Annotated in this window: 104 protein-coding genes and 5 pseudogenes (2 of these 109 cut by a window edge); 53 read left to right on the forward strand and 56 right to left on the reverse strand. The window is 70.0% G+C overall.

The annotated features are described in order from the left end of the window. The 5 genes from ACIGWZ_RS08990 to ACIGWZ_RS09010 all read left to right on the forward strand — a co-directional run. On the forward strand, window positions 1-467 hold the final stretch of the coding sequence (locus tag ACIGWZ_RS08990) for a non-ribosomal peptide synthetase (protein ID WP_400062360.1). Its footprint begins 2554 nt before the window's first position; 467 of the gene's 3021 nt are visible here — the last part of the coding sequence; its start codon lies off the left edge, out of view; it ends in the stop codon at window positions 465-467. A gap of 399 nt (window positions 468-866) precedes the next feature. Beyond that, window positions 867-1037 carry a hypothetical protein gene (locus ACIGWZ_RS08995; RefSeq protein ID WP_400062362.1) on the forward strand — a complete coding sequence of 57 codons (171 nt, stop codon included), beginning with the start codon at window positions 867-869 and terminating at the stop codon, window positions 1035-1037. After that, window positions 1034-2401, forward strand: a complete 1368-nt coding sequence (locus ACIGWZ_RS09000) for a PucR family transcriptional regulator (RefSeq protein ID WP_400062364.1) — start codon at window positions 1034-1036, stop codon at window positions 2399-2401. Before ACIGWZ_RS08995 ends, ACIGWZ_RS09000 begins: the two co-directional genes overlap by 4 nt. 188 nt (window positions 2402-2589) lie before the next feature. Further along, window positions 2590-3081: a flavin reductase family protein gene (locus tag ACIGWZ_RS09005; protein ID WP_400062366.1), complete on the forward strand. Its 492-nt coding sequence runs from the start codon at window positions 2590-2592 to the stop codon at window positions 3079-3081. A 46-nt stretch (window positions 3082-3127) separates the two neighbouring features. Continuing rightward, window positions 3128-4342: an acyl-CoA dehydrogenase family protein gene (locus ACIGWZ_RS09010; protein ID WP_400062368.1), complete on the forward strand. Its 1215-nt coding sequence runs from the start codon at window positions 3128-3130 to the stop codon at window positions 4340-4342. A gap of 406 nt (window positions 4343-4748) precedes the next feature. Here ACIGWZ_RS09010 and ACIGWZ_RS09015 read toward each other — a convergent pair whose 3' ends face one another. After that, window positions 4749-5357: an HD domain-containing protein gene (locus ACIGWZ_RS09015; RefSeq protein ID WP_400062370.1), complete on the reverse strand. Its 609-nt coding sequence runs from the start codon at window positions 5355-5357 to the stop codon at window positions 4749-4751. A gap of 421 nt (window positions 5358-5778) precedes the next feature. On the opposite strand from ACIGWZ_RS09015, the gene ACIGWZ_RS09020 reads away from it, so the two are divergent. The 3 genes from ACIGWZ_RS09020 (at window position 5779) to lysA (ending at window position 8714) form a co-directional block, all read left to right on the forward strand. After that, entirely contained in the window at window positions 5779-6318 is a 540-nt protein-coding gene (locus ACIGWZ_RS09020) for a DUF1707 domain-containing protein (RefSeq protein WP_400062372.1), read from the forward strand. 612 nt (window positions 6319-6930) lie between these two features. After that, entirely contained in the window at window positions 6931-7365 is a 435-nt protein-coding gene (locus ACIGWZ_RS09025) for an SAV_915 family protein (RefSeq protein WP_400062374.1), read from the forward strand. A gap of 14 nt (window positions 7366-7379) precedes the next feature. Next, window positions 7380-8714 (forward strand): diaminopimelate decarboxylase, encoded by a 1335-nt coding sequence (lysA, locus tag ACIGWZ_RS09030; protein ID WP_400062376.1) that lies wholly within the window; start codon window positions 7380-7382, stop codon window positions 8712-8714. Window positions 8715-8903: 189 nt separating this feature from the next. Here the strand turns inward: lysA and ACIGWZ_RS09035 are convergent, their stop codons facing one another. Beyond that, window positions 8904-9188: a hypothetical protein gene (locus ACIGWZ_RS09035; protein ID WP_400062378.1), complete on the reverse strand. Its 285-nt coding sequence runs from the start codon at window positions 9186-9188 to the stop codon at window positions 8904-8906. 428 nt (window positions 9189-9616) lie between these two features. Between ACIGWZ_RS09035 and ACIGWZ_RS09040 the strand changes: the two genes are divergently transcribed. The 4 genes and pseudogenes from ACIGWZ_RS09040 to ACIGWZ_RS09055 all read left to right on the forward strand — a co-directional run bounded on the left by ACIGWZ_RS09040 (window position 9617) and on the right by ACIGWZ_RS09055 (window position 11475). After that, entirely contained in the window at window positions 9617-9925 is a 309-nt protein-coding gene (locus tag ACIGWZ_RS09040; protein WP_400062380.1) for a hypothetical protein, read from the forward strand. 230 nt (window positions 9926-10155) lie between these two features. Continuing rightward, window positions 10156-10671: a DUF3995 domain-containing protein gene (locus ACIGWZ_RS09045; protein ID WP_400062382.1), complete on the forward strand. Its 516-nt coding sequence runs from the start codon at window positions 10156-10158 to the stop codon at window positions 10669-10671. Between the two features lie 54 nt (window positions 10672-10725). Next, window positions 10726-10824 (forward strand): annotated as a pseudogene (locus tag ACIGWZ_RS09050) (IS5/IS1182 family transposase); the annotation flags it as partial. After that, window positions 10801-11475, forward strand: a complete 675-nt coding sequence (locus ACIGWZ_RS09055) for a hypothetical protein (protein WP_400063293.1) — start codon at window positions 10801-10803, stop codon at window positions 11473-11475. The pseudogene ACIGWZ_RS09050 and the gene ACIGWZ_RS09055, both read left to right, overlap by 24 nt. A gap of 223 nt (window positions 11476-11698) precedes the next feature. Here ACIGWZ_RS09055 and ACIGWZ_RS09060 read toward each other — a convergent pair whose 3' ends face one another. Both ACIGWZ_RS09060 and ACIGWZ_RS09065 read right to left on the reverse strand, forming a co-directional pair. Next, the gene (locus ACIGWZ_RS09060; RefSeq protein WP_400062384.1) at window positions 11699-12466 is read right to left on the reverse strand and encodes an alpha/beta hydrolase family protein; all 768 of its coding nucleotides are present in this window, start codon (window positions 12464-12466) and stop codon (window positions 11699-11701) included. Window positions 12467-12587: 121 nt separating this feature from the next. Continuing rightward, complete coding sequence (locus ACIGWZ_RS09065; protein WP_400062385.1) at window positions 12588-14132, reverse strand: FMN-binding glutamate synthase family protein; 1545 nt, start codon at window positions 14130-14132, stop codon at window positions 12588-12590. 451 nt (window positions 14133-14583) lie between these two features. Here ACIGWZ_RS09065 and ACIGWZ_RS09070 point away from each other — a divergent pair, with 451 nt between their 5' ends. Together ACIGWZ_RS09070 and ACIGWZ_RS09075 are read left to right on the forward strand one after the other, a co-directional pair. Next, window positions 14584-15501: a hypothetical protein gene (locus ACIGWZ_RS09070; RefSeq protein WP_400063295.1), complete on the forward strand. Its 918-nt coding sequence runs from the start codon at window positions 14584-14586 to the stop codon at window positions 15499-15501. Window positions 15502-16032: 531 nt separating this feature from the next. Then, complete coding sequence (locus ACIGWZ_RS09075; RefSeq protein ID WP_400062387.1) at window positions 16033-16947, forward strand: NAD(P)H-binding protein; 915 nt, start codon at window positions 16033-16035, stop codon at window positions 16945-16947. 98 nt (window positions 16948-17045) lie between these two features. Here the strand turns inward: ACIGWZ_RS09075 and ACIGWZ_RS09080 are convergent, their stop codons facing one another. From ACIGWZ_RS09080 to ACIGWZ_RS09090, 3 genes are all read right to left on the reverse strand, one after another. Then, the gene (locus ACIGWZ_RS09080; protein ID WP_400062389.1) at window positions 17046-17297 is read right to left on the reverse strand and encodes a hypothetical protein; all 252 of its coding nucleotides are present in this window, start codon (window positions 17295-17297) and stop codon (window positions 17046-17048) included. Window positions 17298-17361: 64 nt separating this feature from the next. Further along, on the reverse strand, window positions 17362-17616 hold the full coding sequence (locus tag ACIGWZ_RS09085; protein WP_400062391.1) for an FAD-dependent monooxygenase: 255 nt from the start codon (window positions 17614-17616) through the stop codon (window positions 17362-17364). Between the two features lie 82 nt (window positions 17617-17698). Next, complete coding sequence (locus tag ACIGWZ_RS09090) at window positions 17699-18442, reverse strand: DUF6333 family protein (protein ID WP_400062393.1); 744 nt, start codon at window positions 18440-18442, stop codon at window positions 17699-17701. 207 nt (window positions 18443-18649) lie between these two features. Between ACIGWZ_RS09090 and ACIGWZ_RS09095 the strand changes: the two genes are divergently transcribed. Further along, window positions 18650-19048 carry a DUF6234 family protein gene (locus ACIGWZ_RS09095; RefSeq protein ID WP_400062395.1) on the forward strand — a complete coding sequence of 133 codons (399 nt, stop codon included), beginning with the start codon at window positions 18650-18652 and terminating at the stop codon, window positions 19046-19048. Window positions 19049-19521: 473 nt separating this feature from the next. Here the strand turns inward: ACIGWZ_RS09095 and ACIGWZ_RS09100 are convergent, their stop codons facing one another. Next, window positions 19522-19980 carry a helix-turn-helix domain-containing protein gene (locus ACIGWZ_RS09100; protein WP_400062397.1) on the reverse strand — a complete coding sequence of 153 codons (459 nt, stop codon included), beginning with the start codon at window positions 19978-19980 and terminating at the stop codon, window positions 19522-19524. A gap of 115 nt (window positions 19981-20095) precedes the next feature. Between ACIGWZ_RS09100 and ACIGWZ_RS09105 the strand changes: the two genes are divergently transcribed. Beyond that, window positions 20096-20575, forward strand: a complete 480-nt coding sequence (locus ACIGWZ_RS09105) for an OsmC family protein (protein ID WP_400062399.1) — start codon at window positions 20096-20098, stop codon at window positions 20573-20575. Between the two features lie 159 nt (window positions 20576-20734). On the opposite strand, the pseudogene ACIGWZ_RS09110 reads toward ACIGWZ_RS09105, so the two are convergent. The 4 genes and pseudogenes from ACIGWZ_RS09110 to ACIGWZ_RS09125 all read right to left on the reverse strand — a co-directional run. Continuing rightward, window positions 20735-20902, reverse strand: a pseudogene (locus ACIGWZ_RS09110) (IS701 family transposase); the annotation flags it as partial. Window positions 20903-21011: 109 nt separating this feature from the next. Continuing rightward, on the reverse strand, window positions 21012-21308 hold the full coding sequence (locus tag ACIGWZ_RS09115; protein WP_400062401.1) for a DUF1330 domain-containing protein: 297 nt from the start codon (window positions 21306-21308) through the stop codon (window positions 21012-21014). A 312-nt stretch (window positions 21309-21620) separates the two neighbouring features. Beyond that, window positions 21621-21797 (reverse strand): hypothetical protein, encoded by a 177-nt coding sequence (locus tag ACIGWZ_RS09120; protein WP_400062403.1) that lies wholly within the window; start codon window positions 21795-21797, stop codon window positions 21621-21623. A gap of 41 nt (window positions 21798-21838) precedes the next feature. Then, complete coding sequence (locus tag ACIGWZ_RS09125) at window positions 21839-22780, reverse strand: DMT family transporter (protein ID WP_400063240.1); 942 nt, start codon at window positions 22778-22780, stop codon at window positions 21839-21841. Between the two features lie 152 nt (window positions 22781-22932). Here ACIGWZ_RS09125 and ACIGWZ_RS09130 point away from each other — a divergent pair, with 152 nt between their 5' ends. The 3 genes from ACIGWZ_RS09130 to ACIGWZ_RS09140 all read left to right on the forward strand — a co-directional run bounded on the left by ACIGWZ_RS09130 (window position 22933) and on the right by ACIGWZ_RS09140 (window position 24477). Further along, window positions 22933-23385 carry an Lrp/AsnC family transcriptional regulator gene (locus tag ACIGWZ_RS09130; protein ID WP_400062405.1) on the forward strand — a complete coding sequence of 151 codons (453 nt, stop codon included), beginning with the start codon at window positions 22933-22935 and terminating at the stop codon, window positions 23383-23385. A gap of 190 nt (window positions 23386-23575) precedes the next feature. Next, a complete protein-coding gene (locus ACIGWZ_RS09135; protein WP_400062407.1) occupies window positions 23576-24007 on the forward strand; it encodes a hypothetical protein in 432 nt (143 codons plus the stop codon). Next, window positions 24004-24477 (forward strand): NUDIX hydrolase, encoded by a 474-nt coding sequence (locus ACIGWZ_RS09140; protein ID WP_400062409.1) that lies wholly within the window; start codon window positions 24004-24006, stop codon window positions 24475-24477. Before ACIGWZ_RS09135 ends, ACIGWZ_RS09140 begins: the two co-directional genes overlap by 4 nt. 63 nt (window positions 24478-24540) lie before the next feature. Here the strand turns inward: ACIGWZ_RS09140 and ACIGWZ_RS09145 are convergent, their stop codons facing one another. Together ACIGWZ_RS09145 and ACIGWZ_RS09150 are read right to left on the reverse strand one after the other, a co-directional pair. Beyond that, on the reverse strand, window positions 24541-24963 hold the full coding sequence (locus ACIGWZ_RS09145) for a hypothetical protein (RefSeq protein ID WP_400062411.1): 423 nt from the start codon (window positions 24961-24963) through the stop codon (window positions 24541-24543). Window positions 24964-25303: 340 nt separating this feature from the next. Continuing rightward, window positions 25304-25690 (reverse strand): winged helix-turn-helix transcriptional regulator, encoded by a 387-nt coding sequence (locus ACIGWZ_RS09150; protein ID WP_400062413.1) that lies wholly within the window; start codon window positions 25688-25690, stop codon window positions 25304-25306. 62 nt (window positions 25691-25752) lie between these two features. On the opposite strand from ACIGWZ_RS09150, the gene ACIGWZ_RS09155 reads away from it, so the two are divergent. Then, complete coding sequence (locus ACIGWZ_RS09155; protein ID WP_400062415.1) at window positions 25753-26874, forward strand: Gfo/Idh/MocA family protein; 1122 nt, start codon at window positions 25753-25755, stop codon at window positions 26872-26874. 535 nt (window positions 26875-27409) lie between these two features. Here ACIGWZ_RS09155 and ACIGWZ_RS09160 read toward each other — a convergent pair. From ACIGWZ_RS09160 to ACIGWZ_RS09180, 5 genes are all read right to left on the reverse strand, one after another. Then, entirely contained in the window at window positions 27410-32065 is a 4656-nt protein-coding gene (locus tag ACIGWZ_RS09160; protein ID WP_400062417.1) for an HAD-IC family P-type ATPase, read from the reverse strand. 70 nt (window positions 32066-32135) lie between these two features. Continuing rightward, on the reverse strand, window positions 32136-32585 hold the full coding sequence (locus ACIGWZ_RS09165; protein ID WP_400062419.1) for a hypothetical protein: 450 nt from the start codon (window positions 32583-32585) through the stop codon (window positions 32136-32138). 510 nt (window positions 32586-33095) lie between these two features. Next, a complete protein-coding gene (locus ACIGWZ_RS09170) occupies window positions 33096-34319 on the reverse strand; it encodes a cytochrome P450 (RefSeq protein ID WP_400062421.1) in 1224 nt (407 codons plus the stop codon). 36 nt (window positions 34320-34355) lie between these two features. Then, a complete protein-coding gene (locus ACIGWZ_RS09175) occupies window positions 34356-35750 on the reverse strand; it encodes an NAD(P)/FAD-dependent oxidoreductase (RefSeq protein WP_400062423.1) in 1395 nt (464 codons plus the stop codon). Next, entirely contained in the window at window positions 35740-35967 is a 228-nt protein-coding gene (locus ACIGWZ_RS09180) for a ferredoxin (RefSeq protein WP_400062425.1), read from the reverse strand. Before ACIGWZ_RS09180 ends, ACIGWZ_RS09175 begins: the two co-directional genes overlap by 11 nt. 481 nt (window positions 35968-36448) lie before the next feature. Here ACIGWZ_RS09180 and ACIGWZ_RS09185 point away from each other — a divergent pair, with 481 nt between their 5' ends. Continuing rightward, a complete protein-coding gene (locus ACIGWZ_RS09185) occupies window positions 36449-36727 on the forward strand; it encodes a hypothetical protein (protein ID WP_400062427.1) in 279 nt (92 codons plus the stop codon). Further along, window positions 36724-37431 (forward strand): phosphatase PAP2 family protein, encoded by a 708-nt coding sequence (locus ACIGWZ_RS09190; protein ID WP_400062429.1) that lies wholly within the window; start codon window positions 36724-36726, stop codon window positions 37429-37431. Before ACIGWZ_RS09185 ends, ACIGWZ_RS09190 begins: the two co-directional genes overlap by 4 nt. 31 nt (window positions 37432-37462) lie before the next feature. Here ACIGWZ_RS09190 and ACIGWZ_RS09195 read toward each other — a convergent pair whose 3' ends face one another. The 21 genes from ACIGWZ_RS09195 to ACIGWZ_RS09295 all read right to left on the reverse strand — a co-directional run bounded on the left by ACIGWZ_RS09195 (window position 37463) and on the right by ACIGWZ_RS09295 (window position 65058). Then, window positions 37463-38797: a glutamate-1-semialdehyde 2,1-aminomutase gene (locus tag ACIGWZ_RS09195; protein WP_400062432.1), complete on the reverse strand. Its 1335-nt coding sequence runs from the start codon at window positions 38795-38797 to the stop codon at window positions 37463-37465. 7 nt (window positions 38798-38804) lie between these two features. Then, a complete protein-coding gene (gene rfbC, locus ACIGWZ_RS09200; RefSeq protein WP_400062434.1) occupies window positions 38805-39356 on the reverse strand; it encodes a dTDP-4-dehydrorhamnose 3,5-epimerase in 552 nt (183 codons plus the stop codon). Next, complete coding sequence (locus tag ACIGWZ_RS09205; RefSeq protein WP_400062436.1) at window positions 39353-40621, reverse strand: polysaccharide pyruvyl transferase family protein; 1269 nt, start codon at window positions 40619-40621, stop codon at window positions 39353-39355. Before ACIGWZ_RS09205 ends, rfbC begins: the two co-directional genes overlap by 4 nt. Continuing rightward, window positions 40618-41574 (reverse strand): glycosyltransferase family 2 protein, encoded by a 957-nt coding sequence (locus tag ACIGWZ_RS09210; RefSeq protein WP_400062438.1) that lies wholly within the window; start codon window positions 41572-41574, stop codon window positions 40618-40620. Before ACIGWZ_RS09210 ends, ACIGWZ_RS09205 begins: the two co-directional genes overlap by 4 nt. After that, entirely contained in the window at window positions 41571-42860 is a 1290-nt protein-coding gene (locus ACIGWZ_RS09215) for a hypothetical protein (protein ID WP_400062440.1), read from the reverse strand. The genes ACIGWZ_RS09210 and ACIGWZ_RS09215 overlap by 4 nt, the downstream gene beginning before the upstream one ends. A 5-nt stretch (window positions 42861-42865) precedes the next feature. Next, window positions 42866-44164 (reverse strand): DUF4910 domain-containing protein, encoded by a 1299-nt coding sequence (locus ACIGWZ_RS09220; RefSeq protein WP_400062442.1) that lies wholly within the window; start codon window positions 44162-44164, stop codon window positions 42866-42868. Beyond that, window positions 44161-45186, reverse strand: coding sequence for an NAD-dependent epimerase/dehydratase family protein (locus tag ACIGWZ_RS09225; protein ID WP_400062444.1), 1026 nt, complete (start codon window positions 45184-45186; stop codon window positions 44161-44163). The genes ACIGWZ_RS09220 and ACIGWZ_RS09225 overlap by 4 nt, the downstream gene beginning before the upstream one ends. A gap of 3 nt (window positions 45187-45189) precedes the next feature. Beyond that, window positions 45190-45840, reverse strand: coding sequence for a PIG-L deacetylase family protein (locus ACIGWZ_RS09230; protein WP_400062446.1), 651 nt, complete (start codon window positions 45838-45840; stop codon window positions 45190-45192). Then, on the reverse strand, window positions 45837-46637 hold the full coding sequence (locus ACIGWZ_RS09235; protein WP_400062448.1) for a glucose-1-phosphate cytidylyltransferase: 801 nt from the start codon (window positions 46635-46637) through the stop codon (window positions 45837-45839). Before ACIGWZ_RS09235 ends, ACIGWZ_RS09230 begins: the two co-directional genes overlap by 4 nt. Beyond that, the gene (locus tag ACIGWZ_RS09240) at window positions 46634-47869 is read right to left on the reverse strand and encodes a class I SAM-dependent methyltransferase (protein WP_400062450.1); all 1236 of its coding nucleotides are present in this window, start codon (window positions 47867-47869) and stop codon (window positions 46634-46636) included. The genes ACIGWZ_RS09235 and ACIGWZ_RS09240 overlap by 4 nt, the downstream gene beginning before the upstream one ends. Beyond that, a complete protein-coding gene (locus ACIGWZ_RS09245; protein ID WP_400062452.1) occupies window positions 47866-49077 on the reverse strand; it encodes a glycosyltransferase in 1212 nt (403 codons plus the stop codon). Before ACIGWZ_RS09245 ends, ACIGWZ_RS09240 begins: the two co-directional genes overlap by 4 nt. Before the next feature lie 2 nt (window positions 49078-49079). After that, window positions 49080-50384, reverse strand: coding sequence for an O-antigen ligase domain-containing protein (locus tag ACIGWZ_RS09250; RefSeq protein WP_400063242.1), 1305 nt, complete (start codon window positions 50382-50384; stop codon window positions 49080-49082). Window position 50385: 1 nt separating this feature from the next. Next, window positions 50386-51921 (reverse strand): right-handed parallel beta-helix repeat-containing protein, encoded by a 1536-nt coding sequence (locus tag ACIGWZ_RS09255; protein ID WP_400062454.1) that lies wholly within the window; start codon window positions 51919-51921, stop codon window positions 50386-50388. An 8-nt stretch (window positions 51922-51929) separates the two neighbouring features. Further along, window positions 51930-53888, reverse strand: coding sequence for an alginate lyase family protein (locus ACIGWZ_RS09260; protein WP_400062456.1), 1959 nt, complete (start codon window positions 53886-53888; stop codon window positions 51930-51932). Next, window positions 53885-56056 (reverse strand): bi-domain-containing oxidoreductase, encoded by a 2172-nt coding sequence (locus ACIGWZ_RS09265; RefSeq protein ID WP_400062458.1) that lies wholly within the window; start codon window positions 56054-56056, stop codon window positions 53885-53887. The genes ACIGWZ_RS09260 and ACIGWZ_RS09265 overlap by 4 nt, the downstream gene beginning before the upstream one ends. Window positions 56057-56081: 25 nt before the next feature. Continuing rightward, window positions 56082-58010 carry an asparagine synthase (glutamine-hydrolyzing) gene (gene asnB, locus ACIGWZ_RS09270; RefSeq protein ID WP_400062460.1) on the reverse strand — a complete coding sequence of 643 codons (1929 nt, stop codon included), beginning with the start codon at window positions 58008-58010 and terminating at the stop codon, window positions 56082-56084. 3 nt (window positions 58011-58013) lie between these two features. Continuing rightward, complete coding sequence (locus tag ACIGWZ_RS09275) at window positions 58014-59534, reverse strand: Wzz/FepE/Etk N-terminal domain-containing protein (protein WP_400062462.1); 1521 nt, start codon at window positions 59532-59534, stop codon at window positions 58014-58016. Further along, window positions 59531-60928 (reverse strand): polysaccharide biosynthesis protein, encoded by a 1398-nt coding sequence (locus tag ACIGWZ_RS09280; protein ID WP_400062464.1) that lies wholly within the window; start codon window positions 60926-60928, stop codon window positions 59531-59533. Before ACIGWZ_RS09280 ends, ACIGWZ_RS09275 begins: the two co-directional genes overlap by 4 nt. Continuing rightward, window positions 60925-62205: a glycosyltransferase family 4 protein gene (locus ACIGWZ_RS09285; RefSeq protein ID WP_400062466.1), complete on the reverse strand. Its 1281-nt coding sequence runs from the start codon at window positions 62203-62205 to the stop codon at window positions 60925-60927. The genes ACIGWZ_RS09280 and ACIGWZ_RS09285 overlap by 4 nt, the downstream gene beginning before the upstream one ends. After that, the gene (locus tag ACIGWZ_RS09290; RefSeq protein ID WP_400062468.1) at window positions 62195-63511 is read right to left on the reverse strand and encodes a nucleotide sugar dehydrogenase; all 1317 of its coding nucleotides are present in this window, start codon (window positions 63509-63511) and stop codon (window positions 62195-62197) included. The genes ACIGWZ_RS09285 and ACIGWZ_RS09290 overlap by 11 nt, the downstream gene beginning before the upstream one ends. Before the next feature lie 68 nt (window positions 63512-63579). Continuing rightward, entirely contained in the window at window positions 63580-65058 is a 1479-nt protein-coding gene (locus ACIGWZ_RS09295; protein ID WP_400063244.1) for a sugar transferase, read from the reverse strand. Between the two features lie 612 nt (window positions 65059-65670). Here ACIGWZ_RS09295 and ACIGWZ_RS09300 point away from each other — a divergent pair. The 10 genes and pseudogenes from ACIGWZ_RS09300 to ACIGWZ_RS09345 all read left to right on the forward strand — a co-directional run. Continuing rightward, window positions 65671-65769 (forward strand): annotated as a pseudogene (locus ACIGWZ_RS09300) (hydrolase); the annotation flags it as partial. Next, window positions 65770-65880: pseudogene (locus ACIGWZ_RS09305) on the forward strand (IS630 family transposase); the annotation flags it as partial. A gap of 325 nt (window positions 65881-66205) precedes the next feature. Further along, complete coding sequence (locus ACIGWZ_RS09310; protein ID WP_400062470.1) at window positions 66206-66775, forward strand: 2Fe-2S iron-sulfur cluster-binding protein; 570 nt, start codon at window positions 66206-66208, stop codon at window positions 66773-66775. Further along, complete coding sequence (locus ACIGWZ_RS09315; protein ID WP_400062472.1) at window positions 66772-67755, forward strand: FAD binding domain-containing protein; 984 nt, start codon at window positions 66772-66774, stop codon at window positions 67753-67755. The genes ACIGWZ_RS09310 and ACIGWZ_RS09315 overlap by 4 nt, the downstream gene beginning before the upstream one ends. A 9-nt stretch (window positions 67756-67764) precedes the next feature. Further along, complete coding sequence (locus ACIGWZ_RS09320; RefSeq protein WP_400062474.1) at window positions 67765-69993, forward strand: molybdopterin cofactor-binding domain-containing protein; 2229 nt, start codon at window positions 67765-67767, stop codon at window positions 69991-69993. Window positions 69994-70134: 141 nt separating this feature from the next. After that, window positions 70135-70386 (forward strand): hypothetical protein, encoded by a 252-nt coding sequence (locus ACIGWZ_RS09325; protein ID WP_400062476.1) that lies wholly within the window; start codon window positions 70135-70137, stop codon window positions 70384-70386. Window positions 70387-70578: 192 nt separating this feature from the next. After that, window positions 70579-72096: a Y4yA family PLP-dependent enzyme gene (locus ACIGWZ_RS09330; protein ID WP_400062478.1), complete on the forward strand. Its 1518-nt coding sequence runs from the start codon at window positions 70579-70581 to the stop codon at window positions 72094-72096. Beyond that, window positions 72093-73430 carry a pyridoxal-phosphate dependent enzyme gene (locus tag ACIGWZ_RS09335; protein WP_400062480.1) on the forward strand — a complete coding sequence of 446 codons (1338 nt, stop codon included), beginning with the start codon at window positions 72093-72095 and terminating at the stop codon, window positions 73428-73430. The genes ACIGWZ_RS09330 and ACIGWZ_RS09335 overlap by 4 nt, the downstream gene beginning before the upstream one ends. Next, window positions 73427-74653, forward strand: coding sequence for an aminotransferase class V-fold PLP-dependent enzyme (locus tag ACIGWZ_RS09340; protein ID WP_400062482.1), 1227 nt, complete (start codon window positions 73427-73429; stop codon window positions 74651-74653). Before ACIGWZ_RS09335 ends, ACIGWZ_RS09340 begins: the two co-directional genes overlap by 4 nt. 81 nt (window positions 74654-74734) lie before the next feature. After that, window positions 74735-75502, forward strand: coding sequence for a class I SAM-dependent methyltransferase (locus ACIGWZ_RS09345; protein ID WP_400062484.1), 768 nt, complete (start codon window positions 74735-74737; stop codon window positions 75500-75502). A gap of 81 nt (window positions 75503-75583) precedes the next feature. Here ACIGWZ_RS09345 and ACIGWZ_RS09350 read toward each other — a convergent pair whose 3' ends face one another. Together ACIGWZ_RS09350 and ACIGWZ_RS09355 are read right to left on the reverse strand one after the other, a co-directional pair. Further along, entirely contained in the window at window positions 75584-76144 is a 561-nt protein-coding gene (locus ACIGWZ_RS09350; RefSeq protein ID WP_400062486.1) for a GNAT family N-acetyltransferase, read from the reverse strand. 199 nt (window positions 76145-76343) lie between these two features. Next, entirely contained in the window at window positions 76344-77249 is a 906-nt protein-coding gene (locus ACIGWZ_RS09355) for an alpha/beta fold hydrolase (protein WP_400062488.1), read from the reverse strand. A 92-nt stretch (window positions 77250-77341) separates the two neighbouring features. Between ACIGWZ_RS09355 and ACIGWZ_RS09360 the strand changes: the two genes are divergently transcribed. Next, a complete protein-coding gene (locus tag ACIGWZ_RS09360) occupies window positions 77342-77893 on the forward strand; it encodes a helix-turn-helix domain-containing protein (protein ID WP_400062490.1) in 552 nt (183 codons plus the stop codon). A 15-nt stretch (window positions 77894-77908) separates the two neighbouring features. Here ACIGWZ_RS09360 and ACIGWZ_RS09365 read toward each other — a convergent pair whose 3' ends face one another. Genes ACIGWZ_RS09365 through ACIGWZ_RS09375 form a run of 3 tightly spaced genes read right to left on the reverse strand, consistent with a single transcriptional unit; the run spans window position 77909 to window position 82471 of the window. Further along, window positions 77909-78031, reverse strand: coding sequence for a hypothetical protein (locus ACIGWZ_RS09365; protein ID WP_400062492.1), 123 nt, complete (start codon window positions 78029-78031; stop codon window positions 77909-77911). A gap of 46 nt (window positions 78032-78077) precedes the next feature. Then, the gene (locus ACIGWZ_RS09370; protein WP_400062494.1) at window positions 78078-82148 is read right to left on the reverse strand and encodes a trypsin-like peptidase domain-containing protein; all 4071 of its coding nucleotides are present in this window, start codon (window positions 82146-82148) and stop codon (window positions 78078-78080) included. Between the two features lie 11 nt (window positions 82149-82159). Next, complete coding sequence (locus ACIGWZ_RS09375) at window positions 82160-82471, reverse strand: trypco2 family protein (RefSeq protein ID WP_400062496.1); 312 nt, start codon at window positions 82469-82471, stop codon at window positions 82160-82162. A gap of 30 nt (window positions 82472-82501) precedes the next feature. Here ACIGWZ_RS09375 and ACIGWZ_RS09380 point away from each other — a divergent pair, with 30 nt between their 5' ends. Both ACIGWZ_RS09380 and ACIGWZ_RS09385 read left to right on the forward strand, forming a co-directional pair. After that, complete coding sequence (locus ACIGWZ_RS09380) at window positions 82502-82699, forward strand: hypothetical protein (RefSeq protein WP_400062498.1); 198 nt, start codon at window positions 82502-82504, stop codon at window positions 82697-82699. Window positions 82700-82842: 143 nt separating this feature from the next. Further along, on the forward strand, window positions 82843-83412 hold the full coding sequence (locus tag ACIGWZ_RS09385) for a hypothetical protein (protein WP_400062499.1): 570 nt from the start codon (window positions 82843-82845) through the stop codon (window positions 83410-83412). 78 nt (window positions 83413-83490) lie between these two features. Here ACIGWZ_RS09385 and ACIGWZ_RS09390 read toward each other — a convergent pair whose 3' ends face one another. Both ACIGWZ_RS09390 and ACIGWZ_RS09395 read right to left on the reverse strand, forming a co-directional pair. Beyond that, window positions 83491-84420 (reverse strand): SDR family NAD(P)-dependent oxidoreductase, encoded by a 930-nt coding sequence (locus tag ACIGWZ_RS09390; RefSeq protein WP_400062501.1) that lies wholly within the window; start codon window positions 84418-84420, stop codon window positions 83491-83493. A gap of 46 nt (window positions 84421-84466) precedes the next feature. Then, window positions 84467-85354: an SDR family NAD(P)-dependent oxidoreductase gene (locus ACIGWZ_RS09395; protein WP_400062502.1), complete on the reverse strand. Its 888-nt coding sequence runs from the start codon at window positions 85352-85354 to the stop codon at window positions 84467-84469. A gap of 70 nt (window positions 85355-85424) precedes the next feature. On the opposite strand from ACIGWZ_RS09395, the gene ACIGWZ_RS09400 reads away from it, so the two are divergent. The 5 genes from ACIGWZ_RS09400 to ACIGWZ_RS09420 all read left to right on the forward strand — a co-directional run bounded on the left by ACIGWZ_RS09400 (window position 85425) and on the right by ACIGWZ_RS09420 (window position 90422). Continuing rightward, complete coding sequence (locus ACIGWZ_RS09400) at window positions 85425-86360, forward strand: LysR family transcriptional regulator (RefSeq protein WP_400062504.1); 936 nt, start codon at window positions 85425-85427, stop codon at window positions 86358-86360. 65 nt (window positions 86361-86425) lie between these two features. Further along, window positions 86426-86896, forward strand: coding sequence for a hypothetical protein (locus tag ACIGWZ_RS09405; RefSeq protein ID WP_400062506.1), 471 nt, complete (start codon window positions 86426-86428; stop codon window positions 86894-86896). A 7-nt stretch (window positions 86897-86903) separates the two neighbouring features. Further along, on the forward strand, window positions 86904-87476 hold the full coding sequence (locus ACIGWZ_RS09410) for a hypothetical protein (protein WP_400062508.1): 573 nt from the start codon (window positions 86904-86906) through the stop codon (window positions 87474-87476). A 321-nt stretch (window positions 87477-87797) separates the two neighbouring features. Next, a complete protein-coding gene (locus ACIGWZ_RS09415) occupies window positions 87798-88631 on the forward strand; it encodes a maleylpyruvate isomerase family mycothiol-dependent enzyme (RefSeq protein ID WP_400062510.1) in 834 nt (277 codons plus the stop codon). Between the two features lie 333 nt (window positions 88632-88964). Further along, entirely contained in the window at window positions 88965-90422 is a 1458-nt protein-coding gene (locus ACIGWZ_RS09420; protein WP_400062512.1) for an FG-GAP-like repeat-containing protein, read from the forward strand. Between the two features lie 519 nt (window positions 90423-90941). Here ACIGWZ_RS09420 and ACIGWZ_RS09425 read toward each other — a convergent pair. From ACIGWZ_RS09425 to ACIGWZ_RS09435, 3 genes are all read right to left on the reverse strand, one after another. Next, window positions 90942-92567 (reverse strand): class I adenylate-forming enzyme family protein, encoded by a 1626-nt coding sequence (locus ACIGWZ_RS09425; RefSeq protein ID WP_400062514.1) that lies wholly within the window; start codon window positions 92565-92567, stop codon window positions 90942-90944. Between the two features lie 920 nt (window positions 92568-93487). Next, window positions 93488-93691, reverse strand: a complete 204-nt coding sequence (locus tag ACIGWZ_RS09430) for an EF-hand domain-containing protein (RefSeq protein ID WP_400062516.1) — start codon at window positions 93689-93691, stop codon at window positions 93488-93490. Between the two features lie 31 nt (window positions 93692-93722). Then, a complete protein-coding gene (locus ACIGWZ_RS09435) occupies window positions 93723-94037 on the reverse strand; it encodes a hypothetical protein (protein WP_400062517.1) in 315 nt (104 codons plus the stop codon). Between the two features lie 281 nt (window positions 94038-94318). Here ACIGWZ_RS09435 and ACIGWZ_RS09440 point away from each other — a divergent pair, with 281 nt between their 5' ends. Further along, entirely contained in the window at window positions 94319-94852 is a 534-nt protein-coding gene (locus ACIGWZ_RS09440) for a VOC family protein (protein ID WP_400062519.1), read from the forward strand. A gap of 45 nt (window positions 94853-94897) precedes the next feature. Beyond that, the gene (locus ACIGWZ_RS09445; protein ID WP_400063246.1) at window positions 94898-95845 is read left to right on the forward strand and encodes an alpha/beta fold hydrolase; all 948 of its coding nucleotides are present in this window, start codon (window positions 94898-94900) and stop codon (window positions 95843-95845) included. A gap of 324 nt (window positions 95846-96169) precedes the next feature. Here ACIGWZ_RS09445 and ACIGWZ_RS09450 read toward each other — a convergent pair whose 3' ends face one another. Next, window positions 96170-97279 (reverse strand): chitinase, encoded by a 1110-nt coding sequence (locus ACIGWZ_RS09450; RefSeq protein WP_400062521.1) that lies wholly within the window; start codon window positions 97277-97279, stop codon window positions 96170-96172. Window positions 97280-97783: 504 nt separating this feature from the next. Further along, complete coding sequence (locus ACIGWZ_RS09455) at window positions 97784-99487, reverse strand: cholesterol oxidase substrate-binding domain-containing protein (protein ID WP_400062523.1); 1704 nt, start codon at window positions 99485-99487, stop codon at window positions 97784-97786. A gap of 574 nt (window positions 99488-100061) precedes the next feature. Here ACIGWZ_RS09455 and ACIGWZ_RS09460 point away from each other — a divergent pair. The 3 genes from ACIGWZ_RS09460 (at window position 100062) to ACIGWZ_RS09470 (ending at window position 103993) form a co-directional block, all read left to right on the forward strand. Continuing rightward, a complete protein-coding gene (locus ACIGWZ_RS09460) occupies window positions 100062-101096 on the forward strand; it encodes a chitinase (RefSeq protein WP_400062525.1) in 1035 nt (344 codons plus the stop codon). 23 nt (window positions 101097-101119) lie between these two features. Further along, complete coding sequence (locus tag ACIGWZ_RS09465; protein WP_400062527.1) at window positions 101120-102928, forward strand: coagulation factor 5/8 type domain-containing protein; 1809 nt, start codon at window positions 101120-101122, stop codon at window positions 102926-102928. Window positions 102929-103300: 372 nt separating this feature from the next. After that, window positions 103301-103993, forward strand: a complete 693-nt coding sequence (locus tag ACIGWZ_RS09470) for an SAM-dependent methyltransferase (protein WP_400062529.1) — start codon at window positions 103301-103303, stop codon at window positions 103991-103993. Between the two features lie 34 nt (window positions 103994-104027). Here the strand turns inward: ACIGWZ_RS09470 and ACIGWZ_RS09475 are convergent. Together ACIGWZ_RS09475 and ACIGWZ_RS09480 are read right to left on the reverse strand one after the other, a co-directional pair. Next, window positions 104028-104429 (reverse strand): annotated as a pseudogene (locus tag ACIGWZ_RS09475) (FAD-dependent oxidoreductase); the annotation flags it as partial. Between the two features lie 201 nt (window positions 104430-104630). Next, entirely contained in the window at window positions 104631-105539 is a 909-nt protein-coding gene (locus ACIGWZ_RS09480; protein WP_400062531.1) for a LysR family transcriptional regulator, read from the reverse strand. Between the two features lie 144 nt (window positions 105540-105683). Between ACIGWZ_RS09480 and ACIGWZ_RS09485 the strand changes: the two genes are divergently transcribed. The 8 genes from ACIGWZ_RS09485 to ACIGWZ_RS09520 all read left to right on the forward strand — a co-directional run bounded on the left by ACIGWZ_RS09485 (window position 105684) and on the right by ACIGWZ_RS09520 (window position 111486). Beyond that, window positions 105684-106727 carry a zinc-binding dehydrogenase gene (locus ACIGWZ_RS09485; protein WP_400062533.1) on the forward strand — a complete coding sequence of 348 codons (1044 nt, stop codon included), beginning with the start codon at window positions 105684-105686 and terminating at the stop codon, window positions 106725-106727. Window positions 106728-106876: 149 nt separating this feature from the next. Further along, window positions 106877-107188, forward strand: a complete 312-nt coding sequence (locus ACIGWZ_RS09490; protein ID WP_400062535.1) for a hypothetical protein — start codon at window positions 106877-106879, stop codon at window positions 107186-107188. Between the two features lie 84 nt (window positions 107189-107272). Continuing rightward, window positions 107273-107704: a GNAT family N-acetyltransferase gene (locus ACIGWZ_RS09495; RefSeq protein WP_400062537.1), complete on the forward strand. Its 432-nt coding sequence runs from the start codon at window positions 107273-107275 to the stop codon at window positions 107702-107704. A gap of 171 nt (window positions 107705-107875) precedes the next feature. Continuing rightward, window positions 107876-108049 carry a DUF2238 domain-containing protein gene (locus ACIGWZ_RS09500; protein WP_400062538.1) on the forward strand — a complete coding sequence of 58 codons (174 nt, stop codon included), beginning with the start codon at window positions 107876-107878 and terminating at the stop codon, window positions 108047-108049. Window positions 108050-108213: 164 nt separating this feature from the next. Then, complete coding sequence (locus tag ACIGWZ_RS09505) at window positions 108214-108849, forward strand: AAA family ATPase (RefSeq protein WP_400062540.1); 636 nt, start codon at window positions 108214-108216, stop codon at window positions 108847-108849. Further along, window positions 108846-109106, forward strand: a complete 261-nt coding sequence (locus tag ACIGWZ_RS09510; RefSeq protein WP_400062542.1) for a hypothetical protein — start codon at window positions 108846-108848, stop codon at window positions 109104-109106. Before ACIGWZ_RS09505 ends, ACIGWZ_RS09510 begins: the two co-directional genes overlap by 4 nt. 296 nt (window positions 109107-109402) lie before the next feature. After that, the gene (locus ACIGWZ_RS09515) at window positions 109403-110350 is read left to right on the forward strand and encodes a nuclease (RefSeq protein WP_400062544.1); all 948 of its coding nucleotides are present in this window, start codon (window positions 109403-109405) and stop codon (window positions 110348-110350) included. A gap of 293 nt (window positions 110351-110643) precedes the next feature. After that, window positions 110644-111486 carry a creatininase family protein gene (locus ACIGWZ_RS09520; protein ID WP_400062546.1) on the forward strand — a complete coding sequence of 281 codons (843 nt, stop codon included), beginning with the start codon at window positions 110644-110646 and terminating at the stop codon, window positions 111484-111486. A 292-nt stretch (window positions 111487-111778) separates the two neighbouring features. Here the strand turns inward: ACIGWZ_RS09520 and ACIGWZ_RS09525 are convergent, their stop codons facing one another. Both ACIGWZ_RS09525 and ACIGWZ_RS09530 read right to left on the reverse strand, forming a co-directional pair. After that, window positions 111779-112966 (reverse strand): cytochrome P450, encoded by a 1188-nt coding sequence (locus tag ACIGWZ_RS09525; protein WP_400062548.1) that lies wholly within the window; start codon window positions 112964-112966, stop codon window positions 111779-111781. Then, a protein-coding gene (locus ACIGWZ_RS09530; RefSeq protein ID WP_400062550.1) for a tRNA-dependent cyclodipeptide synthase crosses the window boundary here: on the reverse strand, window positions 112963-113308 show its final stretch. Its footprint extends 368 nt past the window's final position; only the last 346 of its 714 coding nucleotides appear in the window; the start codon falls outside the window, past its right edge; it ends in the stop codon at window positions 112963-112965. The genes ACIGWZ_RS09525 and ACIGWZ_RS09530 overlap by 4 nt, the downstream gene beginning before the upstream one ends.

Genomic DNA, 113308 nt, shown 5'->3' on the forward strand with positions numbered 1-113308 from the left:
TGTGCGGCTACGTCGTGCTGCGGCCCGACGTCCCCCCGGTCGAGGTACCGGAGTTGGCGGCCCATCTCCTCGAACGCTTGCCGTCGTACATGGTGCCCGCCGCCATGCTGGTCGTCGCGGGGATCCCGCGCACCGTGAACGGCAAGGTCGCGGTCTCGGCGTTGCCCGACCCGTTCGCGGACGCGGAGGAGCCCGGTGACGCGACACCGTTGAGCGACACCGAGGCCGCCGTCGCAAAGATCTGGGCGCGGGTGCTGGGCACCGATGTGGACGGGATGGGTTCGGCCAGCGACTTCCACCAGCTGGGCGGGGATTCGCTGGCGATGATCGACATGGTCGCGCAGGTGGCCGGCGAAATCGTCGGGGCCGCGGGAGCCGAGGCGTTCACCCGCCGGGCACCCGAGTTCCTCGCGCAGCCGACCTTGGTGCGCGTGGCAGGGCTCGCCGAGACGGTCCGTACGGCCTGACCGGCCCTCGTCCATCCGTCAAGGCCGGACGGACGGCGCGGGCGCGACGGCGGGCCCGGGGCGGAGCATTCCGGCCCAGACCACCAACGCGCCCGCCCGATCCCCACCCACCGGCACCTGAGCCACTGCCCAGTGCCGAGCGGGCCTCCGTTCCGGTCGCCGGCGCGCTGTCCTGGCAGCTGCCCTTCTCCTGGATGACCGCGGACGCACCGACCGGCACAGACCCACGTCCACCTCGCCGTCCGCCACGGCGCCGAGTTGCTCGAGGTGTGCATGGGTACCGGTCGATAGTTGATCAGCCCGTCGGCCCGGAGCGAGTATGGCGTCACATTCGCCAGAGCCGCAGACTCCGGTCCTCTTACGGGGCGGCAGCCGCGAGCCCGCTCTCAGGAGACCATCGTGCCCACTGCGCCCGGCTGGATCGCGAGGATCACCGCGACCGGACTCGACGACGCTCCGCTGCCGCACCACGCCGGTTCGCGGAAGGCCCTTGCCTCGCCACCGGCGCCCCTGGTGGTCGAGACGGGTGTCCTTCGGCGCAACGCCGTACCCCGAGGGAGGGCAGCGTGACCGAGACCGGACGACCGCGGCTGAGGCGGGCCTGGATCGCGGAGCTCGGCCCGCAGGGTGAGGCCGACGTCGACCGCGCGGCATGTCCGCGCGCGAGCGTCGAGGACGCCGTCGCGCGGATCGGCGCGGGCCCCGTGTGCTGGGCGATCGAACTGAGTTCCGTGGTGGTGCGGCGCATCGTGGGCGAGGTGCCGGCCCTGGGCGGTAGCCCGGCCGCGGTGGAGATGCTCCGCCGGAGCAATGAGGCGACGACTCTGCGGGCGCTGTTCACCGTGGCGCAAGGCCCGGCGGCCGCTCCGCCCGTCGGTGAGGTGATCCTGGAAGGTATCCGCGAGTTCGTTCACCGGGCCGTACCGCTGGAGCGGGTGTTGCACGGCGTCCGGATCGGGCACGCGGCGACGACCGAGGCGTTCCTGCGGGCCTGTGCCGAGCTGGTCGCCCCGGAGGAGGCGGTCGATGAGGTGACGGCGGTCTCCCGCGAGCTGTTCTCTTATGTCAATGACCTCTCCGACGCCATGATCCGTACCTACCTCGCAGAGCACGAGGTGTGGAGCACCAGCGCGGCAGCGGCACGGGCCGGCATCGTGCGTTCCCTGCTGAGTGATGCCGCGACGACGGACGTCGGCGAGGCGTCGCGTGCTCTCGGTTACGACCTGCGGCGCACCCACGAGGCGGTGGTGGTGTGGTCGGACGCGCCGAACGGCAATTCCACGCTGCAAACGGCGGCGACCGAGGCGCTCCGGTCCCGGGGCGCCACCACGACGCTGGTCGTCCCCGTGGCCTCAGGGCGGTTGTGGGCGTGGGGCACCGTGCCTTCGGACGGCACCCACCGGACCGGTTCGACTGGTTCGACCGGTTCGTGGGGGACCATCACGGAGGCGCTGTCCCGGCAGCGGTTACATGCGGCCTTCGGTGCCCGGGGCGATGCCGTCGCGGGCTTTCGCCGCTCCCACCGCGAGGCTCTGCGCGCAGAGCGGATCGAGCAACTGCGGCGCGAGGCCGGACGGGTTCCCCGGCAGGCGACCGCCTACGCCGACGTGGCCGCCATCGCGTTGTTGGCCACCGATCTCGACGCGGCCGGTGAGTTCGTGCGACGTGAACTCGGCGGGCTCTGCGCCCCGACCGCACCGATGCAGGCACTGCGGACGACGCTCTACCACTACCTCGACGCCGAGCGCAGCCTGGCAGATGTCGCCCGACGCCTGCACGTGGCCAGGGGGACGGTGACCTACCGCGTGCGGCGCGCCCAGGAGGTACTGGGACACGACCTCGACGACCATCGCTTCGCCCTCCACACCGCCCTGGCACTCGTCGAGGAACTGGGGGACGCGGTCCTCCTGCCTCGCGACATCAAAGAGCGGTGAGCCCAGCGGTGAGTCCGATATCCCGGTCGCGGCCCGGACCGGTCCGGCAGACCAACGGGCGACCGGAATCCTGAGCCGGCAGACCAAGCGCCTTTCCGGGAGCCGGAGTTGACTTCGTGATGTGGGATGCGGTGCTGCACAGAGCCCCGCATCCCGACAGACGAATCCATGCTTACGGGAGGCGCACGATGATCAACCGAGAGACCTTCGTCGAGCTGATGAGCGGGGTGTGCTCCCCGGTCACCGTGGTGACGGCGACGACCGCCGACGGGCGACCGTACGGCACCACCGTGTCGAGTCTTGCCTCGCTCTCGCTCGACCCTCCGCTGGTGAGCTTCGCCCTGGACCGCACCTCGGGGCTGCTGCCCCACCTCCAGCCGGGTGACCGGGTGGGGGTGAACATCCTCGGCGCCCACCAGCAGAAACTGGCGTCGACATTCGCCCGCCGGAGGGGAGCGGGCTCGAAGTTCGACGGCGTCACCTGGACCGTCCGCGCCGGGCTGCCCTACCTGCCCGAGTCCGCCGGCTGGACGGCGGGACGCGTCGAGCGCCACGTGGACGGCGGTGACCACATCCTGCTCGTCGTGGGCGTCGAGGAGGCCGAGCCGACCCCCGCGGCCCCGCTCACCTACGCGCGCCGGGTCTTCGGCACGCACGCCCCTCTCGCCGTCGCGAGCTGACCCGTACCCGCCCGATCGCCCTGATCCTGACACCGAAGTGACGACGATGAACATCACCCTGGACGGTCCCCACACCACCGACGCCGCGCGCGCCCTGCGATCCGAGCTCGTCGAGCGCGCCGCCACCCTGCGACCGCTGCTCGCCGCCAACGCCGATCGGACCGACCGCGAGCGCATGGTTCCCACCGAGAACATCGATGCCCTGGCCGAGGCCGGCCTGCTCTCCCTGATGCGGCCGGCCCGTTACGGCGGGCTGCAGACCGACTTCCGCACCCTGCTGGACGTCGGCCGCGAGGTCGGGCGTGCCTGCGGCTCCACCGCCTGGCTGACCTCACTGCTCAATGCCAACGCGTGGTTCGTCGGGCTCTTCCCCGCCCAGGCCCAGGACGACGTCTGGGCCCACATCCCCGACGCCCGAGTCGCCGGCGTCGTCACCCCCTCGGGCACCGCGCACGTGGTCGAGGGCGGGTACCGGGTGAGCGGTCGCTGGGCCCCCGCCTCCGGATGTGCCCACGCCGACTGGGCGGTCCTCGGGGTCGAACGCCCGGACGCCGAGGGCACGTCGGACGCCGTCGGCATCGTGCTCGTACCGATGACGGAGCTGACCATCGAGGACACCTGGTTCGTGACGGGCATGCGGGGGACCGCATCGAACTCACTCGTCGGCGAGGACCTGTTCGTGCCCGCGCACCGCTTCCACTCCGTCCCCGACGCCGTCGAGGGCCGCTACGCCACACCCTTCACCGACGAGGCGCTCTACCGGGCACCCTTCGTGCCGACCGCCGCGCTGGTGTTGACCGGGCCGCAGCTCGGGCTGGCTGCAGCCGCTGTCGATCTCTTGCTGGCCGGCGCCCCGCGGCGGGGCTTGACCCTGACGAGCTACACCGTCCAGGCGGAGGCCCCCACCGTCCAACTCGCCGCCGCGAACGCGGCGTCGCACGCCGACTCCGCCCAGTTGCACGCCTACCGTGCGGCCGCCGACATCGACGAGGCCGCGCGGTCCGGGGTGCTCTCCGCATACGATGCCCGGGCACGGATGCGGATGGACGCGGGAAGGGCGGCGGTCCACGCGCGTGAGGCGGTCCGCATCGTGTGCTCGGCCCAGGGGGCTTCGAGCTTCGGCGAGTCGAACCCGCTCCAGCGCATCTGGCGTGACATCGAGACCGGGAGTCGACACGCCGTCCTCAACCCCGAAGTGGCCGCCGAGATCTATGGGAAGTCGCTCTTCGGTATTCGGGGCACGGTGTCCGAGATGGTCTAGGGCGATTCTCGCGGAGCACCGGTCCGCAGCGCCGGTCCGCAGCGCCGGTGCTCCGCGAGCGTGGGGCTGCGCTCCGGTGATGAGGAGGAGCGCCCGTGACGCACAGCAGGCAAGCGCGGATGCCCGGCTCCGCACGACGTTCTCGACGACGACCGGCGCTCGTTCCTCACCGGCACCGGCGCCACCGTCGTGCCGCTGGCACTCGAGACCGACCTTGACGGCGCCCGCCTCCCTCATGTGCGCGAAGACGGTGACCTCGCCGCCGTCTTCCGCCCCGATCTCCCCCTCTACGGAACCGCGACGACCGCGGGCGGCCCCAGCGGTCTGATCGACGCACCCCTGGACTACTGCCCGGTGGCATCCGTCAAAGCCGGCGTCAAGCCCAGGACCAGGTACCCCAGGCCGCTCAGACGCAAGTTGACCGTGTCGCGTGCGTCGAAGCCGCCGCGGCGGCCACGCGCTCCACGGTCGGCCACCAGGTGTCCAGACCGGGCACGCGCAGGCCGACGACCTTGCCGGCGTCATCGGCGCGGCGCAGTGCCACCGCCGCGGTGAAGTCGGGGTGGGCTTCAAAGGCGGTGCTCTCTTGCGCCGTCATGACTCCGCCCTGGCAGCCGAGGGTACGTGCGCTCTCCGGGGAGAGCGCGAGGTGCGAGTCGGTCGCCGCGAGGTAGCGCTTGGCCGGGATGTGGAGAGCGACGAGGCGTGCGGTCCGTGGCCCGAGCAGGTCGGCGATGGCCGAAGCGGCATGCTCGCCGTGTCCGGCCTCGTCGCCGGGCATCAGGTGGTGGCCGATGTCATGCACCAGTCCGGCGACGTGAAGCTCCGCATCCTCCGGGTGCCGTTCGGCGAGGACCGCGGCCACTTGGAGGCCGTGGTCGAGGATGCTCACCGGGTCACCGGATCGGTCCGGGGTGTCCCAGGCGTCCGCGCAGTCGGCCAGCAGGGCCATGAGCTGGTCCACGGAGGCCACCGGCTCGGTGGACGCTACGGACGATGTCGGATTCTGGTTCATGCCGCCAGGCTGTCTCCTCGGGCCGAACGGCGGGTGTACGCAAGGTGCCTTGCCGGGGGAGGGGGGCGCTTCAGCCGGCCGCGGCGCCGCAAACGGGAGCGTTGCAGTCGGCCAGTGGGCGGTGTGCTTGGCCGGTTGCGCGCGGCCAAGCAGGGGAGGAGGCGGTTCCGGCCAGTAGCGACGGCGGGCCGATCTTGGTTCCGGTTGGTTACTTGAGCCATCTGCGCCGGTCAGGCGCCGCGTTCTCGGCTTTCACGCCCGGCGGGGCTCGGGCTCTGCCGCGGCCGTCCGGAAGGTCCGTCGGTAGGCGGAGGGCGTGGTGCCGAGGCCGTCGCGGAATTCTCCTCCCGGACCAACGGATGCCTTGCGCGCCACGGACCTTGGCGTGTTCTCATCACCGGCACAGCACTAGAGTGAGGCGGTGACTCCCTTACCGGAAGACCTCTCGCCACGGGTCAGCGAAGACGACCGCGACATGGCCGTGCAGCGCCTGCAGGAGGCGTACGCCGAAGGGCACATCTCGCACGAGGAGATGGACGAACGCCTCAACCAGGCGCTCACCGCCAAGGCGCACGGCGAGCTGGTGTCGGCTCTGGCCGCGCTCCCGGAGGAGAATGCGGGCACCACGTCCACGATTGCCGCGCACAGCGGACGGATCCAGCGGCGCGGCGCATGGCGGGTACCTCGAATCCTCAAGGTCGAGTCCGCATTCGGAAAGGTGCACCTGGACCTGTCCCGGGCGGTCATCGAGCATCCGGTGGTCGACATCGAGTTGCACCTCGGCAGCGGCAGCGCCAAGATCACAATGCCTCGCGACGCAATCGTCGACATCGAGGATCTGCACACCGCGTGGAAGGACACGCGCTACAAGCCCCGGCGACCCCGCCCAGGCGGGCCGAGGATACGGATCTCCGGGACGATGGAGTTCGGACGGTTGAAGATCCGCCACGCGCGGCGATGAGTCCTCATCCGGCACCGGGACCGCCTGTCGGGCACACGCGGCTCCTGCGGGAGGACCTGTGACACTCAGGCGTCGGGCGGCATGTTCTCGGACGCGTTGAGCAGACAGTGGGTGTCCAGGCGCAGCCGCCACGCGTTGCGGCGGTGCGCGACGGTCAGTTCGGCACCACGCGCCGCGCCTCGTCGGCGGCACGGCACAGGGCGGTGAGACTGCCCAGGGAGCCGCTCACGCTTACCACGACACGAGCGGTCTCCGGGGGGCCGGAACCAGACATCTCTCCACCGTTCCCAACCGTTCTTCGCCTGCGCACGCAGATGGTTTCCCGCGGGCGGTCCGCGCGGACCACTTCCATCGCACTCCTGGTAGGGGGCTTTCGAACACCCCTCTACGCCCCTTCTTGGCGCTCTTCTGACGTGCCTGGCCAGAAGCATTCGCCCGCCGCGTCAGGATCCCGTAAGCGACGGCCCGGTCGCCGTCAGCATCCCGTCATGAGGCGGCGGGAAACGGGGTCGGGCGGACATAGCGTCTGCGGCACGTCCCGGTCCGCCTCCTCGCGTCCGGGGCGGTCCAGTCCTTCGCACGAACCATCCCGGATCCTCCAGGAGGCATCCCATGGCAGAACTCTTGAGCGGTGAAGACCCGGAGCCTTGTGAACGGTTCCCGGCCGGATCGTTGTTCGTTCCCGTCCGGCCGGGGCCAGCTGGGAGTGTGGCCCGGATCTTCCGCACTCCTCTCGGCGGCCGCACGGCCGTCGGCTTCACCTCCGAGCGCAGGCTGACCGCGACGCTCGGCACCGACCAGGCATGGATCAGGCTCTCCGAGCCCGCGCTGCGCGCGCTGGCCGAGCCGCTCGGAGTCACCACCGTCACGGTGGACCCCCCGTTCTCGGCACCGGCCCCCGCGCCGGCCGAATCCGCCGCCCTCGCACCGAAGAGGGCCTCGGCGCCCCGCTCCCGCGAGCACACCTGGGACCCGCAGGCCGTCGGCGTGGTGCGGGTGGCCGGCGCCGCGGCACTCGTCTCGGCGCTGTCGCTGTGGATCGGTTGAGAGGGGAACACACGATGACCACTGTTCACGAACCCGTCGCCGTCACCACCGACGACGAGCTGTCGGTGTGGCCCGCCTCCACCACCGAGCCCCACCGGGGCGAGCCGGCCGTGGGCGGCGTCCCGCTCGCCGAGATCGCCGATCGCTTCGGCACCCCCGCCTACGTACTGGACGAGGGCGAGGTGCGCGAGCGCTGCCGCACCTACCGGCACGCCTTCCCCGAAGCCGACGTCCTCTACGCGGCCAAGGCGTTCCTCTGCCGCGCCATGGCCCACTGGATGGACGAGGAGGGCCTCGGCCTCGACGTCTGCTCCGCCGGTGAGCTGGAACTCGCCGTCACCACCGGGTTCCCGCCCGAGAAGATCGTGCTGCACGGCAACGCCAAATCCCCGCACGACCTGGAGACCGCGCTGCGCCTGGGCGTCGGGCGCATCGTGATCGACAGCCCTTCGGAGATCGCACGCCTGGCCGCCGCGGTCGGACCCGACGGGCATCAGAAGGTGATGGTCCGGGTGGTGCCCGGGATCAGCGCCGGGGGCCACGACAAGATCCGCACCGGCACCGACGACCAGAAGTTCGGCCTGTCCATCTCCGACGGATACGCCCAGCACGCCATCGCCCGCATCCTGGACCAGCCGCAGCTCGAACTCACGGGTCTGCACTGCCACCTGGGCTCCCAGATCGCCAGCGTCAAGCCCTATCTGGCCGCCGTACGCCGCATGGTGGGCCTCATGGCCCGGGTGCGCGAGCAGCACGGTCTGACCTTGCCCGAGCTCGATCTGGGCGGCGGCCACGGCATCGCCTACCGGCCCGGCGAGCCGGCCCTGGACCTGACCGCCCTGGCCCGCAAGGTCCGCGCGGAACTCATCGAGGCATGTGCGGCGGCCGGACTCACCGTGCCCCGCCTGATCATCGAGCCGGGCCGCGCCATCGTGGGACCGGCCGGGGTCGCCCTGTACCGCGTGCTCGCCGTCAAGCGCACGGGCGAGCACACCTTCGTCGCCATCGACGGCGGCATGAGCGACAACCCGCGGCCCGCGCTGTACGGCGTGCGGTACGCACCCCGCCTGATCGGCCGTCACAGCAGTGCGGAACCGGCCTCGGTCACCGTGGTGGGCCGCCACTGCGAGGCGGGTGACATCCTCGCGTCCGACGTCGAACTCCCCGGCGACGTACATCCCGGAGACCTGCTCGCGGTGCCCGTCGCCGGCGCGTACCACCTCTCGATGGCCTCCGGCTACAACCTGGTCGGCCGCCCGCCGGTGGTCGCCGTACACGGCGGCCGCGCCCGTCTCCTCGTCCGCCGCGAGTCCCTGGACGACATCCGCAACCGCGACGTGGGGCTGTAGCCCGCTCCTGCTCTGAGACCGCCTCCGGGTGGGTGACGGCCCGACCCTCACCCTGAGGCGCCCGGTTCCCTCGCACCAAACCCCTTTTCCTGCGTGACATATTGTCCGGTGGGGGAGAGCCAAGTCCTTGCTCGCTTCTCGCCTCCCTTCTCGCTTCTCGCCTCCCTTGCTGGATGGTGGCCTCGGCTGTTACGCGGAGGCCACCACCTCCCCGGTCGTGATCTGGGGAGGGTTGGGGAGCAGTGGCGTGAGGTTGTCCCTCACGAAGTCCGCAGCCCTTGAGATGGATTCTTCGGCGCCGGCTCGGTCCTGGAAGATGCTGGCCGAGATCATTACTCCGTCTCCGGCGTCGATCCAGTAGTAGGCCACGAATCCGGTGACCTGGCGCATGAGCGGTACGAACCCCTCGTTGACGAGGCGTCCCGTCTCAGCTGGGTCTGTCACCCCTTCGTACCGCCGGACTGCTGCGTACATGGCTGATCTCCTCACCGCGTGCCGGGTCGCGCTCTGCTGAGACGCCGTACCCCTGCGACGGCTGCCTGGCGTGTGGGGAGGCTGTCAATCACCTGAAGAGCCGCCTCTGGTGATCCGAACGGGGGCGGTCGCTGTACTGCCGGCGGTGCCCGACTGGCTGCCCACAGGAGGGCTTTGGAGTCGCCTGTGGCGGTGCACCGAAGTCACACCTTCAGTGGCACGGCCGGGACTCTCGGCCGCCGACGGAGTCGCCCGTCGGTGATGCCGTGTGGTGCGTGTCGATCGGCCGTCATGGCCACGGCGTCACCCTGCCTTCCTCAGGCGGGGTGTAGCGCCGGCGGCGGGTGCCGCGTCCATTCGTTTAGTGATCGTTTATTGCGGCTCGGCAGAGTGTGCAGTGTCGGGGAGGATCCTTCGCAGGGGACGGTATGGCCAAGTTGTATCTGGAGAAGCTCAAGTGCGTCACGACTGAGGGCTGGAGCGGCCTCGATGAGCCGAGCCTTGTCGTCCAGGATCGCGGCACTGTGTGGAACGGGACGGTGCTCGGCAATCGGATGTACACCGTCAAGTACGACTGCGACTTCACGGGAACGATTGCTGTCTCCCTCTGGGAGGACGGCGGCCCGGAGAGGGACGACAGGCTCAGGAAGCAGTGGATCACGGATACGCCTGGTGAACGCAGTCTGCACTTCAGGGCGGATGGCGCCGAGTACAAGCTGCTGTATGCGGTGGAGTAGGTAGCTCGCACTGCGCGGGCTGCTCGTGCCGAGCCCCTGCGCCTCGGCCCCGTCGAGAGGCAGCTCCCGCGGGGGAGATTGATCCTCTGTTGGGATGATGCCTCGGCGGCGCGGGCCGGTCACGATGGAGCTATGACGATCAAGCGTTCCGTGGACGATGCAGCGCGACTGTCCCAGCGCCGGGCGTCCCGTCTGGGGCTGGGAGAGTGGCCCGGGCTCGCTGCTGCGGCATGGGGCTGCTGTTCGCAGTGCCCAGTTTCGTCTGGGCGATGGGCAGTAGCCTCGGCGCCGAGTCGACGGTGTCGCCGTCGCTGATGAAGCTCGCTCATGACCGGGTGACATGGTTCGTGGCCGTCTTGTGGGTGACCGGGTTCCTGAAGCTCTTCGGGGCGGCGCTGGGCATCGGTCTCACGCGCCGGCGTGGCAGGCGGATCGGCCGTCTCATGGTGTTCTGTGGCGGCGGCGCGACGGTGCTGCTCGTCTGGCACGGCTGTCTCTTCGTTGCCCATGGAGTGCTGGTGGAGGCTGGGGCACTCTCCGCTGCGCCTGACCTGATCGGGCTGACCCGCTGGTACCTCTACCTGTGGGGGCCGTGGTTCATCGTCGGCGGTCTGGCCTTCGCCGCCGCCACCACACGGTATGTCCGCCGACAGGATGCCCGGCGCGAGCTGCGACTTTACGGCGCTGTGGGGGCGCTGGGTGCGTTGCTCCTGTCGTTGGCATCGGCCGTCACCGGGATCGGTTGATGACCCTCGCGCAGGTGCCGGCCCCGGGTGAGACGATCGCGTGGTGACTGTGCGATCACGGCGTCGGAGTGGTCCCGGACAACCCCGGCCACCGGGCTGAGCCCGCACCGTTTCGGCAAGCTGCTGACCATGCTGCGCCGTGCGGGAGCGGATGCAGAAAAGACGGTAATCTTATGCCCTGCATTCACGTTTCAGGGGGTAAGGATGCTGGCAATCGGAATTTTTCCGAATGGCGAAAAATTTGCCATGACGCAAGATTATGCTGCCGTCATTTCAGCCGCGCTGGCGGCACTTTTCCTGATCGGCATCGTGGAAGTTGCGAATTCCTTCAAATCTCGTGGAGAAGACAGGGACTTGATTCGCGCCCACCATATGGCAGAGATCAAGGAAAGCATCCTCGGCTTCAAGAACGGAACTCCGCTGACCGAGGACCGCAAAGAAGCTACAGAAAAGAGCCTCAAACTCTTCAAGAAGCGCATGGACGCTATGCAAACGCTGACCGGAGTTCACTTGGCGTTCATGGCCGGGACCCTGTTCATGCTCGGTAAAGCCCTCCTCGACGTCCTCCACTGGTCGGCACTTAAAGGCCCGTCGGATTCGCCCGACATCGCAAAGTCGAGCTATCTCGTGACGCTCTTCGCCGTATTCTCCATCACCGCCATGTTCGCCCTGCGCACCGCAATGACCAATCGATACCGCCGCTGGTCGGCGCGTCGTGAAATTGCTCAAGAGCTCGGCTTGGGGGTGGAGGAAGCGATGGCCCTCTCGCAACGCTGGATCGGAGAGGGGAATCCCCCCTTCTAAAGCCCTGCTTCCGACCGCTGCAGCCCTCGGGTCACCAACACCTCATGGGCTCGCTCGGACGCCGATTCTCTTGGATGTACCTCGGCGATGATAGGCACCGTCGGCATGGCAATCTGCTGCGATTTCCTGCCCCAGGACCGTGGCCATCCCTACGACCGCCCCACCCGACGACCCCGCCCCACACCTGTCCCAGCGAACTCTTCCTCACCTGAGATGTCTCGCCTCAGGGCCGTGACCCGGGGATGTACTGGTCGGCCCAGGCACTGATGATGTGGGCGGCCCGCTGCGCCTGTCCTCGTGCGGTCAGGAAATGGTCTGCCCCTTCGAGCGAGACGAAGCTTCGCGGGTGTCGTGCCTCGCGGAAGATCTCCCCGGCGTTGTCGATGTCAACGGTGTTGTCGGTAGGCGAATGCAGGACGAGGAGCGGCAGGTTCAACTCGCCGATCCGGTCACGCAGGTGAGCCTGGCGGACGTCTTCGACGAAGGCGCGCTTGAGGACCAGGGTCCTCCCGCCGACGAACCACTCGTGCGAGCCGTCACTGAGAACGCGATCCATGACCGCGTCGTACTGTCGCTCGACGTGGCTGGGGTCGACAGGCGCCCCGATCGTGGCGACCGCGCGGACGCCGGTTGCCTCGGCCGCTGCGGCCAGGACTGCGGCGCCTCCCCATGAGTGCCCCACCAGCAGGTCTGCCGGAGTCCCTCGCTCCGCCATCAGTTGCACTGCACGGAGCGTGTCCTGGACCTTGATGGTGAAGGAACCGTCCCCCCAGTCGCCGTCGGAGTCTCCGACCCCGAGGTTGTCGTAGCGCAGCATTCCGATCCCCTCGCGTGCCAGCTGCTTGCTGACGCGCGAGGCGGCCGGCGAGTCCTTGCCGAGTGTGAATCCGTGTACGAAGATTCCCCAGCCTCGGATCTCGCCTTCTGGCAGGTCGATCGCTCCGGCCAGTTCGGGACCGACGACGCTTGGGAATCTCACTTTTTCGGGCATGTTGTGATCACCTAGGCAGGGACTGATGGTGGGGCAGGGAATCGAGGGCGACACCGGCTGGTGCCACGCGCGTGCTCCGAGCAGTAGAGCAGTGAGCGCGGTGTTTGTCGCTGTCGACGCGTCAGACGGTCGGCTTCTGCACGGAGGTCGGCTTGGTGGTGAGCAGTGCGGTGATCTCCTCGGCGAGGTGCGGGCCGAGTTCGCCCCAGCCGTCCTTGTAGCCGTAGACGCCGGCCAGGGTGCGGGCCTCGTAGTCGCCGTTCATGATCTCGATGTCCGTGGCCGTGATGAGTGCCGGGTGGGCGACACCGACGGCCGCCGAGACCTTTATCAGCTCCTTGCGGAGGGTGCGCAGGTAGACGGCGGCCCGGGTGGCCTTCGAGGTCGGGTCGAGGCCGCGAGCCAGCCACGGGTTCTGGGTGGCGATGCCGGTGGGGCACTTATCGGTGTGGCACTTCTGCGCCTGGATGCAGCCGATCGACAGCATCGCCTCACGGGCCACGTTGATCATGTCGGCACCCAGCGCGAAGGCGACCGCGGCGTTCTCGGGCAGGCCGAGCTTGCCGGAGCCGATGAAGGTCAGGTCATCGGTCAGCCCCCGCTCGGCGAAGCAGCCGTAGACCCGGGAGAAGCCCATCCGGAAGGGCAGCGACACCGAGTCGGAGAAGGTCAGCGGCGCCGCCCCGGTGCCGCCCTCGCCGCCGTCGATGGTCACGAAGTCGACACCACGGTCACCACGCGCCATCAGCGTGGCCAGCTCCTGCCAGAATTCCAACTCGCCCACCGCGCTCTTGATCCCGACCGGCAGACCGGTCTCGGTGGCGAGCAGTTCGACGAAGTCCAGCATCGAGTCGACGTCGCTGAACGCGGTGTGCCGCGACGGGGAGGCACAGTCCTCGCCGAGCGGAATGCCGCGGATCTCGGCGATCTCCGGGGTCACCTTCGCGCCCGGCAACATCCCGCCCAGCCCAGGCTTGGCGCCCTGGGAGAGCTTGATCTCTATCGCCTTGACCGGGGCGCCGGCGACCACATCCTTGAGCTTGTCGATGTTGAAGCTGCCGTCCTCGTTGCGGCAGCCGAAGTAGGACGTACCGATCTGAAGGACGAGGTCGCCGCCGTTGCGGTGGTACGGCGAGAGACCGCCCTCTCCCGTGTTCTGCATCGTGCCCGCCAGCGCCGCACCTTCGTTGAGCGCCGTGATCGCCGCACCGGAGAGCGATCCGAAGCTCATCGCCGAGATGTTCACCACGCTCGCCGGCCGGAAGGCCTTGGCACGCCCGCGCGGCCCGCCCAGCACCTTGGCTGACGGCAGTGGGGCCTGGGGGTCGTGTGCGTCGGGCAGCGTGCCGGCGAACGTGCGCTGCTTCAGGTAGGCGTGCCCCTGCATGTGCTCGACGTCGTTGTCGGTTCCGAACCCGAAGTAGTTGTTCTCCCCCTTCGCCGACGCGTAGATCCAGGTGCGCTGGTCACGGCTGAACGGGCGCTCCTCGTCGTTGGAGGTGACGATGTACTGCCGCAGCTCCGGCCCGATCGTCTCCAACAGGTACCGGGCGTGCCCGATGACCGGGAAGTTCCGGAGCAATGCGTGCTTCTTCTGGACAAGGTCGCGAGCGGCCACCAGTGCCAGTGCCGTTGCGGTGGCTGTGGCGATACTCCGGGCACGCATGAACGTTCCTCTCCTCGATGCTCGACGCCATCGCCGTGCGATGGACGTCGTCGTGTCGTGTCGGGCGTTGGGCGGCGGATACGACCAAGCGGGCGTCAGCGTCCGTCGGAGAACGCGAAATGATATTAGAGGCCCGCGCGGAGAGGCGAGGGGGCAGGGTCGGCGGGTGGAGCGGTCGTCCCAGTGGTGCGCGGCCCAGGCGCGTCGGGTCGGGCTACGCACGGGGTTCGGGCGGGTATTGGCGCCGTCCCCAGCCACGGCGGGACATCCGGGGCCGGCACCAGCCGACTGCCCGCGGCCCGCGCCCGCGGCAACGGCATCTCGGCCGGAGCGCGGCGCAGCGGGGCGACGTCTGTCTGCCCGTGGTTGCGGTTGGCGTCTAGGGCTCCGTGCCTACGCCGGTGGTCGGGCTGGCGCGCTTTCAGAGGGATCAGTACCGGGGTGGGCCGAAATGGCGGTGCGCTGCCCGCCCTGTGGGTTGCGCAGGCCAGCCGCCAGCTGCCAGCCGGTTTCGTTCGTGGGGAGACACCAGGGACCGGGCACCTTCAAGCTCGCGGGCGGCTGGACGGCCGAGGTCACGAAGATCGGCGAGCTGCGATACCGCGCACAGATCATCGGCCACGACGGCGTGGCCGCCATGCTGACCGATCCCCGGGCGGCAAGTGCCGTCGTCGCGGGCTCCGCCGCTGGGTACCGTGTGCACGTGTCTACTCGCGCGGAGCTGCGTCGGATGCGCCGTATCGACCGCTGGATGGAGATCATTCTGCCGACGGTGGTCCGACGTGTGGTCAACGGCCAAGTGGCGCAGCCCGGTTGGCTGCCTCGCCGCTGGCTGTCCCTGGTGTCGGGTGATGTCGACCTGGATGCGGGTATCGGGGCGGTCTGCCTCGTCTGGCGTCCCGGGTCCCCGAAAGCGGAGACGCACACCGCACTGATGGAGCGCTGCGGTGAGAAGTGGCAGCACACAGGCGGTGGCAGTACGTCGGGTGGTGACCTGCCTGCGGAGAGGCTGGCGGCGGGCCGGCCGGGGCAGGTCGGCATGATCGAGATCGGCGGAGGCGCAGGTGCCCTGAGTTATGCCTACCGCCTGCGTCATCCGGACTTCATGGGGGCGGCCCCGTGGGTCGGATCCAACGAACTCCAGGCGGCGGCCGAAGTGGATCATCTTCTCCTCGGCGACCGACGGATCGAGGTACCCGGCCACGGCAGGCTCATCGTGGTCTGGAAATCCCCGTCCACAGGCCACGTAGGGATACGACCGCTCATCGTGGCTGTGGGGCGCGACGGCACGGAACTCTCCAGGATCGGCCCTCACGACAGTGTGGACAGCTACACCTGGGCAAGGTTGCACGGCCCGGAGGGGCAGTAGCTGCGAACCCTCCGTAAGCCCGGTCGTCCTGATGAACTCGTAGAACCCGCAGATCACCGTCAGGGCGTGGTTGATCGTGCGCGGCGCGTACCCGGCCCGCAAAGACGCCTTGCCCGTACGGAGATTGACCGTGCCGCGACCGGAGCATCGGGCCGTTGCCGTTGCCGTTGCCGTTGCCGTTGCCGTAGCCGTTGCCGTTGCCGTTGCCGTAGCTGCGGCAGGTCAGCGCGCTGGAATCCCCAAGCGCCAGGTCCCGCAGAAGCGCGGTGACCCGCTCGATCTCGCCCCCAGGCTGTAGGCCCGAGTCATGCCAACGAGGCTGTAAGGCCTGTCCGGCGGCGCACCTGTGTACGCGATCATCCGATACATCTGAGTCTTGGACCATCTCCCATGTGGTGAGTCGGATCAGGCGTTTGTAGCCCGCGCCACGGTCCGGCCGTGGCTGCGGGGTGATCCGTTGGCCAGTTCGTAGGGTGGAACCGTCCCGAGTGGACCGGACGCCCCGGTCCGAAGAGGCAGGAGGCGATCGCCGTGCACGTCCCACCCATCCTCGTCACCGGCGTTGGCGGTGGCGTTGGCGGAGTCGGCCGTACGGTCCTTGAGCGGTTGCACGCCGAGGGGGTGCCGGTCCGGGCTCTGGTGCATCACGACGACGCACGGGCCGCGGCCTTGCGGGCCATGGCCGGCGTGGAGGTGGTGGTCGGCGACCTCACGCGCGGTGCCGACGTGGTGGAGGCGCTGGCGGGCTGCCGCCGGGCCTACTTCGGGATGAGCGTTTCCCCCGTGTATCTCCAGGCCGCGACGACGGTCGCGGCCGCCGCCCGGGAGGGCGACGGCCTCGATCTGCTGGTGAGCATGTCGCAGATGACGGTCTCGCAGATGAGCCTCACCAGCGATGCCGAATCCCTGCATCAGCGGCTGCACTGGCTGGCCGAGCACGTCCTGAACTGGTCGGGGGTGCCGGTCGTCCACGTCCGGCCCACGGTGTTCATGGAGAATCCGCTCTTCGCGCAAATGGCTGTCGCCTCGATCCTGCGGGACGGCACGATCCGTCTCCCGTTCGGTTCCGCCCGGACCTCGCCCGTCGCCGCGGCCGACGTGGCGGAGGTCGTCGCACGCCTGCTGCTCGACCCGGCTCCCTCACTCGGCCGCATCTACGAACTGACCGGGGCGCACTCCCGTGACATGGCCACCATCGCGGCCGAGTTCTCCGCGGCCCTGGGTCGCACCGTGACTTACGTGGACGTGCCGTACGAGGAATGGCTGCAACACGACCTCAAGAAGCAGGACCTGCCACCCCATGTCTTCGAGCACATTGCCACGATGGCGCGGCTGCATGGCGAGAACAGGTACGACCGGGCCACGAATGACGTCGCCGAGCTGCTCGGGCGCCCTCCACTGGGCTTTGACAGCTTCGTCGGAAACACGCCCGCCCTGCATTCGTAGCCACATTCTGTCCGCAGGCCCGAGGCGGCGGACCGATGGACCTGGCCGATCTGCTGTGGGATGACGTGAGCCGTTTCTTCGATCCGGACTCCGCCGTCTCACGTGTGCCACAGTCCCAAGTCGCGGAGTGCCTCTTGGAAGGACGCTCTTGTGGCGCTGTGCCAGGCCACGAATCCGTCAGGTCTTACCAGCACGGCATCGTCCACGGTGCTCAGATCATGGACCTGCGCATCGATGCCGACTGAAGCTGTCGTCGCGCGCCACGAGCGGTCACCGGGTCCGACGAACAGTGTCCAGCGCGAGCCCACCAGATCCAGGGTGGAGACCCGGCCGGTGTCGGCAGAGTTCACTCAGCGGTGCGGGAACCGGCGGCCGGGGCGTATGACGTCGTCCACAACGTCGGAGTCGGTGGTGTCATGCGGGGGGGGAGGCGTAGAACATCATGCCGCGCAGGTAGTCGACGGCGATCTTCTCGTACAAGCCGTTTGGATCGCCATCCAGTGACAGGTAGCCATGGTGCAATCCGCGCGAGAGGAGGGCCAGGGATGCCTGAGCGGCGGCACGGCGTTCGGGCTCGTATGTGCCCAGGAGCGCCGGGGTGAACTGTCCGTGCAGGACGGCGGCGATCTTCCAGGCGAGGTTGTGACCGTCCCGAATTCCGGTGTTCATGCCGAGTCCTCCCGCAGAGCTCTGCACGTGGGCCGCGTCCAACTGCCAAGCCTCCAACGCAAACTCATGCTGAAATGATCAGTCAGCACGCCCACCTCCACATCTCCTCCATCACCGAGGTGTAGTCCTCAGCGTGGCGGACGCGGAAGACGGACATCTCAAGCCCCGTTCGGGGACTGTGGCCACCACAGCTCTCAAGAACCAGTCCTCCCACCGCCCCCCAGTTGGTGAGGTGGGGTTCTTCGCCCAAGTAGAGGTATTCGCGGTCTTCATCAGTCAGATCGGCCAGGTCGATGCCGAGAGCGTTCAGGATGGTGTGGGGATCGCCGTCGACGTGCCATGGGGATTCGTAAGCGGGGAACCCGGAGGCGAAGAGCGTCAGACCGGTGGGAAGACGGATGACGTCTTCCGTGTGTGTCTCGCCGAAGTCGGGGGAAGCAGAGCCCACGATCACGGCGCCGGGGGAGCGGTCGTGGAGGGTGGTGACCGCATCGAGGACCGGAGTCATGCCGGCGTCGTACGTGGCGAGGGCCGGATCGGATATGTGCGTCACATTGCCCCAGCAGCCGACGGTGATCAGTTCCAGGTCTGAGAGTGTCTCCGCGAACAGAGACCCGGACGCAGGCATGGGAGGAAGTTCTTCCAGCACCGCCTCGACCGTGGGGAAAGCTTCCGCGAACGCGCGTGCCCGTATGCGGTCGTGAGGCGGCAAGGGGGCAGTGCCTCCGGGCAGCGGCGGGTCCACGAGGGTGATGATGTATTCGTCGGAGTTCGAACCGCGGAAGGTGGTCTCGGGCGGGAGGGTCCAGAAGGAAGTGTCGGCCATGACAGTCACCGTAGCGACGCCCACTGACAGCGAGGCTGCGTCCTGCCCATTGACGCCACGCACCGCGCCCTTACCTCCGAGACGAGCCGGTCAGGGCCCATCGGGGACGATCAGTTGAGGAAGCGGCCCATCACCTGCCGCTCCGTCGGACCAGAGTTGAGTACGGGTACTCATGCGCATCACCACCAGCCGCGGCACCCTGCACCCATGACCGACACCCCTCCAGCCCCGGAGCGCCGGCGCCCCTGGTCTCAGCGCACACGCCTGGGCGTGGACCTCGCCCTGGCGATTCCCCTGTTGCTGTTGGAGACCGCGTGGCTCGTGCTGGACTGGATCTACGGCTACGGCCTGGAGGTATGGGCAGCGCAAGGCGAACAAGCACAGATCGACGCCGCCGGCCTCGCGCACATCGGGCGGCTGCAGATGCTGCTGATCGCCGTACTCATCCTGGCAGTTCTCGCGGCAATCTTCCGCGCCCGCTGGACGGTGATCGCACACCTGCTGGTGGCCCTCCTGGCAGGCGGATCGCTGACGGCCGCGCAGCACGAGTGGGAGCACAGCCACACCTCGCCACCCGGATGCATCCGCTACAGCGCGAACTGCTGAGACCGCCGGGCGCGGATCGAGCCACGGTGTCGCCTGTTGCCGACGTAATGCGGAACCACTGCACCCACGTGCTGAACATGCCTCTTCACATCGCCGACCAGTGCCGACGACCTGTGGAGGGAGCACTCTTCTGCGACGCGCTCATCCGCCTCATGGCCGCCGAATGAGTGCGACCGGTCCGGCGTCGCATCCTTCCTTCGGTGCTGCAGCATCCCACCCAAGGTCGCCCGACACGGCGTTCCGTACTTGCTCGCGCCGCAGGGGAGGTTGCCGACGATGTGGTCGCTGGAGAGGCTGACGATCCGGTCCGTTCCGTGGACCCGCAAAAGCGCTGGCCGTACTCATGGCGACGGGAGCGCGCCACAATGGCGGTCTTCTCGTCTATGGACAGCACCACCGCACCGTCGGGCGGTTGCGGCAGAGGCCGCAGACGTCTGCGGCGCGCTGCCAGAAGGCCGGGGTGTCGCGGCGGGTCAGCCAGCCTCGCACCCGGTGCGGCTTGAGGTCCAAGTCCGCGAGGACGCGGCCGATGTGGGACGGCGAGATGACTGCGGAGATGGTGCCGCGACGTGCTCGGCGATCGGGCGGTGCGACCATGTGCTGTCCGGGGACGGGGGCGTGCTGGTGGCCGCTTCGACGATGGCCACCCGCACCCCGGGGCCGCAGAGGCGGGGACGGCCCGAGCGGGCGGCGTCCTTCAGCCCTTCAAGACCTGTGGTGGCGAAGCGGCCCCGCCACTTGCGGACCGTATTGACACTCACGCCCAATCCTCGCGCTATGGCCCCGTTGGCCTCTCCGTCCGCTGCCGCGAGCACGATCCGTGCCCGCAGCACCTGCCTGACCTGGGCCCTCGCTGAGGCGACTGTGCGGACCAACCTCTGACGGGCCCTCTCGTCCAGCTCGACCGCGACCGCCTGACTGATTCCCCGCATCGCACCCCGCCCTCTGACCACTCCGCGAGATGATCACGGCGGGGGGGGGGAGCCGAAGCCTGGAGGATGGAAATGCATCGAAGCACTGCCCCCAGCGCCTTCTAAGCTCTGGCCCATGACGACAACGCATACCTACGACGTCACGGTCGAGTGGACGGGCAACCTAGGGTCAGGCACAGACAGCTACCGGTCCTTCAGCCGAGATCATGAGGTATTGGCGGACGGCAAGACCGGGATCGCCGCCTCCTCAGATCCCGCGTTCCGCGGCGACCCCGCGCGCTGGAACCCCGAGGAGTTGCTCGTAGCCTCCGTCGCTCAATGCCACATGCTCTGGTACCTCCATCTCTGTGCTGTCGGCGGGGTCACCGTTACCGACTACGAGGACAACGCCCACGGAGTCATGACCATGGACGAAAGCGGCGGAGGAGGCCAGATCACCGAAGTTGTCCTGCGCCCCGAAGTGACAGTCGCCGACGCGTCGATGACGGAGAAGGCCCGCTCGCTGCACGGCGACGTACCCGCAGTGTGCTTCATCGCCCGCTCGGTGAACTTCCCCATCACCCATACACCCGTCATTCGTGTCCACGAGAACTGAGCGGAGCTCCGGGCAGCACCAGCTCACAATCTGACCAGCACCCCTCCACCAACTTCCGCGGGGCAGCACTAGTAGGGCTTTGTCAGGTGGTGTCGTAGGGCTGCCATGGGGTGGTGGGTTGGTGGCAGGTGGGGCAGGTTCCTGTCCAGGTGGCCAGGAGGTGTTGGAGGAGGTCCAGGGGCTGGTGGAGGGGCAGGCCCTGGCAGGGGCTTTTGGGCTTCTCCGCGCTTCGGTCAGGAACAGGTGGGTGGCGGTGACGAGGGTGACGTGTCGGTGCCGGCCGGTGAACGAGCGGCCTTCGAAGTGGTCGAGCCCGAGGGCGGTCTTCGACGTGCTTGGGCAGCACCGGGAGATCGAGCGCCAGGCACAGGTCACGGGCGCGCAGCGGCCGTCGTTCCTGCTGGACGCCGGGCAGGTCGCCGACTGGGCCCCCGGGTCAGTCGATGCCTTCGACGATGCGGAAGTCGCGCTCGACGCCGTCGGAGAGAGCGACCAGCGCCTCCTGGTAGGCCTCACTCTCGTGTGCTGCGAGGGCCTGTTCAAAGCTGTCGAACTCGATCAGGACAGTGCGCTCGGCGATTCCAGCGTCGTGTGCGACGACCCGACCGCCACCACGGACGAGGAGCCGCCCGCCCCCGGCCTGGACGGCCGGACCGGCCAGCTTGTTGTAGGCAGCCAGCTTCTCAGGGTCTGAAATGGTGCGGTAGACACTGACCCAGTAGCCCTTGGCCACGGAACCTCCAGTGTTCGGAAGAGCACATCTGACTTCGCATTCACAATTCAGTTCGATCGTAGCCAACGACGGGTCACCGGGGTGATTCAGGGCGCGCGTCGGTCAGCCCCGGTTCGGGCCCGGCGGTCGCCGCTGACGAACTTGCGGTCAGCATCCTGAGCGCCTATCGGTTCAGCGCTGAGGATGCTGCAGTGAACGTCAAGGGGGCCAGCTCGAAATCGGTGACCTTTCGAGACGGCAATAAGCGAGTCTTCGACCGTTTTTGCGCCTTGGTTTTGTTCAGGGTCACTGGTCGGCGGGGGCCGTGCGTGCCTATGGGCGGGGCTGTGCGGACAATCCGGGTTCGCTCTCGTCGAGGAATCCGGGGCCGATCAGGCGTTTGAGCTTCCCGCGGGTGCCTTCGACGTGCTTGGGCAGCACCGGGAGATCGAGCGCCAGGCACAGGTCACGGGCGCGCAGCGGCCGTCGTTCCTGGTCGTATACGCCCAAGATCCGGTTTCAGGTTCCGGGAAGCTGGGCCACCTGGGCCTTCAGATGCGTTCGGTGACCGGGCTCGGCTCGGGAACCGCGGCTTTCTCGACGACTGTTCGGCGTTCGATCAATCCGAGGGCCACACCGGCGATGATGACCATCCCGCCAAGGGCCTGGGTGAGCCGGACCGTCTCGTTGTTGATCACCACAGCGCCGAGCACGCCGAACACGGGTACCAGGTTGAGGATGTTGACCGCGACGCTCGAAGTCATCCGGCGCAGGCCGTAGTTGTAGAGGAGGAAACCGCCGACGGAACACGCCACGGCCAGATAGGCGAGCAGCACCGAGGCCGAGGCGTCTGGTACCCGCCAGTCCTCGACCTCCAGGAGTGAGGCGAGCAGGAAGCCGGCGGCGCCTGCCACGGTCTGGTGATAGGTGAGGTTCACCGCGTCTTGCCCCCGGCCCGCGTACTTGCCCAGCACGTTGTATCCGGCCCACATCAGCCCGCCGAGCAGGAGCAGCACGTCACCGAACCAGCGTGCGCTGCCTCCGACTTCTGCCCCGTTGCGTACGACCAGAAAGGCTCCCAGAGTGGCGAGCAGCACGCCGCTGACCCGGAGCAGCGGCATCCTGGTCCGGAGGAGAGCCAGCTCCAGAAGCATGGTCATCAGCGGATAGGTGGCCACGATCAGGGAAGCGTCTGAGGCAGTCGACAGCTCAACGCCGATGTTCTCCAGCACGAAGTAGGCCGTGATGCCGAGCAGGCCGCTCAGGTAGATCATCCGCCGCTGGCGGGCATCCGGCGGGGCGGCCGGGTTGCGGCGCATGCGCGCCATGATCGCGAGCAGCACGGCGGCGATGGTGAAGCGGATGGCCCCGATGGTCAGCGGCCCGACGTCCGCCAGCACCTCCTTGGTCACCGCGTACGAGCTGCTCCACAACAGCGCGGCCGCCACGACTGAACAGATCGCCAGAGCCCTCGTCTTCCGTTCTTCCACCACTGATGCCCTCTCGCCCGGAACCCCGACTCCGCCCTGACCGCACAGCAACGAAGCGAATCATGAACGGGATATTGGCGGATACGCTAGAAAGCAATCCGATCAAGTGGCAAGCTGGCCGAATATAATTCGGAACTTGAGGAGCGGGGCGGAACGTGGACGAACTAGATTCGGCGTTGCTGCGACTTCTGCAGCACGACGGTCGGCGCACCAACCGGGACCTGGCACAGGAGTTGGGCATCGCGCCCTCCACCTGCCTGGAGCGAGTGCGCGCTCTCCGCGAGCGCGGTGTGCTGCTCGGATTCCACGCTGAGGTAGACCTCCCGTCGCTCGGCCGAGGGCTGCAAGCGATGATCGCCGTGCGGGTGCGGCCGCCGACGCGTGCGGTCATTGAGCAGTTCAAAGCCTTCGTGGCGCGCATGCCCGAGGTGATCGCGGTCTTCGTGCTGACGGGCACTGATGACTTCCTCCTCCATGTCGCGGTTCGCGACACCGAGCAGCTGCATTCCGTGGTTCTGGACAAGCTGACCGAGCGGCAGGAACTCGCAGACGTACGCACCTCGGTGATCTACGGATACCTGCGGAAGAACATCATCGAGCCGACGTGAGAGGGCGTTAGGTCCCTTCTCTCTCGGTTCGTGATCGATCGATCGTGGTACTGATCGCCGCACGGACTTAGGTCCTGTCCGGCGGATCATGTGGCTGCCGGGGTGGGTCGGGAGTTGGGGGTTGACCTCAAGTCGAGTTGAGCTTCTAGGTTCGGGGCTGCCGATGTCTACGTACCTGAGAGGAGCGGCCATGAGGACGCTGGTGCTGGGAAGGACGCCCGCAAGGGTGACGGAGGTGCTGGCCACGCTGCGCGCCGACGGTTTTGACGCGGAGGGAGTGAGCACCGACGAGGAGGCCCGGAAGCTGTTGGAGGCCGAGGAGTTCGGAGTGCTGATCATTGGCGGGGGCGTGGAGCCGGACTCCCGCGCCGCGATCAGGGAGTTCGCGGCGCAGCACCGGGTGCGGCGGGTGATCGACGGCGCGCTGACGGAGCCCTTTGACGCGTACGTGCGGCGGGAGTTCGAGCCGCTGATCCGGGAGGTCACCTCCAAGGAGGCTCATGTGGCGGACGGCCACCGGGCTTCGACGAAGGGCGCGCGGTTACGCTGCGGCGGCCTCGGGCCGTTCGACGAGGTGGCCGTGGACGTTGAGAGAGCGTCCGATGGGGAGGTATGGGGATGAGTTTCCGGCTGGCGGCGTATGCCGTGTGCATCGAGGACGGGCGGGTGCTGCTTGCCTGTCACGTACCGCCGAAGGGCGAGGCCAACTGGACTCTTCCGGGCGGCAGGGTCGAGCATGCGGAGGATCCGTTCGATGCAGTGATCCGAGAGGTCGCCGAGGAGAGCGGCTGCGACGCGGTGGTCGAACGCCTGCTGGGCGTGGACTCAAGGATCATCCCCGCAGCCGAACGCGCCATCCCCGGCGGACCAGAACACCAGAATGTCGGCATCTTCTACCGGGTCCGCATCACCGGCGGCCAACTCCGGCCTGAGCCGCATGGTGAAATCGCCGAGTGCGTCTGGACTCCGATCTCCCAGGTCGCCGGCCTGCGCCGGTCATCGCTGGTCGACATCGGCCTCGCCCTGACACAGACCCTTCCGGCAACCGGCCACGTCTCGCCCGTCACGGTCGGCGGCCTGATCCGGCACTGAGGCCGGTGCCCCCGACCGTGAGGTCCGGGGGGCACCGGTGCATCCGTGGCGGCGTTGCTGGAATCAGCGAACGTGCACCGTCACCACGTCGGAGGCGTGCAGACGCACGGGATTCCGGTCGTGCGGGTTGGTCAGGCCGTAGAGCACCGCACGGAATTTCAGGTTGCCGCGGCGCGCGGACGTGCCGTGGGCGGTGACCTGTGCATCGCCCTTGACCGCGGCGCTGCACGTCTCCTGGTGCCACCCCTGGCCGAAGCCGTTCTCCTCCAGGCACAGCTGATGGAGGTAGCCGGCGCTGTCGTCGCCGCCGTGCGCCTTGATCGTGATGGTCTTGCCGACATGTGCCGTGTGCGGTGCCGTGATGTCCACACTGCCCTTGGCGAACGCCGGCGCGGCGGCCAGAGCCACTGAGGCCAGACCCATTGCACCGATCACGGCCACACGGCCGCCCCGCGCCTTCATCCCGGTCTTCTTCATCCTGGTCATGGACTTCCCTCCCATGGATCTCCCCACATGGTGAGACCCAACCCCTTGGCGAAGGCGCCCGGTGCGCCTCGCTGACTATCCAGATGAGCCGGCCGCCCCGCCCGTTGCACCCCGCTCGACTCCGTTACGGTTCCACGACAAAACCGGCCAACCACGCTGAATCCGCATCAGCTCGAAGCGGCCGCGCGAGAGCGGTACGTGCGAGGAACGGATGTGCGCCGCAACTGGGCTGACGGCGCGTAGGCGCCAATGGGGGTGGCCCGCCGCCGCGTACGCGGCCAGGTGGTCGTGGAGGTTGAGGGGGCCCGTCGGCGGAGTGCTGCAACCGTTGCCCCAGCTCTCATTCCCCCGGTTCCTCGGGGGCGAACCGGCCGGCGTTGGCGCGTATCCAGGTGCGCAGATGGGCCAGCGGCTCCAGGGCGCCGCGGCCGAGATCGGTCAGCTCGTACTCGACGCGCAGGGGGACGTCCGGGTAGACGGTGCGCACGACCAGGCCGTTGTCCTCCAGGCGCCGCAGGGTCTGGGTGAGCACCTTGGGGCTGACGCCCTCCAGCTTGCGGCGCAGTTCGCCGAAGCGGCGGGGGCCGCCTTCCAGGGCGGTGATGGCCAGGCCCGTCCATTTGTTGGCGAGCAATTCGAAGGCGGCGCGGCCCGGGCAGAGCAGTCCGTAGATGTCGTGCCGGTACGCGCGCTCGGTAGTGCCGGAAAACGCCCTCTGAGCTGTCATGGTTTCCAAAATATACTTGGCGCCCTTGCAGGTGATCACGGGGTTGCCCGTACGTTCGCGGCATGAACTCGATCGCCGCTTCCGCCTCTGTCCGCGTTGGCCTCGTCGGCCTCTCCGCCCGCGGCGGCTGGGCTTCCCAGTCGCACCTGCCCGCCCTCTCCCGCCTCAAGGGGTACGAGCTACGCGCCCTTTCGGCCTCGAGCGCCGAGTCCGCCCGGGCGGCGGGTGAGAAGTACGGTGTGCCGCTCACCTTCGGCAGCACCGCGGAGCTTGTGGCGAGCGACGAGGTGGACCTGGTGGTCGTCAGCGTCCGGGTGCCGCTGCACCGCGACGTGATCCTCGCGGCGCTCGGCGCGGGCAAGGCGGTGCTTTCCGAGTGGCCGCTGGGCAACGGGCTCGCCGAGGCGGAGGAGCTCGCGGACGCCGCGGCGAAGGCCGGAGTGCGGACGTTCGCCGGGCTTCAGGCCCGGTCGGCGCCCGCGGTGCGGCAGGTGCGGGACCTGGTCGCCGACGGGTACGTGGGTGAGGTCCTCTCCACCAGCCTGGTGGCGTCGGGGCGTCGGTGGGGCGCCACCTTCGAGCCGGGCGGCGCCTACCTCCTGGACCGCGAGAACGGCGGCACCATGCTGACCATCCCCTTCGGGCACACCGTCGACGCCGTGGCTGAGGTGCTCGGCGAGTTCACCGAGGTCTCGTCGACGCTCGCGACCCGGCGGCCCGTCGTGCATGAGGAGGGCACGGGTCGCGCGGCCGCGATGACCGTCCACGACCAGGTCGCGGTGAGCGGCCGCCTCGCATCCGGCGCGGTCGCCTCGGTGCACTTCCGTGCCGGGCTCTCCCGGGGCACGAACTTCCACTGGGAGATCAACGGCACCGAGGGTGACCTCGTCATCACCGGCGACCACGGCCATCTCCAGCAGGCCGCGCTCACCGTCCACGGCGCCCGCGGCGCAGCCGCCGACGTCGCCGAAATCCCGCTGCCCGCCCGCTACTTGGACGTACCGGAACTCGCCGGTCTGCGGGCGCACCCCGCCTACAACGTGGGCGCCCAATATGCGCAGATCCACTCCGACCTGACCCAGGACACGGCGCTCGCCCCGGACTTCGCGCACGCGGCGCGGCGGCAGCGGCTGCTTGACGCGATCGAACGGTCCGGGGAGTCGGGGACGCGCATCACCCTCTGACGAGCGTTCAGCACGAGGCGGTAGCGCAGGCGCGGCAGTGCGGGGCGGATCGGGGCCTCGTCGCGTACCAGCGGCCAGAGCACCGGATCGTCGCGGTCGATCGGGCCGTTGGGGCACAGCTCCAGGGTGTGGATCTTTACGCGGCGGCCGACTCGGCTCCGATAGAGGCCGACTCCGGCGAGGCCGGAACAGGGGATGATCTGCTGGGCCTTGCCATTGAAGTACCACAGGCCGGTCCGGTCCACGCTCACCCGGATGTGACGGATCTTCCAACTTGCACAGAGGGCAGTGCCGGCGAGGCCGCCCCAGATCAGCAGCCAGACGCAACCGCCGACGATGCGGCTCGTGGTGTCGCCGTGGTGGTGGCCCCGGTGCGGGTTCGCGAAGAGGGCCGTAACGGGGCCGAGGAGGCCGAAGGAAGACGCTGACCATGGCCCCTCTGCGCAGGCTGTGGGCGCCGGTGTTGATGACGATGGCGTCGGGCGCCGGTGCGGGTGCGGGTGCGGGTGCCTGAGCGGGGAGCATGAGAAGGAGGTCAGCCAGAACTCCTCATGTACATGGCGAGTGGTCGGCCGAGACGCACCACGGGGCGCAGCCGTGCGGTGAGGTCGGCCAGCAACCGGTCGGCCTGTGGCAGTACGCGCGGTCCGAGGGCGGCGGTGCCGACGGCGACGGCCACTCCGGTCCAGGCCAGTGGGCCCAGCGGGGTGCAGCCGAAGAAGTGGCTGACGACGGGTGTCTGGACGAGGACGATGAGTGCGGCGGCGGTGCCGAGGACCGTGGTCAGGACCAGCGGGCTGTGGCGGCGGCCGGCGACGGTCTGGGTGAGCTGGGCGCCGATCACCCCGCACAGGGCCATCGTGCTGGTGCGTCGCGGCGAGCCGGGGGTGAGGCTGCCGATGAGCCATGCGGTTGCCGCGCCGATTCCGGTGATCAGGCCGCGGTGGCGGATCTGGCGGGTCAGCGGGCGGCCGAGGGCGGCGAGGCCCACGGGTGCGGTGTCGGCCGGGGCGGGCCGGCCGGTGGGTTGCGGATCGTGCGGGGTGACCGCGACGGCCATCGCCGGGAACATGTCGGTGAGCAGGTTGACCAGCAGCAGCTGACGTGTCGACAGCGGCGAGGTGCCGGACAGCAGGGTGCCCAGTACGGAGAAGCCGATCTCTCCGGCGTTGCCGCCGAGCAGGATGCTGATGGCGTCGGCCACGCTGCGCCACAGGGCTCGGCCTTCGCCGATGGCGTCGAGGAGAACCGACAGTTCGTCGTTGGTGATCACGAGGTCCGCAGCGTTGCGGGCGGCCGCGGATCCGCGTGCGGCGATGCCGACCCCGACATCGGCGGCGCGGATGGCGGCGGCGTCGTTGGCGCCGTCCCCGACCATGCCCACGACGCGACCCGCCTCCCGGAGTGCCTCGACGACCTGGAGCTTCTGTTCGGGTGCGACGCGGGCCACGACGCCGCAGTCCCGCAGCAGATGTGCCCGCCCGGCACGGTCGAGCGTGGCCAGATCGTCGCCGGTGACGACGGTGACATCCGATGGCCAACCCAGGGCGATCGCCACGGAACGGGCGGTCTGAGGGTGGTCACCGGTGAGCATGACGGGTCGCACGCCGGCCTCGCCGAGACCGGCCACGAGCGGGGCGGAACCGGCGCGGGGGGTGTCGGCCAGCGCCACGAACCCGATGAGTTCCAGCTGTTCAAGGGGCTTGTCCAGGACCTCCGCCGCTCCGTCCCCGGCGAGCCGGCGCTGGGCGACGGCCAGCAGCCGCAGCCCCTGGGCGGCGAGGTCATGTGCCGTGGCGACGGCTGCCGGATCGGCATCGGGGCAGCAGGGCACCACGACTTCGGGCGCCCCCTTGACGATCAGCTTCTCCTCGCCATCGGCCTCCGTCCCGGCGGCGGCCGCGTAGCCCCGGCTCGCCTCGAAGGGCCGGGTCTGCACGGTGGTCCACCCCCTCTCGTGCGGGGCGGCTGCCAGGACGGCCTCGTCGGTGGCGTGGGCGTGGACGCCCGGCTGCTCGGCGACGCGGGGGCAGGTCCGGGCGGCGAGGCGCAGGATGGGTTCCGCCTCCGGGGCGTCGGCCGGGTGCTCGGCGCCGGCGGAGTGTTCGACGCCGACGGAGGTGACGAGGCGGACGACCCGCAAGCGGTTCTCGGTGAGCGTCCCGGTCTTGTCGAAGCACATGGTGTCCACGCGCCCCAGCGCCTCCAGGCTGCGCGGTGTACGTACCAGAACACCGAGCTTGCCGAGCCGTCGCGCCGCGGCCATCTGCGCGACCGTTGCCACCAGGGGCATGCCCTCGGGTACGGCGGCCACCGCGACGGCCAGTCCACCCTGGAGCGCGGTGCGCATCGGGCGGCCGCGCAGCAGGGTCAGGCCGGCCACCGCGGCGCCGCCGGCGAGGGTCAGGGGCAGCACGCGACGGGTCAGCTGGTGCAGCCGTGCCTGCACGCCCGCCGAGGCGGGGACCCGGCCGGCGAGGGATGCCGCGCGGCCGGCTTCCGTCTGGTCGCCGGTGCCCACCACCACCGCTCGGGCATGGCCGGCCACCACCGTGGTGCCCTCGAACACCATGCAGCTGCGGTCGGCGACGGACGCCCGCGGTACGGCGGCCACGTGTTTGCGGGTGGGCAGCGACTCGCCGGTCAGCGAGGACTCGTCGACCTCGAAGCCGTCGACCTCCAGCAGCCGCGCATCGGCCGGCACCACGTCGTTGGTCCGCAGCTCGATCACCTCGCCCGGCGCCAGTCGCACGGCGTCGACGACAGACGCCTCATCGGCCGACGCCTCGGCGAGACGCCGGGCCGTGCGCCGTTGCCCGGTGACGAGCACGGACAGCGCCCGCTCCGCGCGCAGTCGCTGCACCCCGCCGACCAGGGCGTTCATGCCTACGGCGCCGATGACGAGGAACGCGTCCACCGCTGATCCCAGCAGTGCCGACGCGGTGGCACCGACCACCAGGACCGGCGTGAACGGGTCGTCGAGTTCGGCCCACACGGCGCCTGCCAGACGTGCGCCCACCCGAACCGGCGCGCAGGCCGGGTGCATCACCGCGGCGCCCGCGACACGGCCCGCCCGGGTCCGTACCGCTGTCAGGGCGGTGGGCGTGACGCACGACGCCTGCGCCAGCCGGGCCCTCACCTCCTCCGGATGCAGGGCGTGCCAGGCCACCCGCGGCCTGGGGCGAGGGGGCGTGCCGACGGCGGCACGCAGCGCGGCGCACCAGCCCGACGCCATGGCCCCGGCGGTGGCGATATGGACGGGGCTGAGCCGCACTTCAAGGGGGAATCCGAGAGGCAAGGGGACCCGCTGCGACCGCGTCCCCCGGGTGAGCACCAGAAGCCCGGACAGCGTGGCGCCTGCCTGCGCGAAGAACGTGGCACGCCTGCTGACCGCCCGCGCCGCAGGAACGGCGGACAGCAGCCGCCACACCCCCTCCAGGCCGCGCAGAGCCAGCATGTCCGCGCCCCAGACGACCGCGCTGCGCTCGTCGGTGACCGCGACGGCGAGGTCACTGCGGAGCAAGCCGTCGAGTACGGCGCGGGCGGCCGCGGTCACCTTCCGCTCCGCTGCCGCCCGGTCGTCCGGAACGCGTGCCACCGTGAGAACGGTTCGCCCCTCGTCCTGCAAAGCGGCCACCACCTCGGCCAACGGGGCCTCGGGGGAGGCGAGTTGATCGACCAAGGTGCCGAAGTCACCGAGGGAGTGGTCGTCCATCACCACGACGTGCAGGCCGGCTCGGCGCGCCGCGTCCAGTGCGGCTTCGGCCATGGGGTCGACCTCCCAGCCGACCAGAACGGCGCCGACATCCCGACCACGCACCGACGCGGTCATCAGCCCCGAGTCCGGCGCCGTCGCATCCGGCGCCGCTCGCAGCCGCAGGCCGGCTCCCCGCTCCGCGGACGGCGTTGCTCCGTCCTCGGGCGCACTCAGGGCTGCGGTGGCTGCCCGCCACAACCGGTGGTGATCCCAGCCGGTCGCGCGGGGATGGACCTCGAGCACGGCACGCCGGGTGCTGCGCAGCGCTTCGGGATGCAGGACCACGGTGTCCACGAGTTCCAGTCGGCGCAGCCGCTCGGGGTCGCGGACCAGTACGTTCTCGCGCGCCAGGGCAGTTGCGAGCGCCGCGGTGAAGACCGCCGGGCCGTAGCGTGCGGCCTTGGGCGAACCGGCCAGTACGGTCTCGGCCGCCTTGTCGAGGCTGCGGGTGAACAGGAGGGTGGCGGCGGCGCCGCCCAGCATCCTCTTGACCGTGGCGTCCGTATATTCCTCGCCCGCCGACGGGCGCAGCGGCGGACGCACGACGTCGGCTCCGGCAACGGTCAGCCGGTCCGGTGCGCACAGCGTGTCGTGTACGGCGTCGAACTTCGCGAGCCGAGCCAGGGACTCCACCAGCTGGGCCGTCCGCAACGCCGCGTCGAGCAGCAGCGGACTCGGCGACTGCCCGATCCCGCAGACGGCTGCCTGGCCCGCGGCGCACGCGAGGTCGGCCGCGTCCGGGCCCAGCGCACGGCTCAGCACCGCCCGTACCCGCGCATCCTCCCGCATCACGGTGACCGTGGCCACGACGAACTCCGGCACGCGCTTCAGACATGCCGTCCGTGCCGCGACGGCGGTGGCGATGCCCGCCACATCGCAGGCCAGGGCGACAGCGGTGGCGCGCACACCCCCGGTGGCACCCGGGTGCACGCGCCCCAGCACCCGATCGCCGACATGCACCAGCCCGTGTCCGGCGGCAAGTTCGGACACCTTGCCCACCAACCGCTCGCCGGCCGCGTCCTCGACGCTCTGCACGACCAGCCGTACCAGGCCGACGTCCCAGTAAGCGCTCAGCACGTCAGGGCGCTCGGCCAGGCCGGCGGCCACCTTTCCCGCGGCGGCCTCAAGTCGTTCCACGGTCGGCACGGGCGCGTCCGGGTGGTGCCGGAGGGCAAGGTGCATACGCGAGCCGGCACGCCAGTAACCGACCTGAGGAGTCATCGCGTTACGGGCCGCCCTGCCGACCCGCAGAGCGGTCACCGACACCGACGCCGCCCCGCCGGCCGCGCCGCGCGCACCGGCGCCCACGAGCCCAGCGGCAATCCGCGCGGTATCTGCGGTCGGCGGGGCGAACCGGCGGGCGACCTCGGCGGGACCGGCCAAGGCGCTCCGGAGGACCACGGCGGGCAGCCCGGTGAGCAAGCGGAGCAACATGCCTCACCTCCACGGGCCTGCCGCACGGGCCGGGGCAGAACGGTCGTATCGGAAGGGCGCAGGGCGACCTTCAGGACTTCTTGCGCCCACCTGCCTTGGCGTACGGGGTACTTGTGGCGGTGCGCTTGGACGAGCAGGCGTTCGCCGTCCCGGACACGGCCGACGACTTGGTGGAGCGGGTCGCCGTCCCAGAGGCGGCCGATCCCTTGGCCGACTTGGCGGCCGCCTTCGCCTGCATTCCTTCGGCGCGCGCCTCGCCGGCTGCCTGGGCCGCGGCGGCATCCTTGGGGCGGGGCTGCGTGAACCACACCACCGCGGCGCCCGCCAGGACCACCGGCCACTCGACCACACCGGCCACGCCGAGCAGTCCGGCACCGGTGTACGCCACGACACGCCGTGCCTGCGGCGAGACGATCCCGACGGAGTCCAGAACACCGCCGACGATCCCCTTGACCCTTTCGGCGCCGGGGAACCTCTCCGCCGCCGTCATCGCCGTCCGCACGGGGCGTGCCGGTGACACCTCGACGGGAGCTCTGTGCCCCCTGAGCCAGGCGCCTGGGAACTGTCAGCCATGGTCGCTCTCCCTCCGTTGAGCGGGTGAGGCGTACGGCAGCAGGGCCGTGCCACCCCTCGCGTTTCGGCAACCTTCACAAGATCGAGCAATTCCGGCAACTCTGGGTACACCTACCTGCCGCCGTATGACGTAACCGAGGGGGACGGCCCTCGTGGTGGGACGGCCGGCCCGTCAGCGGAGCAGCATCGGGCCGTCGTGGTCGAGCCGGGCCGCCCGGTGGGTCAGCCGCGGCCGGGGCCGTCCCCCCACGTCAGCGCACGGTCCTCCTGGCCCAGCTCGGCGACGGGGATCCCTGCTGCATGGCCCACGGGCCGGCGCGAACCGCCGTACAGGCCCGGATCGCTCTGCCCTTGCTCCCACTCCGGACATTCCGCCCGGCGGCATTCCTACGACATCGTGTCAGGACTGCCGTGGCCGACCGGTGTGGCGGTCGGCCCGCGAGGGCACTCACCGCACTCAGGCGGCGAGGCCGTCGATCGCCAGAGGAAGGTGGCGGGGGCCACGCAGGACGGGGTTGGCGCGGTAGGGCGGCGGGTCCGCCAGCAGCCGTGGATTCTCGATTCGTCGGAAGAGCCGGGGCAGGGCGAGCTGCGCCTCCATCCGGGCCAGCGGGGCGCCGAAGCAGTAGTGGATGCCCGTGTAGAAACCGAGGTGTTGGTTGTCCTCGCGATCGGGATCGAACCGGTCGGGGTCCTCGAAGCGCTTCGGGTCGCGGTTGGCCGAAGCCAGCATGAGCCGGACCGGCGCGCCCTTGGGGATGGTGGTGCCGGCGATGTCGATGTCGGCCAGAGCGGTGGTGAACGGTATGAACTGGACGGGCGGCTCGTATCGCAGCACCTCCTCGATGAGCGGGACGACCAGGTCCGGTTCGTTCCTGAACCGGTCGAGGACCTCGGGGTGGCGCAGCAGTGTGAGCGTTGAGTTGCTGATCAGGTTGACGGTGGTCTCGTGGCCCGCGATCAGGAGCAGTATCGAGGTGGCCACCAGCTCCGTGGCGGACATGCTGCCGCCGGGGCCGGTTTCGCGGGCGAGGGGGCCGAGGATCCCGCTGCCGGGGTGGCGGCGCTTGGTGTCGATCAGGTCGGCCAGGTAGGAGCCCAGCTCACGGCGTGCCGCTTGTGCCTTTTCCACGCCGCTTGCCCCGCCGCTGGGATCGAGGCCGGACGCCACGGTGTCGGCCCAGCCGTGGAAGCGCGCTTCGTCCTCGCGCGGCACGCCCAGGACCTTGCAGATGGCCGTGACGGGCAGGGGGTAGGCGAAGTCGTCGACGACGTCGATCTCGTCCTTGCCTTCGAGCGCGTCGAGCAGATCGGCGACGACCTGCGCCAGCTCTCCGCGCATGTCGTGGAGGAACCTGGGGCTGTGCGGGGGTCCGAACGGCCGCATCGCCGCATTGCGCAGCCGATCGTGTCCCGGCGGGTCCTGAAGCAGGAAGCTGGGCGGCAGATTTGTGTCCTCCTCGCCCGTGGCGGGGCCGTCGGCGCCGGGGTCGCGGTTGCGCACGTCGTTGCTGAGCCGCGGGTCGTTGGCCAGGCTCCGCACCTCGTAGTACGTGCTGACCACGTAGGAACCGTCGTCCTGAAGCGTGACCGGCGTCTTGCGCATCTCGGCGTAGAGCGGGTACGGATCGGCGCGATTCGCGTAGTCGGTGACCTGCGCGAACATGGTGCCGAGAGTCATGGTGTCTCCTGAGGGGCGGGCGGTCCGGGGCGATGGTCAGGCGGGCGACGCCACGAACTGGACACGCCGCTCGGTCGGTGAGTGGCCGGACACGGTCACGGTCGGCTCGTGGGTGGGCAGGTGGGGGTCCGGGAACGCCGGATCAACCGGCTGCAGCGCGCCGGTACGGCGGTCCACCACGGGGTAGTCCGGCGGGAACGACGCTCCGGTCTCGATCTGGCGCTGGTAGAACCCCAGCCACTTTCCGGCGTCGAAGGATGCCGCGGCGATGACCCGGCCGTGATACCCGTACACCGCGACGAACCGCCCCTCGGTGAGCGCCCCTTGGGCTACGACCAACTGATCGCCCAGCGTGGGCACGCCCACCGACTTGATGTTGACGCCGAACTGGACGGACCAGAACATCGGCACCCATAGGTGGGGGCGGCGGTCGGGGCCGGCGCAGACCATGTTGTGGGCGGCGATCCGGGCCTGTTCGACCGCGTTGCCCCAGTGCTCCAGGGACAGGAACTGGTAACCGAACAGCGGATGGGGACTGCGGGCGACATCGCCGGCGGCGTAGATGTCGTCGGTGACGATGCCGTTGGCGTCGAACACCCGGCATCCCGCGTCGCAGGCGATCCCCCTGGGGCCGGCCGCCACTCCGGAGCCGGCGAGCCATTCGGTGTTCCGGACGGCGCCGAGAGAGACCACCGCCACGTCCACGTCGATCGCCGATCCGTCGGACAGGTGGGCGCACCGGAGCCGTCCGGCCTGGTCGCCCTGCAGCGCGGTGACGCTGAGACCGCAGCGCAGATCCACTCCGTGATCTTGCTGCAGCCGCGCCGCCGCCGCGGAGACCACCCCGCCGAGGGCACCCACCAGCGGCGCCGGGGCGCGTTCGGCGACGGTCACCTCCACGTCTCGCTCCCGGCAGACGGAGGCGATCTCGGAGCCCGTGAAACCGGCGCCGATCACCAGCACCCGGCGCGGGCCGGCGGCGAGGTGCCGGTACAGCCGAGCGGAGTCGTCACGGGTGCGCAGCACGAAAACCCCGTCCAACGCCGCCTCTTCGGGATGGAACCACGGCCGGGCCTTGGTCCCGGTGGTGATCAGCAGACGGTCGTAGGGAAGGGCGTCGCCGTTTGCCAGGCGCACCTGATTGGCCGCCCGGTCCAGCCCCGCGGCGGCCACACCGAGACGCCATTCGGCGTCGATGTCGCGCCTGCGCGGCAGTGCGGTGTCCTCGGCGCACTCCAGCCCCAGCAGCACCTGCTTGGACAGCGGGGGCCGGTCGTAGGGCTCGTACGGCTCGTCGCCGACCAGCGTCAGCGACCCGGTAAAGCCCTGGTCACGCAGCGTCTCCGCCGCGCGCAGCCCGGCCAGCGAGGCACCGACGATGACGATCCGGCCCTTCCGGCGGAGGGCCTGGACATCAGCGTCAGCCGACATCGCTCCTCACCCCTTTGGTCGGTTCATCGGAGACGTCGACGAGAATGGCCTGGACCGGGCAAGCGGCCGCAGCCTGTTCCACCTGGTCACGTAGTGCCTCGTCGAAGCGGGAGGTGAAGAGCAGCGCCTCCTCGCCGTGCAGTGCGAAGACGTCCGGGGCGAGAAAGGCGCACTGCGCGAATCCCTGACAGCGGTTGAGATCGACGACAAGCCTCATCTGGAACCCCGCTCCTTGCTCGGGCCGCGATGACCGCGGACTCCGCAGCCCCTCTGCGCTCGGTTCACTCGAATGGTCGGCATGCCTCTCCTTCAGGATCAGCTCGGCGGGAGGGCTTCGCAACGCGAGCGCAGCGCAGTCGGCGGCGCACCGCAGACCCGCTGCGGCTCAGCTCCGAGGGCGGCAACGGCAAGGACGTCCGACGCGGCCCTGGCGCGGCACGGAGCCCAGCAGCGTCGCGGTCGCCGACATCCGCCTCGACCTCGCGACTGTCCGACGACGGGTTGCCGCGACCGGATTGTTGGTTAGGGTGACAAGCGGGGAATGATCCCGATGCCCTTGGCCAATCCGAGGGCCAGGCCGACGAGTTGGGCCGCACGGGCATACGGCTCCCTCGGAGTCGTACAGGCCAGGAGCGGGTGTCCGCGGGGCAGTTGGGGTCGCCGGAGCGTGGGTCGGACACGACGGGGGAGGGCTCGCGTTGGATCGCCTGGCCGGAGCGGAAGGGGAAGTCGGCCCACCCCAGTTCGTGCTCGACGGGTGTGTCATTGTGCTCGGTTCGGCCGCGCAGCTTGTACAGGCTGATGACTTCGGCCATGTCGGCGGGCGGCAGTGGGCAGTTCCTGCGAGGCTCGACCGTCGCCACGTAGGGGGCTGCGGAGCCGTCGAGTTCGGCGGCGTCATGCCGCAACGCCCGACGCTGCGCACGGTGGACACGAAGGTCACCACCGCAGGTCGACCGGACGCGGTGGGTGTGTGACCGGCCGGCCGGCGTCCGCGGTGCTGCCCCGATCGCTGCGCGTGTGGTTCGGGCTGATGGCGGGCCTCGCCGCGCTGATGGTCGTCGTGCTCGGGGTCCTGTATGCCAACGCCGGCCGGCCCGGCAGGGTGGACGCGCGGATCTGGGCGGCGGTGGAGGGTGTGGGGCCGGTGTGGCGGCACGTCGCTCTGGCCATGGACTTCTTGGGGGAGCCCGGGGGAGCGGCGATGCTGGTCGTGGCCACCGTGACGGGCTGCCTGCTGCTTCGGCGTCCTCGCGCGGTGGTGCTCGTCGTTGTCGGCGCCGGCATGACCGTGGGGACGGCGACGCTGCTCAAGCACCTGGTGGGACGCACCATCCACGGCGACGAGAACCTGTCCTACCCGAGCGGGCACACCGCCTTCGCCACCGCGCTCGCCCTCGCGGTGGCGCTGCTCGCGACCGGTCGGCTCGGCCTCGGCAGGACGGCCGGCACGTCACTCGTGCTCGCCGCGGCGCTGGTCGCCGGCGCCGCCATGGGCTGGGCGCAGGTCGTCCTGGGTGCGCACTACCCGACCGACGCCCTCGGTGGCTGGTGCACCGCGCTGGTGGTGATGCCGGTGACCGCGTGGCTGGTCGACCGGACTGCCGACCGGCTGGGCCATCGGACGGCCGACCGGCCGGACGATGAAACGGCCGACGCCGGTCGGCGTAAGCGTCGCTGACGTCACGTCACGTCGTCACCGTCTCGTTTCGTCACGCCAAGCGGCGGAACACGGGCTTCACCGGCCGCCCGGCCAGCCAGGGGGTGGGGTCGGCGGCCTCCAGTGCCTTCCGGTACACCGCACATGCCTGGGCCACCACCTCGACGGTGCGGTCGATGTCGGCGTCGTCGAGCGCGCTGCTCACCACGAACGACGGGGCCAGCACCCCGCCCGCGAGGAGTTGGCGCAGGAACAGGGTGCGGTACTGCTGCGACGGCTGCCCGTTCTCGTCGAGGGTGGCGAAGACCAGGTTGCTGGCCCGGCCCCGGACGACGACGTGGTCGCCGACGCCCATGCTCGCCGCGGCCTCGCGGACCCCGGCGGCCAACCGCTCGCCGAGGGCGTGCAGTTGTGCGGTGATGCCCTCCTCGACGTACGTGGTGAGCACGGCCATCGCGGCTGCCAGAGAATGCGTTTCCGCACCGTGCGTGGTGGACAGCAGGAACACCCGGTCGCCGGAGTGGCGCAGCCCGCCCCGCTCCATCAGGTCGCGGCGCCCGGCCAGCGCGGAGACGGCGAACCCGTTGCCCAGCGCCTTGCCGAACGTGGAGAGGTCGGGGACGACGGCGTACAGGCCCTGGGCGCCCGCCTCGGACCAGCGGAGGCCGGTGATCATCTCGTCGAAGATCAGTACGCAGCCGTGGCGGTCGGCCAGTTCGCGCAGTCCTGCGAGGTAGCCCGGCGGAGGCTCGGTGTGGCCGGCGGGTTCGAGGATCAGGCAGGCGACCTCGCCCTGGTGGCGCGTGAGCAGTTCCTCCGTGGCGGCCAGGTCCCCGTAGGGGAACGCCACGGTGAGCTCGGTGGTCGCCGCCGGGATACCGGCGGACATCGGCGTGGTGCCGATGAACCAGTCGTCGACGGAGAAGAACGGATGGTCGCCACAGATGGCCACCCGCGGGCGCCCGGTGACGGCGCGGGCGAGGCGCACCGCGGCGGTGGTGGCGTCGGAGCCGTTCTTCGCGAACTTGACCATCTCGGCGGTCGGCACCGTGGCCAGGAAGCGTTCCGCGGCCTCGACCTCGACGATGGACGGCCGGACGAAGTTGCTGCCGCGGTCGAGTTCCCGCCGTACCGCCTCGAGCACGCGGGGGTGGGCGTGGCCGAGGCTGACCGACCGCAGGCCCGAGCCGTACTCGATGTAGCGGTTGTCGTCGATGTCCCACACGTGGGCACCGCGGCCGTGGCTGATGACCGGGGCCAGGTTCTCGGGGTATTGGTCGTCGCCCTTGGCGTAGGTGTGCGCGCCCCCGGGGATCAGGGCGTGCAGCCGCTCGTTCGCCTGCTGCGACCGGGGGAGGAGGAACTCTTCGGTGTCTGCGGTGTCCACGTCGGCTTCACTTCTCCTTTTGCTTCAGGGCCTCGGCGAGGCGCGGCGCCTCGCGGTCCCGCTGGGACATCGATACGGGCGGCAGCGGCCAGGGAATGGCGAGCTCCGGGTCGTCGAAGGCGATCGTCACGTCCTCGGCCGGATCGTGCGGGCGGTCGATCCGGTACGAGGTGTCGGCGGTTTCGGTCAGCGCCTGGAAGCCGTGCGCGCACCCCGCCGGGATGTACAGGGTCGTCTGCGTCTCGCCGGACAGCTCGAAGAAGGCCTGGTTGCGGTAGGTCGGCGAGTCCGGCCGCAGGTCGATGACGACGTCGAAGATCTTCCCGTACGAGCAGCGCACGAGCTTGGCCTCGCCGGCGCCGGAGCGCAGGTGCAGGCCGCGCAGCACGCCCCGGACCGAGCGGGACACGCTGTCCTGGACGAAGGCGTCCGGGTCGAGGCCCACCGAGCGGACCACGTCGGCGTCGAAGGTGCGGCAGAAGAAGCCGCGTTCGTCGGCGTACGGCGTCGGCTCGAAGAGGTATGCGCCGTCGATCGCCGGGACGTCGATCGCTTTCATGGAGTCTCCCGCAGGGCGTTGGCAGGGGTGTGGGTGTGGGCGGCCGCCGGGAAGAGGGCCGCGGTCAAGGCGGCGAACTGGTCATCGAGTTGCTGCGCGGCGACCAGGTTCCGTTCGGTGAGGGTCCGCCGCAGCTCCGCCGATTGCTGCTCCAGCGCCCGGAACTGGTCCAGCAGCCGGTCGGCGTCGACCTCGCGAGCCGGGTGGCAGTACGCGGCAAGGCCCATCCGATCCATCAGCGCGTCGCTCTTCGCCGCATAGGTGAGTGCGAGCGTCGGCGTGCCGACCTTCAGCGCGCAGATCAGGTTGTGGTAGCGGGTCGCCACCACGGTGTCGACCGCCGCCATCTCTTTCATCAGGTCGGCCAGCGAGGCCGCCTCGGCAGCGGTGACCAGCGGCGAGTCCACCGCGTCGAGGATCGCGGCGCTCACCGGCGCGTCCACTTCGTCGCCGGACAGCAGCCGGACCGGCCTGCCGTCCTCGACCAGCGCGCGGACGAACCGGGTCGTCCCGTCGAGGTAGCGCCGGTAAATCTCCTCGGCCCGGGCGCGGTCGTCGTTGCCTCCGTGGAAGGCCATGATGCCGACGCCGACCGGGCCAGGCGGGCCCGAGGGCGCTTCCCCGAGCTCTCCGACAAGCTCCGAGCGGGGGATACCCCATTCGGACGGCGTGGGCAGGGCGAAGGCCAGGTCCGGGTAGACCTCGTCGCGCGCGGTGTCCACGCCCATCGCTCGCATCGCGTCGCGGGACTGGGCGTCCCGGTACGACCGGTACGCGGCCAGCCGCGCCGACCAGCGCACCAGGGCCCGGGTCGGCCGGTTGCCGATCTCGGCGGCGCCGACGCTGACCAGCGCGACCCGGGTGCCGAACAGCCGGCCGGTCGCGCAGAGCAGGAACAGCGCGTACGGGAAGCCCCACGGCCGCAGCGGCAGCGTGGCCTCCAGGACGCCCATGCCCGGCACGATCACCACGTCGTGCCTCCGCACCCAGGCGGCGGTGCGGAAGGCATCGACGATTTTGCCCAGGCCCTTCCCCGCGATCGCGCCCGCACGCGAAGCGGTCCGGTACTCCCCGCGGTACCAGTGGAGCCGTGTCGCGGGGATGCCGTACCGGGCCGCGACGATCTCGGGTCCGCCGCACAGCGCATCCACGACCGCGTCCGGGTGGTCGGCGCGGAGGTAGCCGAGTACGGCTTCGAGTGACCCGTCGTTGCCGAGGTTGCCGGAGCCGAGGAGGCCGAACACCCCCACGCGCACAGGTGTCATGGCTGCCTCCCTTCACGACTTTCGCGGCCGGCGACGAGGGCGTCGACGGAGACGGTGAGCCGGCTCGGGTCGACCGGGGCGCGGTCCTCGACCCGCTCGCCGGCGCCGGGCCGGACCCGGCTGGACATCCATGCGGCCAGGTGGCGGTGGCATGCGCGCCGGTCGGCCGGGGACAGCGGCGCCCGCCGGACCGCCGCGACGAAGCCCCAGACGTACTCGGCGAGCAGCCGGGGCGTCGGGTGCAGCGGGCCTGCCCGCCGCGGGTCCAGGTTGACGCACCGGGAGCGCTTGGAGGGGTTCGCCCGCTCCGCGCGGGTGGGGTGGTCGCGGCGGAAGTACAGCAGCTCCGGCACCTGATGGAAGGGCCCGTGCAGGGCGATCTCGGCGACGAACGTGCGGTCCGCGTGGTGGTAGCTGTCGAGCGGCTTCACCCGGCGCAGCACGTCGGCCCGCATCACCCCGTAGAAGTCGTCGCCACCGGGCTCGAACAGCAGACTGCGGAAGCGCTCCGGCGGGTGCGGTGAGTCGGTGGCGAGCCGGTACTCGTACGGGATCTTCACCTGGCCGTCGCCGTCGACGACCGCCTGGCCGGAGTGCGCGACGATCACGTCCGGCCGCTCGTCCAGCGCCTCCACGCAGCGCCGCAGCAGGTCCCGGGCGTACAGGTCGTCGTGCGAGGCCCACTTGAACAGCTCGCCGCGGCACTCGGTGAACACGTAATTGTGGTTCGGCGAGGCGCCGATGTTCCGGGGCAGCCGGAGGTACCGGATGCGCGAGTCCCGTGCGGCGTACGTGCGGCAGATGTCCTGGGTCCCGTCGGTCGAGGCGTTGTCGGAGACGACCAGCTCGAAGTCCTCGTAGGTCTGGCCGAGCAGGGCGTCGAGCGACTCGGCGAGGTACTCCTCGCCGTTGTACACGGGAAGGCCGATGCTCAGCCGGGGAAGGGCGGTCATGACGTCCTCACTTCGGGGATGGAGTTCTGGTGGCGCTCGCGCAGGGCGGACCGCAGCTGCAGCCACCACACGGCCGAGCCGCAGACGGTCGCGGCGGCGACGCCCCAGGCCGAGCCGACCGTGCCGCCCACGGCCGCCCCGCCGAGCCCGCCGCCGACATAGCAGGCGGAGGCGAACAGCTGGCAGCGCAGGCTGCGCCGGGCCGCGGCGAGCGCGCGCAGCCCGGCCGCCGCGCCGGTGCCGAGGCCGGCGCCCGCGACGCCGAGCACGGCCGGCACGATGAGCTGGGAGGCGGAGTGCCAGACGTCGCCGAGTACGAACTCGCCGAGCCGGTCCGGCATCAGCAGCAGCGCCGCGCCCCACAGCAGCGCGGCGGCGGCCTGCCCGCCGCCCAGCAGAAGGCAGAACGTTCCCAGACGGCGCGGGGCCTGCCGCAGCACCCGTGCCGCCTCCGCGACGGTGACCAGGGACAGTCCCATCAGCACGGCGAGGAACGGGCCGAGCAGGAGCTCCGCGCCCCGGACCGCCCCCACCGCGCCGACCCCGACGATCGCGCCGAGCCCGTACGCCCGCAGCTGGCTCGCGCCGCTGAGGCAGGTGTTCTCGACCAGGTACCGGTAGCCGAGGTCGCGGTGGGTGCGCAGCCACTGACGCGCTCCGCTCAACTGGGGCCGGATGCCCGACTGGAGGCAGCCGTAGAGCGCGGCCACCGCGGCGGACGCGCCCCAGGCGAGCACGAAGGCGGCCACGCTGCCCACGCGGGCCGCCAGCACCATGGCCGGAACGAGCGCGATGCCCCACACGAGGTCGTTGACGAACGCCTTGCGCCCGGTGCCGGCTGCGAAGAACGCGTACCGCCAGGCGTCCTGCAGCAGCAGCCCCGGCAGCACGACGCCGAGGCAGGCGAACGCGGGCCCCACGCTGCCGCCGAGTGCAAGGCCGACCACCAGGCACGCCGCGCCGATGGCGGCACCGACGCCGAGCGCGGTACCCGACGACCGGGCCACCGCCCCACGCCAGGACGCGTCCGACACGCCGCTGAAGCGCACCACCAGCGGGTCGGTGCCCAGCCCGCGGGAGACGCTGAGCACCACGCCGTAGGTCACCCAGGCCAGGCTGAACACGCCGAACGCGGTCACCCCCAGCGAGCGTGCCACGTAGATCCCCACCGCGAAGTTGGACAGGCTGGAGGCCGCCTGGTCGGCCAGTCCCCAGGACAGCCGGCCGGCCAGCGCCCGCCTGGCGGTCGCCGCCGTCGGCCTCGTCTTCTCCTCCTCGGTGGTCATCGGCGTCATGCCTTGATCAGCCCGGCGCCGTGCAGGGCGCCGGCCGCGACGGCGACGGTGTCGAACGGCAGCCCGGACCGCTCGGCGACGTCCAGCAGACTGTGCTCGCCGTCGGAGAGGCTGAGCACCCAGAGCATGGCCATCTGGGCCTGCTTCGCGTCGCTGCGGCCGCCGAGCGAGTCGTACAACCCGCGCCGGCCCAGCTGCGGTTCGCCGTAGGGGCTGAGGTTGACGTACCGCCGGTTGCGGTCGAGCACGGCGAATGCCTCGCGGCAGACGGCGAGCGTGTCCGCCATCGCCTCCGGGGAGACGAAGTCCGGGTTGTCCGCCGAGGTGTGGTACTCGGGGTACCCGGCGTACGGGGTCCGGCTGAGCGAGCCCACGCCGAGATCGAACCCGGGCGAGCAGTACTGCCGCTCGTCGTAGCCGTACGGGGTGAACTCGGCGACGTGGTGCGGACGTTCGGAGGCGGTCAGCACATGCCGCAGCACCCGGTCGATCTCCGCGTCGCCGCGCCTGCTCTGCTTGTACGTCAGGTGGCCCGGGTCCCCGGCGCAGGCCAGCACGAGGCCGTGTTTGACGCGGTCCACCCGCTCCGCGTTGCGGGCCAGCCAGGTGATCGCCCCGATGGTGCCGGGCGCGTAAATGAACCGGTAGGTGTAGTACGGCGTCTCCTGCGCCAGCGCGCGGGCCAGGAACGTCGCCACCGCGATGCCGGCCAGGTTGTCGTTGGCCAGCGAAGGGTGGCAGACGTGGCAGGAGACGATCACCTCGTCGGGGACCTGCCCGGGGACCACGTGCTCGGCGTAGGTGAGGTGGCCGTCCGCGAGCGTGGAGTCGATGCGTACCGCGTACTCGCCGTCGGGCAGCGCGTCCAAGGTCTCCTGGGCCAGGCAGAACCCCCATTCCGGCGTGTAGTAGCTGGTGCGGTACGGCACCCAGGTCGGGTGGTCCGGCAGGGTGTGCAGGTGCGCGCGAAGCTCCGCCAGTGGCATGGTCCGCGACACCGGCACGCTGTAGCCGAGCACGTGCAGGCTGGACGCGGCGAAGTCGACGACCCGGTTGCCCGCGGAGTCGGCGATGTACGCGTCCCGGATGTTCCACTCCTGCGGCACCGTCCAGTCGAGCACCTGCGTCCCGGTCGGCACCTCGTGCACCTGCAGCGGGACGTACTCGCCGACGATGTCCAGGGTGGCGCGCACACCGTCGCCGGTGATGCTCCGGCAGAGCGGGTACAGCCGCTCCACCAGCGCGTGCATCTGCTCGCCGGTCGAAGTCGTCGGCCGTTCGTCGGACGCGGTCATCGGCGCCACCGCAGGGTGTCGTCGACGGTGCCGGCGTCGGACGCCGCGCGCAGCACGGCAAGGCGGGTGAAGCGTCGCTCGAAGCTCTCCTGGTTCAGCCCGAACTTCCGGTAGGCGTCGGCGAGTTCGAGCGCGCCCCGCTTCACCGTCCACGCGCAGTCGAAGCCGGGAATCGCGGCGCGGAACCGAGCGAAGTCCACCCGGTACGACCGCGGATCGGCACCGGTCTCCCCGGTGATCACCACCTTCGATCCGGACACCGCCTCGGCGACCTGCTCGGCGATCTCGGCGACCGTGACGTTGTTGACCTCGCTGCCGATGTTGAACGCCCGGTCGTGCACCGCTTCGCGCGGCGCGGTCAGCGCGGCCGCGAAGGCCTGGGCGATGTCGGCGGCATGCACCAGCGGGCGCCACGGGGTGCCGTCGGACATCACCAGCACCTCGCCGGACAGGAGCGCGTGGCCCACCAGGTTGTTCAGCACGATGTCGGCGCGCAGCCGGGGCGAGAAGCCGAAGGCGGTGGCGTTGCGCATGTACACCGGGCTGAAGTCGCCGTCGGCGAGCGCGTGCAGGTCGTCCTCCACCCGCACCTTGGATTCCGCGTACGGCGTCACCGGGCGCAGCGGGGCGTCCTCGGTCACCAGGGCGTCGCCGCCGGCGGCGCCGTAGACCGAGCAGGTCGATGCGTACAGGAAGCGCCGCACCCCGGCGTCGCGGGCCAGCCGGGCAAGGCGGACCGAGGCGTGGTGATTGATGTCGTAGGTGAGCTCCGGCGCCAGCGATCCCAGCGGGTCGTTGGACAGCGCGGCCAGGTGGATCACGGCGTCCACTCCGGCCACGTGGTCGGCCGTGACGTCGCGCAGGTCCACCCGGTGCCCCGCAGGGTCCGCGGGCACAGGGCCGAGGACGCAGTCGGCGAACAGGCCGGCGTCGAGACCGACGACCTCGTGCCCGGCGGCCTCGAGTACCGGGGCCATCACGGTGCCCAGGTAGCCCTGGTGTCCGGTCAGCAGTACGCGCAAGGTTCAGTCCCCCAGATTGAGAGTGAGTTTGGTGACGGCGAACGCCTCGGCGTAGCGCGCGTGGCATTCGATGCCGCGGATCCGGGCAAGCCCGAGGAAGGCCTCCCGGTCGTACCAGGGCCGGTGCCGCTGCGAGGGGTAGTGCTCCTGCAGCAGCCGCACCTTCTGTTCGGCGATCTCCGGCGACAGCGGCTGGTACGCCGACGGACGGCCGAGATCGCCGTCCCACTTGACGATCTCGTAGCCGAGCACGAGGTGGTCGCGGAATGCGGTGGTCATCAGCTTCGCCAGGCCGCGGTGGTCCTGGTGCGCGTCGTCGGTACGCGGCGCAAGGACCAGGTCCGGCTCGGTCCCCGCGCGCAGCTCCTCGACCGCGGCCTTGGCCTCCTCCCAGTGCGCGGGCATCCGGCCGTCCGGCAACTTGAGTACGGTCAGCCGCAGTTCGGCACCCGGGCAGAAGGCGGCGAGCGCGGCCCGCTCCTCGTCCTCCCGCTCGCCGCCACCGCCGGAGAGCACCAGCGCATCGATACGGATACCGGGCTGCGCGCGGCACATCGCCAGCAGTGTGCCGCCGGCGCCGATGGCGATGTCGTCGCAGTGCGCCCCTACCGCGACGATCCGGTCCAGGCGGCGACCGGCCCCGAGCCGGATCACGCCCCCGCTCCGACGCTCGCGCCTTCGCGCTCCCACACGGCCCACGGGCGGTCGCCCCGGGCGTACGCGTCGTCGAGCGCGGCCCGTTCCTTCACCGTGTCGGTCGGCTTCCAGAAGCCGCGGTGCTGATGCGCCACCAGCCGTCCCTGCTTGGCCAGTTGGGCACATCCGTCGGCGACCAGATCCCCGTTCTCCGGGATGTGGTCGAAGACCTCCTGGCGGAGCACGAAGTAGCCGCCGTTCTCCCACAGCGGCATATCGCTCACCGCGGTGATGCCCCCCACCAGACCGTCCTCGCCCAGGTCCACGCAGTGGAACGAGGACTGCGGCGGCACCACCATCATCGACGCACCGGCGTCGCGCCGGGCGAACCGGTCGATCATCTCCGGCAGCGGGGCGTCGGTGAGCACATCGGCGTAGTTGGCGAGGAACATCTCGTCGCCGTCCAGGTGGTGCCGCACCCGGCGCAGTCGCTCTCCGATCGGCGACTCGATGCCGGTCTGCGCGAACGTGATCGTCCAGTCGGCTATGTCGGTGGACAGCAGCTCGGTCCGACCGCCCCGCAGCACGAAGTCGTTGGACGTCGTCTCCTCGTAGTGGAGGAAGAAGTTCTTGATGTGGTGCGCCCCGTACCCGAGGCACAGGATGAACTCCGTGTGCCCGAAGTGCGCGTAGTAGCGCATGACGTGCCAGATCAGCGGTCGCGGGCCGACCATCGCCATCGGCTTGGGCACGTCGTCGGCGGCGCCGCTGCGCATCCGCATGCCGTAACCGCCGCAGAACAGAACGACCTTCATGCCTTGACCTCGACAATGCTCAGTTCCGGGATGGGGAAGACCAGTCGGCCGCCCCACTCGTGCACGTAGGAGAGTTGCTCGACCAGCTCGTCCCGCAGATTCCACGGGAGGACGAGGACGTAGTCCGGCTTGTCGGCGGCTATCTGCTCGGGCGGCAGGATCGGGACGCGGGTGCCCGGGGTGAACCTGCCGTGCTTGTAGGGGTTGCGGTCGACCGTGTACGCGAGCAGGTCGGGCCGGATGCCGCAGTGGTTGAGCAGGGTGTTGCCCTTGCCGGGGGCGCCGTAGCCGACGACCGTCTCGCCGCGCTCGGCCGCCTCGATGAGGAACTTGAGGAGGTCCCGGCGCACCTTGGCCACCCGGGCGGAGAACTCGGTGTATCCGGAGAGCTCCTGCAGACCGGCGGCCTTCTCCCGGGCCAGCACGTCGGCCACGCGCTGCGACGGCTCACCGGCCACCTCGGCCGGCCGGGCCCACAGCCGGATGGAGCCGCCGTGCGTGGGCAGCAACTCGACGTCCACGAGCGTGAGTCCGCCGCTCGCGAGGGCCCGGATCGCGGACGCGACCGTGTAGTACTGGAAGTGCTCGTGGTAGATCGTGTCGTACTGGTTCTCCTCGATCAGCGTCAGCAGGTGCTGCACCTCGATGGAGACCCAGCCGTCGTCGGCGACCAGGGCGCGCAGCCCCTGGGTGAACCCGACCACATCGGGGATGTGCGCGTACACGTTGTTGGCCGCGACCAGGTTTGCGGGGCCGTGCTCGGCGCGGACGGCCGCGCCGGTGTCCGGGTCGAGGAACGCGGTGAGCGTGGGCACGCCGGCCTCGCGCGCGGCGGCGCCGACGTTCACCGACGGCTCGATGCCCAGGCAGCGGATCCCCCGGTCCACCAGGTGCTTGAGCAGGTATCCGTCGTTGCTGGCGACCTCGACGACGAAGGCGTCCTCGGCGAGGTCCAGTCGCTGTACGGCGTCGGCGACGAACGTGCGCGCGTGCTCCACCCACGAGGTCGAGTACGACGAGAAGTACGCGTACTCCTTGAACGTCTCCTCCGGCGTGATCAGCGGAGGGATCTGTGCGAGCCAGCAGTCGGTGCACACCCGCAGGTGCAGCGGGTACGCCGGTTCGGGATGGTCCAGTTGGTCCGCGGCGAGAAAGCTCTCACAGGGTGGCGTCGCCCCCAGGTCGACGACGCTCGCCAGCGTCGCCGAGCCGCACAGTCGGCATCGAGTCATCTACTTCCCCCCAGTTGTTCCGTCCGCCCCGCGATCGCGGTGCGGTACTCCTCCACCAGGCGCTCCAGGCCGACGGCCGGGCTGAACCCCTGCTCGTATCGGCGCCGGGCCGCCCGGCCCATCTCCTGGTTGCGGGCGCGCTCCGCCGTGATCCGGCGCAGGCGGTCCGCGAGCGAGGCGGGATCGCCCGGCCGGTGCAGCAGCCCGGTCACCCCGTCCTCGACGAGTTCGACGAAGGCGCCGTGCCCGGCGGCGACGGCCGGGACCCCGGCCGCCATCGCTTCCACGACGACCAGGCCGAACGCCTCCAGCCACGTTGAGGGGGCCACCACGGCGACCGACCGCGCGAGTGCCTTGCGGCACTCCGCCGTGTCGTACAGGCCGACGTACCGCACGTCGTCCCGGCCCGCCGCCCAGGCGGTCACCTCCGGCTCCAGTGGCCCCGAGCCGGCGATCACGAGCGGGACGCCCACTCCGCCGCCCGACGCGATCTCGTCCCATGCGGCCATGAGCAGCCGCACCCCCTTGGCCTCGGCGAGCCGGCCGAGATAGAGCACGTGCTCGCCGTCGCCGTCCCGGCACGTGCCCGGCTCCGGCACGAAGTTGTGCTTCACCGCCAGCCGCTCGGCCGGCATGCCGGCCCCCACCAGGACGTCGCGCTGCGCCGCGGAGATGCAGAAGAACCGCTCCACGCCGGACCACCACCGCCGCCGGTTGACCGACAGGCTGACCGCGAGCGGCACCGTCGCCAGTCGGGAGCTCCGGTAGCAGCCGTGCCGGACGGCGGGCAGTGGCGCCGCGGAACCGACGCACTCGGTGCACGGTCGGCCGTCCCGTTGCAGCGTGCCGGGCGGGCAGACCTGGGTGTAGTTGTGCAGTGTGGCGACGGCGGGAACGCCGGCGTCGGCGCAGGCGGCAAGGACCGCGGGCGACAGCAGCGGGAAGACGTTGTGGACGTGGACCACGTCAGGGCGTGAGGTGCGCAACCGGGCGGCGAGTTCCTTGCGGACCGCCGGGTTCCACGGCACGAGGAGCGGCACCGCGACCTTGCCGGGCAGGGACCGGGCGGCGATGGTGTCGCTGCGCCGCTCGAACACCTCGACCCGGTGGCCGGCCGCGCGCAGCAGCTCCACCTCCTGGTCGACGACCTTGTTCTCCCCGCTCGGCTGCGCCGAGGCGTAGCGGTTGTGCACTACGAGGACATGCATGCTCAGATCGCCTCCGATCTACTGGCCCATCGCGGGATGCGCCGTCGAGGAACTTCGGGCGGCGGGAGGGCAGTGGCCGCGGCAGGTGCCGCCAGCAGTGAGGCGGCCACGGCCAGATGCAGCAGATACGGCGAGGCGTCGCCGAGCCCGGCCTCGGTGTACGACGCGATCGCGCAGTAGCTGATCAGGAAGATCGCGCAGGCCCGCTGAAGCGACGGCGGCCGCAGCAAGGCGACGCCGCCGAGGACGATGATGATCGCCGCCACGATGGCGGCGCCGGTCAGACCCTGCTCCTGGTAGACGGCCAGCCAGCTGTTGTCGATCGGCAGCCCGCCGAACGACTTGTCGCCCAGGCCCATGCCGAACAGCTGCTCCGTGGTCGTCCGGGGCGCTCCCAGCAGGGCATCCCACACCTTGGCCCGGCCGGTGAGGTTGGAGAAGTTCTCCTGGCTCTGCCCGCGCAGGAACCACGATTCCAGCGCGGAGCTGAACCCCACCGCGGCCACCGTGGCGCACAGCACCGTCCAGGTGAAGAACCGGCGGGCGGCGGCGCTGGTCAGGAGGAGTGAGCCGATCGCCAACGCCAGCCCGATGAACAGGCCGAGCGTGGCCGTCCGGGTATGGGTCAGCGCGAGCAGGACGAGTGACGGCACGACGATGACCGCCGCGCCGGCCCGGTCGGTCCGGCGGCCCAGGACGAGCAGCACGGTGAGCCCGATGATCACCGCGGCGTACTGCCCGATCTGCGGCGGGGTGAGCGGCCACAACGCGCCGACAAGGCGTCCGCCGTAGAGATCGGGCAGGGCCGCACCCGGTGAGACGACCAGGCCGGCGGCCACCGACCCGAGCACCGCGAAGTACATCCGGATGTGGTGCCGGACGACCGTCGTGCCGCCGTCCCACCAGCGGCTGAGCAGCCACAGCGTGCCGACGAAGAGAGCCAGCCGGGTGCAGCGGAACAGCGCGCCGAACCCGGACTCCAGGTCCACGCTGGAGATCAGACTCGGCACCAGGAGCAGGGTGAGCAGGGACAGGAAGGCGCTGGCGCGGATGCGCAGCCGGAGATTGACCGCGAGCGCCAGCGCGAACGCGGCGGCCAGCGCACCCATGGTGACCATCTGGATGAGGGAGCGGGGCAGCGGGACGATGGTCTTCGCCCCGGCGGAGCCGAGCGTGTTGAGGATCAGCAGCCCCCAGGCGATCCCGACGATCTTCGGTGCGCCGGCCGGGCGCGGTTCGGCCCCGGGCAGCGTGCCCGCCGTGTCCGGTCCGCCCGGCAGCCCACCGCGCGTCAGGTCCCCGCCCATCTCAACCACCGACCCGAGGGTCGAGGGTGCTGCCCGCGTCCTGTCGGAAAGGCGTGCCCTGCCATTGCCCGAAGTCGAGCACCTGGCTCTGGTCCTGGGCGACGAATTTCCATGGTCCGAGGTAGACGTTGTCGTGCCAGCGGTTGTGCTGCTTGAGGGGGATCGCCCGGGCCACCCGCTCGCCCTGGTACGGCGACCAGTCCGGATAGGTGCCGTAGTTGGCAAGCACCGCCATGCGGTCGCACTTCACCGTGCACTGGACGACGGCCTTGTCCAGCACGAAGCGGTTGTCGTGGATGTCCACCCGCTGGGTCTTCCACCGGCAGTCGGCGTAGAGCGGTGCGGTGGCGATCGCCGGCTTCTTGCAGCGGTTGGTGTCCTTCACCAGCAAGGTGCAGTCACCGGACGAGGTATTGGCCGGGCTGTTGCAGAACCGGTCGGCGTTCTCCCACAGGGTGATCCCGGACCAGTTGTTCTCCAGCGCGTTCCGGTAGATCTCGATCTTGTCGGTGCGGGCCCGGATCCGTGGTTCGCCACCGGACTCGGACAGGTAGACGGTCGCGTACGGGAAGTTGTCGCCGCGGTCGGCTGCCCTGCGGCCCTCGACCCAGTTGTTCCGCCTTATCGTGTTGTTCCGGATGACCGCGTTGTAGCTGGTCTCGTAGATGAGCGCGGCACCGTCGTTGGCCTCGAGCACGTTGTTCTCGATGCGGAAGTCGTTGTTGTTGGTGTCCGCCCACAACCCGGTTCCGCGGTTGCCGTGCACCCAGTTGCCGCGTACGTCGGCGCCGTTGACGGCCCAGAACTTGATGCCTCCGGTGCAGCCGCAGCCCTTCCGCCGCCGCTCCCAGTCGCCGGTGTTGTTGCCCGTGATCTCGTTGCCCTCGACCACCAGGCCGCTGATACGGCCGGTGGCCTTGTATGCGTTCATTCCGTACTGACCGTTCTTGCGCAGGCAGTTGGCGCGGACCCGCTGGCGGGCACCGGCCATCAGCCCGGCGCCGGAGTTGCGCTGGATCGTCGCGTGCTCGATCACCCACCCGTCGGCCGAGTCGTGGTTGACCACGCCCTCGTTCTGCGGCGCCACGAAGCGCTGCACGGTCAGGTAGCGGAGGGTGACGTTGCGGGCACTGCCGCCGAACGCGTACTGGTTCTTCTTCCCGCCGTCGAGCACCGCGCCCGGCGCACCGAAGTAGCGGTCCCCCTCCTTGGGGATGACCTGGGCGTAGCGGTCCGGGTCGAGCCTGTGCGTGCCCGGTCGAAGCCAGAACGTGGTGTTCGGAGGGCTGCTCTTGGTCTTCGCCGCCAGGTCACCGACGACCGCGGGGTCGACCGTCACCGCGCCCGCCGGCGCCTTCGCCGGACCGGCCGCGGGCCTGGCGCACACCCGCGCCACGGACCGGGCCGCGGACGTGGAGGGCGCAGCGGTCGGCTCCGCCGCCGGGGCACCCGGCGTGCTCTCACAGCCGGTCGTCGCCAACAGGGCCAGCACCAGCGGTGCCGCCGCCCACGCCCAGTGCCGCCTCTTGATCCCCACGCGCCCCCCTAGCCGCGGAACCTGAGCACGGTGGTGAACCCCTCCGTGCCGTCGGCGAAGCCGGTGCCGACCAGCGTGGTGGTGGGTTCCTTGCGCCCGAAGCCGGCGGAGTACCAGCCCAGCGGCGGGTCACTCGCGCCGCGATGCGCCCGCCAGCTCAGCCGCCCGGGCAGGTCGAGCACCGCGGAGCGGTCCTCGCCGTCCCGGGTCCAGGTGAGCAGTGCCCGGTTGCCCGCCAGGTCCGCGGCGATCGCCGGGCCGAGGTGGAACGCCAGGCGCACGGCCCGGCGCGGGCCGCGCACCTCGTCGATCACCTTCAACTCCTGGCTGGCGGAAGTCAGTTCCACCCGGCGGCGGTGCACGGAGCCCTGGTAGCCGTCGTGCTCGGCACACCAGCGGGCCACCCCCTCGTCGGAGGTCTCCGTGGCCAGGACGCGGCTGTGGGCGTGCCGGGTCCACAGGAACGGGCCGCCGGAGACGGACTGGTCGGTGTCATCCAGTTGCAGGGTGTTGTGGCCGAGGGTCGACCGGAAGTACTGCCGCCACGCGGGTTGCCCGTGGTAGCAGTACGTTCCCGGGTCGGCGAGCACGTCGACCCCGTCGTGCCGGACCTCCACGGACAGCGCGTCCGCGTGGGCATGCGCGGCGATGGACAGGAACCCGTGCGGGCCGCCGTCGCAGCGGCACCAGATCTCCTCCGGACCGCGCAGGATGGTCATGCCCGCGTCGGCGAAGTGGGCCGGTCGACTTGCCGGGCGGATCACGGCCGGTGCGGTTCCGCTTTTCGAGTACGGCCGGATCAGCGCGGCAAGGAGCGGGGTGCGCACATCGGTGCCGGTCACCGCCGGCCACCAGTCGAGCCGGCCGAACACGACGTCCCCGGTGGCCAGCAGCGAGGCCCAGCGGTCGGTGCCCGCCCCGTCCACGACCAGACCGTGCCCGTCGTCCGCGTCCCCCTGGCGCGGCGGCCGTAATCGGTTGTCCACGATGGCCGCGAGCGCGTCGGTCATCCGCAGCAGCACCAGCCGGAGCGACGCGGGGACGGGCACGCCCGCGGCATCCGCCTCGGCCACCGCGGCCAGGCCGAGCTCGAGCACCAGTCCGTGGTATTCGGTGGCCAGCTCGCGGTTGAGGCCGGAGTGGAAGGTGTTGGCGCGCAGCTGCCGCTCGAGGGACCGCAGCGCGCCGGCTCGCCAGCGCGCCGAGGAGGGGAACCACCCGAACGCGCAGGCCCCGGCCAACTGCCCGGCGGCCTCGGCGATCACGTGGTTGTTCGCCGAAGACCCTCGGCTGGGGAAGGCGGCCAACCAGCGCTGGTGGTGCCAGATCTGATTCACCGCCACCGGGTTGTTCTCGAACAGCTCGGCCGCGCCCGGCCAGCCGTCGAGCAGCCGGCGGATCCACACCCAGGACAGCAGCCGGATGCCCAGCTCGATGCCGCTGATCCAATGCACCCCCCGCAGCGGCGAGTTGGCCTTCCACCACGACCGCAGATGCTCGGCCACGCGCTCGGCGTACCGCTCGTTCCCGGTGATCGCGTAGGCGGCGGCGAGCACGGTGAGGTACTGATGCCGGGACAGCTCCCAGATCTGCTTGATGTCCCCGACCGCGTCCTCGTTGCGGTACGGCACGTCGAAGGCGTAGCCCCAAGGAGCCCGGCGCCCGGTCTTCGGGTCGCACCACCAGTCAGGGTCGACCAGGTCGTCGCGGACCACCCCGAAGAACTCGACGTGCCCGTACATCAGCCGGTCCGCCTCGGCGACGAGGCGTTTCGCCGCGTCCGGAGGTATGGCGGCGATCGTCCCGGCGGGCAGCACCGCGGTGAACCGGGCGCCGGTCACCCTCGGGCAGCCCGGCCGCGCCGACCGCCACCGCCGCCTGCGCACCGCGTCGCCCACCCGGCCGCCGACCTCCCGCGGTCCCATCCGGGACAGCCGCCGCAGGTACCAGCCCGCGCTCATGGTCATCGCGCCCTCGCCAACGTCACCGGCGCGCCGCCGACCAGGCCGGCCTGCACGGCGAGGGTGGCCGCCGTGGTGGCGACCAGCGACTCCAGCGGCACCGGCATCGGCCCGCCGGTCCGCACGGCCTTGATGAACGCGGCCAGCTCGGCGTTCTGGCCCTTGTCCCGGGCCTTGGGCAGCCGCGAACTGACCCACTTCTTGGGGCCGTACACCGAAGCACGGACGAAGTCGTCGAGCCGCAGCACCTTGCCGTCCGCGACGAGGTCCAGCGTCTCCTTGGGGAAGCCGGCCGCGCCGGTGGTGACGTAGCTGATGGTGGCGGTGGACCCATCCGGGTAGCGCAACACGGCCTGCAGGTCCTCGTTGCCGGACGTGCCGACCGCGTACACCGAGACCGGGTCGGCCTCCAGCAGCCAGCTCGCCGTGTCGATGAAGTGTCCGCCCTCGCCGGCGAACCGCGAGCCCTCGGTGCCTTGTTGGAGGTACCAGCTGCCGTGCTGCAGCCGCCCCGCGTTGACCAGGTAGCGGAGGCTCGCCGGACCGGTCCGGGCGCCGAACCGCTGCTTGGCCTCCCGCAGCAGCGGCGCGAACCGGCGGTTGAAGCCCACCTGGAGGCGGTCGTTGCCGGACTCCTCCACCGCCGCGAGCACACCGGCCAGCTCGTCCTCGGTGAGGGCCAAGGGCTTCTCCACGAACACCGTCTTGCCCGCGAGCAGCGCCCTGCGGGTGAGTTCGGCGTGCGAGCTGTGCCGGGTGACCACGAACACCGCGTCGATGGACTTGTCGCCGAGCACGGCATCCAGGTCGGTGGTCGCCTCGGCAAAGCCGAACTTCCGCTGCGCGTTGGCCGCGGACAGCGCCGTCGTGGTGACGACGGTCGACAACTGGACGCCGTCGCGCTGTGCCAGGTGCGGCAGCAGCATCGACGTCGCGTAGTTTCCCGCCCCGACGAACGCGAGGCGCACCGGCGACGTGGCGGCCCGGGCCGGACCCCGCTTCACGTTCACCGCGGGGACGGCCACCGCCGGGGCCTCCGCCTCCTCCTTCTGTTCGGGATACCGGAACAGCACGGCCACGGCCTTCAGCTCGCCGTCCTTCAGGCGCTGGTAGGTCTCGACGGCGTCGTCGAAGTCGGCGATGTGGGAGACCAAGGGCTCCACGTCGACGCTGCCGCGGGCGAGGAGATCGAGGAAGCACGCCAGGTTGCGACGCTCGGTCCAGCGGACGTAGCCGATCGGGTAGTCCCGCCCCTCGAGCTCGTACTCCGGGTCGTAGCGCCCGGGGCCGTAACTGCGCGAGAACCGGACGTCGAGCTCCTTCTCGTAGTACGCGTTCCACGGCAGGTCCAGGCGGCACTTGCCGATGTCGACGACCCGGCCGCGGTCCCGGCACAGCCGGGCGGCCAGCTCGACGGGCTGGTTGCTGCCGCCGCCGGCCGCCAGATACACCTGGTCCACGCCGTGCCCGTCGGTGAGTTCGGCGACGGCGGCCTCCACGGCCGTGGACTCGGGATCGCCACAGGCCGCGGCGCCCAGACGCTCGGCGAGCTCGCAGCGCACCGGGTCGGGATCGACCCCGACGACGCGGACCCCCGAGGCGGTGAGGAGCTGCACCACCAGCTGCCCGATCAGGCCGAGGCCGATGACCAGCGCCACCTCGCCGAGTTGCGGCTCGCCTTGGCGCACGCCCTGCATCGCGATCGACCCGACGGTGCCGAAGGCCGCGTGCCGCGGCGCGAGGCCGTCCGGCACCGGGGTGTAGAGGTTCTTCGGCACCCAGTTCAGCTCGGCGTGCAGCGCGTGCTCGTTGCCGGCGCAGGCCACGAGGTCGCCGACCTTCACCTCGTCGATCCCGGGGCCGACCTGCTCGACCACCCCGCACAGCGAGTAGCCCAGCGGCGTGTAGGAGTCCAGCTTGCCCATCACCTTGCGATACGTGGCGGGCACCCCGTTGGTGGCCACGCTCTGCATAACCTTGGCCACCTGGTCCGGACGCGAACGGGCCTTGCCCAGCATCGACATGCCGGCCTCGGACACCTTCATGAGCTCGGTCCCGGTGGATATCAGCGAGTAGGCGGTGCGGACCAGCACACCGCCCGGCTTGCATCCCGGCACCGGCACGTCGAGCACCGCCAGCTCGCCGCTCTTGTAGTTCTGCACAACCTGTTTCACCCGAGCTCCTCTTTCTTCCACGCTGTCAGGCCGCTTGGCTCTGGCCGGGGCCAGAGGTCGCGCCGCGATACCAGTACTCGAGGGTCAGCACATGCCACAGATGCTTGGAGAAGTCCCGTTGCCCGGCGGCGTCCTCGGCGACCATGCGCGCCAGCGCGTCGCGGCGCAGGAGCCCGGAGTTGACGAGCACGCCGTCGTTCACCACCTCGCGCACCAGCGGTGCCAGATCCCGGCTCATCCAGGCCCGCAGCGGGGCGCTGAACAGGCCCTTGGGCCGGTACACGATCTCCCGGGGCAGGATCGAGGTGGCCGCCTCCTTGAGGACGGCCTTGCCCTGTCGTCCGACGATCTTGCGATCGCCGGGCACGGCGAACGCCGCCTTGACCACCTCGACGTCCACGTACGGCACCCGCACCTCGGTCGAGGCGGCCATGCTCGACCGGTCCGTATAAGCGAGGTTGAGGCCCGGCAGGAACATCCGGGAGTCGCCCAGGCACATGCGGTTCACGAAGTCGTCGAGGTCGTTGTCCTGGTAGATGTCCGCATGCTCGGTCAGCACGTCCTCGACCGTCCCGGCCAGGTCCGGATCCACCAGGGCGAGCAGTTCGTCCTGGTCGTACATGGTGTAGCTGCGCCGGAACGCGGTCTCCTCCGGCAGGTCGGCGAAGGAGAGGAACCGCTTCGCGAAGCGCACCGACCGGTATCCCCGGCGGGCCGTGGCGACCGGCAGCCGGTTCACGGCCGTGGACACCCCGCGCCGCAGGGGCCGCGGGATGCGCTGGTAGCGCAGCGCGAGCAGGTTGGCCAGGTGCTTGCGGTACCCGGCGAACAGTTCGTCGGCGCCCATCCCCGAGAGCATCACCTTGACCCCGGCCTCCCGCGCGGCCGAGCAGATCAGGAACGTGTTGATCGCGGCGGGGTCCCCGATCGGCTCGTCCAGGTGGTACGTCATCTGCGGCAGCAGATCGAGCACGTTCGGGGCGATCTCGATCTCGTGCAGGTCGACGCCGAACCGCTCGGCCACCCGCCGGGCATAGCGCAGGTCGTCCGGCATCGCCTCGAACTTGGCGTCCTCGGCGCGGAACCCGATCGTGTAGGCGGAGATGCCGGGCCGGTGACGGGCCGCCAGCGCGGTCAGGTAGCTGGAGTCGAGACCGCCGGAGAGGAAGGTCGCCACGGGTACGTCGGAGAGCAGGTGCTGCCGGGTCGACTCCTCGACGATGGCGGCCAGGTCCGGCTGCTCGCCGCTGCGGGCCCGCTCCCGGCCCTCGGCGGCGACGTCCTTCAGGCTCCAGTACCGGCCGCGCTCCACGCGGCCGTCGGGCCGGCACCTGAGCCAGCTCCCCGGTGGCAGCTTCTCCGCTTCGCGGAACGCGCACCGCGAGTCCGGCACCCAGTAGTAGAGCAGCGAGGCCACCAGCGCGGCATGGTCCACCTCCAGCGATCCGCCGGTCACCGCGGCGAGCGCCTTGAGCTCGGAGGCGAACACCAGGCCCTCGCCGCGCCGGAGCAGGAACAGCGGCTTGATGCCCAACTGGTCGCGGGCGACCACCAGTTCACCGGTGCGTTCGTCGAAGATCCCGAACGCGAACATGCCGCGCAGCCGGGGCAGGCAGTCGGTGCCCCAGCGCCGCCAGGCCTCCAACACCACCTCGGTGTCGGAGGTACCGCGGAAGCGCACCCCGGCGGCGGCCAGTTCGGCGCGCAGCTCGGGCGCGTTGTACAGCTCGCCGTTGTACGTCAGGACGAGGCCGTCCGAGAGCATCGGCTGGGCGCCGGTCTCGGACAGGTCGATGATGCTCAGCCGGCGGTGCCCGAGGTGCACTTCGCCGTCACCGGCGGGGTGGCTGTAGCGGCCCGCCCCGTCCGGACCGCGGTGGGCGAGGGTTTCGGTGAGCCGGTCGGTCACGACCTTCCCGTCCGGCCATCGGTACGTGCCTGCGATGCCACACATGTGCTACCGCGCCTCCTGGTCGCTGTCCGGGACTCGTACGGCCCATGACGGCCGCTCCGTCCGCAGCCGGTCCGTCACGTTCTCCCGGGCCAGCCGCTCGTTGTGGCCGCGCAGCGCGGTGTCGAGGCCGTCCCACAGGGTGCCGTCGGTCCGGTCCCGCGGATCGGGGTCGATCAGCACCACACCGATCACCGGAATGAGCAGGTCCGCGAGCTGCCGCGCCACGGTGTGCAGCCATGCGGCGCTGCCCTGCCCGGCACGCACGACGAGCACGGTGCGGGTACCGAGGTCCGGGAGGCCGGTCCACGCCGTGCCGGGCGCGACCGATCCGACGCCGACCCGGCGCACCTCATGCGGCACGGCCGCGGCACGCTCGACGCCGACCACGTCCGGGCCTCCGGGCTTCTGGCCGCGGTGGGCGCGCTCCAGGCCCGGCAGACCATCGATGACGACCACCGGCCCGTCCGCCGCCAGCGCCCTGGCGAGGTCCAGGGCGATCACGCTCGTGCTGCGCCCACAGCCCAGTTCCAGCAGCGACAGCGGTTCCGCGGAGCCACGCACCGTGCGGGCCAGGGTCGCGGTGAGCCGTTCGCGTGCCGCCCGGGTCCGTCGGCGCCGCCACAGCCTGGCCCGCCGCGCGCGGGGCAGCTCCGCGATGACCGAGGCGCCCAGGTTCGCCGCGATCTCCCGGCGCAGCACGGGGCGGTCCGCCACCACCGAGCCGACCGCGGCCACCGCGAGCCCGAGGACGAGCCCGAGGACGAGCCCGATCGCGGCGTTGGTGGCAGCAGCCTTGGGCAGGGATTGGCGGACCGCGCGCGGGGCGTCCACGATCTGAGTGCCCGCGACGATCTGGGGCGTGCCCATGCGCGCCTCCTCGGCGCGCTGGTCGAAATCGGCGATCCGCGAGTTGAGCTCGGCCCGGCGGGCGAAGAGCGACTCGATGCTCGCCGACTCCTTCGGGTCGCTCCCCGGCGATCGGTTTCCGATCGCCTTGTTGACCCCGGCGAGGTCGTTGCGTAGGCGATCGCGCTGGTCGAGCAGGGCCTTGGCCTCGGCTTTCGCGGCTTCCCGCATCCGCTGCACATGGTCCGCGACGAACGCTTGGGCCAGCGCCTCGGCTCGGGCCACCGCTTCCGCGTCGCTGTCACCCGTCATATCGATCTGCAGCACGTTGTTGGTCAGGCCGGTACCCCGGTAGTCCCGCATGAAGTCTTCCGGGTTTTCGGGGGAGTTGAGGGACCGCAGGGCCTTGCCGGCGATGCGCGTGGTCCCCAGCAGCTCGACGTCGGTGCGGATCAGCGTTCCGGTGTCGTTCGGCTGGTCCTCCCGATGCGCGACCAGCACCTTGGTCACCGCGGTCGGCGGCGGCGGAAGCAGGACCGCCACCGCCGCGCCGATCAGCAGCCCCAGCAGCGCCATGGAGCACCAGAGGCGGCGGCGCCTGCGCACTGCCACCACCAGCGCCTGCAGGTCCAGCAGCGGAGCGGCGGCCGACGGCTCCGACGTCTTGCTCGTCGTCACGCTGAACCTCCCCTCGCGCCGTCGCCCACCGCGATCGCCGGCGTGGCGTGCTGCGGAGGATGGTCGGGAGTCCGCGTCGGACGGGCCCGGACCGTGTCGGCGACGACGACGCCGACGACCTCGTGCCTGCCGTCCGCACACGCCGCGGCGATGCCGGCGAGCTCCCCGGCGGTCCGGCTGCCCGCGCTGAGCACGACCAGGGCACCGGACTCGGTGTCGCGGTCCGGCACCAGTGGCCGGGACACCGAAACTTCCACCACCCGCAGCAGGGGGTACCCCCTGCTCGAAGAGCTCGGGGAAGGATCGCTCTCGGCCTCGGCGACGAGCCGCCCGGCGGCCCGGCGGCCGATCTCGTCGCCCTCCGGTACGACAACCAGCAGCCGCCGGGGGGCCGGCAGCTGCTCCCGGAGGCGAGCGCACACCCGCCGGTAGCGGATCCGCATGCCGGCCTCGTCTCCGGACATCCGCGGGGTCGGTATGTCCCATTGGGTGTCGACGCCGAGGAGCCGGCGGAACCAGGCCCTCGAGCCACCGCCTTCTGGTCGGTGCGCGGGCCGTTCTCCAGGCACATCGACGGTACCCAGCAGCGCCGAGCCCAGCTCCGCGGCGATCTCCGGTTCGGTGCGCAGTCGGCGGTTCACCCGTGCGGCGGCGAGATGGCCGATGACCGCGAGCAGGAAGGACAGCAGCGCCCCGGCAACGATGAGGTGCATCCTCGTCGGCGGCGCCTCGCCGGTCGGCAGGGCCGCCGGCCCCATGACGACCATGTTGGCTTTGTCGGTCGCCGGGTCGGCCTCGTCCAGCTTCTTCATGGCCTCCTGCAGCGCGGTGCGCAGCTTCTCGAGCTCGGTGCGGGTCTGCACGCTCTCCACGGTCCGCCCCGGATCGGCCGCATTGGCCAGGTCGGTGATGCGGCGGTTGGCCTGCACCACCTTCTGCCGCAGCGCCTCGGGCCCCGCCGCCGCGTCGGGGTCGGTGTTGTCGCCCGCGATCCGTGTGGTGAAGGTGACGAATTGCTGGGCCACCTGGTCGGAGAGCCGCTGCGCGCGCTCCGGGGTGTCGGCCGTACCCGAGATCTTGATGATGTTCCCGTCGGCGGCCGTGGCGCTCACTCGATCCCGCAGCTCGCTGCCGGTGACGCCGGTCCAGCCGAGCGTGGCAGCCGTGCGGTCGACCACCGCCGAACTGGCCGCGATCTCCGCCTGAGTCAGTAGCTCGCGCTCCTCCCACGCCCCCGCCAGCAGTACCGATGTCGACGTCGTGTAACTCGGCGGGAACAGCAGGGAGGCGCCGTAGCCGACGAGCGCGCCCACCACGGCGACGCCGGCGAGAAGCCGCCGGCGCCGACGGAAGATCCGCCCGATCGTGACCAGGCGTATCGTGTCCTCGCTCAACGACGCGGCCTCTTCCCTGTCCGGACCGGGGCGCCCGCCGACACCGGAGTGTGCTCACGGCAGGCAGCCGCGTAGGCGGCGAGCAGCGACGCTTGCGAGTTCTTCCAAGAAAGCTGCCCGCTGATCCGCTCCTGGCCGATCTTGCCCATCCGGGTCCGTTGCTCAGGATCGTCCAGTAGCAGCGCGATGAGCTTGGCGAACTCGGCCTCGTCGTTGGCGGGCGCGTAGACCGCGGCATCACCGGCGGAGACTCTCGCCTCCCGGAGGTCGAACGAGACGATCGGCCGGCCCATCACCATGTACTCCAGGACCTTGTTCATGGTCGACACGTCGTTGAGCGGATTGCGCGGGTCGGGGGAGAGGCACACGTCCGCGGTGGACAGGTAGCGCACCAGGTCGGCGTCCGGAATGCGCCCGGTGAACTGCACCTGCTCCGAGAGCCCGAGCCGCCGGGACAGCTCCACCATCGCGTCGAAGGCGTCGCCGGCGCCGACGAACACCGCATGCCAGTCGGTCCGCCCATATGCGTCGCGCAGCTTCGCGAGGGCACGCAAGGCGTAGTCCACGCCGTCCTGCGGGCCCATGACGCCGAGGTAGCACAGCAGATGGGGCTTGCCGCGCTTCAACTCCGGCTCGGGCGGCACCGGATGGAACCGGTCGATGTCGGGCGCACTGCGCACCACGAAAACGTCCGCCGGCCGCCGACCGCCTCGGCGCACCGCGACGTCCCGGTAGCTCTCGTTCGTGGCGAGCACGATGTCCGCGGCCCGGTAGGTCCGCCGCTCCAACGCGCACACGGCGCGGTAGAGCACGTCCTTGCCGCGGTCGAAGCGGGACAGGTACAGCTCCGGAACCAGGTCGTGCTGGTCGAAGACGAACCGCGCGCCGCGCCGCTTCAGCCACAGGGCCGGCAGGAACAGCAGGTCGGGCGGGTTGCAGGCATGAACCACGTCGACCGGGCCGACCTTCCGGGCCAGCCGGACCGTATGCCACAGCGCCGATCCGTACTCCCGCAGATAGCCGGCCGGACCTCCGGTGGCCGCGCGCAACGGGTAGCGGTGGATCCGCACCCCGTCGATCACGGCCTCCGGCTCCGTGTCCCGCTTCTCCCCGCGGGGACAGATGACGTGCACCGTCCAGCCCGCGTCGCGCAGCGTCGTGCACTCCTGCCACACCCGCCGGTCGAACGGCACCGACAGGTTCTCCACCAGGATCAGCGCGCGCCGGTCCGGCCGGTCGCCGCTGGCTGTGTCATCGAACGATGTGTCACCAAGCAAGGCCCACGTACCCCGGTTCGGCCCGACGCGCCTCGGCGTCGGGAAGGCGGATGAGGTCGATCAGCACCGGTCCTTCACCATGCGGCAGCGCCGACAGCACGGCCGGATCCCTGGTCCCGACCAGGCACACCTCGGCGTGGTCGAGCACCTCGCCGACGGAGTCCGCGAGCAGCTGCGCGAGGTGCGGCAGCCGGGTCTCGATGTACTCGCGGTTCGCGCCGATCAGCCGGGAGAGGCTCACGTTGGCGTCGTGGATCCGCAGGTCGTACCCCTTGCCGTGGAGCCGCTCCGCCAGCTCGACCAGCGGGCTCTCGCGGAGGTCGTCGGTGCCGGGTTTGAAGGAGAGACCGAACAGGCCCACCCGGCGCTTGCCGGTGCGCTCGACCAGGTCCACCGCGCGCTGCAGATGGTCGGAGTTGGAGGGCAGCACGTGGGCGAGGATGGGCACCGAGACGTCGGCCCGCTGCGCCGCGTGGACCAGGCTGCGCAGGTCCTTGGGCAGGCAGGAGCCGCCGAAGGCGAAGCCGGGCCGCAGGTAGGCGGGGCTGATGTTCAGCTTGCGGTCGGCCAGGAACACGTCCATCACCTGGTGCGAGTCCACCCCGAGCGCCTGGCACACCGCGCCCAGCTCGTTCGCGAAGCCGATCTTGAGGCCGTGGAACGCGTTGTCCGCGTACTTGATCGCCTCGGCCGCCGGGATCGGCACCCGGAACACCTCGCCGGGCAGGCCGTCGTACAGCGCCGCCACCACGTCGCCGCTTGCCGGGTCGAGCTCGCCGATGACGGTCTTGGGCGGGTCGAAGAAGTCCCGCACGCTCGTGCCCTCGCGCAGGAACTCCGGGTTGACCGCGACCCCGAAGTCCACCCCGGCCGTCCCGCCGACGTACTTCTCCAGGATCGGTACCAGCAGGTTCAGGCAGGTGCCCGGGAGCATGGTGCTGCGGAACACGACGGTCTGCCGCCCGCCCCGCTCGGCCACCGCGGCACCGATCTCCTCGGTGACCCGCTCCAAGTACGTGGTGCACAGGCTGCCGTTGGGCTCCGACGGCGTCCCCACGCAGATCAGCGACACCTCGCTGCCCATGATCGCCTCGCGGACGTCGGTGGTGGCGCGCAACGCCCCCGTCCGCACGACCTCGGCCGTGAGCTCGCCGATCCGCTCCTCGACCACCGGCGCCTTGCCGTCGTTGACCATGTCGACCTTCACCTGGTTCACGTCCACGCCGATGACCTCGTGACCCAGGCTGGCCAGGCACGCGGCCGACACGCAGCCCACGTAGCCGAGCCCTAAAACGCTGATTCTCATCACCCGTTCCTCCCCCCAGGCCCTTGCGGCCTGCTTCCGTTCGCCTGCCGGACGACGCCCCCCACGCGTCAGTAGGCCCCCTGCCCCTGGAGCACCGCACGCAGCGTCTTCCACAAGATCACTGTGTCCAGGGCGAGCGACCAGTCCTCCACATACCGCAGGTCCAGCCGGACCGCCTCCTCCCACGGCAGATCGCTGCGCCCGCTGATCTGCCACAGGCCGGTGAGCCCGGGCTTGACCAACAGCCGCCGCCGGATGTCCGGGCCGTACGCGGCGGACTCCTCCGGCAGCGGAGGTCTCGGGCCGACGAGCGACATCGATCCGGTGAGCACGTTGAAGAGCTGCGGGAGTTCGTCGAGCGAGTACCGGCGCAGCACCGCTCCCACCCGGGTCACCCGCGGATCCCGGCGGAGTTTGAACAGCAGGCCGGCGCCCTCGTTGAGGTCGGCCAGCGCGGCACGTGCCCCGTGGGCCCCGGCGACCATGGTGCGGAACTTGAAGAGGGTGAACTCGTGGCCGTCCTTGCCGACCCTGCGCTGGCGGTAGAACGCCCCGCCCCGGCTGTCCACCAGCACGAGCAGCCCGACGAGCACCATCAGCGGCGCGAACAGGACCAGCAGGATCGCGGCGCCCATCCGGTCGACGACCCCTTTGACCGCCCGGCGGCCCCCGGTGAAGGTGGGCATGCTGACCCGCAGCAGCGGGATCCCGAGCACCGCGTCGACGTGCAGCCGCGGGCCGGCCACCTCCATCAGCACGGGGGCCACGACCATCTCGGCATCGCTGCCTTCGAGGTTCCAAGCCAGCCGCTGCAGCCGGTCCGGTGACCAGTGCGGGTCCGGTGTGACCGCGACGACACGGTAGCCGTCGCGGCGGACGTGGTCCGCGACGTCCGCCAGTCGGCCGACGACCGGCACTCCGTCCAGTTGGTCACCGTCGAGCCCGAGACCGTCCGTCGTGCACAGCGCTTCCACCCGCCAGCCGAGGTGCGGGAACTTGCGGGTTCGGGTGATCAGGTCGCGCACGGTGGCCGGGCTCCCCGCAGCGAGCACCGGTCGCAGGCACTGCCCTTCCTTCCGCTGCTTGTGCAGCCAGAGGCGGAGCACATACCGCTCGGTCATGGTGATGAGCGCGATCGCGGGGATCGCGACGAAGATCCAGAGCTTGATGTTGCGCGAGGTGAGGGCGATGCCGCCGAGCGCCAGTACGACGGTCGCCGTGAACAGTGAGCGTCCGAGCCGGCGGAATTCCTCGGCGCCCTGGCCGAGCACGGCCGGAGCCCACGACCGGCTCACCGCAAGCGCTCCCAGCACCAGCAGCTCGGTGCCGAATGCGAGAAATCCCCACTTCTCGTGCCAGTTGGCCGCGTCCCGGACCCCGAAGAAGTTGCCGATCGCCGCCACCACGAAGGCGGTGGCCACGGTATCGCTGGTGATCACGGTGCGGCGGTACCGCTGCTCCCAGTCGGTCGCCGGCTGTCTGATTGCCCCGTTCACCGGACGCCCGCGCGCCGAGAGAAACGGGTCGACTAATTCCCCCTGTTGCACCGCCGCCCCCAGGTCGCCAGTGGGCTCGACGTGTTCGCTCCACACGGTTCCTCCCCCCGGGAGGCCCGCGCCCCCCGCACTGTTCGTCCCCTCGGGAGGCCCCCGCCCCCCGCTCCGCGCTGTTCCTCCCCGGGAGGCCCCCGCCCACCCGCGCATGACATGCCAGCTATTGCAGCGCTACTTGAACACCCCACCCAGGCGGCAGGGGACTCGCATGTCCTGCCAGAGTCCCGAGGTGCGCGGGAACCCGTCGCCTCGGGTGCTCCCCACACCCAAGCCCCCCTCGGGCTCCAAGAATTGATCACCCCTACGTCTGGCGCCGAGGACCCGACTGCTGACTGTCCATGGCGCCGGACCTATAGATCATCATTTATCGCCTGGTGTCCACCATGTGAAGCACCGTCAATCTAGACCATCGGGGCCCGCCTGAAGAGGGGATGTGTGGAACTTGTGCTTAATCTTTGAAGGTTGATTCACCGGCGGTGATCGCCTGCGGGTGCCTGACAACGAAGTCATGCCTCGTGACCTGTGATGACGGGAGTTCCCCGGGCTGCCGACCGAGAGGTACGAGACGCATCCCGCGCTCGCGCCGCGTGCGGATATGCGCGAATGGCTGGTACCGATGCCCTCGTCCACCCGACGGCCATCGGCTCCGAGCCCGGCCACCCCGGCTTCGCTACCCAGCCCCTGTGGCAGAAGGCCATCAACGGCAAGAAGGCCCGGGTCGAGCACCTCTACGCGATCGCCGACGGTGGAGTCGCGCCTGACGAACGCGAACCTGACGTGATCTTCCGCCTGGACGAGTTCGGCCCGTTCAACCTCCAAAAGCGCCACCAGGGCCCGAACGGAGGCGCCTGACCTGGGCCTTTGTCCGTTCGGCGGCTCTCGCTCCAGCCACGCGGGGAGGGGCCTGACATGCGGGGAGACCTCCCTCTCCTCTCACCGCAAGCACCCCCCTGACCAGGGAAAACAGCGAAATGCTGCCGGCGTACCCGTACTCGCGCCGCCTCGCGGCGGGACGGCTTCTGCGAGACCCTGGGAGCGGGGAGCGTGCCTGGCAGTGGCGACGCGCCGCGGCGGAGCGGGCCCGACCGCGGCGACGCACATACCGGGTGACACCCGCACCGCGCGAGGAAGGCGGGCTGTGATGAGCGATCCGGAGACGGGCGCCGCGGGGCGGAGCCAGGGCGAGTCGGCCCACCTCTCGGCGATCACGTTGAGCGTCAACCGTCAGGTGCGGCGGCTCGAGGTGGATCCGCGGACCTCGCTGCTCGACGCGCTGCGCGAACATCTGCGCCTGAGCGGGACCAAGAAGGGCTGTGACCACGGGCAGTGCGGCGCCTGCACCGTGCTGGTCAACGGCCGGCGCATCAACTCCTGTTTGACGCTCGCCGTCATGCACGAGGACGACGAGGTGCTGACGATCGAAGGCCTGGGCGGCCCCGGTGATCTGCACCCCATGCAAAGCGCCTTCGTCGAGTGTGACGGCTTCCAATGTGGCTACTGCACTCCCGGCCAGATCTGTTCGGCTGTCGGCATGCTCACCGAGGTGGAGGCGGGTTGGCCCAGCCACGCCACCGCCGACGTGGCCCCGGTGCGGATCGCGTTGACCGATGAGGAGATCCGCGAGCGGATGAGCGGCAACATCTGCCGGTGCGCCGCCTATCCGAACATCGTCGCGGCTATCCGCAGTGTGGCGGAAGGGGACGCGGAATGAGGCCCTTCACCTACCAACGCGCCACGGACGCACGGGCCGCCGTGGCCGCGGTGTCGCGCCCCGGTGCGAAGTTCATCAGTGGCGGCACCAATCTGCTCGACCTCATGAAGCTCGACATCGAGCAGCCCGGCCATCTGGTCGACATCAGCCGGCTTCCGTTGCGGGACATCGAGGAGTTGCCGGACGGCGGACTGCGGATCGGCGCTCAGGCCGTGAATTCCGATGTGGCCGCAGATACCCGAGTGCGCACCCGGTACCCGGTCCTGTCGCAGGCGCTGCTGTCCGGCGCATCGGGCCAGTTGCGAAACAAGGCGTCCACCGGGGGAAACCTTTTGCAGCGCACGCGCTGCCCCTACTTCTACGACACTGCTGAGGGCTGCAACAAGCGGAATCCCGGGTCCGGATGCTCGGCGATCGGCGGGTTCAACCGCATACACGCGGTCCTCGGCGCCAGCGAATCCTGCATCGCCACCCATCCCTCGGACATGGCCGTCGCGATGACCGCGCTGGAGGCAGAGGTCGAACTGCTCGACGCCGACGAGTCGGTACGCCGCGTCGCGCTCACGGATTTCTACCGGCTGCCGGGCGATACGCCGCACATCGAGACGGAGCTGCGGCCCGGCGAGATGATCACGAGCGTGGTCCTGCCCCCGCCCCCGCCGGGCCGGCAGATCTACCGCAAGGTGCGCGACCGGGCGTCCTACGAGTTCGCCCTGGTCTCCGTGGCGGCCGTCGTCTCGACCGATCAGGCAATGATCAGCGAGGCGCGGGTGGCGTTCGGCGGTGTGGCCCACAAACCGTGGCGGTCCCTCGAGGCGGAGGCCGCGCTGACCGGCCGTCCCGCCACGATGGCCACCTATCGCTCCGCGGCCGAAGCCGCGATGCGCGACGCCGTGGGTCAGGGACACGACGACTTCAAGATCGAGCTGGCCAAGCGCACGCTGTGCCGCACGTTGGCACAAGCGGCCCAGTCGAGCTGAGGAGTCGAGATGATCGGCCAAGCTGTGAACCGCGTCGACGGCCCGTTGAAGGTCTCCGGCCGGGCCACCTATTCCTACGAGCACTGGGGCGCCGACCAACCGCTCTACGGCTTCATCGTCGGCGCGACGATCGGCAAGGGCCGCATCACCCGGATCGACACCGAGAGCGCCGAAGCCGCGCCCGGCGTCCACCTGGTGATGACCCATCACAACGCCCCGACACAAGGCGTCCGCGATGAGTCCGTTTCCTTCGAATACTGGCGCGCCCAGCCGGTCCTGACCAGCCCGGAGATTCACCATTACGGCGAACCGGTGGCATTCGTCGTCGCCACGACCTTCGAGCAGGCCCGGGCGGCGGCCGGTCTCGTCGACGTGGAATACACCGGCGGCCGGGGACGCTTCGACTTCGCCGAGCAGGAAGGCGAGGCGTACATCCCCAAAGTGGTCAATGCCGGAATCCCCACCGACACCGCGGTGGGTGATTTCGATGCCGGATTCGATGCGGCTGCCGTCAGAGTCGATCAGCACTACACGACGCCGTACGAGTTCTCCATGCCGATGGAGCCGCACGCGTGTCTGGTGGAACCGCATGGCGAGGACCTGGTGGTCTACGTCAGCAGTCAGATCGTGGACGCGGCGCATGCCTCGATCGCCGGCACCCTTCGGATGGACCCTGCGCGCATTCACGTCGTCTCCCGCTTCGTCGGCGGGGGGTTCGGCTCCAAGCTGGGCATCCATTCCGAGGCGATCCTGGCGGCCCTCGCCGCCCGCGCGTTGCGCCGACCGGTCAAAGCGGCGCTGACCCGACAGCAGATGTTCCACCTCACCGGCATGCGCCCCATATCAAGCCAGCGGGTGCGGCTGGGCGCGGCGCACGACGGTCGGCTGGCTGCGATCGCCCATGACGTCACCATGCACACCAACCCCGACAATGAGTACGCCGAGCAGACCGCCGCCACGACCCGCAGCCTGTACGCCGCGCCCCACCGGTTGACCAGCCACCGGCTCACGCCGCTCGACCTGCCGCCCGGGACCGACGTCCGCGCGCCGGGCGAGGCGCCGGGGATGCTGGCGGTCGAGTCGGCGATGGACGAGCTGGCCGATGCGCTCGGCATGGACCCCGTCGAACTGAGGATCCGCAACGAGCCCACCGTCGATCCCGAGCGGGGCGTGCCGTACAGCGACCGCCACCTGGTCGACTGCCTGCGCGAAGGCGCGCGCCGCTTCGGCTGGGAGGGCCGGCCCGCCACCCCGGCGAGTGTGCGCGAGGGGCGGTGGTTGGTCGGCTACGGCATGGCGGCCGCCATCCGCGGGCATTTCCAGGGCCCGACAACGGTGCGGGTGCGGTGCGAGGCGGACGGCACCGCCGTCGTCGAGACGGACATGACCGACATCGGAACGGGCACCTACACCATCCTGACCCAGGTCGCGGCCGACGGGCTGGCACTGCCGCCCGATCGGGTGCGGATCGAGTCCGCGCGTTCCGACCTTCCCTCCAGCTGGGGTTCCGGTGGCTCGTGGGGCGCCGCCAACTCGAGCACCGCGGTGCATCGGGCGTGCGCGGCCCTGCGCGAGAAACTGCTGGCAGCGGCGCTCGGCGACACGCGCTCTTCGCTGCACGGCCTGGACCCGGCAGAGGCGATGTTCTCCGACGGCCACGTGCGCATCGGTGGCGCGACAGAGGCGCTGAGCGAGATCGTCGCGCGGAGCCATCCCGAAGGTGTGGAGGCGGAGGGCCGGACACCCTTCATGGGCGACGATCCGAACTACGCGGCCTACTCGATCCACACCTACGGGGCCCATTTCGCCGAAGTGGGGGTCGACGCGGACACCGCCGAGATCCGGCTGCGCCGGATGCTGGGCGTGTTCTCGGTGGGTCGCGTGCTCAACTCGAAGACGGCGCGCTCGCAGCTGATCGGCGGCATGATCTGGGGGGCCGGCGCGGCCCTCGAGGAAGAGGCCGTCGTCGACCCGCGCTCCGGCGCCTTCGTCAACCGGGATCTGGCGCAATACCTCGTGCCGGTCCACGCCGACGTCCCCGACGTCGATGCCATCGTCCTCGACGGGTACGACGACAAGGCCAACGTCCTGGGCGCAAAGGGTGTCGGCGAACTGGGCATCTGCGGGGCCGGTGCGGCGGTGGCGAACGCGGTGTTCAACGCCACCGGGATACGCGTACGCGACTTCCCCATCACCCTCGAGAAGCTGTTGCCCGAGCTCCCACTCATGGACAGCTGATGCCGCATCAGGCACCGTTCGCCCTGTCCCGTGCCTGGCTCGGCCCTCGACGCGGACCCTGACCGAGCCGGCGGCCTTCCTGGTCGCCGAGGGGGTGGTCGACGGCAGCGGGCCGAACGCGGCGGCAAGCGAACACCTCGCATGCACCGTCGGCCTGTTCAGCCCGACGGGGTTGAACAGGAGGAAGCCCGCTGTGCCCGGGAACTGCCGCTGAAGCTCGTCATCGCCGACGCGTCCCTCGTGCCGTGCGACATGCCCGACCCGGTGGCCGGTGCGGGCTCCACCACCACGCTGTTCATCGAACATCCGGCGCTCGCGGGCTGTCTGCGGCTGGCCTTTCAGACCGTTTGGGCGGGTGCGGCGCCCGCGCCGGGGTCCGGCTCGGTGTCGTGAGAGGCCGGTCCTCCATCGGCTGACGGTGATCCTTCAGCCGCGCCATGGCCGCCGTTCGGCCACTCCTGTCGGAAAGCGGCGGGGTCCGCACGTGGCCGGGTGCCGGGGCTTAAAGGCCCTTGTAGGGGGAAATGATTCGCCCGAACTGTTGTCGGAGCCGCGGTCGTCCGGTGCAGAGGGAAGGTGCCTGTCGTGGATGTGCCCTTGTATCTGCAACCACGACTGGAACCACCGCTCACCTCGCTGCTGGACGCCGGCGGGTTCCTGCACTCGCTCGTCGACGCCCTCGGCTCTCCGCTCAATGTGCTGCTGCCGGAGCGGATCGCCGAGAACGCCGAGCGATTCCGTGCCGTCTACCGTGAGCACCACCTCGCCGGGCGGGTGTACTTCGCGCACAAGGCGAACCGGTCCAGCGCGCTGGTGCGGCGGCTGGCGGCGATGGACCCGGCCGCGGTCGGCGTCGATGTCGCCTCGCTGGGGGAGCTGCGGCACGCCCTGGCGTGCGGTCTCACGCCGGACAGGATCATGGCCACCGGCCCCAAGGACCCGGAGTTCCTGTGGCTCGCCGCTCGTGTCGGGGCGACGGTGAACCTCGACTCGCACGGTGAGCTGGATCAACTGGTGGAGATCGTACGGAAGTACGGCCTCTCCCGAATCGACGTCCTGCTGCGGCTCTCCGAGTTCGAGTCGGCCGCGGACTCCGCAGGAGCGGGTGTGCGGCTGCGCTCGCGGCGCAGCCGCTTCGGCTCTCCGGCGGGGGAGGTGAGTGATCTTCTGTCCGCGGTCGAACGGAACCGTGACGCAGTCGAGTTGACGGGTGTGGCGTACCACCTGGACACGACCGCCCTCGCGGAGAAGGTCCGCGCCCTGGAGTGCTGCGTGCAGGTCATGGACGAGTGCCGTGTCCGGGGGCTGGCACCGCGCGTGGTCGACATCGGCGGCGGCTTCGGCGTCGGCTATGTCGCCGACGCCGACCAGTGGGAGCGCTACACCACCGCGTTGACCGAGGCGGTGCTCGGCACCCGCCCGGCCCTGACCTGGCGCGGGCACGGCTACGGGCTGCGCAACGAGGGCGGCACGGTGCGCGGGACGGCGGCCCTCTACCCGGCGTACCGGCCCACCGCCGGACCCGGCTACCTGGACGAACTTCTCTCCCTGCCCACGCCCTCTCTGGGACGCCCGTCGGCCACCCTGCTCCTGGAGCACCTCCATGACCTGTACGTCGAGCCGGGCCGGGCCCTGGCGGACCAGTGCGGGCTCTCCCTGGCCCGGGTGCTGGACGTACGGCGTACGGGGGAGGACTCGGAATCGGGCTCGGGCTCGGGCGAGTATCTGGTGCGCCTGGGCATGAACGCCGGGGACGTGAGCCTCGAGGAGCACGGCGTGCTCGTCGATCCGGTACTCATTCCCCGTACCGCATCCGAAGGGTCGGACGAGGAAAGCCCGGTGGGGGTCCACCTCGTCGGCAACCTGTGTCTGGAGGCGGATCTGATCACCCGTCGCACGGTCTACCTTCCCCGGCTGCCACGCATCGGTGATCTGCTCGCCTTCGCCAACACCGCGGGCTACGCAATGGACTTCCACGCGCACCGCGCGCAACGGCAGCCCGTCGCCCGCACGGTCGCCGTCGTCCGAGAGGGCGGCACCTGGCGCTGGTGCCTGGACGAGGAGTACTGGCCGATCACCCACCCGGGGGGAGCGTTGTCATGAGGTACGACAGCATCACAGAGGCGATCGGCAACACGCCGCTGGTGCGCATCGACCCGGCCGTGCACGGCCTGCGCCACATCGACCTGTACGCGAAGCTGGAGATGCTCAACCCCTTCGGCTCGGTCAAGGACCGGCCCGCCTGGAACATGGCGCGCCCGCTTCTGGAGGCCGCGGCCGACGGTGGTGAGACGGTGGTGGAACTCTCCAGCGGGAACACGGCCAAGGCCCTCGCCCTGCTGGCCGGGATGCACGGGCTGCGGTTCAAGAGCGTGACCAACCGGATGCGGGTGCCGGAGATCAAGGAGCTGCTTCTGCTGCTGGGCGCCGAGATCGAGGAACTGCCCGGGCAGAGCGAGTGCCTCGACCCCACCGACACGGACGATCCGCTGACCCGTTTCCACCAGGCGCTCTCCGAACCGGGAAGCACGTATCTGCACACGGACCAGTACTTCAACCCGCGTAACACCGAGGCGCACGCGGCGGGGACCGGCCCGGAGATAGTGAAGGACCTGGACGGGCGGGCACCGGACTGGTTCATCGCCTGCGTGGGCACGGCCGGTTCGTCGACCGGAGTGGCCAGGCTGCTGCGCGAGCACGATCCCGAGGTACGCGTCCTCGGCCTGGTCGCCCGCACAACGGACTTCATCCCCGGCATCCGCACCCTCGACGAGGTCCACCAGGTCGGCCTGTTCGACCCGGCGACGTACGACACCATTGAGTCGGTGAGCTCCGACGAGGCCATCGACGGCATGCTGACCCTCATCCGCCGCTGCGGGCTGCTGTCGGGACCGACCGGTGGTGCCGCCTACCTGGGCGCGGTACGTCATCTGCGGGGCGTGGACGCCGAGTTGACGGACTCGGCGCCTCGCAGGTCAGCGGTGTTCATCGTCTGCGACCGCGCCGAGAGCTATCTCAGCTATGTACGGCAGCGCCGCCCCGAGCTCCTGGGCGCACTGCGCCGCGGTCACTCCGCCGCGGCCCTCACCGACGCCGAAGTGCAGGCCGAGGCCCAGGTCATCGGCACCGACGACGCCCGGCGGTGGATCGCCGGGGGCGAGCCGCGCCCGCTCGTCGTCGATCTGCGGGGCCCGCACGCGTACGCCGCACTGCACATCGAAGGCTCGGTCAACATCGTCGACGAGCTCTTCGATGAACTCGTCCGCGGCGGGCTGCCCTTCAGCAAGCGGCGGCCGGTGCTGCTGGCGTGTCCGGTCGGTGAGAAGTCCGCCCGGTACGCCGCGCTGCTGACCCGGATGGGACATCCCGACATCCGTAGCCTCGCCGGCGGCATCATCGCCTGGCGGGATGCGGGCGCCCCGCTGGTGCGGGAATGAGCACCGGGCATCCGCTCTACCGGGAGGAGCGGGCGGAGTCGGCGCACTGGCATCGCCGGGCGCGGGCGCAGTTCCCGATCATCACCGCACACCCCGAGCTGGTCTACCTCGACAGCGCGGCCACCTCTCAGAAACCCCGGGCGGTGCTGGATGCCGTAGAGGCCTATCTCACGACGACGAACGCCAACGCGGGACGGGGCACCTACCCGTGGGCCAACCGGACGACGGAGCTGGTGGAACGGACTCGGCGGCGGGTCAAGGAGTTCCTCGGCGATCCGGAACCGCAGCGGTCCGCCGTCCACTTCACCAGCGGCACCACCGAGGGGCTGCGCATCATCGCCCGCGACTGGCTCACCTCGTACCTCACCGACGGCGACGAGATCCTCGTGCCCTTCGCCGACCACCGGGCGAACCTGGACCCGTGGTTGGAGGCCCAACGGCTGCTGGCCGACCGGGGAATCGACGTACGGGTGCGGGCGCTGCCGTACCAGGCGGAGTCCGGCGACTACGACCATCGGGCGCTGGACCGGGTCATCGGCCCGCGCACCCGCTTCGTCGCCGCCACGCACATCCACCACGTGTACGGGGGCGACATGAACGTGCACCGCATCCGGGCGGCCGTCGGCCCGGACGTACCGATCTGTCTGGACGCCGCCCAGAGCGTCGGCCATCTCCCGGTGCGCGTGGCCGGCTCCGCCCTCGACGTCGACTTCATCGTCTTCTCCGGCCACAAGGCGCTGGCCCTGCCCGGTTCCGGGGCGATCTGGGCGCGCAACGCCCGCGGCCCGCTGTTCGAGCCCGGCGGCTGGCACGGCACCCCCAACACCGTCGGCATCGCCTCGCTGGAGGCCGCGCTCGACTGGCTGGACGCGGTCGGCACGGACCGGATTGCGCGGTGGACCGTCGCCCTCGCGACCCGGCTGACCGACGGACTCCGGCGCCTCGCCTCGTACGAGATCCTGGGCTGTCAGTCCAGTCTGGCCGCCGGCTCCCCGGTCCCCGCCGTCCAGCGGCGCCACGGCATCGTCACCTTCCGGCACCACGGCATCCCTTCCGACGACCTCGGCTTCATCCTGTTCAGCCATGGCTTCATGGTGCGGGCCGACAGCCTGTGCCAGGCCGGCGCGGCCGAGAAGGACGGATCGGTGCGGGTCAGCCTGCATGTGTACAACACCGTGGAGGAAATCGACCGCCTGTTGACCGTACTTGCCTCGCTCGACTGAAGGCGTGAATGAAAACCGTTTCCACATGTAGATTCGGAGGTGATCGCGACAGGTGTGAGACGGAAGAGGTGGCGCGGCCGGATGGGCGTGAGCATGGCGACGGCCAAACACTGGGTGGAGCGCTGGGAGCAACAGCAGCAGCACTACGCCATCGACCGCGAGGAGCGGTTCACCGTGATCGCCGATGTGGTCGAGTGCGTCACGGCGGGCCGCGCCGGACCGCTGCTCCTGGACCTGGGCTGCGGGCCCGGCTCGCTGGCGGCGCGGCTCGCCGAGCGCCTGCCGGACGCGGAGATCGTCGCCGTCGACATGGACCCGCTCCTTCTGGAGCTCGGCCGCACCCACCACGCGGGCGCCGCCCGCTTTGTGGACGCCGTGATCGGCGACGACGGCTGGACCGAAGCCCTCGAACTGGACCGCCCGTTGGACGCGGCCGTCTCGACGACGGCCCTCCACTACCTCCCCGAGTCCACCCTGCTGGCCACCTACCGCCGTCTGGCGGCCCTCCTGAGCCCTGGAGGCGCCCTCATCAACGGTGATCACTTCCCGCAGGGCGGCCCGCCCTGCTCGGATCTCACCGCACAGGTAGGCCGCCGCCGGGCCGAGCGTTCACGCATTCACCTCCATGAGGACTGGCGGTCCTGGTGGGTAGCGGCGGCCGAGGACCCCGAGCTGGCCGACCTGTTCACGCAACGCGAGCGGCGCCGGGCCGCGCGCGGAAGCGGCAGCGACGGCGGCGGCCTGACGGCGGCCCGTCACACCGAACTCCTGCGACAGGCGGGCTTTCGCCACGTCACACCGGTCTGGCAGTTCGGGGACAGCCATGTCCTGGTCGCGGTCAAGGACTGATGCCGCTCCGGCCGCTGACTGTCGCCGTCGGTAGGTACGGGACCGGCACCGCGGCCGGGGGTGTGCTTCTCCTGCGGCGTGTCAGAGGGTGAGGCTCATCAAGATGTCGTCACGGTCGTCGCCGGGCGCCACCCGCAGCGCTCCCGGCCATCGGCCGACCTCCACCCACCCCAACTTGCGGTAGAACTCCTCCAGTCCCAGGCCCGCTCTCGCGCTGAGCCCCAGCCGTTCCAGCCCCATCTCGTCCCGGGCGATACCACGGACGCGGTGCATCAGCGCGGCGCCGATCCCCAGGCGGCGGAAGCGGGTGTGCGTCTGGACGTGGTTGACCACGCCGCAGTGCGCGACGAGTGGATGCTCGTCACGGCGAAGGAACAGCCAGCCCGCGAGCGCGCTCTCGACAGTGGCGACGAGCAGCCTCCTCCGTTGCGGATCAAGTCCGTGGACGAGCTGGTCCACCACTGGCGCGACGTCCCGGGTACTCACCGGCGGCAGAGGGAAGTCGGCGGGGATGACCGCCCCGCCGGCATTGCTCACCGTCACCCAGCAGTTCGTCAGCTCCCGCCTGAGTTCAGGGGTGATCTCCCCGGGGCGGGTGATCTGTGTGAACTCGGGTGCCATCGCTGCCTCGTGCGCCGTCATGACGGGCAGCCTGCCAGATCTCCGGTCGCGGACGGATCGCTCAGACCTTGGGAAGGGCGGGGGTGGCGGTGGAGCTTCGGAACGTGTGGGTGCAGGGCTCTTCACTTCCGTAGGTGAGGAGTGCGAGTCGAAGCGGCGGGAGCAGCTCCGGCTTCGGCGTGAGCCGGTGTGCGGGGCGTGCGGCAGGCACTTGGTGCTGTCATCGACGCGCCCTTGCGATGAGGTCGTTGACGGCCTGGATCACCGCGTCCGCCCGCTCCTCGTGCAGCCACCCGTGCCCCGCGTCGTCGAGAATCCTCTGCTCGCCGCGCGAGGACTCGGCGGCCAGCTCGGAGTGCAGGGCGCGCTTGCCCTCGTTGATCTCGCGCAGGAGTTCCGCGGGCCACAGGTGGGCCTGGGTGGCGTCGTGTCCCATGGCCGTGAGCACGATCAGCGGCACGTCGGGGGTGGCCGGGGCCTGCCGGAACTCGCCGGCGACCTTGTCGTAGAGGTTGTGGTTCTCGCGCGAGGCGACCCGCCAGGTGGCGAGGTGACGCGCGACCAAGGGCTCGCGCACCGGCTCCGGCCAGGCGGCGAAGTGCTGGACCATCTGGGCACGGGACTGCTCCAGCTGCTCCGGCGTGGGCTCGGCCGACTCCTGGCTCCTCATCTGATCCAGCATGTCGTCGAGCTTCTCCCGTACCTGCCGGGGGACGCGGGTCGCCATGTCCTCGTGGAAGGGGTCGAGCAGGAGCAGGCCGGCCACCTCGTCGGGGAAACGCCTGGCGTAGTGGCGCGCGTAAGCCCCACCCAGGGAGTGGCCGATCAACAGGTGGGGGCCGGGAACGCCGGCGGTGCAGAGCAGTTCGTGCAGTTCGTCGGTGACTTCGGCTGCGGTGCGGGGCAGCCCGGCAGGGTAGCTCCAGCCGTTGCCCCCGCGGTCGTAGAGGACGCTCGTGGTCAGCTCGGCGACGTGGTTGTGGATGTTCAGGTAGTCCAGGCTCATCAGCCCCACGCCCGCCAGGAATACCGCAGTCGGGCCGCTCGCGCCGGAGCGGTGCAGCATCAGGTGCCGACCGTCGCCGATGTCATGCAGGCGTCCAAGGGGAGGTGGCGTGCGGGTCATGGGTTGCTCCTCTGCGATGCCGATGCGATGGGCCTGTGCCACAGCTTCATTCTCAACTTTGAGAACAGTATCACCCGTGAGATCGTATTCCCATGGACACGGTCGATCTGCTCCTGCACCCCGTACGGCTGCGCATCGTGCACGCCATGTCCGGCGGCCGGACGCTGACCACCTCGCAGTTGTGCGCGCTGCTGCCCGACGTGTCGAAGGCCACCGTGTACCGGCATGTGGGCCTGCTGGCCGATGGCGGCCTGCTGGAGGTCGAGGGCGAGCAGCGGGTGCGCGGAGCCGTCGAGCGCCGCTACCGGCTGCGGCGTGAGCGGGCGGTGATCGACGCCGACACCGCTGCTTCGGTTCCGCTCGAGGACCATCGGCGGGTGTTCGCCGTGGCGATGGCGACCCTGCTGGCCGAGTTCAACACCTACCTCGACCGGCCCGGCGCCGACCCCGCCGCCGATCTGGTGGGCTACCGCCAGCACGCGATGTGGCTCAGCCGGGACGAACTCACCGCGCTGATCGATGAGATGCGCGACGCCTTGATGCGCCGTATCGCCCATGAGCCCTCACCCGAGCGCACCCGATACCTGATCAGCCCGATCCTGTTCCCCGCCGAGGAACCACCCGCGGCCAGTGGCGAGAATTAGGGTCTGTTCCTTCGATCACGACCGCAGCCGGATGAGGAGTGCGGCGGCGGTGACGGTGCCGGGGTAGACGCACCCTCGCTTGTCGTATCGGGTGGCGACGGCTCTGAACCGCTTGGGCTTGCCGATGGCCCGCTCCACCGTGTTGCGGTCTTTGTGCCGGTCCTCGTCGATGCCTGGAGGCCGGTTACCGCGTGAACCCCGGCGCAGGCGCAACCGCAGCGCGCTGTGCGAGCGACACCTGTTCGGCGGGTGGCCGGATCACCCCGAGCTGGGCTGCGATCTCTTGCAGGCACGCCGGCTCCAGGGCGGCCAGTGGCGCAATGACGTCCTCGGCGAAGCCGTGGGCCAGGGAGCGCTTGACCAGGTCGACGGGCGGCGGGGAGGTGACGGCCGCGGCGAGGGCCAGGCAGTAGGCGCCGCCGTCCTGGACGTCGTCGATGAGGGGGAGGGCCTCGGTCAGGAAGCCTGCATCGAGCATCGCTTTGACCATGTCGGTGAGGACGACGTCGGCCAGCACTTCGCTCAGCCGGCGGGCTTCGGCGTGGTAGCGATCCCAAAGGCGCAGTCGGACGACGGCTTCCAGTGGCACGGTTGCGGTCCCGTAGCCGGCGCCCGTGACCAGGGCGGCATGCTGCAGCGTAGCCAGAAGGCGGGTGAAGTCCTCGGTGAGGCCGGTGGCCAGGCAGGCTGCGGTGAGCCAGGGATGGGCCCAGAGGCCGCTGTCCAGCGTCACATCCGGGTCCGCGGTTCCGGCGAGTCGGGCCGTGACGTCGCGGCACAGGGACTGGTGGCCGGCGTCGCACATCTCGACGATCATCGCGGCTGCCAGTTCCTGACAGCGGGCCAGGTCCTGCGGGGAATTCCGGGGCATGGTCAGGGCCGTTTCGCGGATCAGGGAGATCGCCGAGGGGATGTCGTCCGACAGGAGGTACGCGCGCAACTCGAGTGTGCGGCCGGAGAGGTCGGTCTTCGCGAGTCGGCGTGCCAGATTGAGGGCCGCGTCGGCGTGCCCGGCGCGGAGGTGGAGGGAGATGAGCTCGTGCGTGACGCGGGTACGCCAGCCGGCCACGCTCGGGTCCGTCGACTCCTCGATGCCTTCGGTCACCTGGGCGACGAGCAGGTCGAGATCGGCTGAGCGGTGATCGCCGCACGCTTCGACGGCCCTGGCGGCGTCCAGCAGGATGTCGATGCGGTCGAGCTGATCTGCCTCGAACCTCGCCGCGATCCTCAAGGCATGGTCGAGGTGACCGAGCCGGGCGGCTGCGCTTGCCACAGCCCGCGCCTCCCACTTGGCGCGGGTGTCGTCACTTGCCTGCACCACCGTGTGAAGGGCCAGTTCCAGGGCCGGCGTGGCCAGGTCCGTTCGTCCGGCGGTGTCAGCGGCCCGGGCGAAGGCCGCCAGGACGGTGGGCGGCGGCGTGTTCCTGGTCTCGTCGAGGGCCGCCTCCACTTCGCGCACCACGGGAGCAACGTCCTGGGGCGTGTCGGAGTCGAGCAGCGCCAGGGCGATCTCTGCAAGGCGGTCCGCACGGATGAAGGGGAGGGCGATGTCCTGGGCCAGGGAGACCGCCAGCGAGAGGTGGCCGTTGGCCAGGGCAGACGCTGCGGCGTCGGCGAGCAGCTCGTCCGAGGCCCCGGGCTGCCGAGGATCGAGGCCGTGGGCGGCGAGCGCGGCACAGGCGAGCTCGACAAGATCGAGATCGGGAGAGGACGAGGCAGGCAGGGCGAGCAGGTGGCGGGCCCGGTCCTCGTCCTGGTAGGCGGCCGATTCCACGAGGTCGGAGGCGGCGAACTCATGGTTCAAGGCGGTGAGGAGCACCTCGGGCACGTTTCGACGCCCTCCCTTGGCGAAGTGCTCGCTGCAGGCGGTGAGGAGGGCTCGTTTCCTGCCGTCCCGGTCCAAGTCGGCGAGGTGTTGGACCAGGCGGTCGAGGTCGCCGAGAGCGGCGAACGCCGGCGCGAGGAGGCCGCAGAAGTCGGGGCGGTCCTCGGCATCGGCGTGTTGGATGGCCTCCTCGATGAGGAGCCGTGTCAGCGCGGGATCGATCTCGGCCAGTGCGTCGGCGGCCGTGGTGAGGGACCAGCCTCGCGCGTCGCCGCTCTCGGTGATGGCTTCGCGAGCGAGATCGGCGGCGCCCGGTTCGCCGTGCCGCGCAAGCGCGAGGGCCGCGCGCACCGTATGCGGCATCCGCTCCAGGGGCAACCTCCCCGGTACGGCCATGGCTTCGTGGATGAGGTTCCGCGCCTCGGCCGGCCGGCTGTCCAGCAGGTACGCGCCGATCGCCAGCAGAGCGTCGGCTCGCGCGTAGACGTTCTGCAGGGTACGGGCGAACTGGATGCCCTCCTCGGCTCGGCCGAGGCGTACCAGCAACAGCGGATACATGGAGGGCATGCTGAAGTTGTCGTCCTCGATGGACATGCGGAGCAGCGACACCCGCGTCAGCGAGGTGAGGTCGCAGTCCGGGGCTGCCTCGAGGAGCCGTGCCGCGTTCGACAGTTCGGACAGCGCGGCCAGATCGCCGTCGGTCCGGCGGCGGAGCAGGGCGCGGCGCGCGGGGGAGGCCAGGGCGGCCAGCGTCCGGCCGGCACCTTCGGTGAGCAGGAGGGTCGGGTACGCCTCGGTCAGGTAGTCCGGAGTGTCATCCGGCCAGCCGGCCGCGGCGAAGCCGAGGGCCCAGCCATCGACGGCGGTGCGGGCACGGGTGAACTCCTCGGGTTCCAGGTCCTCCTGGACGGCGACGGCCAGGGTGTCATGGGCGAGGGTGTACCGGGTCGGCGTACCGGGGCGCGGCTCCACGACCCGGGAGAGCCCCCGTTCCAGGGTCCTGCGGATCGCCAGCGCGGAGTCGTTGACGATCGAGGCGATGTCCCTGCTGCTCAGCGCGCCGCCGGCGACCGTCATCGTGGTCAGGACGGTGCGCGGGACGGGCTCGGCGAGCACGTGATCCAGCTCTTGGCGGGCGCGCAGGAGCAGGCTCGTCGCCGCGGGGAACGGTGTCAGCACCTGGCGGCGGCAGGTGCGCAGCGGGTGGCTGCCATCCACGTCGAGCGGCACATCGGAATGGCGGCTCGTCACCAGGACGTGTGCCGCCGGACCGAGAGCGGTCGGGAGCTGCGCGGCGATACTGGGCTCGGCCAGCTCGCGGTAGTCGTTCTCGTCCAGGCCGTCGACGAGCAGCAGCAGGGCACGTCCGGGGATCCGCATCGCGCGTCCCCAGAGGCTGAGGAAGGCGGCCGCGTCCGGTTCGGCGGGCGGGAACTCGCCCAGCAGCGCGGCGAGCTGGTCACACATGGCCCGGTGGAACTGCTGGACGCGCATCTGCCCATCGCGCCGGGAGACGACGAACGACACCACGTCCAGTCCGGGGTGGGACGTGGTGGCGAAGCGGGTCACCAGCGAGGTCTTTCCGGCCCAAGGACCGGCGACGAGCAGGAGGTAGGGGTCCGGCCCGGTCGCGAACGCCAGGAGGCCGGCGAGCTCCCGGTCGCGGCCGGTCAGTTCGGCGCACCGGGCTGCGTACTGGCGCAACATCGCCTCGTAGGCCGGGCGACGCCGCTCCTGCCCGCCCAGGCGTTTCGGCACGACGCCGTGCGAGGCCAGCAGCTCACGTGCGGCGGTGGCACTCGGCTCGGGCTCGCGCTCGCCTTCCGCGCGCGGCTCGTACGCGCCGATCACAGCGGCCAGCCGCACGGCGTCCAGCCCGCCCGAGTGGGCCGCCTCCACGACGACGCCGACAGCCGACCCCTCACAGACGACGCCCGCGCCCGAGAATCCGCTCCAGTCGCGCGCTTCCAGGCGGCGGCCATCCGCCCGATGCAGCAGCAGACGGCCCCGCTTCACGCTCGACCCGAGCGGGATCACCCCGTCGATCTGGTCGCTGTCGCGCCAGGTCGCCGTGTCCGCGTCCGTCCAGCTCTGATGGCGCGGAAAGCCGATCGCGGTGAACGGAAGCCGCCCGTCGGCCTCGTCCGGTACAACGGCGATGGTCATCGGAGCGACCTCGTCGAGGGGGACGTCCGGGGCGAGTTCGACAAGCGCGACGTCCAGCCGGGCACCTCGCCACACCGTCCGGCCGGTGACGACGATCTCGTCGGGGGCGCCGCCGGACAGCCGCACCCTGACCGACCCACCGCCCTCGACCACATGCCCGGCCGTCACCACCAAGGACGTCGCCAGCCGCAGCCCCGAGCCGTACCCGGTGCCGCCGTCCTGCTCGACCAGGACCTCGGCGCACCGCCCGGCGAGCGAGTCCACCACCACAGGCCTCAGCGCGGGAGCTCGGGCAGCCGGTCGGTGACCGACAGCGGCCGGCCGGCGTCGTCGGTGGGCGTAAGGGTCATCCGCACACGCTGTGTCCGGCCGCCGCTGCGCTTGCCGTCGGCGGCGGCCTCGACCACCCACAGCTTCAGCCCGCCGCGCCCGCTTGCCTCTCGCGTCATCGTGACCTCGAACTCCAGCTCCACGGCCCCGACGCCGAACTTGACCCCGCGGCCCGCCCCTTCCTGCTGTGCCGTCTCCAACTGATCGCGGAGTACGCGGATGTAGTCGGCCAGGGGCACGCCCTCGGGTTCGCTCATCAGATGCCGCCTCCACGTATGTCGATATCCATGAGTCTGCCAGCCGGCCACTTTGTTTGCATGCCCCGCCCCCATGGACGAAATCGTCCGCCCACGTCGACCGAGCACCGGCCGGTGCTCGCCCTTGACGACGTGACCGGCACCAAGGTGCATGCCCGCTTTGAATTCACCCGGGCCGGCGGCCTCGATATCCGATTCTCCGCCGAGAAAGACCCGGCCGACAACTGACCGTCATACGCGAGATGTTGCGTGTCCTCTCCGTCATCCCTCAGTGCCGGCCAGCCCGGCGCCGACCTCTTCCCGGGAACGAGACCTTGTGGCACTGTCCATGCGGAAGCCGGTTGTCAGTCCCGCTGTATAGCCTTCCAGGCATGGTGCTCAAGAGCTTCTACGACTTGAGGTTTGGCGTGTCCGCCCTCGGAGCCAGGCAGGATGTGCACTACATCTGCGGCAGCCTCGACGAAGCCAAGGCCGTGCTGGTCTCCGAATTCGCATCGTTCGTCAAGGCAGGGATGCTTTTCTACAGCGCGGATGTGGCCTTGGACGTGTACCAGCGGGGCGAACGCGTGCGCTCGATCGACCTTCACCCGTTCGTCACGATCCGAGTTGACGGCTACCCGGACATAACGTTCCTCGGACCGGGTGAGCCGACGGGTTACGCGGTTGGCGCGGATGATCCACACAAGGTGCGGACAGAGCTTGCCGATGGGATGGTCGCCGGTGACTTCGACGACGCGATCGAAGTCACCGTGGACTGGGGCAGCGCCTGCGTGCCGCCGCTCGTCGGTGAGATCGCGAAGGACGGCGACTGCGTCATGCTCGGCGACGGCCCTCCCGACGACGACCTCGACGACCTTGATGACCTCGACGAGGAGGAGTTGGAGGATGAACTGCTCGGCCGGGGCTACGTCGGGTACGGGTTTCACGACTTCGATGGGTGAGCCTCGATGGGCCACCGCCTCGTCCTCCAGCCATTGAGGTGCCATGCGTGTGCCGGCAGGCAGGGTGAGGGGCCGGTGTCAGCAGGCTTGCGCGAGCAGATCGTGCGAGAGGTTCCACAAGCGGCGTGCGCCCACCGGGTCGACGGCGTAGCGGGCGACGCCGTGCAGGGTGCCGGAGCGGCGGTCGACGACCTCGGTCTCGTTGCAGTCGACGAAGTAGCGGCCCCCGACACCTTCCAGGCGCGGAGAGGTCGCGAGGAGGACGGAGGTCGCGGCACCCTGCTCGACGGTCTTGATCAGCTCGGCAGGGACACGGCCGCTGCCCCGGCCGCCGGTGTGGCGTTGCAGGTTCGTGTAGATGGCGCCGGGCATGAGTGCGTTGGCGGTGATGTTGTCGTCGGCCCAGCGGCGGCTCGCCTCCACCGCGAAGAGGACGTTGGCGGTCTTGGACTGGCCGTAGGCGAGCCAGGGGTCGTAGGGGCGGAAGGCGAAATTGATGTCGTCCCACACGATCGGCGACTGCTGGTGCCCGGTGGAACTGACGCCCACCACACGGGCGTTGCCGTCGGCGGCCAGCGCGTGGTGCAGGCCGGTGGCGAGGGCGAAGTGGCCCAGGTGGTTGGTGGCGAACTGCCACTCCCAGCCCTGCTCGGTGTACTGCTCGGGGCAGGCCATGACGCCGGCGTTGTTCACCAGGATGTGCAGCGGCCCCTGCCAGGCGTCGACGAACGCCGTGACCGACGCGAGATCGGTCAGGTCGAGGGGCGCGACGCGCACCTCGCGGTTCCCGGTGGAGGCGGTGATCTCCTTGGCGACGCGTTCGCCCGTCGCCACATCCCGTACCGCGAGGGTGACCTCCGCGCCGGTCGAGGCCAGGGCACGCGCCGTCTCCGCGCCCAGTCCGGACGAGGCGCCGGTGACGACGGCGCGGCGGCCGGCGAGATCGATCCCGTCTGCTGCTTCGGCCGCGGTGGTGCTGAATCCGAACGGGGTGGTGATGACGTTCATGGGAGAACTCCTTGGGGATGTGCCGAAACGCGTGGCTGCGGTGTGGTCAGGGGATGAGCAGACGGTTCTGTTCCGTCGGCGGTGTGCCGGAGTGCCAGTCCAATGCCTGGCCGAAGCGGACCAGTTCGCCGTAGAGGACGGGGTCGACGTGCTCGGCGAGGATCAGGTCCAGTACGGTTTCGGCGGCCCGAGCGGGTGACCGGGCCTGGCTGTAGTCGTCGAACCACGGGCGCGAGGTGGGGGTGTCGACCATGCCGGGGCACACGGCGGCGACCAATGTGCCGGAGGCCAGGTCGCGGTCGAGGCGGTCTGCGGCGACCGCGCGCACGGCGGCTACCTGGGCCACCTTCGAAGGCACGTTCAGCCACAGCGGCCACCCTTCTTCCGCGGCCGTCTTGTGGTGGATGGCGCTGCGCCAGGACTCGACGGCGTACTCGACCTGATCGAGGCTCGCACCGTCGAACAGGTGGTGAAGGCGCGGGGGGAGATGGCCGAGAGTGCCCAGGCTGCTGGCCACCACGAGGAGCCGGCCGCCGGGACGCAGGACGGGGCCGAAGGAGCGCAGGACCGCGTGGGTGGCGGTGTTGGAGACGTCGATGAACTCGTCGGCCCGCTCGGCCTGCGACTCACCGGGCAGCAGGCGGGCGACTGCGTTGGACACGACGATGTCGACCCCGCCGTGGCGGGCCCGCAGGTCCTCGGCGAGGCGGGCGACGGCGTCGGTGTCCGTGACGTCCAGGACCTCGCCCTTTACGCAGGCCCGGGCCGAAGGTGCCTGCGCGACCTCGTGGGCCGCGTCCGTCACCCGCTGTCGGTTGCGACCGGTGAGCAGGACCAGGTCGTCCCGGTTCATACGGGCGGCGAGCCCTTCGACGAGGGCGCGGCCGAGCCCTTGGTTGGCGCCCGTGACAAGGGCGATGCGGGAAGCGTTCATGGTTCCACGCTAAGAACGCCGCATCCATGAGTCCAACGAAAGTTCGGCACAGGTGGTATGCGTAAACGTCATGGACTTCACCGAAGTGTCGCTGACCGCGCTGCGCGTATTGCGCGCCGTGGCAGAACAAGGAACCTTCACCGCGGCCGCCGCATCGCTCGGGTACACCCAGTCGGCGATCTCCCGGCAGATCGCCGCGATCGAGCGTGCGGCGGGCGCGGAACTGCTGGAGCGGCGGCGCAACGGCGTCCGGCTCACCGACGCCGGCCGCATTGTCATGCGCCGCGCCACGACCGTGCTCGACGAGATCGAGGCCACCGCGCGCGAGCTGTCCGGCCTGCCGGGGCAGGGCGGGACGGTACGCCTGGGATGGGTGCCCAGCGCGGGCGCCGTTCTGGTGCCCCGAGCCCTTGCCGAGCTGCGCCGCACCGACCCCGACCTGCAGGTCGTCGGGCGCGAGGGCGGCACCCCCGCACTGGCCCGCGCCCTGCGGGCCGGAAGCATCGACCTCGCTCTGCTCGCCTCCGCGCCGCCGTTTCGCGCACCGGACTCCGAATCTCCCCCGCTCGCCCTGCAGACGCTGACCGAACGCGCTCTGTGCCTCGCGGTACCGGCCGCTCATCCGCTGGCCCGGGGCGACTACGTGGATGTGGCCGACCTGCGCGGGCAGCGGTGGATCGCCGGCTCCTCCTCGGGAGAGGACCGGCTGATGGGCGTATGGCCGGGCCTGGACGAGCGGCCCGAGATCGTCCTGACCGCCCGCGATTGGCTGGCCAAGCTCCACCTCGTCGCCGCCGGCTGCGGACTGACCACGGCGCCGGCCACTCTCGCGTCCGTCGCGCCGCCCGGGGTGCGCATCCTGCCCGTCCGCGGTGGCCCTCAGGAGCAGCGGCGCCTGCTGCTGGCCAGCCTTCCCCACCCGCCGGAGCAGGCCGTCAGCCGCGTGGCAGCCGTACTGCGCGCCCAGGCACTCGCCACCACCCTCACTGCGCCTGCGCCCTCCTGACGGCGAGGATCCTGGACGACTGCCCCGAGCTGGAACGACTTCGCCGCCTCGCGCTGCTCGCCGAGGTGGGCAAGCTCGACGAGGCCCACGACCGCCTGGTCCGTTACTGGCACTGGGCGCTCCCGACCAGCTTGCCGCACCGCTTGACCCGGGCCGTCATCGAAGGCGCGGTGCCCGTACCACCAGCCGGCCCGACCAGCTCGACCGCCCTCGCTTACGCCGAACTCCACGCCCTGACCAGCGGCGACGACCGGCGCCGCCAACCGCAGAGCCACCAGGTCGGCGACGTCACGTCGTTCTACTCCGGCATCATGGACGCCTGCGCACTGGCCGCCGAGGCCCTGGCCTCCGGCTGCCCGGACCGACGCGCCGAGGCCCTCGACCACTTCGTCCGCACTTACGCCCGCATCAGCGGCCACGACGACACCCCGGCGTTCCGTGCACACCTCCGCACCCGGTTCCGCCACGCAGCGCACCCCGGCTCGTTCCCGCTGCGCCCGGCTCCCAGCGCCGTCGCGCCCTCCCGCCTGCCATGATGCCCCCATGCTCTTCTCACGCCGCCGCCCGATATCCCGCACCCACCAGCTCCTCACCGCAGCAGGCCTGAACCCCAAGACGGCCGACGGCACCACAGAATTCGCGATTTGCCAGACAGCCGCTTTCCACGCCACCCACCGCGACGCCGACACACTGCCCGCGGTCCTGGCCCTGGTCGAGACCCTGCTCCTGGACGAATCCCACTACGAGTTCGCGACCGGCCTCCTGGAGAACATCCAGAACCTGACCTCCCACGGCCTGCCCCATCTCCACACCCCGGAAGAGGCCGTAGCCCTGCTGGACCCCCGCAGCGCAATCTGCTGGAACACCTTGACGGACTTCTGGACCTCAGTAGCCACCTGGTGCACCAACACCGGTCTGGTACTGGAGACCAGCGAAGAACTCCTCGCCGTCCAGAACGAGCAGCTGCAAACCCTCCTGTGGACCACGAACCGCACCCTCCCCACAGGCGCCAAACTCGGTCTCTCCCATGCAGTCCGCTACGAAAAGGCCGGCCAACCCCCCATGCCCGCCTACAGCCACATCACGGCAGCCCTCCGCAGCACAGGCCAGGGATAAAGGTCTTTAGTGGTGGACATCGCCGTACTTCGTAACGTCCACCACTAAAGATCTCTAGTTCCTCATCAGGGAATTGCGGGACATGGACCACATATGGCTGCGGCGCCACGAGGCCGCTTCCTTCGGTCGCTGGCTGGTGCCAAGGGATCTCCCTGCGTGGTGCCAAGGGGTCTCCCTGCGGAGTTCGTCCGGCCTCGCCGCTCAGGGGCTTGTCGCCGCCATTGATGCCTGGTCTCCTGTTCCCGGCGATCCGTGACGCGGTCACCGGCCGGTGGCGCACGCATCCGGCACGGACACGAGAGCAAGGGCGAAATGAACGGCGTGGAATCAGCGTCAGCGTCAGCGGCCGGGCAGGACGCACGCGGTGCTCTGCCCGAGGGGCTCGGCGCGGCTGTACGCGCGACCGCCGAGGAGATCGCCGCGCTGCTGCGCGGGGGCGCAGACATGGCGCTTCCGGTGCCCGGGTCGGAGTGGACCGTCGGGGAGGCGGCAGCGCATCTGGCGCTGGCCAACGAGCTGATGGCCGACATTGCGGCGGGACATGCACGCAGTTACGGGGACGGCACGCCGCAGAGTCTCGCCGCGGCCAATGAGCGCGCGCTCGCCGAGTTCGACGAACGGCGGGCCGAGCCGCTGGCCGCGATGATCGTGGCGCAGGCCGATGCCTACCTGAAGGCGTGGGACGAGGGTGCCACGGACGGCACCGTCGTCACCCCGCTGGGCCCGATGGGTCCGGACGTGCTGGGCTCGTACCTGCTCACGCACATGCTGGGCCACGGCTACGACCTGGCCCGTGCGCTGGGACGTCCGCACATGATCGACCGGGACCGGGTCGAGCTGACCCTGCCGTTCCTGATCACGGCCATGCCACGGGTGACCGACTCCGCCCGCACCGCCGGATTGATCGCCCGTTACGCAATCCACCTGTGGGGCGGTGCCCGTTTCGGCGTGACGGTGAACAACGGCGCGGTGTCCGTTGCCACGCAGCAGCCGAGACGCCCGGACTGCACCATCCTCATCGAGCCGGTCACCTTCCTTCTGATGGCACTCGGCCGCCGCGGCCAATGGAGCGCCCTCGCCCAGGGCCGAATCCTCGTCCGGGGGCGTAAGCCGTGGCTCGCGCCCCGCTTTCCGGCGCTCTTCAGGGCACCCTGATGTCCTGAACCCAGGCCCCGAACCGGTCATTGACCGGGTCCGCGTCGCAGGAGCCGGCCTGGGAAGGCCCCCTGTTCGACGGTGAAGCAGGCAGTGGGCTTGTGGTGGCCGTCGCCGACGACCGCATGCACGCTGTCATGGTCACCGCAGCGGCCCCCGGCAACCGCCCGACCTCCCCGAGCCGCACGGGCTGCTTCATGCCCCGGAAGTGCCTCGATCGTTACCGTGCGCCCCTGCGTTGGCACCGGAACCGAAACCTCTCCTTTCCCGTACAACCCTTCAGCCTCATCAGAGGTCATCTCTGAGTTCGCACATATGTCTGGAGAGGAACCCATGTCCCGGCCCCCTCACAAGCGCTCCCGGCGTTCCGTCGTCCTGGGCGCCACCGTCGTAGCGGCCGCCCTGGCCGGTGGCCTGCTCATCACCCTGCCCGGCGACGCGAGTGCCGCCGGGTCGGGCCTCGCCGACGACTTCAACGGTGACGGCTATCGCGATCTCGCGACCGGCGCCCCGGGCGCTGTCGCGGGCGGGAAGGCGAAGGCGGGCGCCGTGGTCGTCAACTACGGCTCGTCGAGCGGTATCAGCGCCGCGCGCCACAAGACCACATCGCAGAGTTCCTCCGGTGTGCCGGGGGACTCGGAGACCTCCGACCGCTTCGGCACCGAACTCGCGCACGGCGACCTCAACAACGACGGCTACGGCGATCTCGTCGTGGGCACACCGCTGGAGGACGTCGGCGGCGATGTCGACGGCGGTTCGGTGACGATCCTGTGGGGCGGCTCGTCCGGCCTGTCGGGCGGCACGACGATCAGCGACCCGAACGCGTCCGGCCACGACCGGTTCGGCCAGTCCCTCGCGGTCGGCGACTTCACCGGTGACGGGAAGGCCGATCTGGCGGTCGGTTCCACCGGCAAGGACGTGTGGATCTTCAAGGGCGGCTTCACCAAGTCCGGCGGCGCGGCCGGGAAGCTGCGCTTCGACGCGCAGATCGAGTCCGGTGCGTACCCCAGAGGCGCCGTCCAGCTGGCCGCTGGGGACTTCGACAACGACGGGGTGGATGACGTGGTGGTGGGGTCCTCCGCAGGCAACTTCGTCTACCGGGGCACCTCGACCGGGCCCACCCTGCAGACCGAGGTGGGCACGGGGTACGCGGGCGCGTTCGCCGTCGCCGACTTCGACCGCGACGGGCACGACGACCTGGTCGTCGGCTCCGACTTCGTCTCTGTCACTGACCAGACGGCGAAGGGCGGCTACGCCACCGTGTTCTACGGCGGTACGGCGGGCGTCGACACCACTCGCAGCGCCGTCTTCAGCCAGGACACCGCGGGTGTGCCGGGAGCGGACGAGTCCGACGACTTGTTCGGTGGCACACTCGCAGCGGGCGACGTCAACGGTGACGGCTACCCGGACCTCGCCGTCGGCGCGAGCTTCGAGACCATCGGCTCCGCGAGCCACGCAGGCAGCGTCTGGGTGCTGCGCGGTGGCCCCTCCGGCCTGACGGGGACCGGCGCCCAGTCCTTCAGCCAGGGCACCTCGGGCGTACCGGGCGCCGATGAGTCGTCGGACATGTTCGGCGACGCCATCCACCTCGCCGACCACAACAAGGACGGCCGCGCCGATCTGTCGGTGGGCGCGGGCGGCGAGAACAGCGACGACGGCGCCGTATGGGTCCTGCGCGGCTCCACCGGAGGCGTCACGACCACCGGCGCGGTGAGCTTCGGCGCGTCGTCCGTGGGCATCGGGAACTCGGGGGACGACCCCATGTTCGGTGACGCCATGTCGGGCTCCTGAGCCTGTAGACGGACAGTCGGATGGGGCGGCACCGGAGGACTCCGGCGCCGCCCCATCCGTAATGCGCACAGAGGTGTGTGCGGGCGGCCCCTCACCTAGCCCTGTTGCGGGGGCCTCCGCCACCTGCCACGGGCCGGCGTGCACCGAGCACACCGCACAGCGCCGCCAGCGGGAGTCGGGACGTTGGCCGAGGGCAGGGGAGTGCGGCAACGATGACCCGCTGTCGAGTCGCCTAGGCCAACAGAGGCCTTGATGAAAAGTGAGCACCCCCAAGGTCAGGGGCACTGACCTTGAGGGGCCCTGAAACGCCCTGCGCGCATCGGTGAAGAGATCGAGGCCGGGAAGCCCCAGCGTGGGCACAGCCCGGGCGATCTCCCGACAGGGCACCCCGAGGACAGCGGCGCCGCACTTCCGCCCTTTCCAGGGGAAAGTGCGGCCGGTCGAGGTGCGCCACAAAGACCCTGTCTTCCCGGCGCACTTGACCCCGCATCGGCCGGGGTGCCTCCACAGCAAGGGAGCCTACGGAGTGGGCACGGCCTCGCTCGTCCACGTGGCGCGCAGCGCCTTCTTGTCCACCTTGCCGACCTTGGTCGTCGGCAGCTGGTCCAGCAGCACCGTCCTCCGGGGTGAGTACAACTCTCCCAACTCGGCGGTCACCGCCACGCCGACCGCCTCCGGGTCGACGTCAGCACCCTCGGCCGTGGCCAGGAAGATGTGTACGGCCTCTCCGTACTCCTCGTCCGGCACACCCAGTGCCGCCGCGTTGCGCACACCGGGCAGCGTGAGGAGGAAATCCTCCAGGACCCTGGAGTAGACGTTGTCGCTGGTGCTGCCGGTGACGATGATGTCCTTGGCCCGGTCGACGAGATAGAGGTACCCCTCGGCGTCGAGATAGCCCATGTCCCCGGTGCGCAGCCAGCCGTCGTGCAGTGCCGCCGCGGTGCGCTCCGGGTCCTCGTAGTAGCCGAGCATCACCGCGTTGCCCCGGACACACACCTCGCCGACCTGTCGGACGGGCAGCGCCGCCGTGCTGTCTTCGGCACGGATCTCGATCTCGGTGTCGGATATTGCGCGGCCGCAGCTGCGCCAGAGCTCGGGCCGACGGGCTCCCTCCGAGGCGAGCTCCTCCGCGCCGAACGCGGCGATGCCGAGCGCTTCCGACTGTCCGTAGCCCTGGCCGAGCACCGGCCCGAAGACCTCGACCGCCTGCTGCAGCCGGCTGGGCGACGTGGCCGCGCCGCCCACGACGATCCGCCGCAGGGCGGGCAGGGCGCCCGGCTTGCACTCCGGATGGTCGAGAACCGCGTACAGCATGGGCGGTACGAACATGGTGGCGGTGATCCGCTCCTCGCGCAGTACCGTCAGCGCCGCGCCCGCTTCGAACTCGGGCAGCACGACGAGGACGGATCCCGTCACCAGCGCCTGAAGCGAGGTGAGGTGGCCGCTGCCGTGCGTGAGCAGCGTGGCGGCGAGCACCCGGTCCGTGCCGGGGGTCATGGCCGGGAAGAACGCGGTGCCGGAGTCCTCGGGGACGTCCTCCACCAGGTCCACCAGCACGTCGTAGAGCCGGTGGCTGTGCGCGGCGAGCTTGGGGTGGCCCAGGGTTCCGCCGGTGTAGAGGACGGTGACTGCCTCGTCCGCTCCCGGGGCGGGCACGTCGTCGGGGCGCACGTCCGGGCACTCGGCCGCCAGGGCCAGCAGGTCCGCGCACTGCTGCTCACAGGGGCCGAGGCTGAGCAGTTCGGGGGCGTGGACGCTGCGGCCGGCCGCGTCGGCGGCTCGTTGTGCGAAGAGCGGGTCGGTGACCACGGCGCGCGCCCGGGACTGCTCGACCAGGGCGGCGAGCTCGCCGGGCCCTGGCTCGGGTGGCAGGAACACGACGCGGCAGCCGATGAGATGGACGGCGAGCTGTACCAGGACGGAATCCACGCGGTTGGCCAGGAACAGCCCCACTCCGTCGCCGGGCGCGAGCCCCTGCCCGCGCAGCGCATGCCCCAATCTGAACAGCTGCCGCCGAGCCTCGCCCCTGGTCAGCCGCTGCGCCCCCTGGACGAGCGCCTCGGCGTCCTCGTCCTTGTACCAGTGTTCCAGAATGCGGTCCACGTACGTCTGTGGCTCGGATGTTTCCTGTGCGTTAACGATCACCAACACATACAAACATGCCGCTCAGAAGCCGTGGCCTCACAGGGGCCACCTTCGGCCAACAGCTGGCGGAGTATCATGCCCGTGCCTTGATGCATTCGGTATTCGCAGGTCAGGCGAGCGCCTGAGAGAGCGCACGGAACGCCCGTCAGCGGGGACGTCGCGCGCCGCGCTCCGGCCGGGGCCGGTGTTCGGTCTGCGGGCCGGGGCAATCCCGTCGGGCTCCGGCGCCGTGTTGGGTTCGCTCGCTGTGGGAGTCCTGATCGGCGCGGTCACCGCGACGCGCAGCCGGGACATCGCCGCGGCCCGGATTGGACCCGGAGGCCGACAGCACGGGCCCGTGGACACGTACCTCAAGTAGCGGCCGCTCTGCCCCGTCAAGCCTTCCCGCTAGAAGAATCGAACCGCGTCCCGCAGCGCCGCACCGCTTCCTCGCCGCGCCGACACCCGCTGTTCCAGGTCATTTCACGTTCCAGAACACTGAAGCGGCACGGGCGGAGCTGGACGATCTGACCGCCCGGCCCGAACCGGTCGCGGCCGAAACGGCCAAATTCAACCTGTTCGCTGAGCTGAGGGAACAGGACGGGTCGCCGGGCGGCTGGACTCGACGGTGAACCGGATTACTCCGCCGATCTCTTCGATGCCCACACCGCACGGTCCTTCGCAGAGACCTGCACGTCCTGGACCAGAGCCTGCGCCTCGTACTCGCAGGCGTGGTCAGCGAACACTACGTCTCCGGTGAGGCGTTGACGGCAGGGCTGTCTCAAGCGTCCCGCGCTGACGGCTGAGCGCTTCGTGGCATCCGAGGGAGCTGACGCAAACGAGCCGAGCAGCTCTGTGAGGAGGTGCAGACGAGCAGCCCCGAGGCCGGTGGGATGAGGTACTCCCGTGCGAGCCTCAGGGCTGATGCGTCAGCGACGCTATTACTTCACCATCTGCTGAAACTCATTGAAGTCGATGACGCGGTCGTGGTTCGCGTCTGATTCCATAGCGGCCTTGACGTGTTCCCTGAGCTTGCCCTGATGCCCTTGGCGCTTGAAGTGGTTGGCCATTTCAACGATGTTGATCTGGCCATCGCCGTCGGTGTCGATCTGTTCGAACAGTTCCCTTGCCTCGGTCTCGGTCATGACTTCCTCTCGTTGGTAGATGCCCGAAGATTCATACGGTCAACGGTAGAGTGGCAAAGTATTTATGCAAATAATCCTCTGGATTCACTAATTCACTCCAATGATCGCCGTTTTGGTCGGGATCCATGGAACGTGGCTCATTGCGCCACGGGGCAGGCGCGTTCTGCGGCTCGTAGTCGTGGGCGGGGAACACATCGGGCAAGACGGCGAGCATTTCGGTAAGGAATTCCGCGGTCACTTCGTGGTCGTCTTCCGCCAGAGAGACGTCGGTGAACAAATACTGCCAGCCGTATGCGCCTTTGGTGACGCACAGTGCGTCGAGGTAGCCGCAGAGGTCGACATCCATGCGGTGAATGCCGAGGGGACCGTCGCTGAACCAGATCTCCCAGATGTCTTTGTCGTGAGCCCGCCGCGTGAACGGCCAACTGCCTCATCGGGGCGGTGCCAGACATGTAGACGTCGGGGTCCTCCGTATCTGGGCCGGGCGGTAGCGGGCCCTGCCACCGAGCGCTCTATCCGGCCCGGCTTCGCCGAGCGCTACGCAAGTTGGTTGGCATCTAGGACAGCAATTGACCTATTTCCCTTCTACCGTCGTTGCTGGCACCCAACATCAGCGAGAGGACCGCGATGCGCGAGCAGACCACCACCACGCCGGAGGGCTACACCACCGTGGCGCCCTGGGTCGTTACCGACGACACGGGGGCTTTCCTCGACTTCGTCACCCAGGCGTTCGGGGGCGAGGAACTCAAGCGGGTGCCGACCGAGGACGGCTCGATCGGGCACGCTGAGATCCGAGTCGGCGACACCATCGTGTTGGCCTTCGACCGACACGCGGACTGGCCCACCATGCCGAGCCTGCTGCGCGTGTTCGTCGCCCATGCGGACAGGGCGTTCTCACAAGCCGTCGCTGCCGGCGGTCAGATCGTCACCGCTCTGGTGGACGACGCCTTCGGACAGCGCGGAGGGCGAATCAAGGACCCCTTCGGCAATATCTGGTGGGTGATCAGTCGCGTCGAAGACGTCCCTGCGGACGAGGTGTGGAAGCGGCTGCAGGACCCCGTATACGCCGAGGCCATGCGCGTGGCCCAGGAGACACTCGACGCCGAGCTCGGCGGTCGACACCACGGGCGTAGCAGTGCGCCGGTCAGATCAACCAGCTGACGCTCAGATCACAGGCGTACGCTCATCAACATGGTTGAGCATCGAATGGTTGACGTGAACGGCGTTCGGCTTCACATCGCTGAGCAAGGCGAAGGCCCTCTGGTGGTGCTTCTGCACGGCTTTCCCGAGTCATGGCACTCCTGGCACCACCAGTTCGGCCCCCTGGCCGATGCAGGCTTCCGAGTAGTCGCCCCCGACCAGCGTGGATACGGACGCAGCGACCATCCCGACGAGGTCGACGCGTACAGCATCCTCCACCTGGTCGGCGATGTCGTCGGACTGATCCAGGCCCTGGGCGAGGAGAAGGCGTTCGTCGTCGGGCACGACTGGGGCGCCCCGGTCGCCTGGCACACCGCGCTGCTGCGACCGGACATGGTGCTCGGGGTGGCCGGCCTGAGCGTGCCACCTCCCTTCCGGGGGACGCAGCCTCCGCTGGCCGCCATGGACAAGAGGTTCGGCGGCCGCTTCTACTGGAACTACTTCAACCGTCCCGGTGTCGCCGACGCCGAGTTCGCGAGGGACGTACGCACCACCCTCCGGAAGTTCTTCTACTCGGCTTCCGGCTCCGCTCCTCACGGCGGCGAAATCAAGCAGCCACTGATCGAACCCGGGCAGGGCTGGCTCGAGACCATGTCAGACCCCGAGGTGTTGCCGGAGTGGTTCACCGAGGACGATCTCGACGCACTCACCGAGAGCTTTTCCCACGGCTTCACCGGGGCCCTCAACTGGTACCGCAACCTCGACCGCAACTGGGAACTGACCGCTCCGTGGCACGGCGCCGTCGTCACCCGGCCCGCCCTCTACATGTACGGCGACCGCGACCTCGTCCCCGCCTTCCCCGGCACACCCGAACTCATCGAGCGCCTCCCCGCGCTCATGCCCAACCTCTGGCGCAAGCCCCTCGAACTGGCCGGCTGCGGACACTGGACCCAGCAGGAACGCCCGGACGAGGTGAACGCTGCGCTCATCGAATTCCTCAGGGCCTGTGCCTGAGCCGGGCCCAGCCCGGACCGGCACAGCCCGCCGGCCGACCAGCGGACGGCCGGGCTGCCCAACGGGAAGGCTGATGCCGAGTCCCGCAGGCATCGCGAGGAGGCTGACTGCCTCCACCTGGATGCCCACACCGGACTGAACGAGATCCGCACCTGTGCCTGCCGAGGAGTTCGACCAGAACCTCCTCGGCGGCTTCAGGGTTCCGTCCGGATGAACGGCCGGGCGGCGAGCGTCTGGTCGGCCCCGGTCGGAACGGCATACGCGGGGCCGCGACCATGAGGACGTCATACGGCCCGTAGCCACCGGCAGCGAGACATCCCTCAGCTAGCGGGTGAACGTCCGCATGAACGCGTTCGTCTTCCCTTCGATGCTTGAACAGCTCGCCACTGCCTTGGAGTTGGAACCTCCCGGGCACGGCTTGTCCCGGGCGGCCGACCACATCGACAGCGGGCCGAGCCCCTTCTTGTCGGCGAACCTCTTGAGCTCGACCGCGTCGTCGGGAGTGAAGACCTCGACCTCGACGTCGTTCACGCCGATCATCGGTGTGACGGCGACGGCCTTCCAGGCTGCGGCGTCACGCCGGATGCCGAGCGCCTTCTTGATCTGTTTCTGGGTGGCGGTGGCGGCTGCGAGAGCGTATTCGCCCATGTCGCCGTCGTAGTAGCTGCCGTAGTCCATGGCCATGATGTTCACGGTGGAGACCCGGGCGCCGCTCTTCTTCGCGTTCTCCAGGACCGCGACGGCATGCCGGTTCAGGCCCGAGGGGAGCACCGGGAGAGTGAAGGACACGTCCAGGTTCGGGTGCTGCTTCTGCAGCCGGGCAATCGCCTGGGCGCGCAGGGTGTTGGCCTTCTTGTCCGTCAGGGCGGGGCCCTCGATGTCGAAGTCGACCTTCGTCAGGTCGTAGGCGTCGATGACCTTGGTGTACGCACGCACCAGCTTGTTCACCGAGCCGCAGACCCGGGCCAGTTCGTGACCGCTCTGTCCGCCGAAGGAGATCCGCACATCGCCGCCCTTGGCGCGCAGCGCATCCGCCTGGCGCGCCACCGGGTTGTCGCCCAGCTCCTGCCTGCCGCCCCACTTGGGCGTGCAGCCGCCTCCGGGGGAGACAAAGGCCAAGTTGTACTCCTTCACGCCGGTCTCCTGCGCGCTCTGGAGGAGGTCGTAAGAAGGCTTGAGCGACGTGTCCACGTACGGCGCGAATGCGTTGGCCTTTGGAGCGGGGGGTTCGGTTGCCTTGGTGGGAGGTGCGCTGGAGGGGGGCCGGCTCTCGTTGCGGGAGGGCGCAGACGGTGTCGGGCCGGGCTGCTCCTCCTTGGCCCCGGACGAACAGCCGGCCAGCAACGACACCGCGACCGCCGCCGCCGTCACGGCAGCGGCGATCGACCGCAATTCGCTTCTTCCGGAGGTCCGTATGTCTGCGTCGTTCGTCATCGTCGGCCGGTTCCTTTGGAGCGGATGGACAGGTGGCGGTGGATACGATGCCGGAGGACGTCCACGGAGAACAATCAGCGTGAGGCGGCGGGCCGGAATCCGGAAGACGCTCGGCCGCAAGGGCAGGACCGGAAGCGGCAGGGTGCCACGGTGGGGCTCAATCTCCGTCCGCGCCGTATACGGAACCGGCGCCGAGTGAAGCCACCGGGAAGCGGGAGAGCGGCACTGAACCGGGCGATTGCCGGAAAGGGGAACCCCGATGGGACACACCTCTACAAAGGGACGTTGTTCTCTTGCGAGTTGGACCGTGACCGTCCTTGCCTGAAGATGTACCGGTTCGACCGAGCGTAGCGGGCAAGGCATTCGCGACGAGTGGTGGTCGACCCCTTCGCGGGCGTTCGTTCCGCGGCGGTGCGGACGACCCGGGCCGGTGCGCAGGAGGGCACCGGCCCGGGACATGGGACGCAGCTCACCCCTGTGCAGGTGTGGTGGGGCAGTCGTGGCTCACGGCAGCAGGGCGTCGAGGAAGGCGTTGGAGAACACTCGCGCCGGATCGTAGGAGTTCAGGGTGTCCCGGGTGGTGCGCCAGTCGTCGAACGCGGCCGGCACGGTGCTGCCGAGCACGGAAAGGTTCGTCCACGGCCCGCTGTCCGTGTAGGCCCAGCCCTTGGACCACTCGGGGCGCACGGTCGCGTACGAACCGGTGTAGGTCTGCCAGATCCGTTGTTCCAACTCGTGGAAGAACGGGGCCGCGCCGGGAGTCCCCGGATAGGTGGCGAAGTCGAGCCAGACAACGGTGTCCCACTCGGGGTGGTCGGGACGGGCGAGGGCGGGGGAGAGGAAGGGGCCGTCATGGGGGTCGACGCCGGTGATGCGCAGCTCGATCGGGCCGTTGACGGGGTAGGAACCGCGGCTCTGGTGCGCTGCCAGCACGCTGCGGTAGTGACCGTAGAAGTCGCTCACCACGCGCTGCACCTGTGCCCGGGAGGTCAGTACCGCCCAGCCGGCCTCGACGATCCGCAGTGTGGTGGGTTCGACGTACAGCAGACTGTTCTTCGACCAGCCCCAGACGTCCCACGTGCCGGTGACGATCAGCCCGGATCCGACGATGGACATGGCGAGCTTGGTGAAGGCAGGCGTCTTGTCGCCCCCGCCGGCGGCGATTTCTCCGAGCAACGCCGACATGTCCTCGGTGACACGGTTGGCGAACGTGTAGGCGTAGGGCGCGTCGATCTGTTTGGCCAGCAGGGGCTTGGCCGGTGCCACGCTCCACACCTTCAGCCACGGCACATCGGTGAACGGGAACCAGATCGCCTCGACGCGTCCGGTGCTCTCCAGATAGGAGCTGATCGTTCGGCCGCCCGTGCCGGGGGGACCGAAGACGGTGCCTACGTTGACGTCGTACCAATTCCGGCAGCGCACACGGGTGTTGGCCGCCGCGGTCATGGTCACTTCGGTGAGGAAGGCGCGACCCAGGTGGACGAGGAAGGCACGGAAGCCGGGGTCGGCGCGAGTGAAGGTCTTGAGGACGTAGCGGCCGTCCGCCGCGCTCCACACCACGGCGGTGAGAGAGGTGACCAGAGAGCTGAGGGTGCCGAAGCCGGAGCCCGCGGGCGGGTGTTCCGTGGCGGTGGGCAGCCCGGTGCCGTGGCCACCGATGGCGAGCACCCCGCCGATGGTGAGGTCGCCCGGCGCCGTGGTGGTGGCGAGGCCGAGCCCGGACTCCTCCAGGCGGGCGAGGATGGTGTCGAGGGTGGCTCCGGTCTGCGCGGTGACGCTCCCGGGGTCGCCGCCTCGCACACTGACCGCGGTGAGGTGGGAGGTGGTGTCGACGATGACGGTACGGGAGGTGTCGGCGCCGGCCGGTACCACCAGCGGCGACCAGGTGTGGCCCTTGCCCCGGGCCCGGAGGCGGTAGCCGTGTTCGTGAGCCCAGTTGGCGAGGGCCACCACGTCGTCGGGGGTACGGGCCGAGGCCGTCCAGACGTCCTCGACGGTGATTTCCAACGACCAGTTGCGAAAGGCCTGTTGGGAGAGTGGGATACCGGCAGGGAAGCCGGGTGGTGGGGTGAGGGTGGCCGCGGCGCTGCCCGCGGGGATGCGATGGGAAGGCTGGAGGCCGGCCGCCGCGGCGAGCCCCGCAGCGGCGGTCGCGGTCAGGAGTGCACGGCGGGTGAGGGAGGTTTTTCGAGCGCTGTCGTCGGACATGACTGTCCTTCCGGCGCGCGGCGCGCCGCCCCGCTGCACCGCGCACGGAACGTAGGAATGAGAGCGTACGAGCGCCCCGGTGCGGTGGGGGTGCCGGAAGGGTAGGTTGACGGGCCGTCATACGCAAGGGGCGTGCGGTGGCGGGCGGGCGAGCTCTCCAGCCCTCGGATCTGCTCTGGGGCCATGGAGGCAGGGGTACCGATGATGGCGCCGGCTTCGGTCAGCGTCGGGTCACCTTGAAATCGAGCGAGCGAAGGCGGCGTGGAGGCGCTCCAAGGGGCGCTGTTGGCCAGTGCGTTCAACTTTTGAAGTGATGTCGACAGTCTTGACGCCCATCCTTACGCCGAGTTAACTCAAGCCGTGCATCAGGTCTGGACCATCCTGAACTGCACTGGTCCCGACGTCGTTCCCGGTCGGCCGATCCGACTGTGCACCGCTTCCCGGAGGGCAGCCAGCCATGCCTTGAGCGTCCAGGCCTCAACGCCCCTTCAACTCTGCGATGTACACGCACTTCTGACGGCAGCGCGGCCATCTCCGGGCCGACCGCCGCTCCCCCCACAGCACAGGAGCCCTTATGAGTTCATCAGCACGGCACGGAAGCAGATCGCGGTCACGGCACATACGCCGCGCCCATCGGAGCGCGATCGGCGTGGTCGCCGCTGCGCTCATCGGCGGCACCACGACCGCGGCGGCCGACGCCGTACCGTCCGACGGGCCCGAGGCGGCCGACGCGCCGCAGGCCGTGGCCCCGTACCTGTACAACGGGTGGGGCAACCCGCCCGATCCCGCCATGGTGATGGACGCCACCGGCGTCAAGTGGTTCACCCTGGCCTTCGTCCTCAGCAACGGTGGGTGCGATCCGCAGTGGGACGGCAGCCGTCCCCTCACCGGCGGCGTCGATGCGCGGACCGTGGACGCGATCCGCGCCAAGGGCGGCGACGTCGTCCCCTCCTTCGGCGGGGCCAACGGCAACAAGCTGGAACAGACCTGCCCGGACGCCTCGGCCCTGGCCGGCGCGTACCAGAAGGTGATCGACGCCTACGGCCTGAAGGCGATCGACATCGATATCGAGGGCGATGCCTACGACGACCCCCAGGTGCAGCAGAAGACGATCGACGCGCTGAAGCAGGTGAAGGCCCACAACTCCGGCCTGACGACGTACGTCACGTTTCCCAGTGCCCAGGACGGCCCGGACGACAGCATGATCAAGCGGGCCGCGGGCTCGGGTCTGGCGGTGGACGGCTGGACGATCATGCCGTTCGACTTCGGTGACGCGGGCGGTCAGGACATGGGCGAGCTGACGAAGAAGGCCGCCGAAGGTCTGAAGAACACGGTCAAGGACGCATACGGCTACAGCGACGACGCGGCCTACCGGCACAGCGGCATCTCGTCGATGAACGGCATCACCGACGCCGACGAGCGGGTCACACCGCAGAACTTCGAGGCCATCCGCAGCTACGCCCAGGAACACCACCTCGCCCGCCTCACCTACTGGTCGGCCAACCGCGACCGCCCGTGCCCCGGCGCCTATCCCAACGACGACACCTGCTCCGGCGTGGACCAGGAACCCTGGCAGTTCACCAAGATCTTCGCCGGATACACGGGCTGAGCGGGGGCATCGTGAAGCTGAACATGACCCGCGACGAGTCGGGCAGGCCGCGCCATCGCAGGCGCCGCGCCCTGCCCGCCGCTGCCGCCGCCCTCGTCCTCGCGGCCGGCACCGTGGCCCTCCTTTCCCCCCAGAGCGCGAGCGCAGGACCCGAACACACCACACCGCAGAAGCACATCACCGCAGCGGACGCCCCGGACCTCGGCCCCAACGTCGACATCTTCGACCCGTCGATGCCCAAGGACCAGATCCAGTCCCGGCTCGACGCGGTCTTCAAGGAGCAGGAGAAGAACCAGTTCGGCGAGGAACGACACGCGCTGCTGTTCAAGCCGGGGAAGTACGACGTGGACGCCAACATCGGCTTCTACACACACATCGCCGGACTCGGCCTGTCGCCCGACGACACCGACATCAACGGCGATGTGCACGCCGAGGCCGACTGGTTCGGCGACAACGCGACGCAGAACTTCTGGCGCGATGCCGAGAACCTGGCCGTGACCCCGGCGAACGGCACCGACCGGTGGGCCGTCTCGCAGGCCGCGCCGTTCCGCCGGATGCATGTGAAGGGCAATCTGCAGCTGGATCCGCGGAACCACGGCTGGTCCAGCGGCGGGCTGCTCGCCGACACCAAGGTGGATGGTTCGGTCTCCTCCGGGTCGCAGCAGCAGTACCTCTCCCGCAACACCGAGTGGGGCAGCTGGAACGGCTCCAACTGGAACATGGTGTTCGTCGGAGCGACCAATCCGCCGGCCGGCACCTTCCCCCAGCCGCCGTACACCACGGTGGACAAGACCCCCAAGTCCCGGGAGAAGCCGTTCCTCTACGTCGATGACGCCGACGCCTACAAGGTCTTCGTCCCCGACGCCGCCTCGGACACCCAGGGCACCAGCTGGTCCGGCGGCGCTCCGAAAGGCACATCCCTGCCGCTGAGTGACTTCTTCATCGCCAAGCCCGGCATGACGGCGTCCCAGATCAACGGCGCCCTGAACCAGGGCAAGCACCTGCTGTTCACGCCCGGTGTCTACCACCTGGACGACACGATCAAGGTGACGAAGCCGAATACCGTGGTGCTCGGCCTCGGCCTGGCCACCCTCGTCCCCGACGGCGGGGTCACGGCCCTCTCGGTGGCCGACGTCGATGGAGCGAACATCGCGGGTCTGCTGATCGACGCCGGCCGGGAGACCTCGGACACGCTGATGGAGATGGGTCCGAAGGGCGCTTCGGCGGACCACTCCGGCAATCCGTCCTCGCTGCACGACGTCTACTTCCGGGTCGGCGGCGCGGGCGTCGGCAAAGCGACCAAGAGCCTCGTCGTCAACAGCTCGGACGTCATCGGCGACCATACCTGGATCTGGCGGGCCGACCACGGCGACGGGGTCGGCTGGACGCAGAACACCGCGGACAACGGACTGACCGTCAACGGCGACGACGTCACGATGTATGGCCTGTTCGTCGAGCACTACCAGAAGGACCAGGTGGTCTGGAACGGCAACCACGGCCGGACGTACTTCTTCCAGAACGAGATGCCCTATGACCCGCCGGACCAGGCGGCCTGGATGGACGGCGGCACCAAGGGCTATGCCGCGTACAAGGTGGCCGACAATGTCACCGACCATCAGGCGTACGGGTTGGGCAGCTACTGCTACTTCAACGTCAACAAGTCCGTCGCCGCCGACCGCGCCTTCCAGGTGCCCCGTGCGAACGGCGTGAAGCTTCACCACATGGTGGCGGTCTCGCTCGGCGGTACGGGCACGATCAACCACGTCGTCAACGACCAGGGCGACCCGGCGAACACGGACCACCAGCAGTCCTACGTGGTGGACTACCCGTAGCCCCCGCGCCCGCCCGCTCCAGCCACCCCTCCCCACACCGAACGGCCGCCGGCTCCCACGGCGGCCGTTCGCGTGTTCCCCGTCCGGAACCGCCAGATCACCCCCTCGAACTGCTTGCGCAGGTGCTCCGGGTAGGGCCGTTGCGGTCGACCGGCAGGAATGTCTCGATCAGCGTCCACTCGGTGTCGCCGAGCTGCGGCGGGACACCACAAGGCCGTATCCGATCTCGATGGTTCCCCCGGTGGGAGGCCGGAACAGGAACGGAGTTGCCACAGCACCCATGTTCGGCTTGAGTCGGTGCCCGTGACTGCCGTGAACAACCTCATACGCCCCGACCGGTACCCGCGCTCGTCTCGCTACGACCCTGCCTGGTTGCTCGATCTGGACATGGGGCCGAACCCGTTGTGGCTGCTGGAGGACCTCGCCCGGGACCTCGATCTGCGGCCGGGGATGAGGGTCCTCGACCTCGGTTCGGGCAAGGGCGCCACCTCGGTGTTCCTGGCCCGCGAGTACGGCGTCCAGGTGGTCGCCGCCGACTGGTGGATCGGCGCGGACGAGGCGGTCACCGTCTTCGCCGAGGCCGGCGTCGACGACCGCGTGGAAGCAGTACGCACGGAAACGCATGTCCTGCCGTTCGAGGCGAACAGCTTCGACGCCATCGTGAGCATCGACGCGTTCGAGTACTTCGGCACCGCGGACAGCTACCTGCCCTACCTCGTACGGTTCCTGCGTCCGGGCGGGCAACTGGGCGTGGCGACGCCCGCAATGACCCGGGAGGTCCGCGAGCTCGGAGCGATCCCCACGCACGTCAAGAAAGCGGTCGGCTGGGAAGCGATTGCCTGGCACACAGCAGAGTGGTGGCGCTTTCAGTGGGAGATCACCGACCTGGTGACGGTCACCTCCGCCCGGTTCCAACAGGACGGCTGGCGCGACTGGCTCCTGTGGACCCAGGCATGCGCCGAACACCGGACGGACAACGAGGCACACCGGCCCGTGATCGACATGCTCACCGCGGACGGCGGCGAGTTCCTCACCTTCGCCCTGATCACCGCACGGAAGAACTGACCAGGGCGTCACGCTGAGCTCGGTGAGGTTGCCCGGTTGACCCGTCCGCGAACGTCACTTCGTGCCGGCCGTCGCCCACGGCATGCCCCGTGTTCGAGCGAAGCCGAGAGCTTGGGGCGGGGCGGACCGCGGTGGCTTTGTGCCCCCACTTGATCGTGTCGGTCGGCAACGAGTCGAGCAGAATGCGGCGCAGATCGCCACGGTGGACCTCCGGGCGCCCGCCGGTGCCGTCGTCGGGCTCGTCGAGGAGCACGGTGCCGTCCTTGTCGAGCACGCGCGACGCTTCACCGCCTTTGTGGATGAGGCCGAGGAATTCCTCGTACAGGCCCGCGGCCTTGAGCGCGAGCTGCCCGTTGTAGTCGAGCATGCCGCCCTGCGTGCGGGCGGTCGGCGAGGGCTCCGCCTCGTAGATCGTCGCCGGGATGCCGTGGAGGTGTCCCTCCCGCCGACCACGGGCGGCACGGCCCCGAACCCGGCGAGGGCCCTGGAGGAACTGGTATTCCACCTGGGCTGTGACGCGGCGGGTGCCCACGGCGGTATGCGACAGGCCGGCCACAGCATGGTCATGCTGCGTGGCCGTGTCCTCGCTATCGGCGCTCCGGCCGCGGATTGCTGCGTGGTAGCGCCTACCGGGATCTCATGGGACGGGGGCGATGGTGTCGAGCGCGGTGAGGCAGGCGGCGATCGCGGATTCGTGCGCGGTGTTCTGGCGGACGGCGATCTCGATCGTGCGGGCGAGGGTGTGGTCCGTGACCGGTCGTGTGATCAGCGTGGGTGGGAGCTGATGCGTGGCCATGCGGGGGACGAGGACCGTGTGGCCGGTGCTTGCGGCAAGGGCGATCATGGCGGAGAAGTCGGTGCAGGTATGCCGTGTCTGCGGGGTGAAACCGGCTGTTCGACAGGCTTGCAGGACAGCGTCGCCGCACGCGGTCTGCGCGGGGGCGGTGATCCACGGTGTGTCTGCGAGCTCTCGCAGTTCGATCGGGGACCCCTCTGAGTGAGCCGCTGGGTGATCACGTAGCAGGACGGCGACCAGCGGATCGGTCCTCAGTGCCCGGGTCTCGACGCCGGCGTGTGCGGGTGTGGCGAGATTGGTGTAGCGGTAGACCAGCGCGAGGTCGATGCGGCGCTGGAGCAGCAGCCGCACGGCGGCTTCGGGTTCGGCCTCGGTGATATGCAGTTGCAGTGCTGGGTGCGCGCTCTCCAGAGCGTTGCCGAGGGGTGCGGCCAGAGGCACGAGCGCGCTGGGGAAACAGCCGAGGTGGAGGGGGCCGGCCGGATTCTCGCTCTCGGTGGTCAGTCGGATTCGGGCCTGTTCGAGCATGGCGAGGACGCGCTCGGTGTCCTCGGTCAGCCGGTGGCCGGCGGCCGTGAGATGGATGTGGCGGCCGGTGCGTTCCAGTAGCCGGGTGCGGGTCTCCTCCTCCAGGAGTCGTAGCTGCTGTGAGACGGCGGAGGGTGTGACGCCGTGCAGCTCGGCCACCGCGGTCACCGTGCCGTGCACCGCCAGGTCGCGCAGGAGGATGAGTCGTCGCACTTCGAGCATTAGCTCATCTTAAAGGCATGGTGTAGGTGATGTAGCTGGACAGAAGGGTGCTGCGCCAGCGACGCTGGCGCCCAGCCCAGCCCAGCCCAGCCCAGCCCAGCCCAGCCCAGGGCAAGCTTCTCCCGCAGTGTCAGGAGTTCTCTCGTGCGCGCCACCGTTATTCACGGCCCCAACGACATCAGGATCGAGACGGTGCCCGACCCGCTCGTCCGTCGGCCCACCGACGCCGTGGTGCGGGTGGTCAACGCCTGCATATGCGGCAGTGACCTGTGGGCCTACCGTGGCGTCGCCGCTCGCGTGGCGGGCCAGCGGATCGGCCACGAGTTCCTCGGCGTGGTCGAAGAGGTGGGCTCTGAGGTGCGGGCCTTCAAGGCCGGTGACTTCGTCGTCGCCCCGTTCGTCTGGTCCGACGGCTCCTGCGACTTCTGCCGCGACGGGCTGCACACCTCCTGCCCGCAGGGCGGCTTCTGGGGTGAGGTCGGCTCGGACGGCGGCCAGGGCGAGGCCGTCCGGGTGCCGTTCGCCGACGGAACCCTGGTGCCGTTGCCCAAGGAGACGGCGGGCGAGAAGAAGCTGCTGCCCGCGCTTCTGGCGCTGTCCGACGTGATGAGTACGGGCCACCATGCGACCGTTTCGGCCGGCGTCCGGCCCGGCGCCACCGTCGCCGTGGTCGGTGACGGCGCGGTCGGCCTGTGCGGCGTCCTCGCCGCACACCGTCTCGGCGCCGGTCGCATCATCGCGCTCGGCCGGCACCAGGCACGTACCGACATAGCCCGTACGTTCGGCGCGACCGACGTGGTCGCCGAGCGCGGGCAGGACGCTGTCGAGGCCGTCAAGGAGCTGACCGGTGGTCAGGGCGCGCACGCCGTACTGGAAGCCGTCGGCACCGAGGAGTCGATGCGCACCGCCCTCTCCGTCGCGCGCGACGGCGGTGGGGTCGGCTACGTAGGCGTGCCGCACGGCGGCAGCGCCGGCATCGATATCGGCCAAATGTTCGATCGCAACGTGACGCTGAGCGGCGGCGTCGCCCCGGCCCGCGCCTACATCCCGGAGCTGCTGCCCGACGTGCTCTCGGGCGCCATCGACCCCGGACTCGTCTTCGACCGCACGGTCGACCTGGACGGCGTACCGGACGGCTACGCGGCGATGGACAACCGCACGGCGCTCAAGGTCCGGATCGCCTTCTGACCTTGCCCGACAGGGCGGCAGGGCGGAGCGGCGCCTTGCCGGTCCCCCCGCCCCCAGACCTGGACCGGCATCAGGCGTCCCCACCACCCGGTGCCGGTCCAGCCACCACTTCTCAAGCCTCCCGCACCGGGGAGCTCCCCCTGCAGATCGTGATCGACGACGGTGGTTACGGCCAGATCGCCAAACCTTTGCAGCGACGCCGAAAGCGGCCCCCGCCACGACGCACGCCGCATGGTGGCGCTCCCCGCGCCTCGCGAGCGTCGACGCACAGCCTCGAGGAGGCCGGCCACCACGTCACTTGGCCCGCCATGCACGGCGACACGTTCGCTCCGGGCGCTACGGAGCTCAGTGTGCGCGAATACGGATTCGGGGTGTCGCCGACCATCCTCGGCACCAGCATCGTCTCGACGACTGGCCCGGGAGCGAAAGCCGGGCACGTCCGCACCGCCCAGGGCACCTGACGCGACGGCGGGAGCCTAAGCCGCTTTCCGTCCGGTGGGTCAGGGCGTGAGGCGGCCGATCGCGCACCCTGTAGCGTGTAACATGTGAATGACTATAGTGACCCTTACGAATTGCGCGTGGGTGTGCCCGCCGTCGAGGTTTTCCGCCGCCTCCGCACCGATGCCGGTCTCTCTGACAAGGCCCCCGAGGCGGTCGAGCTCGCCCTGCCCAACTCGTGGTACGGCGTGGTCCTCCACCACGACGGCGAGCCCATCGGCATGGGGCGAATCATCGGTGACGGCGGTACCGCGTTCCAGATCGTCGACGTATGCGTGCACCCCACACACCAGGGGCGCGGCCTCGGCAGGCGCATCATGGCCGCACTCAGTGAGGAACTGGAGCGCCGGGCGCCCGCCACCGCCTATGTCTCGCTGATCGCGGACGGCCCCGCTCGCTTCCTCTACGAGAAGTTCGGCTTCGCCAACACCGCCACGCACGACTCGATCGGTATGTACCGCCTCATGGAGGGGAGTTGAAGATGCCGCGTCCAAGGCGTGCGTGATGGGCCAGTGAGCACCCTGTGCCGAAGCGCACACGCCAGCTCGCTGTGGACACATCCATTCCTGGCTCGGCGAACCCGCCCTTGCTCTTCGTCGCTGCGATCCCGGTAGCCGAACTCGGGGTGTTGCCGGTGTCTGCTCGTTGCGTTGCGACTCCCTCTGCGCATAAGGCCCCTGGTCTTCAGCGAGGTGTTCGAAATGATCGAGTGGGCGGCTGCGCTCGTCGTCGGTCACGTTGCGGACGATTTCCTGGCCACGCAGGGCGATGCATGGGACACCCGGTGGGACATGTTCCGCACACGGCAGCGGCTGTGGTGGTGACCGGAGCGCCCTGGTCGCTGCTGGGGCGACGTTCACGCGACAGCTGTCCGGCGCTGTCGAGCGGGCCACGTCCAGTACGTCGTCATGCCTGCTTGCGAGTGAACGGCAGAGCTTCGCGGTCGCGTCGGACCCAAGGAGAAGATCACGCCAGCTAGGTTTCTCCCGTGCTGCTGAGCTGTGCCTTTGTGAACCTCAAACCCGGAGTCGGGAAGACGACCAGTGCCGTGTGGCTGGCACACGCCCTTCACGAGTCGGGCTACTCGCCGCTGCTGGTCGACGGCGATCCCGCTTCCTCCGCCCTGCGCTGGAGCGAGCTGGCGGCCGGCTTTCCCTTTCCGGTCGTCGCCTTGCCGGTGGGAGACGTACACCGTCGTGTGAACGACTTCCTGGGCAACAGGCAGGCCGTGGTACTCGACGCGCCGCAGTTGGAGGACCACCCTCGTATCGCCCGCAGCATCATGAGGTACGCGAACGAGTGGATCATCCCGGTGACTCCCGCTCCCATCGAACTGGACCGGATGGCACCCATCCGGTCCGAGATGGACGAGGTGCAGTCCCTGCGCGCCGAGCCGGCCCGGGGCGTAGTCCTCCTCAACCGCACCAATCGTCCCGACGCCACGCGTACCGGCCCCGATGCCGACGCTCGTGAGGCTCTCACCGAGTGGGGCTTCGCCGTGCTGAACACTCAGATCGCACGGCTCGACCTGTACGCCCAGTCGTTCGGAAGTCCCGTCCGAGCAAAAGGCTCGGCGTACATGGAGCTTGCCGGAGAACTCATCAAGCGTCAGGAAGCCACATGAAGGAGCGTAAGGACAGATACCGCGCGGCACTGGAGCGCGGAGGTGACAGCGCCGCCCGGCCCTCGAAGGTCACCACGCTGCACAGCAGATACGTCAGCGTGACCATCGAAGTGGACCCTGGCCTCCAGAAAGGCCTGACGCAATGGGCGGGTCCGCCGCTCTCCGTGCTGGTGCTCGCCGGCACGACCGTCATGCGCGCCGTCGTCGATGTTGCCGCCAGGGTGCCCTTCTTCGTCGGCGGTTCCCGTCGTTCTTGACGACTGCACCCGTTCGTCACCAAGACCATCACCGCCCTCACCTCTACAAAGGGCTGGTGAGGCTCCGTGGCTACGCCTCCAGGTAGACCATGCCGGCGAAGCCGGACGGCCACGACGTGCGGCTACGCCGAGTTGACCGTCGTCCGAGCGGCGTATGTGTAGGACAGCCGGTCCTGTGCCGTACCGCCTGGTGTCCCGGAGCGTGGGTGGTCAGACGTTGACGCCGTGCCCGGGCGGCGAAGTTGCGGCGTCCGGGGCACGGCGTGACGCTGGGAGACGGGGGATAGAGGCGAATCGTGGGGAAGGGCGGCAAGCCAGTGACGGACCCTGTACAGATATTGTGGACGCCCGCCGGGATATCCCTGCCGTCGTTGGGCTCGCGCGCCCTGGCGCGCGTACACGACGGCGACACGCCGTACGTCGAGATGCCGATCCGCATGCTGTCCGTCGACACTCCGGAAACAACAGCGGATACCGCTGCGGGGGCCCAGAAGGTCGACGAGGAGTTCAAGCAGCTCGCCGCATGGATTCGGGACGGCATCGCACCCATCTCCGACGACCTCGCGGAGTTCCTGCTGCCGAAGATCGAGACCGGGAACGCGGGCAGCTTGCAGTTCGGCCAGGGCACGGCGGCAGCCACGTTCAACACGGAGAACATCAAGAAGAGGCTGGCCGAGGGGCGGGACCCCGGCAAGGAACGCGGCATCTTCATCCGCACCGCCGATGATTTTTTCGACGACAACAACCGCCTGCTCGCCTACATCGCGCCGAACTATTCAAAGAAGGAACTGGAAACTCTTCCGAGGGAGAAGAGGCCGACGTTCAACCTCGATCTCATCACCGCAGGATGGGCGGCACCCTTCGTCATCTCCCCCTCCATCCCCGGCGAACTCGACCTGCCCCTCTTCCTCAGGGCCGCCGACAAGGCTGTCAAGGACAAGAAGGGGATCTGGAAGGATCCTCACACGTTGCTCGCCTACGAGTACCGGGCCCTCGAAAAGCTTCATGACGTGACGAAGAAGAAGGCCGAGGGGAAAAAGCTGGAGCCCGGTGAGGAATTCTCCTGGCGGACGCGGTACTGCGCAGATATGCGCAATCGTGAACTACACGGTCCGGAGGACTACTTCCGGGTCCCGCCCATCTACCGGTTGTGGCTCTGGCCGCAGGACGTGAACGAGGCTGTCGGCCATCTCAACCTGACACCGTCACGACGGCTCACCGGAAGCGGCGGCCGCACGCGCTGAGATCACCTGGAAGCAGGGCCGCCGGCTCCAATCGAGGCACCCAGCTGCGCAGGGGCTCCAGGTCGCGATGTTCCGCCATGCGACGCAGGTCGGCTGTCACCTCTGCGATGCTCGCCACCCCGGCGGACGGGTGGTCCGGCGGTGCCTCAGCCGCGCCGTTTGTGATCTCTCTACAACGCACTGGCCGGTAGACGGTGGGGGCCGCTGCTCGTGCACAACGCACGTTGCTGGCAAGGATGTTCTGGCAAGAGTGAACATCGCCAGGTGGAGAGAACCGACCAGGGGGAGCTTCAATGAACAACGGATACTCGATCTTCGCTGGGACGATCGCTGACCTCACGTACCCAGAGGTGGAGGCCGCGGCCGAGCGGGGCGCGTGCGTCCTGTTACCAACGGGGGTCATCGAACAGCACGGGCCGCACTTGCCTCTGGGCACCGATGCCTACGGCGCCTACCAGCTCTGCCGGCTCGTGAAGACGGAGCTGGAGCAGCGCGGAGTGGAGGCGCTGATCGCACCGCCGGTCTTCTGGGGCATCAACCAGGTGTCGTCCGCGTTCCCCGGAACGTTCCGCACCCGCCCGGAGACGGCCGTAGCACTCCACACCGACATCCTGGACTCACTGGCCACCGACGGATTCGACCGCATCTTCGTGATCAACCATCAGGGCGACATCGCCCACAACCAGATGCTGCTGGAAGTGGTGCGACGCCAGCACGAGCAGGGGCGTACCGGTGTCGTGCTGCTGGAACCGGACTTCATCTCCGACCGGCTCGAGTGCTCACCGCCTCAGGCTGTGGCCTCCTACGCCATGCAGCCGCTGTTCGAGGGCCTGGAGCTGACGGGTGAGCTCGGCGTGCACGCCGAGGAGATCGAAAGCGCCCTGATGATGCGATGGTTCCCCGAACTCGTCGACTACGACGCCATGGCCCAACTGAAGCCGACGGGGCTGACCGTCGACGACCTGGCGGAATGGCGAAAGGGAGGCGAGCACGCCCGGCAGGTGACTCCGCAGGGATACTTCGGAGCACCCAGCCCACGCGACCCCTTCCTGTGGCGCTTCCACCACCGCATGTCCATGGCCATGGCAGATCTTGTGAGTACGTCCCTGTCATCCCCGCCCCGGACCGATCGATGACATGACGCTCGTCAGCAGCAGCCGCTTCTTGCCGTCAGCGCTGCCGGAAGCCGAACCGGTGCACGCGGCGGCCGGTACTTGCAGGGTGGGGAAGGGGACCCGGTCCTGACGGCGCCAGAGGCGCCGGGGGTCCACTACGACGCGCCGCAGCATTCCTGCAACCGGGACCCGGTCCGGTCGATCCGCAACTGCTGAGCCGCCCCGCGATTCCCACAGGAGTGATGGCCCCGACCTCTCTCAGGTCGGGGCCATCGTGTTGGTTGAACGCCGGCTCACGCCGGCACTTCTGCTCCTACCAAGCGACCGGCAGGCGCTCGGGGATGCGCTTCATGAAGCGGGTGCGCCACACGAGTTGGTCGACGGGGACGGCCAGGTGCAGGCTGGGCATACGGGTGGTGAGGGCCTCGATCGCAATTTCGATGTGCTTCTTCCCGAGCGGTACGGCGGGGCAGTAGTGCCCGCCGTAGCCGAACGAGAGGTGAGCGGCCGCGTTCGGCCGGTCGATGTCGATGGTGTGCGGGTCGGGGAACACGCTCTCGTCGGTGTTGGCGGCCTCGACCAGGACGAGGACGAGTTCACCCTTCTTGATCTCTGTGTCGCCGAGCTGCATGTCGTCCATGGCCAGGCGGGGCAGTCCGTCGGCGATGGACAGGTTCACGCGCAGCAGCTCATCCACGGCGGCCGGTATCTTGCCGGGCTCCTCGCACAGCTGCTTCCACACCTCGGGGTTCTGAAGGAGCGTGAACACCGCCATGGTCAAGGCGCCCATGGTGGAGATGACTCCGGCGCCGAACATGGTGACGCCGACGGTGGCGAGCATCTCGTCGGTGAGGTGCGCATAGTCGGGGTCACCACGGAGGGCGGCTAGTTCAGCCATGAGCCCGTCGGTGGCGCGATCGTTGAGCCGCTCGGTCATATGGGCGATGTCCCGGTCCCAGTTCAGGCGCGCCCCGGTGATGGGGCATGCCGAGTTCATGAAGGCGATGTCGAGACTGGACGCCAGCAGCGGTGCGTCATTGCGGGGGATGCCGAGGATGTGGCAGTGGAGGTGCTCGGCGTAGGGGTTGGCGAACCGTCCGCGCAGGTCGACCGGCGGGCCGTAGCTGAGGATGCCGTCGACCAGGTGGGCGGCGTGGTCGGTCATCCACTCCGTCAGGCCACCGGCCCTGGGATTGATCGCCTTGAGTACGGCCTTCCGCAGACCGGCGCCGGTGATGTTGCCCATGTTGTTGACCACCTCGGGCGGGATGGTCAGCGCGTACTGCCGGGGGACACCAGGGGCCGACGTGTCCTTGAGACTGAAGCGGGGGTCTTCGAGCACCTGTCTGCACAGCTCGTAGGAGGAGACGAGCCACGCCTCATCCCCGGCGATGGTGCGTACCCGCGTGACCGGGGTGGCGCGAAGCTGCTCGATCTCCGGGGGGAGGCGGTCGCCGCGCGGGGAGAACGGGAAGTCGATCAGGGTCGGGGCGGTCGTCACTGGTCGTGTCCTTCGGTGAGAGTGCCGGCGGGGGTGATCACGGCGTGGCCCTGGTTGCGTGTGGCGCGCAGGCCATGCCCGCGTGAGTACAGGAGATCGGCCATCGGCAACGCCTGGTGGTAGCAGTTGAGCGACGACGGGACGCCCATGATTGCGGGGGTGTCGATGAACAGCGGCGCTTCGGCACAGATGTAGTCGAGGCAGACCTGACGCTGACGGTCCGTGGGCTGCTGCCCAGCGAGCACCTTGCTGGTGAGGAACTGGACCACGAGCTGATCGCAGACGTCGCGGAACGCCGGGTCTGCGGACAGCCGATCGTCGAGGCTCTCGCGTATGACCCGA

The organism is Streptomyces sp. NPDC053427 (assembly GCF_044544985.1).
Lineage (GTDB): Bacteria > Actinomycetota > Actinomycetes > Streptomycetales > Streptomycetaceae > Streptomyces.

Excerpts from the sequence above, each read along its gene's own strand:
- ACIGWZ_RS09005 (WP_400062366.1), top strand. The coding sequence starts at position 2,590 with ATGATCAACCGAGAGACCTTCGTCGAGCTGATGAGCGGGGTGTGCTCC.
- ACIGWZ_RS09010 (WP_400062368.1), top strand. The coding sequence starts at position 3,128 with ATGAACATCACCCTGGACGGTCCCCACACCACCGACGCCGCGCGCGCC.
- ACIGWZ_RS09015 (WP_400062370.1), bottom strand. The coding sequence starts at position 5,357 with ATGAACCAGAATCCGACATCGTCCGTAGCGTCCACCGAGCCGGTGGCC.
- ACIGWZ_RS09025 (WP_400062374.1), top strand. The coding sequence starts at position 6,931 with ATGGCAGAACTCTTGAGCGGTGAAGACCCGGAGCCTTGTGAACGGTTC.
- lysA (WP_400062376.1), top strand. The coding sequence starts at position 7,380 with ATGACCACTGTTCACGAACCCGTCGCCGTCACCACCGACGACGAGCTG.
- ACIGWZ_RS09035 (WP_400062378.1), bottom strand. The coding sequence starts at position 9,188 with ATGTACGCAGCAGTCCGGCGGTACGAAGGGGTGACAGACCCAGCTGAG.
- ACIGWZ_RS09040 (WP_400062380.1), top strand. The coding sequence starts at position 9,617 with ATGGCCAAGTTGTATCTGGAGAAGCTCAAGTGCGTCACGACTGAGGGC.
- ACIGWZ_RS09045 (WP_400062382.1), top strand. The coding sequence starts at position 10,156 with ATGGGGCTGCTGTTCGCAGTGCCCAGTTTCGTCTGGGCGATGGGCAGT.
- ACIGWZ_RS09055 (WP_400063293.1), top strand. The coding sequence starts at position 10,801 with ATGCTGCGCCGTGCGGGAGCGGATGCAGAAAAGACGGTAATCTTATGC.
- ACIGWZ_RS09060 (WP_400062384.1), bottom strand. The coding sequence starts at position 12,466 with ATGCCCGAAAAAGTGAGATTCCCAAGCGTCGTCGGTCCCGAACTGGCC.
- ACIGWZ_RS09065 (WP_400062385.1), bottom strand. The coding sequence starts at position 14,132 with ATGCGTGCCCGGAGTATCGCCACAGCCACCGCAACGGCACTGGCACTG.
- ACIGWZ_RS09070 (WP_400063295.1), top strand. The coding sequence starts at position 14,584 with ATGGCGGTGCGCTGCCCGCCCTGTGGGTTGCGCAGGCCAGCCGCCAGC.
- ACIGWZ_RS09085 (WP_400062391.1), bottom strand. The coding sequence starts at position 17,616 with ATGAACACCGGAATTCGGGACGGTCACAACCTCGCCTGGAAGATCGCC.
- ACIGWZ_RS09090 (WP_400062393.1), bottom strand. The coding sequence starts at position 18,442 with ATGGCCGACACTTCCTTCTGGACCCTCCCGCCCGAGACCACCTTCCGC.
- ACIGWZ_RS09095 (WP_400062395.1), top strand. The coding sequence starts at position 18,650 with ATGACCGACACCCCTCCAGCCCCGGAGCGCCGGCGCCCCTGGTCTCAG.
- ACIGWZ_RS09100 (WP_400062397.1), bottom strand. The coding sequence starts at position 19,980 with ATGCGGGGAATCAGTCAGGCGGTCGCGGTCGAGCTGGACGAGAGGGCC.
- ACIGWZ_RS09105 (WP_400062399.1), top strand. The coding sequence starts at position 20,096 with ATGACGACAACGCATACCTACGACGTCACGGTCGAGTGGACGGGCAAC.
- ACIGWZ_RS09135 (WP_400062407.1), top strand. The coding sequence starts at position 23,576 with ATGAGGACGCTGGTGCTGGGAAGGACGCCCGCAAGGGTGACGGAGGTG.
- ACIGWZ_RS09140 (WP_400062409.1), top strand. The coding sequence starts at position 24,004 with ATGAGTTTCCGGCTGGCGGCGTATGCCGTGTGCATCGAGGACGGGCGG.
- ACIGWZ_RS09145 (WP_400062411.1), bottom strand. The coding sequence starts at position 24,963 with ATGACCAGGATGAAGAAGACCGGGATGAAGGCGCGGGGCGGCCGTGTG.
- ACIGWZ_RS09150 (WP_400062413.1), bottom strand. The coding sequence starts at position 25,690 with ATGACAGCTCAGAGGGCGTTTTCCGGCACTACCGAGCGCGCGTACCGG.
- ACIGWZ_RS09155 (WP_400062415.1), top strand. The coding sequence starts at position 25,753 with ATGAACTCGATCGCCGCTTCCGCCTCTGTCCGCGTTGGCCTCGTCGGC.
- ACIGWZ_RS09160 (WP_400062417.1), bottom strand. The coding sequence starts at position 32,065 with ATGTTGCTCCGCTTGCTCACCGGGCTGCCCGCCGTGGTCCTCCGGAGC.
- ACIGWZ_RS09170 (WP_400062421.1), bottom strand. The coding sequence starts at position 34,319 with ATGACTCTCGGCACCATGTTCGCGCAGGTCACCGACTACGCGAATCGC.
- ACIGWZ_RS09175 (WP_400062423.1), bottom strand. The coding sequence starts at position 35,750 with ATGTCGGCTGACGCTGATGTCCAGGCCCTCCGCCGGAAGGGCCGGATC.
- ACIGWZ_RS09180 (WP_400062425.1), bottom strand. The coding sequence starts at position 35,967 with ATGAGGCTTGTCGTCGATCTCAACCGCTGTCAGGGATTCGCGCAGTGC.
- rfbC (WP_400062434.1), bottom strand. The coding sequence starts at position 39,356 with ATGAAAGCGATCGACGTCCCGGCGATCGACGGCGCATACCTCTTCGAG.
- ACIGWZ_RS09205 (WP_400062436.1), bottom strand. The coding sequence starts at position 40,621 with ATGACACCTGTGCGCGTGGGGGTGTTCGGCCTCCTCGGCTCCGGCAAC.
- ACIGWZ_RS09210 (WP_400062438.1), bottom strand. The coding sequence starts at position 41,574 with ATGACCGCCCTTCCCCGGCTGAGCATCGGCCTTCCCGTGTACAACGGC.
- ACIGWZ_RS09215 (WP_400062440.1), bottom strand. The coding sequence starts at position 42,860 with ATGACCACCGAGGAGGAGAAGACGAGGCCGACGGCGGCGACCGCCAGG.
- ACIGWZ_RS09220 (WP_400062442.1), bottom strand. The coding sequence starts at position 44,164 with ATGACCGCGTCCGACGAACGGCCGACGACTTCGACCGGCGAGCAGATG.
- ACIGWZ_RS09235 (WP_400062448.1), bottom strand. The coding sequence starts at position 46,637 with ATGAAGGTCGTTCTGTTCTGCGGCGGTTACGGCATGCGGATGCGCAGC.
- ACIGWZ_RS09240 (WP_400062450.1), bottom strand. The coding sequence starts at position 47,869 with ATGACTCGATGCCGACTGTGCGGCTCGGCGACGCTGGCGAGCGTCGTC.
- ACIGWZ_RS09245 (WP_400062452.1), bottom strand. The coding sequence starts at position 49,077 with ATGCATGTCCTCGTAGTGCACAACCGCTACGCCTCGGCGCAGCCGAGC.
- ACIGWZ_RS09250 (WP_400063242.1), bottom strand. The coding sequence starts at position 50,384 with ATGGGCGGGGACCTGACGCGCGGTGGGCTGCCGGGCGGACCGGACACG.
- ACIGWZ_RS09260 (WP_400062456.1), bottom strand. The coding sequence starts at position 53,888 with ATGACCATGAGCGCGGGCTGGTACCTGCGGCGGCTGTCCCGGATGGGA.
- asnB (WP_400062460.1), bottom strand. The coding sequence starts at position 58,010 with ATGTGTGGCATCGCAGGCACGTACCGATGGCCGGACGGGAAGGTCGTG.
- ACIGWZ_RS09290 (WP_400062468.1), bottom strand. The coding sequence starts at position 63,511 with ATGAGAATCAGCGTTTTAGGGCTCGGCTACGTGGGCTGCGTGTCGGCC.
- ACIGWZ_RS09310 (WP_400062470.1), top strand. The coding sequence starts at position 66,206 with ATGAGCGATCCGGAGACGGGCGCCGCGGGGCGGAGCCAGGGCGAGTCG.
- ACIGWZ_RS09315 (WP_400062472.1), top strand. The coding sequence starts at position 66,772 with ATGAGGCCCTTCACCTACCAACGCGCCACGGACGCACGGGCCGCCGTG.
- ACIGWZ_RS09320 (WP_400062474.1), top strand. The coding sequence starts at position 67,765 with ATGATCGGCCAAGCTGTGAACCGCGTCGACGGCCCGTTGAAGGTCTCC.
- ACIGWZ_RS09325 (WP_400062476.1), top strand. The coding sequence starts at position 70,135 with ATGCACCGTCGGCCTGTTCAGCCCGACGGGGTTGAACAGGAGGAAGCC.
- ACIGWZ_RS09335 (WP_400062480.1), top strand. The coding sequence starts at position 72,093 with ATGAGGTACGACAGCATCACAGAGGCGATCGGCAACACGCCGCTGGTG.
- ACIGWZ_RS09340 (WP_400062482.1), top strand. The coding sequence starts at position 73,427 with ATGAGCACCGGGCATCCGCTCTACCGGGAGGAGCGGGCGGAGTCGGCG.
- ACIGWZ_RS09345 (WP_400062484.1), top strand. The coding sequence starts at position 74,735 with ATGGGCGTGAGCATGGCGACGGCCAAACACTGGGTGGAGCGCTGGGAG.
- ACIGWZ_RS09350 (WP_400062486.1), bottom strand. The coding sequence starts at position 76,144 with ATGACGGCGCACGAGGCAGCGATGGCACCCGAGTTCACACAGATCACC.
- ACIGWZ_RS09355 (WP_400062488.1), bottom strand. The coding sequence starts at position 77,249 with ATGACCCGCACGCCACCTCCCCTTGGACGCCTGCATGACATCGGCGAC.
- ACIGWZ_RS09360 (WP_400062490.1), top strand. The coding sequence starts at position 77,342 with ATGGACACGGTCGATCTGCTCCTGCACCCCGTACGGCTGCGCATCGTG.
- ACIGWZ_RS09375 (WP_400062496.1), bottom strand. The coding sequence starts at position 82,471 with ATGAGCGAACCCGAGGGCGTGCCCCTGGCCGACTACATCCGCGTACTC.
- ACIGWZ_RS09380 (WP_400062498.1), top strand. The coding sequence starts at position 82,502 with ATGAGTCTGCCAGCCGGCCACTTTGTTTGCATGCCCCGCCCCCATGGA.
- ACIGWZ_RS09385 (WP_400062499.1), top strand. The coding sequence starts at position 82,843 with ATGGTGCTCAAGAGCTTCTACGACTTGAGGTTTGGCGTGTCCGCCCTC.
- ACIGWZ_RS09390 (WP_400062501.1), bottom strand. The coding sequence starts at position 84,420 with ATGAACGTCATCACCACCCCGTTCGGATTCAGCACCACCGCGGCCGAA.
- ACIGWZ_RS09395 (WP_400062502.1), bottom strand. The coding sequence starts at position 85,354 with ATGAACGCTTCCCGCATCGCCCTTGTCACGGGCGCCAACCAAGGGCTC.
- ACIGWZ_RS09400 (WP_400062504.1), top strand. The coding sequence starts at position 85,425 with ATGGACTTCACCGAAGTGTCGCTGACCGCGCTGCGCGTATTGCGCGCC.
- ACIGWZ_RS09410 (WP_400062508.1), top strand. The coding sequence starts at position 86,904 with ATGCTCTTCTCACGCCGCCGCCCGATATCCCGCACCCACCAGCTCCTC.
- ACIGWZ_RS09420 (WP_400062512.1), top strand. The coding sequence starts at position 88,965 with ATGTCCCGGCCCCCTCACAAGCGCTCCCGGCGTTCCGTCGTCCTGGGC.
- ACIGWZ_RS09430 (WP_400062516.1), bottom strand. The coding sequence starts at position 93,691 with ATGACCGAGACCGAGGCAAGGGAACTGTTCGAACAGATCGACACCGAC.
- ACIGWZ_RS09435 (WP_400062517.1), bottom strand. The coding sequence starts at position 94,037 with ATGGATGTCGACCTCTGCGGCTACCTCGACGCACTGTGCGTCACCAAA.
- ACIGWZ_RS09440 (WP_400062519.1), top strand. The coding sequence starts at position 94,319 with ATGCGCGAGCAGACCACCACCACGCCGGAGGGCTACACCACCGTGGCG.
- ACIGWZ_RS09445 (WP_400063246.1), top strand. The coding sequence starts at position 94,898 with ATGGTTGACGTGAACGGCGTTCGGCTTCACATCGCTGAGCAAGGCGAA.
- ACIGWZ_RS09450 (WP_400062521.1), bottom strand. The coding sequence starts at position 97,279 with ATGACGAACGACGCAGACATACGGACCTCCGGAAGAAGCGAATTGCGG.
- ACIGWZ_RS09455 (WP_400062523.1), bottom strand. The coding sequence starts at position 99,487 with ATGTCCGACGACAGCGCTCGAAAAACCTCCCTCACCCGCCGTGCACTC.
- ACIGWZ_RS09460 (WP_400062525.1), top strand. The coding sequence starts at position 100,062 with ATGAGTTCATCAGCACGGCACGGAAGCAGATCGCGGTCACGGCACATA.
- ACIGWZ_RS09465 (WP_400062527.1), top strand. The coding sequence starts at position 101,120 with ATGACCCGCGACGAGTCGGGCAGGCCGCGCCATCGCAGGCGCCGCGCC.
- ACIGWZ_RS09480 (WP_400062531.1), bottom strand. The coding sequence starts at position 105,539 with ATGCTCGAAGTGCGACGACTCATCCTCCTGCGCGACCTGGCGGTGCAC.
- ACIGWZ_RS09510 (WP_400062542.1), top strand. The coding sequence starts at position 108,846 with ATGAAGGAGCGTAAGGACAGATACCGCGCGGCACTGGAGCGCGGAGGT.
- ACIGWZ_RS09520 (WP_400062546.1), top strand. The coding sequence starts at position 110,644 with ATGAACAACGGATACTCGATCTTCGCTGGGACGATCGCTGACCTCACG.